At 60.4% G+C, this 115,343-nt stretch carries 103 protein-coding genes, 1 tRNA gene and 1 pseudogene (2 of these 105 cut by a window edge); 58 read left to right on the top strand and 47 right to left on the bottom strand.

Annotated elements, in window-relative coordinates:
• From ASG68_RS24130 to ASG68_RS24100, 6 genes are all read right to left on the bottom strand, one after another.
• Window positions 1-408, bottom strand: partial view of a calcium-binding protein gene (locus ASG68_RS24130; protein ID WP_062586154.1) — the start only. The gene continues 1,539 nt to the left of window position 1, outside the view; 408 of the gene's 1,947 nt are visible here — the first part of the coding sequence; its start codon is at window positions 406-408; its stop codon lies off the left edge, out of view.
• A gap of 123 nt (window positions 409-531) precedes the next feature.
• Complete coding sequence (locus tag ASG68_RS24125; RefSeq protein WP_062586152.1) at window positions 532-969, bottom strand: globin family protein; 438 nt, start codon at window positions 967-969, stop codon at window positions 532-534.
• Window positions 970-1,098: 129 nt separating this feature from the next.
• Window positions 1,099-3,096 (bottom strand): PAS domain S-box protein, encoded by a 1,998-nt coding sequence (locus ASG68_RS24120; protein ID WP_062586150.1) that lies wholly within the window; start codon window positions 3,094-3,096, stop codon window positions 1,099-1,101.
• The gene (locus ASG68_RS24115; RefSeq protein ID WP_062586147.1) at window positions 3,093-3,845 is read right to left on the bottom strand and encodes a response regulator; all 753 of its coding nucleotides are present in this window, start codon (window positions 3,843-3,845) and stop codon (window positions 3,093-3,095) included. Before ASG68_RS24115 ends, ASG68_RS24120 begins: the two co-directional genes overlap by 4 nt.
• A gap of 320 nt (window positions 3,846-4,165) precedes the next feature.
• Window positions 4,166-5,575, bottom strand: coding sequence for an RtcB family protein (locus ASG68_RS24110; protein WP_062586145.1), 1,410 nt, complete (start codon window positions 5,573-5,575; stop codon window positions 4,166-4,168).
• 1,021 nt (window positions 5,576-6,596) lie between these two features.
• Window positions 6,597-8,153, bottom strand: coding sequence for a vWA domain-containing protein (locus ASG68_RS24100; RefSeq protein ID WP_062586523.1), 1,557 nt, complete (start codon window positions 8,151-8,153; stop codon window positions 6,597-6,599).
• 211 nt (window positions 8,154-8,364) lie between these two features.
• Here ASG68_RS24100 and rtcR point away from each other — a divergent pair, with 211 nt between their 5' ends.
• Window positions 8,365-9,972, top strand: coding sequence for an RNA repair transcriptional activator RtcR (gene rtcR, locus ASG68_RS24095; RefSeq protein ID WP_062586140.1), 1,608 nt, complete (start codon window positions 8,365-8,367; stop codon window positions 9,970-9,972).
• A 121-nt stretch (window positions 9,973-10,093) separates the two neighbouring features.
• Here the strand turns inward: rtcR and ASG68_RS24090 are convergent.
• Window positions 10,094-10,183 (bottom strand) — tRNA-Ser (locus ASG68_RS24090).
• 292 nt (window positions 10,184-10,475) lie between these two features.
• Between ASG68_RS24090 and rplU the strand changes: the two genes are divergently transcribed.
• From rplU to ASG68_RS24065, 5 genes are all read left to right on the top strand, one after another.
• Window positions 10,476-10,850, top strand: a complete 375-nt coding sequence (rplU, locus tag ASG68_RS24085; protein ID WP_062586138.1) for a 50S ribosomal protein L21 — start codon at window positions 10,476-10,478, stop codon at window positions 10,848-10,850.
• A 34-nt stretch (window positions 10,851-10,884) separates the two neighbouring features.
• Window positions 10,885-11,154: a 50S ribosomal protein L27 gene (rpmA, locus tag ASG68_RS24080; RefSeq protein ID WP_062586136.1), complete on the top strand. Its 270-nt coding sequence runs from the start codon at window positions 10,885-10,887 to the stop codon at window positions 11,152-11,154.
• A gap of 128 nt (window positions 11,155-11,282) precedes the next feature.
• Complete coding sequence (locus ASG68_RS24075; RefSeq protein ID WP_062586134.1) at window positions 11,283-11,930, top strand: GNAT family N-acetyltransferase; 648 nt, start codon at window positions 11,283-11,285, stop codon at window positions 11,928-11,930.
• Window positions 11,927-12,508, top strand: a complete 582-nt coding sequence (locus ASG68_RS24070; protein WP_062586132.1) for a GNAT family N-acetyltransferase — start codon at window positions 11,927-11,929, stop codon at window positions 12,506-12,508. The genes ASG68_RS24075 and ASG68_RS24070 overlap by 4 nt, the downstream gene beginning before the upstream one ends.
• A 238-nt stretch (window positions 12,509-12,746) precedes the next feature.
• Window positions 12,747-14,759: a calcium-binding protein gene (locus ASG68_RS24065; RefSeq protein ID WP_062601688.1), complete on the top strand. Its 2,013-nt coding sequence runs from the start codon at window positions 12,747-12,749 to the stop codon at window positions 14,757-14,759.
• Window positions 14,760-14,797: 38 nt separating this feature from the next.
• On the opposite strand, the gene ASG68_RS24060 is transcribed toward ASG68_RS24065, so the two are convergent.
• Window positions 14,798-15,658, bottom strand: a complete 861-nt coding sequence (locus tag ASG68_RS24060) for an endonuclease/exonuclease/phosphatase family protein (protein WP_062586127.1) — start codon at window positions 15,656-15,658, stop codon at window positions 14,798-14,800.
• Window positions 15,659-15,741: 83 nt separating this feature from the next.
• Between ASG68_RS24060 and obgE the strand changes: the two genes are divergently transcribed.
• The 11 genes from obgE to ASG68_RS24005 all read left to right on the top strand — a co-directional run bounded on the left by obgE (window position 15,742) and on the right by ASG68_RS24005 (window position 28,067).
• On the top strand, window positions 15,742-16,758 hold the full coding sequence (gene obgE / locus ASG68_RS24055; RefSeq protein ID WP_062586125.1) for a GTPase ObgE: 1,017 nt from the start codon (window positions 15,742-15,744) through the stop codon (window positions 16,756-16,758).
• A gap of 1 nt (window position 16,759) precedes the next feature.
• Window positions 16,760-17,929 (top strand): glutamate 5-kinase, encoded by a 1,170-nt coding sequence (gene proB, locus ASG68_RS24050; RefSeq protein ID WP_062586123.1) that lies wholly within the window; start codon window positions 16,760-16,762, stop codon window positions 17,927-17,929.
• The gene (locus tag ASG68_RS24045) at window positions 17,922-19,202 is read left to right on the top strand and encodes a glutamate-5-semialdehyde dehydrogenase (protein WP_062586121.1); all 1,281 of its coding nucleotides are present in this window, start codon (window positions 17,922-17,924) and stop codon (window positions 19,200-19,202) included. Before proB ends, ASG68_RS24045 begins: the two co-directional genes overlap by 8 nt.
• A gap of 37 nt (window positions 19,203-19,239) precedes the next feature.
• Complete coding sequence (locus tag ASG68_RS24040) at window positions 19,240-19,827, top strand: nicotinate-nucleotide adenylyltransferase (RefSeq protein ID WP_062586518.1); 588 nt, start codon at window positions 19,240-19,242, stop codon at window positions 19,825-19,827.
• 90 nt (window positions 19,828-19,917) lie between these two features.
• The gene (rsfS, locus tag ASG68_RS24035) at window positions 19,918-20,361 is read left to right on the top strand and encodes a ribosome silencing factor (protein ID WP_062586119.1); all 444 of its coding nucleotides are present in this window, start codon (window positions 19,918-19,920) and stop codon (window positions 20,359-20,361) included.
• Window positions 20,362-20,582: 221 nt separating this feature from the next.
• Window positions 20,583-21,065 carry a 23S rRNA (pseudouridine(1915)-N(3))-methyltransferase RlmH gene (gene rlmH / locus ASG68_RS24030; protein ID WP_062586117.1) on the top strand — a complete coding sequence of 161 codons (483 nt, stop codon included), beginning with the start codon at window positions 20,583-20,585 and terminating at the stop codon, window positions 21,063-21,065.
• A 175-nt stretch (window positions 21,066-21,240) separates the two neighbouring features.
• Window positions 21,241-23,271, top strand: coding sequence for a diguanylate cyclase (locus ASG68_RS24025; RefSeq protein WP_162243527.1), 2,031 nt, complete (start codon window positions 21,241-21,243; stop codon window positions 23,269-23,271).
• Between the two features lie 129 nt (window positions 23,272-23,400).
• Window positions 23,401-24,831, top strand: coding sequence for a murein hydrolase activator EnvC family protein (locus ASG68_RS24020; RefSeq protein WP_082477863.1), 1,431 nt, complete (start codon window positions 23,401-23,403; stop codon window positions 24,829-24,831).
• On the top strand, window positions 24,821-26,143 hold the full coding sequence (locus ASG68_RS24015) for a S41 family peptidase (protein WP_062586113.1): 1,323 nt from the start codon (window positions 24,821-24,823) through the stop codon (window positions 26,141-26,143). The genes ASG68_RS24020 and ASG68_RS24015 overlap by 11 nt, the downstream gene beginning before the upstream one ends.
• A gap of 120 nt (window positions 26,144-26,263) precedes the next feature.
• Complete coding sequence (locus tag ASG68_RS24010; RefSeq protein ID WP_062586514.1) at window positions 26,264-27,472, top strand: divergent polysaccharide deacetylase family protein; 1,209 nt, start codon at window positions 26,264-26,266, stop codon at window positions 27,470-27,472.
• Between the two features lie 67 nt (window positions 27,473-27,539).
• The gene (locus ASG68_RS24005) at window positions 27,540-28,067 is read left to right on the top strand and encodes an RNA pyrophosphohydrolase (protein WP_062586111.1); all 528 of its coding nucleotides are present in this window, start codon (window positions 27,540-27,542) and stop codon (window positions 28,065-28,067) included.
• Between the two features lie 42 nt (window positions 28,068-28,109).
• On the opposite strand, the gene ASG68_RS24000 is transcribed toward ASG68_RS24005, so the two are convergent.
• Window positions 28,110-29,000: an SDR family oxidoreductase gene (locus ASG68_RS24000; protein ID WP_062586109.1), complete on the bottom strand. Its 891-nt coding sequence runs from the start codon at window positions 28,998-29,000 to the stop codon at window positions 28,110-28,112.
• Between the two features lie 125 nt (window positions 29,001-29,125).
• On the opposite strand from ASG68_RS24000, the gene ASG68_RS23995 reads away from it, so the two are divergent.
• Window positions 29,126-30,088, top strand: coding sequence for an AraC family transcriptional regulator (locus tag ASG68_RS23995; RefSeq protein WP_062586107.1), 963 nt, complete (start codon window positions 29,126-29,128; stop codon window positions 30,086-30,088).
• Between the two features lie 117 nt (window positions 30,089-30,205).
• Here ASG68_RS23995 and bfr read toward each other — a convergent pair whose 3' ends face one another.
• The 5 genes and pseudogenes from bfr to ASG68_RS32585 all read right to left on the bottom strand — a co-directional run bounded on the left by bfr (window position 30,206) and on the right by ASG68_RS32585 (window position 37,005).
• A complete protein-coding gene (gene bfr, locus ASG68_RS23990) occupies window positions 30,206-30,691 on the bottom strand; it encodes a bacterioferritin (protein WP_062586512.1) in 486 nt (161 codons plus the stop codon).
• Complete coding sequence (locus ASG68_RS30920) at window positions 30,657-30,968, bottom strand: (2Fe-2S)-binding protein (RefSeq protein WP_082477861.1); 312 nt, start codon at window positions 30,966-30,968, stop codon at window positions 30,657-30,659. Before ASG68_RS30920 ends, bfr begins: the two co-directional genes overlap by 35 nt.
• Before the next feature lie 272 nt (window positions 30,969-31,240).
• Window positions 31,241-34,590, bottom strand: a pseudogene (locus tag ASG68_RS23980) (error-prone DNA polymerase).
• A complete protein-coding gene (locus ASG68_RS23975; RefSeq protein WP_274534237.1) occupies window positions 34,587-36,095 on the bottom strand; it encodes a Y-family DNA polymerase in 1,509 nt (502 codons plus the stop codon). Before ASG68_RS23975 ends, ASG68_RS23980 begins: the two are co-directional and overlap by 4 nt.
• Entirely contained in the window at window positions 36,055-37,005 is a 951-nt protein-coding gene (locus tag ASG68_RS32585) for a hypothetical protein (RefSeq protein ID WP_062586104.1), read from the bottom strand. Before ASG68_RS32585 ends, ASG68_RS23975 begins: the two co-directional genes overlap by 41 nt.
• Window positions 37,006-37,175: 170 nt before the next feature.
• On the opposite strand from ASG68_RS32585, the gene ASG68_RS23965 reads away from it, so the two are divergent.
• On the top strand, window positions 37,176-37,610 hold the full coding sequence (locus ASG68_RS23965) for a metallopeptidase family protein (RefSeq protein ID WP_062586101.1): 435 nt from the start codon (window positions 37,176-37,178) through the stop codon (window positions 37,608-37,610).
• A 36-nt stretch (window positions 37,611-37,646) separates the two neighbouring features.
• Here the strand turns inward: ASG68_RS23965 and ASG68_RS23960 are convergent, their stop codons facing one another.
• The gene (locus tag ASG68_RS23960; RefSeq protein ID WP_062586099.1) at window positions 37,647-37,853 is read right to left on the bottom strand and encodes a DUF1737 domain-containing protein; all 207 of its coding nucleotides are present in this window, start codon (window positions 37,851-37,853) and stop codon (window positions 37,647-37,649) included.
• Entirely contained in the window at window positions 37,850-38,758 is a 909-nt protein-coding gene (locus ASG68_RS23955; protein WP_062586098.1) for an HpcH/HpaI aldolase/citrate lyase family protein, read from the bottom strand. Before ASG68_RS23955 ends, ASG68_RS23960 begins: the two co-directional genes overlap by 4 nt.
• Before the next feature lie 114 nt (window positions 38,759-38,872).
• Between ASG68_RS23955 and ASG68_RS23950 the strand changes: the two genes are divergently transcribed.
• The 3 genes from ASG68_RS23950 to ASG68_RS23940 all read left to right on the top strand — a co-directional run bounded on the left by ASG68_RS23950 (window position 38,873) and on the right by ASG68_RS23940 (window position 40,239).
• Window positions 38,873-39,121, top strand: coding sequence for a hypothetical protein (locus ASG68_RS23950; RefSeq protein WP_062586096.1), 249 nt, complete (start codon window positions 38,873-38,875; stop codon window positions 39,119-39,121).
• 119 nt (window positions 39,122-39,240) lie between these two features.
• Window positions 39,241-39,846 (top strand): 3-isopropylmalate dehydratase small subunit, encoded by a 606-nt coding sequence (gene leuD, locus ASG68_RS23945; protein ID WP_062586094.1) that lies wholly within the window; start codon window positions 39,241-39,243, stop codon window positions 39,844-39,846.
• Between the two features lie 6 nt (window positions 39,847-39,852).
• Window positions 39,853-40,239: a RidA family protein gene (locus ASG68_RS23940; protein WP_062586092.1), complete on the top strand. Its 387-nt coding sequence runs from the start codon at window positions 39,853-39,855 to the stop codon at window positions 40,237-40,239.
• Window positions 40,240-40,245: 6 nt separating this feature from the next.
• Here the strand turns inward: ASG68_RS23940 and ASG68_RS23935 are convergent, their stop codons facing one another.
• Complete coding sequence (locus ASG68_RS23935) at window positions 40,246-40,626, bottom strand: hypothetical protein (protein ID WP_156373594.1); 381 nt, start codon at window positions 40,624-40,626, stop codon at window positions 40,246-40,248.
• 763 nt (window positions 40,627-41,389) lie between these two features.
• Here ASG68_RS23935 and ASG68_RS23930 point away from each other — a divergent pair.
• Window positions 41,390-42,298, top strand: a complete 909-nt coding sequence (locus ASG68_RS23930) for a hypothetical protein (protein WP_062586088.1) — start codon at window positions 41,390-41,392, stop codon at window positions 42,296-42,298.
• Window positions 42,299-42,463: 165 nt separating this feature from the next.
• Here ASG68_RS23930 and ASG68_RS33110 read toward each other — a convergent pair whose 3' ends face one another.
• The 3 genes from ASG68_RS33110 to ASG68_RS23920 all read right to left on the bottom strand — a co-directional run bounded on the left by ASG68_RS33110 (window position 42,464) and on the right by ASG68_RS23920 (window position 44,657).
• On the bottom strand, window positions 42,464-42,640 hold the full coding sequence (locus ASG68_RS33110; protein ID WP_162243526.1) for an SIP domain-containing protein: 177 nt from the start codon (window positions 42,638-42,640) through the stop codon (window positions 42,464-42,466).
• 34 nt (window positions 42,641-42,674) lie between these two features.
• The gene (locus ASG68_RS23925; protein WP_062586086.1) at window positions 42,675-43,805 is read right to left on the bottom strand and encodes a tRNA-dihydrouridine synthase; all 1,131 of its coding nucleotides are present in this window, start codon (window positions 43,803-43,805) and stop codon (window positions 42,675-42,677) included.
• Between the two features lie 183 nt (window positions 43,806-43,988).
• Window positions 43,989-44,657 carry an O-methyltransferase gene (locus ASG68_RS23920; protein WP_062586084.1) on the bottom strand — a complete coding sequence of 223 codons (669 nt, stop codon included), beginning with the start codon at window positions 44,655-44,657 and terminating at the stop codon, window positions 43,989-43,991.
• Window positions 44,658-44,758: 101 nt separating this feature from the next.
• Between ASG68_RS23920 and ASG68_RS23915 the strand changes: the two genes are divergently transcribed.
• Window positions 44,759-45,415: a TetR family transcriptional regulator gene (locus ASG68_RS23915; protein ID WP_062586083.1), complete on the top strand. Its 657-nt coding sequence runs from the start codon at window positions 44,759-44,761 to the stop codon at window positions 45,413-45,415.
• A gap of 292 nt (window positions 45,416-45,707) precedes the next feature.
• Window positions 45,708-46,160 carry a DoxX family protein gene (locus ASG68_RS23910; RefSeq protein WP_062586081.1) on the top strand — a complete coding sequence of 151 codons (453 nt, stop codon included), beginning with the start codon at window positions 45,708-45,710 and terminating at the stop codon, window positions 46,158-46,160.
• Window positions 46,161-46,304: 144 nt separating this feature from the next.
• Here the strand turns inward: ASG68_RS23910 and ASG68_RS31610 are convergent, their stop codons facing one another.
• Complete coding sequence (locus ASG68_RS31610; RefSeq protein WP_156373593.1) at window positions 46,305-46,481, bottom strand: hypothetical protein; 177 nt, start codon at window positions 46,479-46,481, stop codon at window positions 46,305-46,307.
• Between the two features lie 404 nt (window positions 46,482-46,885).
• Here ASG68_RS31610 and leuB point away from each other — a divergent pair, with 404 nt between their 5' ends.
• The 3 genes from leuB (at window position 46,886) to ASG68_RS23895 (ending at window position 49,418) form a co-directional block, all read left to right on the top strand.
• Complete coding sequence (leuB, locus tag ASG68_RS23905) at window positions 46,886-47,998, top strand: 3-isopropylmalate dehydrogenase (RefSeq protein WP_062586079.1); 1,113 nt, start codon at window positions 46,886-46,888, stop codon at window positions 47,996-47,998.
• Window positions 47,999-48,329: 331 nt separating this feature from the next.
• Window positions 48,330-49,040 (top strand): phosphatase PAP2 family protein, encoded by a 711-nt coding sequence (locus ASG68_RS23900; protein WP_062586077.1) that lies wholly within the window; start codon window positions 48,330-48,332, stop codon window positions 49,038-49,040.
• Window positions 49,041-49,133: 93 nt separating this feature from the next.
• A complete protein-coding gene (locus ASG68_RS23895; RefSeq protein ID WP_062586075.1) occupies window positions 49,134-49,418 on the top strand; it encodes a hypothetical protein in 285 nt (94 codons plus the stop codon).
• Between the two features lie 164 nt (window positions 49,419-49,582).
• Here the strand turns inward: ASG68_RS23895 and ASG68_RS23890 are convergent, their stop codons facing one another.
• On the bottom strand, window positions 49,583-51,463 hold the full coding sequence (locus tag ASG68_RS23890; protein WP_082477881.1) for an MFS transporter: 1,881 nt from the start codon (window positions 51,461-51,463) through the stop codon (window positions 49,583-49,585).
• A 632-nt stretch (window positions 51,464-52,095) separates the two neighbouring features.
• On the opposite strand from ASG68_RS23890, the gene ASG68_RS23885 reads away from it, so the two are divergent.
• Both ASG68_RS23885 and ASG68_RS23880 read left to right on the top strand, forming a co-directional pair.
• Window positions 52,096-53,130, top strand: coding sequence for an aspartate-semialdehyde dehydrogenase (locus tag ASG68_RS23885; RefSeq protein ID WP_062586071.1), 1,035 nt, complete (start codon window positions 52,096-52,098; stop codon window positions 53,128-53,130).
• Window positions 53,131-53,350: 220 nt separating this feature from the next.
• Window positions 53,351-54,172 carry a lytic transglycosylase domain-containing protein gene (locus ASG68_RS23880; RefSeq protein ID WP_062586508.1) on the top strand — a complete coding sequence of 274 codons (822 nt, stop codon included), beginning with the start codon at window positions 53,351-53,353 and terminating at the stop codon, window positions 54,170-54,172.
• A gap of 325 nt (window positions 54,173-54,497) precedes the next feature.
• Here the strand turns inward: ASG68_RS23880 and ASG68_RS23875 are convergent, their stop codons facing one another.
• Window positions 54,498-55,139, bottom strand: a complete 642-nt coding sequence (locus ASG68_RS23875; protein ID WP_062586069.1) for a carbonic anhydrase — start codon at window positions 55,137-55,139, stop codon at window positions 54,498-54,500.
• Window positions 55,140-55,361: 222 nt separating this feature from the next.
• Complete coding sequence (pdxY, locus tag ASG68_RS23870) at window positions 55,362-56,237, bottom strand: pyridoxal kinase PdxY (RefSeq protein ID WP_062586067.1); 876 nt, start codon at window positions 56,235-56,237, stop codon at window positions 55,362-55,364.
• A 285-nt stretch (window positions 56,238-56,522) separates the two neighbouring features.
• Between pdxY and ASG68_RS23865 the strand changes: the two genes are divergently transcribed.
• Both ASG68_RS23865 and ASG68_RS23860 read left to right on the top strand, forming a co-directional pair.
• Window positions 56,523-61,310 carry an NAD-glutamate dehydrogenase gene (locus ASG68_RS23865; protein ID WP_062610228.1) on the top strand — a complete coding sequence of 1,596 codons (4,788 nt, stop codon included), beginning with the start codon at window positions 56,523-56,525 and terminating at the stop codon, window positions 61,308-61,310.
• 39 nt (window positions 61,311-61,349) lie between these two features.
• On the top strand, window positions 61,350-62,741 hold the full coding sequence (locus tag ASG68_RS23860) for an MFS transporter (protein WP_062586063.1): 1,392 nt from the start codon (window positions 61,350-61,352) through the stop codon (window positions 62,739-62,741).
• Between the two features lie 12 nt (window positions 62,742-62,753).
• Here the strand turns inward: ASG68_RS23860 and ASG68_RS23855 are convergent, their stop codons facing one another.
• The 6 genes from ASG68_RS23855 to htpX all read right to left on the bottom strand — a co-directional run bounded on the left by ASG68_RS23855 (window position 62,754) and on the right by htpX (window position 69,757).
• A complete protein-coding gene (locus ASG68_RS23855; protein WP_062586061.1) occupies window positions 62,754-63,161 on the bottom strand; it encodes a type II toxin-antitoxin system VapC family toxin in 408 nt (135 codons plus the stop codon).
• Entirely contained in the window at window positions 63,158-63,406 is a 249-nt protein-coding gene (locus ASG68_RS30905; RefSeq protein ID WP_082554051.1) for a plasmid stabilization protein, read from the bottom strand. The genes ASG68_RS23855 and ASG68_RS30905 overlap by 4 nt, the downstream gene beginning before the upstream one ends.
• Before the next feature lie 346 nt (window positions 63,407-63,752).
• Window positions 63,753-65,366, bottom strand: a complete 1,614-nt coding sequence (gene purH / locus ASG68_RS23845; protein ID WP_062586506.1) for a bifunctional phosphoribosylaminoimidazolecarboxamide formyltransferase/IMP cyclohydrolase — start codon at window positions 65,364-65,366, stop codon at window positions 63,753-63,755.
• 127 nt (window positions 65,367-65,493) lie between these two features.
• Entirely contained in the window at window positions 65,494-67,179 is a 1,686-nt protein-coding gene (locus ASG68_RS23840; RefSeq protein ID WP_062586052.1) for a heparinase II/III family protein, read from the bottom strand.
• A gap of 203 nt (window positions 67,180-67,382) precedes the next feature.
• Window positions 67,383-68,801, bottom strand: a complete 1,419-nt coding sequence (locus tag ASG68_RS23835) for an RsmB/NOP family class I SAM-dependent RNA methyltransferase (protein ID WP_062586049.1) — start codon at window positions 68,799-68,801, stop codon at window positions 67,383-67,385.
• A complete protein-coding gene (htpX, locus tag ASG68_RS23830; protein ID WP_062586047.1) occupies window positions 68,798-69,757 on the bottom strand; it encodes a zinc metalloprotease HtpX in 960 nt (319 codons plus the stop codon). Before htpX ends, ASG68_RS23835 begins: the two co-directional genes overlap by 4 nt.
• 70 nt (window positions 69,758-69,827) lie before the next feature.
• Here htpX and ASG68_RS23825 point away from each other — a divergent pair, with 70 nt between their 5' ends.
• Window positions 69,828-70,076, top strand: coding sequence for a DUF1674 domain-containing protein (locus tag ASG68_RS23825; protein ID WP_413814042.1), 249 nt, complete (start codon window positions 69,828-69,830; stop codon window positions 70,074-70,076).
• Between the two features lie 157 nt (window positions 70,077-70,233).
• A complete protein-coding gene (locus ASG68_RS23820) occupies window positions 70,234-70,599 on the top strand; it encodes a thermonuclease family protein (RefSeq protein WP_244484319.1) in 366 nt (121 codons plus the stop codon).
• Between the two features lie 160 nt (window positions 70,600-70,759).
• Here ASG68_RS23820 and acs read toward each other — a convergent pair whose 3' ends face one another.
• The gene (gene acs / locus ASG68_RS23815; protein WP_062586044.1) at window positions 70,760-72,709 is read right to left on the bottom strand and encodes an acetate--CoA ligase; all 1,950 of its coding nucleotides are present in this window, start codon (window positions 72,707-72,709) and stop codon (window positions 70,760-70,762) included.
• Between the two features lie 231 nt (window positions 72,710-72,940).
• Between acs and ASG68_RS23810 the strand changes: the two genes are divergently transcribed.
• Complete coding sequence (locus tag ASG68_RS23810; RefSeq protein ID WP_062586043.1) at window positions 72,941-73,642, top strand: DUF1013 domain-containing protein; 702 nt, start codon at window positions 72,941-72,943, stop codon at window positions 73,640-73,642.
• Window positions 73,643-73,720: 78 nt separating this feature from the next.
• Here the strand turns inward: ASG68_RS23810 and ASG68_RS23805 are convergent, their stop codons facing one another.
• A complete protein-coding gene (locus tag ASG68_RS23805) occupies window positions 73,721-74,107 on the bottom strand; it encodes an ectoine synthase (RefSeq protein WP_062610226.1) in 387 nt (128 codons plus the stop codon).
• 138 nt (window positions 74,108-74,245) lie between these two features.
• Between ASG68_RS23805 and ASG68_RS23800 the strand changes: the two genes are divergently transcribed.
• Complete coding sequence (locus ASG68_RS23800) at window positions 74,246-75,127, top strand: LysR substrate-binding domain-containing protein (protein ID WP_062586038.1); 882 nt, start codon at window positions 74,246-74,248, stop codon at window positions 75,125-75,127.
• Between the two features lie 4 nt (window positions 75,128-75,131).
• Here ASG68_RS23800 and ASG68_RS23795 read toward each other — a convergent pair whose 3' ends face one another.
• On the bottom strand, window positions 75,132-77,039 hold the full coding sequence (locus ASG68_RS23795) for a propionyl-CoA synthetase (RefSeq protein ID WP_062586036.1): 1,908 nt from the start codon (window positions 77,037-77,039) through the stop codon (window positions 75,132-75,134).
• A gap of 90 nt (window positions 77,040-77,129) precedes the next feature.
• Window positions 77,130-77,789, bottom strand: a complete 660-nt coding sequence (locus tag ASG68_RS23790; protein ID WP_062601681.1) for a YggS family pyridoxal phosphate-dependent enzyme — start codon at window positions 77,787-77,789, stop codon at window positions 77,130-77,132.
• A gap of 213 nt (window positions 77,790-78,002) precedes the next feature.
• Between ASG68_RS23790 and leuS the strand changes: the two genes are divergently transcribed.
• Genes leuS through holA form a run of 3 tightly spaced genes read left to right on the top strand, consistent with a single transcriptional unit; the run spans window position 78,003 to window position 82,187 of the window.
• Entirely contained in the window at window positions 78,003-80,633 is a 2,631-nt protein-coding gene (gene leuS / locus ASG68_RS23785) for a leucine--tRNA ligase (protein ID WP_062586032.1), read from the top strand.
• Window positions 80,620-81,138, top strand: a complete 519-nt coding sequence (locus ASG68_RS23780) for an LPS assembly lipoprotein LptE (protein ID WP_062610224.1) — start codon at window positions 80,620-80,622, stop codon at window positions 81,136-81,138. The genes leuS and ASG68_RS23780 overlap by 14 nt, the downstream gene beginning before the upstream one ends.
• Window positions 81,139-81,152: 14 nt before the next feature.
• Complete coding sequence (gene holA, locus ASG68_RS23775; RefSeq protein WP_062586028.1) at window positions 81,153-82,187, top strand: DNA polymerase III subunit delta; 1,035 nt, start codon at window positions 81,153-81,155, stop codon at window positions 82,185-82,187.
• A 48-nt stretch (window positions 82,188-82,235) separates the two neighbouring features.
• Here holA and ASG68_RS23770 read toward each other — a convergent pair whose 3' ends face one another.
• The 8 genes from ASG68_RS23770 to hemE all read right to left on the bottom strand — a co-directional run bounded on the left by ASG68_RS23770 (window position 82,236) and on the right by hemE (window position 91,082).
• Window positions 82,236-83,123, bottom strand: coding sequence for a ParB/RepB/Spo0J family partition protein (locus tag ASG68_RS23770; protein ID WP_062586026.1), 888 nt, complete (start codon window positions 83,121-83,123; stop codon window positions 82,236-82,238).
• Between the two features lie 45 nt (window positions 83,124-83,168).
• Window positions 83,169-83,966 carry a ParA family protein gene (locus ASG68_RS23765; RefSeq protein ID WP_062586502.1) on the bottom strand — a complete coding sequence of 266 codons (798 nt, stop codon included), beginning with the start codon at window positions 83,964-83,966 and terminating at the stop codon, window positions 83,169-83,171.
• A gap of 14 nt (window positions 83,967-83,980) precedes the next feature.
• Complete coding sequence (rsmG, locus tag ASG68_RS23760; RefSeq protein WP_062586024.1) at window positions 83,981-84,619, bottom strand: 16S rRNA (guanine(527)-N(7))-methyltransferase RsmG; 639 nt, start codon at window positions 84,617-84,619, stop codon at window positions 83,981-83,983.
• Window positions 84,616-86,499 (bottom strand): tRNA uridine-5-carboxymethylaminomethyl(34) synthesis enzyme MnmG, encoded by a 1,884-nt coding sequence (mnmG, locus tag ASG68_RS23755; RefSeq protein ID WP_062586023.1) that lies wholly within the window; start codon window positions 86,497-86,499, stop codon window positions 84,616-84,618. The genes rsmG and mnmG overlap by 4 nt, the downstream gene beginning before the upstream one ends.
• 80 nt (window positions 86,500-86,579) lie before the next feature.
• Window positions 86,580-87,899 (bottom strand): tRNA uridine-5-carboxymethylaminomethyl(34) synthesis GTPase MnmE, encoded by a 1,320-nt coding sequence (gene mnmE / locus ASG68_RS23750; RefSeq protein WP_082477877.1) that lies wholly within the window; start codon window positions 87,897-87,899, stop codon window positions 86,580-86,582.
• A 152-nt stretch (window positions 87,900-88,051) separates the two neighbouring features.
• Window positions 88,052-89,317: a transcription termination factor Rho gene (gene rho / locus ASG68_RS23745; RefSeq protein ID WP_112408863.1), complete on the bottom strand. Its 1,266-nt coding sequence runs from the start codon at window positions 89,315-89,317 to the stop codon at window positions 88,052-88,054.
• 194 nt (window positions 89,318-89,511) lie between these two features.
• A complete protein-coding gene (hemJ, locus tag ASG68_RS23740; protein ID WP_062586019.1) occupies window positions 89,512-90,051 on the bottom strand; it encodes a protoporphyrinogen oxidase HemJ in 540 nt (179 codons plus the stop codon).
• On the bottom strand, window positions 90,048-91,082 hold the full coding sequence (gene hemE, locus ASG68_RS23735; RefSeq protein ID WP_062586017.1) for a uroporphyrinogen decarboxylase: 1,035 nt from the start codon (window positions 91,080-91,082) through the stop codon (window positions 90,048-90,050). Before hemE ends, hemJ begins: the two co-directional genes overlap by 4 nt.
• Before the next feature lie 404 nt (window positions 91,083-91,486).
• Between hemE and ASG68_RS23730 the strand changes: the two genes are divergently transcribed.
• Genes ASG68_RS23730 through dnaQ form a run of 5 tightly spaced genes read left to right on the top strand, consistent with a single transcriptional unit; the run spans window position 91,487 to window position 95,090 of the window.
• On the top strand, window positions 91,487-92,311 hold the full coding sequence (locus ASG68_RS23730; protein WP_062586016.1) for a pyruvate, water dikinase regulatory protein: 825 nt from the start codon (window positions 91,487-91,489) through the stop codon (window positions 92,309-92,311).
• 29 nt (window positions 92,312-92,340) lie between these two features.
• Window positions 92,341-92,940 (top strand): Maf-like protein, encoded by a 600-nt coding sequence (locus ASG68_RS23725; protein ID WP_062586013.1) that lies wholly within the window; start codon window positions 92,341-92,343, stop codon window positions 92,938-92,940.
• Window positions 92,933-93,796 (top strand): shikimate dehydrogenase, encoded by an 864-nt coding sequence (locus tag ASG68_RS23720; protein ID WP_062610222.1) that lies wholly within the window; start codon window positions 92,933-92,935, stop codon window positions 93,794-93,796. Before ASG68_RS23725 ends, ASG68_RS23720 begins: the two co-directional genes overlap by 8 nt.
• Window positions 93,793-94,386 (top strand): dephospho-CoA kinase, encoded by a 594-nt coding sequence (coaE, locus tag ASG68_RS23715; RefSeq protein ID WP_062586009.1) that lies wholly within the window; start codon window positions 93,793-93,795, stop codon window positions 94,384-94,386. The genes ASG68_RS23720 and coaE overlap by 4 nt, the downstream gene beginning before the upstream one ends.
• Entirely contained in the window at window positions 94,386-95,090 is a 705-nt protein-coding gene (gene dnaQ / locus ASG68_RS23710) for a DNA polymerase III subunit epsilon (protein WP_062586499.1), read from the top strand. Before coaE ends, dnaQ begins: the two co-directional genes overlap by 1 nt.
• A 52-nt stretch (window positions 95,091-95,142) precedes the next feature.
• Here dnaQ and secB read toward each other — a convergent pair whose 3' ends face one another.
• Window positions 95,143-95,634 (bottom strand): protein-export chaperone SecB, encoded by a 492-nt coding sequence (secB, locus tag ASG68_RS23705; RefSeq protein ID WP_062586007.1) that lies wholly within the window; start codon window positions 95,632-95,634, stop codon window positions 95,143-95,145.
• A gap of 78 nt (window positions 95,635-95,712) precedes the next feature.
• Window positions 95,713-96,231 (bottom strand): FxsA family protein, encoded by a 519-nt coding sequence (locus ASG68_RS23700; protein ID WP_062586005.1) that lies wholly within the window; start codon window positions 96,229-96,231, stop codon window positions 95,713-95,715.
• Window positions 96,232-96,369: 138 nt separating this feature from the next.
• Here ASG68_RS23700 and ASG68_RS23695 point away from each other — a divergent pair, with 138 nt between their 5' ends.
• The 5 genes from ASG68_RS23695 (at window position 96,370) to gyrB (ending at window position 101,733) form a co-directional block, all read left to right on the top strand.
• The gene (locus ASG68_RS23695) at window positions 96,370-97,068 is read left to right on the top strand and encodes a Tim44/TimA family putative adaptor protein (protein ID WP_062586003.1); all 699 of its coding nucleotides are present in this window, start codon (window positions 96,370-96,372) and stop codon (window positions 97,066-97,068) included.
• A gap of 40 nt (window positions 97,069-97,108) precedes the next feature.
• A complete protein-coding gene (locus ASG68_RS23690; protein ID WP_062586001.1) occupies window positions 97,109-98,218 on the top strand; it encodes a murein transglycosylase A in 1,110 nt (369 codons plus the stop codon).
• Entirely contained in the window at window positions 98,211-98,777 is a 567-nt protein-coding gene (locus ASG68_RS23685) for a Smr/MutS family protein (protein ID WP_062585999.1), read from the top strand. Before ASG68_RS23690 ends, ASG68_RS23685 begins: the two co-directional genes overlap by 8 nt.
• Entirely contained in the window at window positions 98,774-99,148 is a 375-nt protein-coding gene (locus ASG68_RS23680) for a helix-turn-helix domain-containing protein (protein ID WP_062585998.1), read from the top strand. Before ASG68_RS23685 ends, ASG68_RS23680 begins: the two co-directional genes overlap by 4 nt.
• A 149-nt stretch (window positions 99,149-99,297) precedes the next feature.
• The gene (gyrB, locus tag ASG68_RS23675; protein WP_062585995.1) at window positions 99,298-101,733 is read left to right on the top strand and encodes a DNA topoisomerase (ATP-hydrolyzing) subunit B; all 2,436 of its coding nucleotides are present in this window, start codon (window positions 99,298-99,300) and stop codon (window positions 101,731-101,733) included.
• Between the two features lie 255 nt (window positions 101,734-101,988).
• On the opposite strand, the gene ASG68_RS23670 is transcribed toward gyrB, so the two are convergent.
• Window positions 101,989-102,591 (bottom strand): nitroreductase family protein, encoded by a 603-nt coding sequence (locus ASG68_RS23670; RefSeq protein WP_062585993.1) that lies wholly within the window; start codon window positions 102,589-102,591, stop codon window positions 101,989-101,991.
• Window positions 102,592-102,852: 261 nt separating this feature from the next.
• Here ASG68_RS23670 and gabD point away from each other — a divergent pair, with 261 nt between their 5' ends.
• Both gabD and hpaI read left to right on the top strand, forming a co-directional pair.
• A complete protein-coding gene (gene gabD, locus ASG68_RS23665; protein WP_062586497.1) occupies window positions 102,853-104,307 on the top strand; it encodes an NADP-dependent succinate-semialdehyde dehydrogenase in 1,455 nt (484 codons plus the stop codon).
• A gap of 368 nt (window positions 104,308-104,675) precedes the next feature.
• The gene (gene hpaI, locus ASG68_RS23660) at window positions 104,676-105,479 is read left to right on the top strand and encodes a 4-hydroxy-2-oxoheptanedioate aldolase (protein WP_062585991.1); all 804 of its coding nucleotides are present in this window, start codon (window positions 104,676-104,678) and stop codon (window positions 105,477-105,479) included.
• Here the strand turns inward: hpaI and ASG68_RS23655 are convergent, their stop codons facing one another.
• Together ASG68_RS23655 and ASG68_RS23650 are read right to left on the bottom strand one after the other, a co-directional pair.
• The gene (locus tag ASG68_RS23655; RefSeq protein WP_062585989.1) at window positions 105,480-106,565 is read right to left on the bottom strand and encodes a D-mannonate oxidoreductase; all 1,086 of its coding nucleotides are present in this window, start codon (window positions 106,563-106,565) and stop codon (window positions 105,480-105,482) included.
• A 17-nt stretch (window positions 106,566-106,582) separates the two neighbouring features.
• Entirely contained in the window at window positions 106,583-107,461 is an 879-nt protein-coding gene (locus tag ASG68_RS23650; RefSeq protein ID WP_062585988.1) for a GntR family transcriptional regulator, read from the bottom strand.
• A 275-nt stretch (window positions 107,462-107,736) separates the two neighbouring features.
• Between ASG68_RS23650 and ASG68_RS23640 the strand changes: the two genes are divergently transcribed.
• From ASG68_RS23640 to ASG68_RS23610, 7 genes are all read left to right on the top strand, one after another.
• Complete coding sequence (locus ASG68_RS23640; protein WP_062585983.1) at window positions 107,737-109,242, top strand: UxaA family hydrolase; 1,506 nt, start codon at window positions 107,737-107,739, stop codon at window positions 109,240-109,242.
• A 30-nt stretch (window positions 109,243-109,272) separates the two neighbouring features.
• The gene (locus tag ASG68_RS23635; protein ID WP_062601678.1) at window positions 109,273-110,292 is read left to right on the top strand and encodes an aldo/keto reductase; all 1,020 of its coding nucleotides are present in this window, start codon (window positions 109,273-109,275) and stop codon (window positions 110,290-110,292) included.
• A 32-nt stretch (window positions 110,293-110,324) separates the two neighbouring features.
• A complete protein-coding gene (locus tag ASG68_RS23630) occupies window positions 110,325-110,774 on the top strand; it encodes an RbsD/FucU family protein (RefSeq protein ID WP_062585978.1) in 450 nt (149 codons plus the stop codon).
• A 237-nt stretch (window positions 110,775-111,011) separates the two neighbouring features.
• Window positions 111,012-112,001 (top strand): ABC transporter substrate-binding protein, encoded by a 990-nt coding sequence (locus tag ASG68_RS23625; RefSeq protein ID WP_062585976.1) that lies wholly within the window; start codon window positions 111,012-111,014, stop codon window positions 111,999-112,001.
• A 130-nt stretch (window positions 112,002-112,131) separates the two neighbouring features.
• Window positions 112,132-113,685 carry a sugar ABC transporter ATP-binding protein gene (locus ASG68_RS23620; protein ID WP_062585974.1) on the top strand — a complete coding sequence of 518 codons (1,554 nt, stop codon included), beginning with the start codon at window positions 112,132-112,134 and terminating at the stop codon, window positions 113,683-113,685.
• Between the two features lie 42 nt (window positions 113,686-113,727).
• Entirely contained in the window at window positions 113,728-114,702 is a 975-nt protein-coding gene (locus ASG68_RS23615; RefSeq protein WP_062585972.1) for an ABC transporter permease, read from the top strand.
• Between the two features lie 75 nt (window positions 114,703-114,777).
• Window positions 114,778-115,343, top strand: the 5' portion of a protein-coding gene (locus tag ASG68_RS23610) for a zinc-binding alcohol dehydrogenase family protein (RefSeq protein WP_062585970.1). 454 nt of this gene lie beyond the right edge of the window; 566 of the gene's 1,020 nt are visible here — the first part of the coding sequence; its start codon is at window positions 114,778-114,780; the stop codon falls past the right edge of the window.

Below are 115,343 nucleotides of genomic sequence, written 5' to 3'. Positions count from 1 at the left end.
ATTGATTTCATCGTCACCTGCCCCTGCAACAACGGTTTTCAGATCCCCGGCTTGGCCCCCCAGATAAATGACATCATCGCCGGTTCCAGCATCGAGTTCGTCATTTCCAATGCCGCTGTTGAGGATATCGTCGCTCGCGCCACCGAAGAGCTTGTCGTCTCCATCGCCTCCGAGCAACCAATCGCCGCCGTCGCCGCCGTCCAGCTTGTCATTGCCGGCACCGCCATCCAGCGTATCCGAACCGCCAAGTCCGGACAGGGTGTCGTAGCCATCCCCCCCCTCGATGTAATCGGATAGATCACCTCCACCCAGCACGTCGTGGCCTCCCAGGCCAAACATGTTATTTTGCTCGTTGACAATACCGATATGCGTGTCGCCTCCGGTCGTGCCTGTATATTTGATAGCCATTATTCATGCTCCCTTTGATGCGCGTTCAGCGCTTTTTTCAATAAAAAGAACGAGTTTCTCCGCCTGGCTTGCGCCAGGAGGAGAACCCGGAATGTCGAGATGTGGCGGAGAACCGCCGGCTTTTCAGGATGCTGCAGCCATGGGCCGCGGCTGTTCATGAGCGGCCTCGATCATGACGGCACTCACCGTGCCGTAGGCTTTCGCCCAGGCAGCATGCAGTTCGGGGGAGAAACGCGCGCCGAAGAAGAGCGAAAGCGTCTCCAGCAGGGCGGCACCAACCGTGGCATAATGCTCGTCGCGAACGCCGTAGCCATTGTGCTTGACGGCCAGTCCCCGCAAGGCGGGTACAACGGTGTCGAGCTTACGCAGGGCGCCGACGACAAGCGCCAGCGCCATCATCAACTTCTTGCCCTGATCGCGCAGGTCAGCCTTGGCGAACATCGGCTTGAGCGAGGGATCGTGGATGAAAAGCCGCTCGTAAAACAGTGCCGCGGCATCATCGCGAACTTTGAACACTTCGGAAAAGCTGCTTTCCAGCAGCGCGATTTCGGTTTCCTGCATCTCCATTCTCCTGCAGTTGTCTTGCTATGAGCAGACAATCGCAGGCGAATGTTTCAGTTGAAGTTCGCGAAATGCGCAGAAATGTTTCAATTGTTTCAGCGCGAACCTGAAACGAAGATTTTCGCAGATTTATCCATCATGCGCGGCAAGCGAGCGAATGATGCGGCGAATATCCTGAGGGGTGAACGGCTTTTCAATCACCGGACAACCGGAGCGGGCCAGGAAACGGCCTGCCGCAGGGCCAAGCATATCGCCGGTCACGAAGGCGATTCGATTCGTCAGCTCGGGATGAGCCGTCTCGAGCCACCCATAGAAGGACGGGCCATCGCCACCCGGCATGTGAATGTCGCAGAGAATGGCGGCCGGCGAGAAATCGCCACGCTCCAGCCGCGCTTTTGCGGCTTGCCCGCTCTCGGCAACAACAATGTCGAAACCCAGCTGTCCGGCCATTTCACTGAGGAGCTCGGCAATATCGGCCTCGTCGTCGATAACGAGAAGCTGTCTGTTTGCCGCGACGGGCATCAGCTCGGCTTCGGCAAGCGTGCCGTCGTCACCGGACAACACCCCCGATCCCAGCGGCAACCGAAGGACGAAACAGGCGCCATTCCCCACATTGCTTTCAAGATCGAGCGTACCACCATGCGCCTCGATCAGGCCGCGCGAGACAGCAAGCCCGATACCGGTGCCAAAACCCTGTGGCTTGGTGGTGAAATACGGATCGAAGATGCGCGAGCGGATGTCCGGCGAAATGCCTGGACCATTGTCGGCAACGCTCAGCAGCATCACGCCCTCCGCCGGCAATGATTGTGCCTTGATGCGGATACGCCGCTCTCCATCGCGCTTTTCCTCCAGCGCCTGATGGGCATTGATCACGAGATTGATGAGAACCTGATGGATCTGGTCCCGGTCGACCCAGAGCGAGGGCAAGCTCTCGGCAACGTCCGTCTCGATGATCACGGCGGAACTGTGCAGGTTGTATTTCAGGAGTTCGAGCACTTCGCCGACCAGATGCTGCAGAGACACAGCCTGCCGCTCCGTCTTGCGTTGCCGCGCCATGTCGAGAAAGCTGCGCACGATTCGCGCGCAACGATTGGCGGCATTCTCGATCTTGGCGCTCCGCTGCGCGAGTTCCTCGCCGGAAACCTGACCGGCCGTGGCTTCGGTGACCTTCTCCCGCAGCATCATGGCCTGGCCGATGACGATCGACAGCGGATTGTTCAATTCGTGTGCGACGCCGGCGAGCAATGATCCCAGCGCTGCAAGCTTGTCCTTCTGGTGCAGCGCCTCGCCCTGACGTTCGATTTCCGCTTGCGCTTCGCGAACGGCGGTCAGGTCGCGCAGATGCGCGGCGAACAATCGTTTTGTCCCCAGCGTCACGTCGGTGATGGTCAGCTCCACCGGGATCTGCGTCCCGTCGGCGCGCAGGGCCTCCAGTTCGAGGCGCTTCCCGAGAACCCGGCTCACACCGCTGTCCAGATAGGACTTCATGCCATGGCTATGGGCCGCGCGCAAAGCATGCGGAATGATCAGGTCGGCAATCTGCGATCCGACTGCCGCCTCGCGGCTATAGCCGAAGATGGACACGGCAGCCGGATTGAAATCGACGACCAGACCGGCTTCATCGATGACGACGACCGCATCGAGCGCGGTCCGGACGATGGCCGCATGATAGGCGTCGCTCGCCTTCTGCGCCTCGATCCGGTCGGCGATATCCTGCTTCTGCAGATGCAATTCGGTCTCGTCCCGCAAGACGACCATGAAGCCCGACGAAATCCCAGCCGGCAGGGCCGTCAGCGCCCGCACCAGGTAACGCGTGCCGCGCGGCCCACAATCCAGCCATCCCTCGCGCCGAACGCTCTCGCCCGGCCGGAGCTGTTCGATCATCAGTTCGCAGGCCTTGTGGACCGTATCGCCCAATATGTCGCGCACCGCGCGGCCGATCACTGCCTGCTCGGGACGCCCGACGAAATCCAGAAACGCCTGATTGACGGAGCGGTAGCGGCAGGTGCGATCGATATGGGCGGCGCAATTCAGCAGCCCAGCAAAAAGCATGGAGAGCAGTGCCGGATCGCCGGCAGAGGCGCTCTCGGACACGGTCCCCTCACTTTCCTGAATGGCCTCGGTCATAGCGTATGCTTCCCCGGCACATAGATGTATCCGGCCCCTCTGACGGTCTTGATGGTCTGGGGCTTGGCAGGATCGATCTCGATCTTCTTGCGAATGCGCGTCACCCGCACATCGATACTGCGGTCGAAAGGGTCATTGTCCCGCTTGTGGGCGAGATCAAGCAGCCGGTCACGCGTCAGCACACGATCGGGGTTCTGCAGGAAGACGTGGATGAGATCGAATTCCATCGCCGTCAAGGGTTCCTGGGTCCCGTCCGTGTGCACCAGGCAGCGCGCCTCGGTATCGAGCAGCAACTTGCCGAAAGGCTGCAATTTCACGGATCGCTCCGGTTCGGCCGATAAGATCCGCACGACCGGCGCGGCACTCTGATGGCGCCTCAGCACCGCCCGAACACGCGCCTTCAGTTCGCGCAGATCGAAAGGCTTGGTAATATAATCGTCCGCGCCCATCTCCAGGCCGACGACCTTGTCGACGGTGTCGTCAGCGGCGGTCAGCATGATGATCGGGATGCTGCTTGTGGCGCGCAGACGCCGCGTGATGGAAAACCCGTCTTCATCCGGCATATTGACATCGAGAAGCAGCAGGTCCGCCTCTTCCGCCGCCAGGAGTTGGTCGAGCGCAACGCCGCCCGATGCCGTGCGAACCGAAAAACTGCCCTTCTCCAGATATTCCGCAATCATGTCGCGCAGCTGCTCCTCATCGTCCACGACGATGAGACGCGGCAATCGCGCGGAAAGACTTTCGCTCATATGTTCGCCCGCCCAGTCCGGATCAAAACGACCCCACCTGCCGTTCCCCGGAAACCCCGATCTGCGCAATCAGACGCGGCATGATGCTGAATTATTCGAAACATCATGCCCGACACGCAGGATCGAACAAGGTTATATCAGGAAAACCGCACACACAACTTGATGTTGGTGGTTTCGTGCAGCATCCGACAATGCCGAACCAGACTCCAAAGGTGCGGCGCCGATGCGCAAAAGCGATGAATAAGGGTCCTTCCGAGACGGATCACCGGACGATCAACGACGCCAGCCGCTCCCTTGATAGGAAGCGGCTGGCGCATCTGTCATCGCTTGTCGCGCCGCTTTCTCCAGGGCGCGTTCTTCTGCCAATCGCCAGCCATGATGCTGCCGTAAGGGATGACCTCGTCCACGATCTCGGCAAGGCCGTAATGTTCGATCTGGGACCGGACATTGGCGGCATTCTTGTAGGCGCTTGGCAGTTCCGAAACATCCGGAGCACCGCAGAAGAAGCGGGCATCGAGCCCGGGTGTTTCCCTCGCCATGATATCGGCGATGTTGTTCGGGCTGAGCCCCCGGCTATCGGCACCGAATTCCTCGCTGAGACGGCGCATATGCCCCGTTCGCGAGAAGTTACGTCCTGCCCCATGCGGCGAGAAACCGAGGCCATGGGCCGCGTTCGAGCCGCGCACGATCAGGATCGATTCCGCCATGTTGAGCGGAATGATCGTCAGATCGGTCGCATCGGCGGCCCATTTGTCGAAGGCCGGCGTCGCTCCCTTGCCGTGGTAGAACAGGCCGTCGGACTTGCGGAAGACGAAATTGTGCTCGTTCCAGAAGCGGTCGCTCGCCTTGGCGCCCAGTTTCTCCGCCGCCATGTCGTGGATGGCGTAATGGTTCTCCTTCGTCCACTGACGGATCGCCTGCAGCGCCGACCAGTACATTTCCCCTTCTTCGCTCTCGGCCGGAATCCAGGCATTCTCCCGATGCGTTTCGGGTGAAAACACCTCCCTGAACCTGTTGGCGAGCCTCATACCCCGATCATAGAGCCGTGCGCCCGGTGCACGCGACCCATGATGCGTGACAAGCGCTGTCTCACCGGTGGATTTCATCTGCCCGACATAGGCAAAATGGTTGCCGTCACCCTGCGTGGCGAAGTGCTCGATGCCGACCCCCACGATCTCCTTCAGCAACGGGTTGTCCTGAAAGGCCGAGAGGGTCGCCTCGGAGGGCTTGATCTGGGCTCCGCGCGGACGTCCCCCGGGGCCGAAATGCGTGACCGCCTGCACGGCATCCAGCAAGGCCTTCGGCTCCGCACCGGGAAAGATCGAGATCGCCATCGAGCAGCAGATATCGGCCGAATGCATGCCAGGATGAATGGCCTCCGACGCCACCACGCCGCCAACCGGGATCGTGCCCACCGGCCCGGAAGGGCAGGCATCGGGCATGATCGCGGCCGCGCGAACGACCGGCGTGCGGGCAAGCTCGCGCATCGTCGCCGTCACCTTGTCGATATTATCCCGTTCGAAGGCATCTTCGGCTCTGATGTTCATATGGATCGGCACGTCGTTCGGCGCCTTGAGCGGCAGGGTCGGGCCTGGCTGATAGCCGAGCGCGATTGCCAGTGCATCGGCGGCCGAGCCGCCATCACTGAGCACCCGGTTGGCTGCTTCCAGCGCCTCACGGAACCACTTGCCCTGGCTCATGCCGGCATCGATCAAATCCTGTCCGCTCATTACTTCCGTCATTGTCTTTTCTGCGTCCGCAGTCCTTCTTTTTCGCTTTCGTTTCGTTCCATCCCCTGGGCGACAGGCATGTGCCGGAGACTTGTCTCCGGCGGCATTCGCCCAGGGTCGTCTCGTCGTCCCGGCGACGAGCTTGGCAGGACGAATTGCTGAGCTACGCGTGACCTTGCGGCAACCGGGATGATTCGAACATCCGACCTTCCCGTCAGACAATGACGGGATGCTCTTTCCGTGTAGTCCTGCCGGCATTCGCCGGGTCTTCCGTTCATTCAAGCCCCAGCAACAAGGGTGGCAGGACAGTTTTCCCTGAGCTACGCATTCCCTTCGGAGATACGGGATGATTTGAACATCCGACACACCACACCGGAAATTCGGCGGGTTGCTCTACCTGTAGTCCTGCCGGCATTTGCCGGGTCATTCCGCCCTGCGGGGCAGGGCTCGTGCAAACCATGCAGCGGCGACGAGGGTGGACGAAACCGGATGGTCCCGCTCGTGCCAGAGAGCGTATGCCAAGGAGGAGTCGAACCTGCCAGACCATCCCATGGTGGGCGCTGTAGTTCCGTCCGGCATTCGCCGCTGCAAGTCTTGCAACAGGCAAGACCGGAAACTTTCCGCCGGTCCCCCAGCGAGGGAGGTGACGGCGGAGCAGGCTTCGAACCTGCAACTCCATTCGCGGAGCACCTGTATCGTTTCCGGCCCTTGGCCTCAGTCCGTCATGACGACGAGTGATAAGGAAACATCCGCTACCAGAATGGGAACGTGACTTCCCCTGCGGGATTCGAACCCGCCGCGGCCGATGTAGTTTCCTTTGCATTCGCCATGTCATTCCATTCGTCCGTGACGACGAGGTGTGGTGAAACGTCCTGCTCTATCCGCTGAGCTACAGGGTCATAGTTGGAGACCCTGGCGGGATTTGAACCCGCGACCTGGAGGTTAACAGCCTGTAGTTTCATCCGGCATTCGTCACGGTCTCCCGCGCCGTTCACGGCGGCGCGGGGTCTTGCTTCGTCTTTCAGAACTCGATCGCCTCGATGGTCTTCACCCAGCCGTCAACTCCATTCTCGTTGGCCGCGAAGGCCGCAATCACCCCATAGACGGCATCCGAGAAACCGCCGATGTTGAGCACGTCATCCCGCGTCGGCGCCTGCGTGGTGGCATGCGGCTGGATATCGAGGCAGACCAGCTTTGCAGCCGGGTTGACCCGCTTGATCCGTTCCCATTCCGTCATCACAGCCGTCGGCTGGCCATTCCTGCCCGCATCCCTCCAGGACTCGTTGTCCGAGATGAACACGACGAGATCGACCTTCGCCTTCTCGTTGGCGAGCCGCCGCAGCGGTGCCGAGCAGTTCGTTCCGCCCCCACCGATGGCCGCCAGCTTGCCGGCATTGGTCATCACCGAGTCCCGCCGGTTGAGGCTGACATTGACCACGTCATTCTCGAACGGCAGCACCCGCGCCTTCGGATTCCGCTGCAGGAACGCCGCGGTCATCAGACCGGCGACATCGATGCAGCGCACCGCGGAGGTTGCGCCCTTGCGATAGCCGGTCACGGGCGAACCCATGGAGCCGGACACATCCGGGCAGAGCACGACATTGCCGGTCAGCGACGGTACGTTGGCGATGGCGACATCCATCGCGTCCTGCAGCGCATCGCGCACGACATCCGGAACCTGGCCATCGACCATCTTCCACGCCATCATCAGCTGATAGGGGAAGACCTTCGCCTTGCGGATTTCCTCCGGATCGGCAAGCCGCGCCGCCAGCATCCCGGCAAAACCCTCGACCTCGAACACGCCGTTACGCGCGAAGGTGTTGAGGTTCTGCCGAACCATCTGCCAGCCGCCCTTGGCACCGATTTCCGCCCAGTGTTCCGGCGTCAGCGGCAGCGAGGTCAGCATCTGGAACGGCACGTCCGGCAGCGGCCCCGACGGATCCCGCCGGAATGCGTCCAATGCCTTGACCAGTTCCGGCAATGCCGCATGGTCATACGGCTTGCCGATCGCCCAGGCATAGAGCGCCTTGCGCTCGTCCGAGGCCGGCTTCGGATGCACCATGCGGATCACGTCGGCGAGCGAAGGATCGTTGCCGACCATCGCGCGCAGGATCTGCTCGGTGCTTGCCCGTTCCAGCCAGGCCTGAACCAGCTTTTTCGGACGCGTTCCCAGCGACTTGCGGCCGGTCGCTCCCGACCGCATCACCTGGACGAAGCCGCGCAGCATCTTGCCGCTCTTCACCACACGCGGAAACGCACGGGAAAAGGCATCGCTCTGAAGGCTGGATAGCAACGCCAGAAGCATCACCGGCATATCCTTCATGTGACCTTTCTCGGCCGCATGCACGGCCACCTTGGCCAGGAATTCCGGCTCGACCTGAACGGCCAGCGCCTTGACGGCCTCCAGCTGCTCGGCAGCATCGGCATAGAAGGTTCCATTGAATGTGCCGGTCACCGCATACTGCGCCAGCGCCTCGCGCGGCGTCAGCTGGTAGGCCGGCGCACCGTGGTTGTTTTTCGTGTCTGTGCCCGGAAGCAATTTTCCGAGATAGGTTTTGAAGATCGCCTTGTTGACCATGACAACACCTTTGGGTTGGTTCATGCCAGATACATTTCAAGACGCGTGCCAGTTTGGTGAAACCACCGAAAACCGAATGATTATTTCTTCTATCTAGCTGTTATTAATAACGAAAAAGATTTCGATAGCGAAATGTTTGAGAAAATTGCCAAAGTCAAAGATCTCTCATAAATTATACGCCGATATCGTAATTTATAAATTTGGATAAGACATGAAGCGGCGTGTGGCCATCAGCATATTGGGAACCACCCTCGATATGGGCAAATGGGACAATCGCTGGAGCCGCTGGCGTCCCAATGTCGGGCTTTGCCAGCAATCCGGCCTGTTCATCGACCGGCTGGAACTGATCCACGATAACCATTCAACCGCGCTCGCCAACCGGATCACCGCCGACATCGCAACCGTGTCGCCGGCAACCGTCGTTCGCAGCAATGTCATAAACTTCCGGGATCCGTGGGATTTTTCCGAAGTCTACACCAACCTTCGGGATTTTTCCCGGAACTATCCCTTCGATCCCGATACGGAAGACTATCTCGTCAACATCACCACCGGCACCCATGTGGCCCAGATCTGCTGGTTCCTTCTCACCGAGGCGCGCATCATTCCCGGCCAGCTGCTGCAGCTCTCGCCGCCACGCGACCGCGAACCCGAGCAGGATTTTGCCGGAACGCACAGGATCATCGATCTCGACCTCTCCCGGTATGACGAGATCGCCAAGCGCTTCGCCTCCGAACGCGAAGACGCGACCTCGTTTCTGAAATCTGGCATTTCGACGCGCAATGCGGCCTTCAACCGGATGATCGACCAGATCGAGCGCGTGGTCATCCGCTCGGCGGCTCCAGTTCTCCTGACCGGCCCGACGGGAGCGGGAAAATCCCAGCTCGCCCGCAGGATCTACGAGCTCAAGAAAAGCCGGCGCAAGGTCAGCGGCGCATTCGTCGAGGTCAATTGCGCCACGCTGCGCGGCGACCAGGCCATGTCAACCTTGTTCGGCCATGTGAAGGGCGCCTTTACGGGTGCGGCGAGCGAGCGGTCCGGACTGCTGAAATCCGCCGACAAGGGCGTGCTGTTCCTGGACGAGATCGGCGAACTCGGTCTCGACGAACAGGCCATGTGTCTGCGCGCGATTGAGGAGAAGCGATTCCTTCCCGTCGGCGCCGACCGGGAATCCTCCGCCGATTTTCAGCTGCTGGCCGGCACCAACCGCGACCTCGGTGAAGACGTCCGCAAGGGAAAGTTCCGCGAGGACCTTTTTGCGCGCCTCAATCTCTGGACCTTCCAGCTGCCGCCGCTGCGTGACCGCAAGGAGGATATCGAACCCAATCTCGACTTCGAGCTCAGGCGCTACCTGGAACGCGAGGGCGAAAACATCACCTTCAACAAGGAAGCCCGCGAGCGCTACCTTGCCTTCGCAACCGGCCCGCAGGGACTATGGAACGCCAACTTCCGCGATCTCTCCGCCAGCGTCACCCGCATGGCGACGCTGGCACCGCACGGGCGCATCACGACGGATGTTGTCGATGACGAAGTCAATCGACTGAACCACTTCTGGCGCTCGTCAGCCGGCGAGGAAACGCGTGACACCATACTCGAAGATATTCTCGGCACTGAAATCGCGGCTCATCTGGACCGGTTCGACGCAGTCCAACTCGCCGCGGTTCTCCATACATGCTGCGAAAACACATCAATCAGCGCCGCCGGCCGCGCCCTGTTCGCCCATTCACGACTGGAAAAGAAAAGCAGCAACGACGCCGACCGCCTGACAAAATACCTGGCCCGCTTCGACCTCAAGTTCGACGATGTCAGGAAACGGGATTAGGGCGCCGCAGATAAGAACGCGGTTTCGCACTGACGGTGATTGTCGCGCGCTCAGCGAGGGCGCTATTCGCGGAATGGCGGAGCCGGAACCTTAGAAACGCACTGAAAGTCAAAGGGGGTGATGGCGGAGAGGGTGGGATTCGAACCCACGATACGGTTGCCCGTATGCCGCATTTCGAGTGCGGTGCTTTCGACCTCTCAGCCACCTCTCCGGGTCATCCTTGGTCGACGCTTGTTCAGCGCGACGCGGTTCATAGCGACAGTTGTCGGCGATGACAAGAGGGCATTGCAAGGAAAATCAAGAACGTCCGTGTGTTTCGCCTTGACAGTTTTCGTACCTTCCAGTAATTCGCGCAATCGAAGTGGTGTGGCATGTCCTCACCGCGCCGGGTTTCTATTGTGCCCGTTCACCGGCAAGGCCGAAAGACCTTGTCATCCCGACTGACCAAAAAGACGGCCTTGCCCTTTCGGTAAAGAGCCGGAACGAACATGAAAGGATAAAAAATGTTCGCAGTCATCAAGACCGGCGGTAAGCAGTACCGCGTGGCCGCCAACGATGTCGTCACGATCGAAAAGCTCGACGGCGTTGCAGGCGACAAGATCGAATTCACCGAGATCCTGATGGTCGGCGTCGGCGCCGACGCAACCATCGGTGCTCCGTTTGTCGAAGGTGCCGTTGTCAGCGCCGAAGTTGTGGAACAGGGCCGCGCCAAGAAGGTCATCGCCTTCAAGAAGCGTCGCCGCCAGAACTCGAAGCGCACCCGCGGTCATCGCCAGCATCAGACGACTGTCCGTATTCTGGACATCGCTGCTGCTGCAGGCAAGGCGAAGAAGGCTTCCAAGAAGTCCGACGACGCTGCCGCTGAAGCCGCAAACTGAGACAACGGATCTGAAGGTTTAAAGGAGAACACCCATGGCACACAAAAAAGCTGGCGGTTCCTCGCGTAACGGTCGCGATTCCAACTCCAAGCGCCTCGGCGTGAAGAAGTTCGGCGGCGAAGTCGTCGTCGCAGGCAACATTATCGTGCGTCAGCGCGGTACGCAGTGGCATCCGGGCGCCAATGTCGGCCTCGGCAAGGACCACACCATTTTTGCACTTACGGCCGGCAATGTTGACTACCGTACGAAGGCCAATGGCCGCGTGTACGTGTCTGTAATGCCGAAAGCCGAAGCAGCGGAATAAGCCGGTAGCGCTCTAAAACAGCCGGCGTCTCATCGACCCGGCTGACCGCATCTGGTTTTCGCCAAAGATCAAAAGGGGAGATGGGGCAATACCCAACTCCCCTTTTTCGTGTCTTTGGAGGACTTGAGATGCAAACCGAATTGTTGAGGGAAGACCAATCCCGGTCTTCGCAGGCGCCGGCGCCTGATTCCAGGCCAAGGCCTGAACGGTCAAGGACCGATTGCCCGATATTGTTATCGCCCCGGCTCGTTTTGCGCGCGCCCCATGAAGACGATATCGACGCCCTTGCCCATCTTGCCAACAACGCCAATATCGCCACCATGGTTTCGCGCATGCCGCACCCCTACACGGTGGCCGACGCCGCGGACTTCGTACGCCGTACGAAAACGGGCGCGATTGGCAAGTGCGTCTATGCGATTACCAAAGCGGATAATGGCGCATTTCTCGGTTGCTGCGGTATCGAGCCGCATCCCGATGGCAGGACGGCGGAGCTCGGCTACTGGCTGGGCGAACCGCACTGGAACAAGGGTTACGCGACGGAAGCCGCACAGGCGCTGACCGACATGGCTTTCCGGACCCGCGACATCGACCAGATCGATGCGCGCTGCCGGGTCATGAACGTCGCCTCGCGGCGGGTCATCCAGAAGTGCGGCTACCAGTTCCAGGGTTCCGGCATGGTCGACAGCCTGGCACTTGGCGGCATGATGTCGGTCGAATGGTATCGGCTCGACCGCAAGACCTGGATCTCGTTGCGCAGCTGGGGAGGCATGAGATGACCGCTCACCTCCGCGAACGGCCCAAGGCCGCTGCCCGTCCCGATCCCGGCCCCTGCCCGACGATCGAAACCGCACGTCTCGTCCTGCGTCCGCACCGGCTGTCCGATGCGGATGCGGTGGCGCAGTCGCTCAGCGATTACCAGGTCTCGCGCATGCTGGCGCGGGTCCCGGTTCCCTATCACCGGGCCGATGCGCTCGATTGGCTGATCAAGCAGGGTTCCGGCCTGTTTGCCGGCTGGACACTGGCGATCACCACCGGCGACGATGTCCATATCGGCTGCATCGGCATCGAGCTTCGTCATGGCCAATGGGATATCGGCTACTGGCTGAACCGGTTCTACTGGAACCGGGGCTATGCCAGCGAAGCGGTCCATGCGGCCATCGAGCGCTTCTTCCGGCGCATGCCCGGCACCACCCTGCATTCCGGCGTCTTCGCCGACAATGCAGGCTCGCTGAAGCTGCAGAAGAAGCTCGGTTTCGAGATCACCGGCTGCGCCCAGATCTATGCGCTGGCACGCAACGGGATGGTCAGCCATATCGAAACCCGGATCACGGAACCGATGCTGCGCAAGGCATGACAGGATCGAGGCCCGCGGTATGACCGCGGGCCTTTTCATTTCAAGACAATGACTTTTTGGTCCGGCGCACACACCCTCTGTTTGGAAGGGTGAAAATCGTCACCGCGCCGGTATTGATAGATGCCGTGGTCGGGGCAGCGGAACCCGATGCGACAAAGCAATTTTCAAACGAAACCCGGCATCGCCGGCGAAATACTGACAATCCATTTTGACAGGCCATTTTTACAGGGAGGCGCTCGTGATCATCAATGGTACGGACAATCCTGACAACCTTGAGCCCGACAAGGCGGATACCGACGACCGGATCAATGGTTTCGACGGCAATGACATCATCACCGGGCGCGGCGGCCTCGATATCCTTGATGGCGGCGCCGGCGACGACAAGATTTATGGCGGGGCGGAATATGGCCATACGTCCAAAAGGGTGCAGATCTTCGGCGATGAGGGCAACGATCTTCTCTATGGTGGCGCTGCCGGAGACCTTATCCGCGGCGGGGATGACAACGACCGCATCTTTGGCAATCAGGGTGAAGACTCCATTTCGGGAGACGGTGGCAATGATTTCATCGATGCCGGCGTTGGCGACGATGACATCGATGCCGGCTCAGGCGCGAACCTCGTCTTCGGGTTCGAGGGCGACGACAAGATCGAGGCAGGATCGGGATCCGATAAACTGTATGGTGGCGTCGGCGCGGATACGATCCGGGGCGGTGGCGGCAGCGACCTTCTGGTCGCCTATCGCCTGATCGACAACCGTACGCAGGGTTGGAAGAACCCGAAGGATGTCACCACGGAATCGGACTATGCCATGCAGTTCGCCAAGGGCGACACCTATCGTGACAAGCTTTATGGCGACGCCGGCAATGATGCGCTCTTCGGTGCGGCCGGCGACCAGCTTTATGGCGGGGCGGACCAGGACACGCTGACGTTCGATTTCGTCGATACCAGCTTTCTGACAGGCTCGGTCGTGGATGGCGGCAGCGGCATCGATTCGGCAGCGATCACTTTCTCCCTCCTGAAGATCGACATCACCACCACCGCCCGCAACGACGGCTCCGTCCGCTTTGCCGAACTTGGCCTGACCGTCAGCAATATCGAAACCCTGCAGATCAGTTCCGGTAGCGGCAATGACAGGCTGTACGGCACCAACCTTGGCGCCGACGTGATTTCCGGCGGAGCGGGCGCGGACCGCATCTACGGTCTGGCAGGCGGCGATATCCTTTTTGGTGGGCTTGGCAATGATAGTATCGAAGGCGGCAGTGGCAATGACAGGATTGTCGGCGGACTTGGCGACGATTTTCTGCTGGGCGGCACCGGCAATGACGACATAACCGGCGATGACGGCGTCGGATTTCCCGGTGGCGGCAAAGATTACATCGAGGGTGGCGACAGCGATGACAAGATCGCCGGCGGCTTCGGCGACGACAAGATTTTGGGCGGCAAGGGCAACGATACGCTTCGCGGCGGGCTAGCGGTCGGCAGCAGAAAGCTTGACGGCAACGATTATCTCGACGGCGGCGACGGCAATGACATGTTGCTCGGCGATGACGACTATATTTCGGAAAAAGGCGGCGACGACACGTTGATCGGCGGGGCCGGCAATGATGAAATCTACGGTCGTGGCGGCGACGACTTCATTGAGGGCGGACTGGGGAACGACGTCATCTACGGCTCATACGGCAACGACACGGCGACCTACGCCCATGCCAAGGGCTCGGTTGTCATTAATCTGCTGAAGGAAAAGGCGACCGGCGCCGATGGCACGGATGTTGTCAAAGGCATCAACAGCGTCATCGGCTCATCCCATGCCGATACCATCACCGGCGACAACAATCTCGGCAAATACGGCAATACGCTGAAAGCCGGCGCCGGCAATGACAAGGTCTATGGCCTTGATGGCACCGACACGCTCTATGGTGGATCAGGCTCCGATACGCTGGATGGCGGCAAGGGCGCCGATGTCCTCGTTGGTGAGAGTGGCAACGATGTTCTGACGGGCGGCCTGGACAATGACCGCTTCATTTTCGCCGGAACATTCGGCTCGGACGAAATCAGGGATTTCAAGGCCGGCAAGGGCGTTGCCGATCTCATCGAGATCAACAATGCCAAGATCGACACGTTCGCGGAACTGAAGGCGGCGGCCAGGCAGGTCGGGTCGGATGTCGTCATCGATTTCGGCCTTGCCGGCTCGATCACCATCGACAACGTCAAGATCGGCGCGCTGGTTTCCGACGACTTCTTCTTTGTATGAGATCGGCGCAGACGAATCCGCACCGATCTCAGAAAACGTCAGTCCAGTTCGAAACCGACCGGCAGATGGTCGGATCCATCAGCTGCCGTGTCGATCCACGCATCCTTCAGCCGTCCCGCAAGGCCGGCGCTGACGAAGCAATAGTCGAGATGCATGCGCTTGGCGTGATTGGCCGGGTCGATCCAGCTGTAGCTTTCCGGCGTGAGGCGCTTCAGATGCGCCAGTGCATCGACCGGATTGGCGATGCGGAGCGAACGGCCGTAAAACGCGTCCGTCGTCCCGGTCATGGCGGAATATTCCGGCGATTCCGGCACCATGTTGAAATCGCCCATCAGCACGAAGTCCTCCGGATGAGGCAGTTCTGCAAAACCGAAATCACCGCCACCGGTCATCGCCCCGCCTTCGATGCCATAGAAGACCGCGCGGTCCTTCAGATAGCAGATCTGGACAATGCGCTCGGCCGGGGAGACATGGTCGAGATGAACGGAATAAACCCGCAGCGGGCCGGACGGCGTCGAGATCAGCGCTTCGGTCGCGCCGCGCTGCAGGTTCATCGGCGAAATCGTCCGGGTGCGCGGCAGCGAAATGAGGCGGGTGGCCAAGATCGGGTAGCGCGACAGGACCATGTTGCCGAACTGGAAACGCCGCTCGACGGCACGCCCATCTTCGATCACTGAACCCGCATCGATCTCGCAGGCAGGCCAGAAGGCGGAGAAGTATTGCGGCATCAGATCGCGAAAGATCGCCACAAGATCGGCATGGCCATTGCGATGAAAGTTGCGCGTCACTTCCTGAAGCGCGATGACATCGGCGCCCTCAAGACTTGCCACGATCCGCTCCGGATCGAATTGGCCGTCGAGACCGACGCCATACTGGATATTGTAGCTCACAAACTTCACGATATTCTTTGACCTCCGGGGTAAGCGCCTATATCGATGGCGGCAAATACGGCAGGCAAATACACAAACCAGATGGCAGTGCGATGAAATTTCTCGACGAAGCAAAAGTCTTTATCCGGTCCGGCGACGGCGGTGCTGGCGCTGTGTCGTTCCGCCGCGAGAAATTCATCGAATTCGGCGGCCCGGATGGCGGCGATGGCGGCCGCGGCGGCGATGTCTGGGTCGAGGCCGTCAATGGCCTCAACACGCTTATCGATTTCCGCTTCCAGCAGCATTTCAAGGGCGGCACCGGCATTCACGGCATGGGACGCAACCGCACCGGCGCTGGCGGCGCCGATGTGACACTCAAGGTTCCCGTCGGCACCCAGATCTTCGAGGAAGACGGCGAGACGATGATCGTCGACATGATCGCCGAGGGCCAGCGGTTCCGGCTGGCCGCCGGCGGCAATGGCGGCTTCGGCAACACCCATTTCAAGTCCTCGACCAACCAGGCGCCGAACTGGGCCAATCCCGGCCTCGAAGGTGAGGAAAAAACCATCTGGCTGCGGCTGAAGCTGATCGCCGATGCCGGGCTGGTCGGGCTGCCAAATGCCGGCAAGTCCACGTTCCTCGCCACCGTCACCCGCGCGCGTCCGAAGATCGCCAACTACCCGTTCACGACGCTGCACCCGAACCTCGGCGTGGCGACGATCGATGGCCGCGAATTCATCCTTGCTGATATTCCCGGCCTGATCGAGGGCGCCCATGACGGTGTCGGCCTCGGCGACCGCTTCCTCGGACATGTCGAGCGCACCCGCGTGCTGCTCCATCTGGTCTCGGCGCAGGAAGAGAATGTCGCCAAGGCCTACAAGACGGTGAAGCACGAACTCGAGGCCTATGGCGGCGAACTGACGGACAAGCCGGAGATCGTTGCCCTCTCGCAGATCGATGTGCTGGATCCGACGGAGTTGAAAAAGAAGCAGAAGGCCTTGGCCAAGGCCTGTGGTCAGACACCGATGCTGCTCTCGGCCGCCATTGGCAGCGGCATGACCGAAACACTCCGGGCGCTGCGTGACATCATCGTCGCCGCCCAGACCGATACCGGCGAAGAAGAAGACTGACATGGCCGCGACCCGCAAACCGCTGGAAAAGTACCGCCGGATTGTGATCAAGATCGGCTCGGCGCTTCTGGTCGATCGCAAGACCGGGCTGAAGAAGCAGTGGCTGAACGCCATGTGCGCCGATATCGCCGCCTTGCGGGCAAAGGGTGTGGACGTTCTCGTCGTTTCCTCCGGCGCCATCGCACTCGGCCGGTCCGTGCTCGACCTTCCGTCGGGAGCCCTGAAGCTCGAGGAAAGCCAGGCGGCTGCGGCCGTCGGCCAGATCGCACTGGCCCGCGCCTGGTCGGAAAGCCTGTCCACCGACGAGATCGTCGCAGGCCAGATTCTGCTGACGCTCGGCGATACCGAAGAGCGCCGCCGCTATCTCAATGCTCGTGCGACGATCAACCAGCTCTTGAAGATGGGTGCGGTGCCGATCATCAACGAGAACGATACCGTTGCCACCAGTGAAATCCGCTATGGCGACAATGACCGGCTGGCCGCCCGCGTCGCCACCATGACAGGCGCAGACCTGCTGGTGCTTTTGTCGGATATCGACGGGCTCTACACGGCACCGCCACATCTCGATCCCGATGCGCGCTTCCTCGAAACCATCCTGGAAATCACGCCGCAGATCGAGGCGATGGCCGGTGGCGCCGCGTCCGAACTGTCGCGCGGCGGAATGCGCACCAAGATCGATGCCGGCAAGATCGCCACCGGTTCCGGCTGCGCCATGATCATTGCATCCGGAAAGGTCGATCATCCGCTTTCCGCCATTGGCGAAGGTGCACGATCCTCCTGGTTTGCCCCGTCCGGCTCGCCGGTCACAGCACGCAAAACCTGGATTGCCGGACAATTGCTGCCGGCCGGCAGCCTTGCCATCGACGCGGGCGCTGAGAATGCACTTCGTTCCGGAAAAAGCCTGCTGCCCGCCGGGGTGCGAGAGGTCACCGGCTCGTTCAGCCGCGGCGACACGATTGCCATCATCGGCGCCGAGGGCCGCGAGATCGCCCGCGGGCTCGCCGGTTACGATGCCGATGAGGCCCGGCAGATCGCCGGAAAGAAATCGGCGGAAATTGCCGTCATTCTCGGTTATGCCGGGCGCGCCGCCATGGTCCATCGCGACGACATGGTGATGACGTCGCTGCCCAGGCGGGAGACGGATGCGGTGAGGAGCGACGCGCATGCTTGACGACGTGAGAAAGAAAGAGATCCAGGAGATCATGGCCGTGATCGGCCGTCAGGCCCGCGCCGCCAGCCGACCGCTTGCCACAGCATCGGCCGAGCGCAAGCACGCCGCCCTCGTCAGCATGGCCGCCGCGATCGTCGCTCGCAAGGACGACATCCTCGCCGCCAATGCGCTCGATCTGGAAAATGCCCGCGAAACCGGTGTCGCCGCCTCCTTTCTCGATCGCCTGACCCTGTCGGAAACCCGTGTGCTGGATATGGCCAATGCCATCCGCGCCATTGCCGATCTGCCCGATCCCGTCGGCCACGTCATCGCCGAATGGGACCGCCCGAACGGCCTGCATATCGAGCGCGTCCGCACGCCGCTTGGCGTCATCGGCGTTATCTATGAAAGCCGCCCGAATGTGACGGCGGATGCCGGCGCGCTATGCCTCAAGGCCGGCAATGCCGTCATCCTGCGCGGCGGCTCCGATAGCCTGCATTCATCTCAGGCTATCCATGCCTGCCTGGTGCAGGGATTGAAGGATGCCGGGCTTCCAGAGCATGCGATCCAGATGGTGCCCGTCGCCGATCGCTCTGCCGTCGGCGCCATGCTGACCGGCCTGGGGGGATCGATCGACGTCATCGTGCCGCGCGGCGGCAAGAGCCTCGTTGCTCGCGTCCAGAACGAGGCCCGCGTGCCCGTCTTCGCCCATCTCGAAGGCCTCTGCCACGTCTATGTCGATGCGTCGGCCGATCTCGACATGGCTAAAAAGGTGGTTGTCAACGCCAAGATGCGCCGCACCGGCGTCTGTGGTTCGGCCGAGACCCTGCTGATCGACCGCGCTGCTGCTGACAAATTTGTGGCACCGCTGGTTGCCGTCCTGCGTGATGCCGGCTGCGAAGTCCGCGCCAGCGAGGATATCCGCGCCATCGTTCCCGGCCTGATTGCCGCAACGGAGGAAGACTGGGCGACGGAATATCTCGACGCGATCATTTCTGTGACTCTGGTCGATGGAGTCGAGGGTGCGATCGATCACATCGCCACATGGTCCTCGTCGCACACGGAAGCCGTCATTGCCGAAGACCCCGCTGTGGTCGAGCGCTTCTTCAGTGAAGTCGATTCGGCCATTCTGCTGCACAATGCCTCGACCCAGTTCGCCGATGGTGGCGAGTTCGGCATGGGCGGCGAGATCGGCATCGCAACGGGCAAGATGCATGCGCGTGGCCCCGTCGGCGTCGAACAATTGACCTCCTTCAAATACAGGGTGCGCGGCACCGGTCAGGTCCGGCCATAAGGTGCATCCGGGCGACGTCGATCCCTTCTATCTGAAGATGCCGCATGTCGAGAGCGGCATGACGGTTGGCCTGTTCGGCGGGTCGTTCAACCCGCCGCATGACGGCCACGTGCTGGTCGCCGATATCGCCTTGCGCAGGCTGGGCCTCGACCAGCTTTGGTGGATGGTCACACCCGGTAATCCCCTGAAAAGCCGCCGCCAGCTTGCCCCCCTTGCCGAACGCATTGCGCTCAGCGAGGCCATCGCCGAGGACCCCCGCATCAAGGTGACGGCATTCGAACAGTCGCTCGGCCAGAGCTACACGGCCCGCACGCTGGAGAAAATCCGCGAGCGCAACCGCGATATCCGCTTCGTCTGGATCATGGGCGCCGACAACCTGAAGAACTTCCATCAGTGGCAGGACTGGCAGAAGATCGCGCGTACATTTCCCATCGCCGTCATCGATCGTCCCGGCGATACGCTCGCCTATCTCTCGTCGAAAATGGCGAAAACATTCGATTATGCGCGTATCGATGAAGACCGCGCCGCAGCGCTCGCCTTCCGCAATGCCCCGGCCTGGACGTTTATCCACGGCCCCCGTTCGCCGCTCAGCTCGACGGCTTTGCGCCAGAAACTTAAACAGTGATTAACCGTCATTTATTTCTGATGTCTTGAAACGTTAAGGCATTGAGGACTACATTTAGGGCATCGGTTCGTCCGACATACGAATCGTGCAGTGCCTGTCGTCATTTGGAAAGGAAAAACCCTGACAACAGTACAAGCCAAGGGAAATGTCACACGCATCTTCCCTAAAAGCCCGGAACGCAGCGACGAAGCCGCTGCCCGTGCTCTTCAACTGGTCCTTGGCAGTCTCGAGGACTCGAAGGCAGAAGATATTGTCACCATCAACATCGCCGGCAAGTCAGCTCTGGGAGACTACATGGTCGTCGTCTCCGGACGGTCGAGCAGGCATGTCATGGCGATCGCCGATCACCTGATCACCGACCTCAAGGAAGGCGGCCAGGGCAATGCACGCGTCGAAGGTCTCGATACCGGCGACTGGGTGCTGATCGACAGTGGCGACATCATTGTCCACGTGTTCCGCCCGGAAATCCGCGAGTTCTACAACATCGAGAAGATGTGGGCCGCGCCGGATATGGAAGACGGCACATTGCACTGAGCGTCGCGCGTCTTCGGACGCCGGACGGGCGCTGATGGAATGGGTGGAACCTGCACCACGCAGGCGACATGAGCCGATTGTGCGCCTGAAGCCAGGCCGAAATGTCCGGGATCGACGATTTTCCCGGAAGTCCATCCCTGTGTGTTGCGGCTTTCCCGGCGGACCGGACGACAAAAATACGCTATTGCTTCCCCGAAGAAGCGAAAACGGGGTTGTTGAACATGCGGGTTGGTCTGTTTGCCGTCGGGCGCCTGAAAGCGGGGCCGGAGAAAGACCTCGCAGCCCGTTATCTCGACCGCTTCGCCAAGACCGGACCGGCCATCGGCCTCGAATTCTCACGCGTCGTCGAGGTCAACGAAAGCCGCGCCTCCAGTGCCGATACCCGCAAGCGTGAAGAGGCGGTTCTGCTCGAAAAGTCCCTGCCCGATTCCAGCCTGCTCATCCTGCTCGACGAACGCGGCAAGGCGCTGGATTCCGAAGGCTTTGCCACCCTCGTCGGTAACTTCCGCGACAGCGGCAAGCGCGACCTGATGGTAGCGATCGGCGGCGCCGACGGGCTCGATCCCGCGCTTCATGCCAAGGCCGACGCCGTCATCTGCCTGGGCAAGATGACCTGGCCGCACCAGTTGGTGCGCATCCTCATCGCCGAACAACTCTACCGCGCCGTCACCATCCTGTCCGGACATCCATATCACCGGGTTTAAGCATTCGGACGCAAGGCCTTGAGTAGCTATTTCTAGGGATGCCCCATCCGCGTAATCAGCCGTTAATCGTCCAGTCCTATCGTTTCCGACGTCACGCGTCCGGTTGCGACATCGCTTGAGCGGCGCGGACCGAAAGGACGGCAACATCTTGAAAAGCCTGCGGGAATGGATGGTCATGTGTCAAACGGCCGGCCGACAGGGGCGGCGCGGCTTTTTCAGGGCTCTTGTGCTGCTCTCGATCCTCATCGGCTTCACGACACTGTTTGCGACCCTCCTGATCGACCAACGCCAGCAGGCGTGGAAGCAGGCCGGCATCGGTGCGCGCAATCTCGACGCCTCCGTTCGCCGCGACATCCTGATGTCCTTCCACAATGCCGACCAGGCGCTGCTCTCGGTCCGCCAGATGCTACGCCACAATCCCGATTTCCGCTTCGACCAGCAGACCCGTAAGGCGCTGCTCGGCGGATCGGCCACGCAGGCCGCCCTGGGTGAAATCTACATTCTCGACGCGCGCGGCAATCTGGTGCTGAGTTCGCAGACCAATCTGCGGACCCGCACGAACTTTGCCAACGAGTCCTATTTCTATACCCACGAGAGAACGACAGGCGATGCCCTGTTCACCCCGAAAACCGTGACAGTCTCGCCGCTGGGCGAGGTCGTCGTCACGCTCAGCCGGCGCCTCACGGCAAGTGATGGCAAGTTCGCGGGCGTCGCTGTCTTCTCGCTGCGCCTCGACGCATTCAAACCACTGTTCCACTCACTGGAACTCGGCGACAAGGGCGCCGTCAGCCTGTATGCGACCGATGGCACGCTCCTGTTGCGCACGCCCGAAATCGAGGGCGTCGTCGGCAGGAACTATGTAACCTCGCCGATGTTCTGGCAGTTGGCAGCCGCCACCGAGCCATTTGCCGCCCTGTCGCCGATTGACCATATCGAGCGTTTGTTCAGCGCCAGCCATGTCGACGACCTGCCTCTCATCGTCGCCGTCGGCCGCTCCGTCGAGGAAATCTATGCCGGCTGGAACCGATTGGCGCTGACGACCGGGCTGGCCTTTACGGTGTTGGCAGCCTGCGTCATCGGGCTGTCCCTGATGCTTGGCGCGGAATTGCGCCAGCGCCGTTCCAATGAACAGCGCTACCGCACGCTGGCCCATGTCGATGGCCTCACCGGCCTCTACAATCGCCGGCGCTTCGATATCGTGCTGGAAACGGAGTTCGCCAATGCGTTCAAGCTTGGCGCGCCCCTCTCCATCATCATGATCGATGTCGATCGCTTCAAGCTCTTCAACGATCTCTACGGCCACCAGGCCGGCGACGACTGTCTGAAGACCATCGCCCAGACAATCCAGCTTCATCTGAAACGCCCGGCCGACATGGCCGCCCGCTATGGCGGCGAGGAAATCGCCATCATTCTCCCGAACACCGATGCAAACGGTGTCGAAGCGGTCGCCGAGGAGCTTCGCGCAGCGATCGAAGAACTGGCGATCCCCCATGCCCGCAGCCATACCGGCTATGTCACGGCAAGCCTCGGCGCCGCGACCTATGTTTCGCCGGCCGATGTGCCGCCGTTGACTTCGGCCGAACTGGTCGCCGCCGCCGACCAAGCGCTCTATGGCGCCAAACGCAGCGGCCGCAACCGCGTGGTGACGCATGCCTGCGTCCAGATCGGTATTCCCGCCCCTGTCCCGGCAAATGAGACGATCCGTGCTGCTCGTGTCAAAAGCGCACTTGCCCATATGACTCCAGAGGTCAATGTCGGGCTTGATCGCGTCAGCCACATGGCGGCGCAATCCTTCGGCACAAGCATGGCCTTCGTGACCTTGGTCGATACGGCGCACCAGAGTTTTGTCGGGCGCTCGGGCCTTGCCAGCGACGAGATTCCGCGCGATCTTTCCTTTTGCGCCCATGCGCTTGCAGGACCGGATGCCCTGGTCGTGCTGGATGCGACGCGCGACGTCCGCTTTGCCGGAAATGCTCTGGTCAAGGGCGATCCGGGTATCCGCTTCTATGCCGGCACGCCGCTGATCGATGCGGAAACCGGTGCGACGCTCGGAAGCCTTTGCATCGCTGACCAGTCGCCGCGTGCGTCGTTCTCCGACGATCAGCGCGAACTCCTGCGTGGCTTCGCATCTTTGGCGCTGGAACAGATCCGCGCCGTTCTAGCGCGCGGTGAAACGCCGGTCGACCGGCAGCGGGCCTCGGCATAATCACGTTTCACTGATAAACCGCGCAAACCCTGCCATCCGGATGCCGCAATTGCGGTCAAAGGCTGTTGGCGGCACGGGCCAAATCAGCATAGGGTTTGCGCGGACAGGCGGCTGACAGCGAATGGCGGAATGATTTTGGACGCAGGCAAGCGGACGGGGAAAGCGCGACCGGCAACGGCCGGATGGCTCGGCTTCCGCGCGAGCCTGTTGTCGGCATTCCTGCTGTTCGGCACGAGCGCCCTCGCCCAGACCACGGAAACGACCGAGCGCCCCTCTGCCGGACAAACCGCCCCACAGGATGATCCCGCCGCAGCCCTTCAGCTGAAGCGCGACAGCACGCGCAGCGAGCTGGAAGCCCTTTCGAAGACGATCACGCTCTCGCAGGAACGGGCCGTCGAACTGCAGGCCAGCATCGACGATCTCGAAAAAACCAGCGAATCACTGCGATCGGCGATTGTCACCTCCGCTGACAAGCGCAAGGCGCTGGAACAGGAGATTGTCGACGGCGAGGAAAAGCTGACGACCTTGCGCACCAAGGAAGATGCCGTGCACCGGTCGCTGCGCGCGCGGCGCGGTGTTCTCGCCGAGGTTCTGGCAGCGCTGCAGCGCATGGGCCGCAATCCGCCGCCCGCCCTTCTGGTCACGCCCGAGGACGCACTCGGCTCCGTGCGCAGCGCCATCCTGCTCGGCGCGGTGGTTCCCGGCATTCGCCATGAGACGGAGGACCTCGCTGCCGACCTTCTGGCACTGTCCGGCCTGCGCAAGGAAATTACGACGCAGAAACAATCTCTTGGCGACGACATGGCAGCACGGCTCGAGGAAGAGCGGCGCATGAACATGCTGATTGCCGAAAAGCAGAAGCTCAAGCAGCGCAGCGCGACCGAACTTGCATCCGAGCGCCGCAAGGCCGAGCAACTGGCAAGCCAGGCCACCAGCCTCGAAGGCCTGATCGGCTCGATCGAAGGCCAGATTGCCTCCGTTCGCGAGGCTGCGGAAGCCGCCCGGGCCGAGGAGGAAAAACGCCGGCAGATGTCGGACGCGCAACGCGAGGAAGCCCGCGAACTGGCAAAATCCGTTACGCCCGACAAAAACCGCATTGCGCCTGCATATGCCTTTTCGGACTTGCAGAAAAAGCTCGCTCTTCCGGTCGCCGGGTCGGTCCTGCGCCGGTTCGGCGATGCCGATGGCACGGGGCATTCGTTGCAGGGCATGATGCTCGAGACAAGCGCCGGGGCTTTGGTCACAGCGCCATCGGACGGCTGGATCGTCTTTGCCGGTACGTTTCGCAGTTACGGCCAGATGATCATCCTCAATCCCGGCGATGGCTATCATGTCGTCCTGTCGGGGCTGGATAGCGTCAACGTCCAGCAGGGGCAATTCGTCGTTGCCGGCGAGCCACTGGGGACCATGGGTAACAAAAGAGTGGCCAGCGCGGCCGCATTGGCGCTGGAAACAGAACGGCCGACACTTTACATTGAATTCAGGAAAGACGGAAAACCGGTTGATTCCCGACCATGGTGGACCGCAGCAGACACCGGAAAGGCACGCAATGATTCGTAGGGCTTCACTTGTTCTGGTCGGGGCACTGATGGGTGCAACCGCCATGGGCGTGGTTTATTCGTCCATCGTCCCGGCCGTCGCGGCCAATCCGTCGACATACCGCGAACTGTCGATCTTCGGCGACGTGTTCGAGCGCGTCCGCGCCCAGTATGTGACGCCACCGCAGGATGACAAGCTCATCGAGAATGCCATCAACGGCATGCTCTCCTCGCTCGATCCGCATTCCAGCTACATGAACTCCACCGATGCGGAAGACATGCGCACCCAGACCAAGGGTGAGTTCGGCGGTCTCGGCATCGAAGTGACCATGGAAGATGATCTGGTCAAGGTAACGAGCCCGATCGATGACACCCCGGCCGCCAAGGCGGGCGTTCTCGCCGGCGACTTCATTTCCAAGATCGACGGTGCCGATGTGCGCGGCCTGAAGCTCGAGGAAGCCGTCGACAAGATGCGCGGCGCCGTCGGTAAACCGATCAAACTGACCATCCTGCGCAAGGGCGCGGAAAAGCCGATCGAACTGACGATCGTTCGTGACATCATCGCCGTCCGCGCCGTCAAGTTCCGCGTCGAGGGCGATGTCGGTTACCTGCGCGTCATCTCCTTCACCGAGAAGACCTACGACGACCTGAAGAACGGTATCGAGAAGATCAAGGCCCAGGTTCCGGCCGACAAGCTGAAGGGCTATGTACTCGACCTGCGTCTGAACCCGGGCGGTCTGCTCGATCAGGCGATCAACGTCTCCGACGCCTTCCTGGAGCGTGGCGAAGTCGTCTCGACCCGCGGCCGCAATCCGGACGAGACCCGCCGATTCAACGCTACGGCCGGCGACCTGACGGACGGCAAACCGGTGATCGTGATGGTCAATGGCGGCTCGGCTTCGGCATCGGAAATCGTTGCCGGCGCCCTGCAGGACCTGAAGCGCGCCACCGTTCTCGGCACGCGTTCCTTCGGCAAGGGCTCGGTCCAGACGATCATTCCGCTCGGCGATGCCGGCGCTCTGCGCCTGACCACCGCGCTCTATTACACGCCGTCGGGCAAATCGATCCAGGGCACCGGTATCTCGCCGGATATCAAGGTCGAACAGCCGCTGCCGCCGGAACTGCTGGGCAAGGTCGAAACGACGAGCGAATCCAGCCTGCGCGGCCATATCAAAGGCCAGAACGAAAGCGAGGAAGGCTCCGGCTCGGTCGCCTACGTGCCGCCGGAAGCCAAGGACGATCTGCAGTTGAACTACGCGCTCGACCTGCTGCGCGGCAAGAAGTCCGATCCGGCTTTCCCGGCCAATCCGGAAAAGGCCGAACTGAAGCCGTAAGGCCTCGACTCGCCACCTTGGCGATCGCATGACATGATTTCGCCGCCCGGTTCCTGCCGGGCGGCGGTTTCGATTCAATCGACAGCCATTCATCGCAAACTCGATCGACAGAGGCCCTTCTTGGGAACAGATCTCAACGCTCCTCTTGGCCAGAACCGGAAGACCCCCCCATCCGGATCCAGGAGATCGGGTCTTTCCTTCGGCCGCATTCTCCTTGGTATCGGGTTCCTGTCGCTGGTTGGCGTTTCCGTTTGGGCCGCCCTCATGCCCACGGGTCTCATAACACCCCAGCCGGAACCACAAGCCGTCGCGGATGCATCGCGGACCGATGGTAAGGGAGTGGCTGACAAACCGGCCGATGACAGCAAGGCCAAGGGACAGAAGGCAAGCGGCGCCCTGTCCGGCGCCCATGTCGAAGAGACGATGAACAATGACGGCTCGATCGTCACAAAGTTCTCGCCCAAGCAGCGCGATGGCGATGGCCCGGCCATCATCAATGTCGGTCCGACAAAGGGCCAGGATCCGCGCATGGCCGCCTTTCCCAATGACGACCTGCTGGAAGACAGCCCCGAGGGCCGCCTGCCGATCGTCGGGCCGGATGGTCTGAGGCCGATGGATCAGTATGCCCGGCTCTCGTCCGGCGCACGCGGTGTCCGCATCGCCCTCGTCGTCGGTGGCCTTGGGCTGAGCCAGACGGGCACCCAGAACGCACTCGCCCAGTTGCGCCCCGAAATCACCCTTGGTTTCGCCGCAACCGGCAACAGCCTGCAGCGATGGATGCAGGAGGCGCGGCGGGGTGGGCACGAGATCGTACTGCAGGTGCCGTTCGAACCGTTCGATTATCCGGATAACAATCCCGGCCCGCATACGCTGCGCGTCGGTCTCGATACGCAGAAGAACCTGTCGGAACTGCATGCCTCAATGGCGCAGATCACCAATTATACCGGCATCATGAACTTCCTCGGTGGGCGTTTCCTGTCCGACGCCGATGCGCTGGAGCCGGTGATGCGCGATATCGGCAGGCGTGGCCTGTTGTTCCTGGACGACGGGACATCGGCGCAATCGCTGACGGGCACGCTCGCCGATACGATCGGCGTTCCCCACGGTTTTGCCGACATGGTCGTCGATGGTGAACTGGACCGGAACGCCATCCTCAAGAAGCTTGATGAGCTGGAACGCATCGCCCGGCGCAACGGCAGCGCCATCGGCGTCGCCTCCGCCTTCGACGAAAGCGTCTCGGCGATTGCCCAATGGGTGGACGAGGCGGATTCGCGCGGTATCGAGTTTGTCGGCGTGTCGGCGCTCGTCAAGGATCCGCAACAACCATAGCGTAAAACCGGCAAGGTGAGGCCGATATGGCCGTCCATTGCGCCGGATGAAGTGAGCAGGGGAACGCATGAGCAAGGACAAATCGAAACCCGTGAAGGCCGATGACCTTCCCTATCGCCCCTGCGTCGGTATCATGGTGCTGAACCGTGACGGTCTGGTCTGGGCCGGGCGGCGCATCGCCATCGGCAATTCCGAATATGACGGCTCTCCGCAACTCTGGCAAATGCCGCAGGGCGGCATCGACAGGGGTGAGGACCCCGAAAAAGCCGCCTATCGTGAACTTTACGAAGAGACGGGCATGAAGACTGTCTCGCTGCTTGCCGAAGCGCCCGGCTGGATCAACTACGACCTGCCCGCCCACCTGATCGGCATCGGCCTCAAGGGCAAGTATCGCGGCCAGACGCAACGCTGGTTTGCCTTCCGTTTCGAAGGCGACGAATCCGAGATCGCCATCAACCCACCGCCCGGCGGCCACGAGCCGGAATTCGACGAATGGGCCTGGAAGCCGATGGATGAACTGCCAGGCCTGATCGTCAGCTTCAAGCGCGATGTCTACGAAAAGGTGGTCGCGACCTTCAAGCATCTGGAAGGGTAGGGCGCCTCCGCAAGTTGGAGACAACCAATCATCGCCGGCTAATCAGGCGTTGAAATATTGCGGCTGGTCGATATCGGCGAGCAGCCCAGGCTGCGTCGGCTCCCAGCCCAACTCTTTCCGCGTTTTCACGCTGGACGCCCGGTTGTCGATCGCAGCGAAATGCGCGAACCAGCCGAAATGTACGGCCGACTCCTCCGGCGTCTTGCCGACCACCGGCACGCCCAGCCGCCGGCCGATGACCTCGGCGATCTGCCGAAACGGAATACCCTCTTCCGCCACGGCATGGTAGCGGGCACCGGGCGCTCCCTTTTCCAGCGCAAGACGATAGACCTTCGCGGCATCGAACCGATGCACCGCCGGCCAGTGGTTGAGCCCGTCGCCGGTATAGACGGACACACCCTTTTCACGCGCCATGCCAATCAGGATAGGCACGAAACCATGGTCGCCATCACCATGGGTCGACGGTGGCAGGCGGACGATGTTCACACGGACGCCATTGCCAGCGACGGACATGGCAGCCTGTTCCGAAACGCGCGGAATGGCCGAGCCTGCCGCCGGCAGGGTTTCCTCCGTTGCAAGACCGCCGCGTGTCAGCAATCCCGTGCCCGAGGTGACGATCAACGGCTTTCCCGTGCCTGCCAGTGCCGCTCCCATCGCCTCGATGGCGCGCCGGTCGGTTTCGCAGTTTTCCTTGAAGCGGGAGAAATCATGGTTGAAGCCGGTATGGATGATGCCATCGGTGGCGGTCGCGCCGCTTCTCAGGCTGTCCAGATCCTCGAGATCTCCCCGGTGCACATCGGCACCCATCTCCTTCAATGCTGCCGCTGACTTGTCCGACCGTGCCAACCCGAGCACTTCATGGCCCGACGCCTGCAATTCCCGGACGACGGCGGAGCCAACAAATCCCGTAGCACCCGTTACGAAAACACGCATCCCATTCATTCCTTCTGTGTCACCGGCCGGATACGCCCGGCCGTCTGACCGGAAGGATACGCGATTGCGCAATACGGTCCATGCTGTAAAGTCTGGATTATCTTCGCGATCGTCCGGGAAATGCCATGGATCCTCTCTCCAATGTTCTGTCGTTGCTAAAACCGCAAAATCTGCTCTCTGCCGGTTTCGAGGTGGGCGGGGACTGGTCGATCCAGTTTCCGGACCAGCAGAAGGGCATAAAGTCCGGCGCCGTCGTGTCGGGTGACTGCTGGCTGTCCGTGGATGACGTTGCCGAGCCGGTGCATCTCGAAACCGGCGACTGCTTCCTGTTGCCGAGCGGCCGCCCCTTTCGCCTGTCGAGCGACCCGAGCCTACCAGCGGTCGATGCCCGACCTATTTTCCTGGCACCACGGGAAAAGGGCATTGTCCGCATGAATGGCGGCGGTGATTTCTCGCTCGTCAGCAGCCGTTTCGCCCTGTCGGGCAATCATGCCGACATCCTGTTGCGGACACTGCCGCCGATCGTCCACATCCGCGAGGCGGAGAGCCGCGAAGCGCTGCGCTGGTCGGTGGAGCGGATGATGCAGGAACTGCGCGAGCCACAGCCGGGTGGCTTCCTTATCGTCCAGCATCTCGCCCACATGATTCTCGTTCAGGCCTTGCGGCTGCATCTGGCGGAGCGATCGCGCACCAGGGTCGGCTGGCTGTTCGCCCTTGCCGATGCCCAGCTCAGCCGCGCGATCAATGCCATGCATAGCGATCCGGCGCATCGCTGGACGCTGGAGGGCCTCGCTGCCAAGGCGGGCATGTCGCGCTCCACCTTCGCCCTGAAGTTCAAGAGCGCCGTCGGCACATCGCCAATGGATTACCTCGCCGACTGGCGCATGCTTCTGGCCGCAGACAGGCTGGAGAACTCCCGCGACCCGATCTCGGTGATCGCGCCAGCGCTCGGATATGAATCTGAAGCAGCCTTCAGCACCGCCTTCAAACGCATCATGGGCTGTTCGCCCCGCCACTATAACCGCACCCGGCCAGGCAACGATCCGCATATGGTGGAAGAGGATCGAATGATGTCGCAGGTCGGGTAAGGCGTATATGGCTGGCGCCATCCTGCCAATTATATGGGCGAGGATAGGAGTGGGGACCAAATGAAAATGCCCACCCCGGAAACCGGAACGGGCATCGGTTTTTCAAAAAGGACGAAATTATTCGGCTTCGTTGGCCGGGGCAGCGTTGAGCTGGCCGTATTTTTCCGCGCCGATCTTGTTGAAGAGCTCGAGCTGGGTTTCGAGGAAATCGATGTGGCTTTCCTCATCCGCAAGAAGTTCTTCGAACAGTTTCATCGACACGTAATCGCCGATGTCATGACAGATTTCACGGGATTTCTTGTACGCCTTGCGGGCGTCGTATTCGCCGGCGAGGTCGGCTTCCAGCACTTCCTTGACGTTCTGGCCGATGCGAAGCGGCGCCACCGTCTGGAGGTTCGGATGGCCTTCAAGGAAGATGATGCGGGCAATCAGCTTATCCGCGTGATGCATTTCCTCGATCGATTCGGCCCGCTCCTTCTTGGCGAGAAGCGTGTAGCCCCAGTCGTCGAGGAGGCGATAGTGGACCCAATACTGGTTGACCGCACCGAGTTCGAGATAAAGGGCTTCGTTAAGCCGCTCGATGACTGTTTTGTCGCCTTTCAAGATCCGCTCTCCTATTTTCTTCATGGAATTGTTTGAGGCGGGTCATGAAATCAAAAATCTTCTCATCCGTCGAGGGCCGACCGGCATGATACTGCTCGGTGGTGCGGATGATGATATCGACGACATTCGGGAAACAGCCGCAGCAACGGCCGCGCTTTTCCATCGCATGGTAGACTTTCGCGGGCACGATCAGCTGCCAACAGTCCTCATCGAGAAGCTCGATGATCGTGTTCTCGATGTCCTTGTCGGTGATGAAATTGCAGCTACAAACCAGCATCTCGCCTGCCCGTGATACGCAACGCACTGAATTCCTTCCATAAAGCAAAAGCGGATATTTACTGTCAACAAAAATGTCTTGAGCTCTATGCGCTTGCTACATTAGAGAAGTTCTAAACTTGACAAAAAACACCGTATTTTCATTGCTTTAAACTTGAGACATGTGACCTGAAAGCCATTTGTTACAGGTTTCAAGTTTTCTTGAGTGGCAAAAATATCAAACAATTTTTGTTACGAGCGAGCATTTCCACTCCGGAGAGGCCGAATTCCGGTTTAATGAAAATTGCGCCCCTTGGGCATGACACTTGCTGTTTCGATGAGATTCCTCTGATTCTGCCTGTCCTCATGGATCAGGCCGTCCTTTCCGAACAAGTGCTTCTGCCGGTGGTCATCCGTTGGCCGGAGCACCTCATCCGATCGTGCATTAACGCCGAAGCCGCGGGTTTCCTTCTGCAGGATGCCGAGTGCTGATGTCATGTCTTCCAGATGGCTTGCCACGACATGGATGACGCCGCTGGCGCTTTGCAAGCGCCCCCTGATCTTCACCAGGCGCGCGCCCATCACCACCGAGCGGTATTTGGTGAAGACATCCTTCCAGATGATCGCGTTGGAAACGCCGGTCTCGTCCTCCAACGTCATGAAGATCACGCCCTTGGCCGTTCCCGGTCGCTGGCGCACCAGAACGAGGCCGGCGACAGTGACCATGCGCCCGTTTCGCACCATGTCCAGGCTGCGATTCGTGACGATGCCCTGCCTTGAAAAATCCTGCCGCAGAAAGGAAACGGGATGCGCCTTCAGCGACAGGGTGAGATAGCGATAGTCGTTGATGACATGCTCGCCCTGCGGCATGGACGGCAGCATCACCTCCGGCTCTTTCTGCAGATCGTCCTGTCCCGCCTGCTCGAACAACGGCAGCCGCTCAGCTGCCGATTTTTCATCCAGCGATTTCACCGACCACAGGGCCGCACGCCGGTCGAGCCCGATGGAGCGAAAGGCATCCGCATCTGCAAGCCGCTCGATCGCTGCGCGGGGCAGACCAGACCGCAGCCAGAGATCGCGAACGGAAGAATAACCAGCACCGCGATGGGCAAGCAGCATCTCCATATCCTTTTGCCGCAGGCCCTTGACCAGTGAGAAACCAAGCCGGACGGCCTTTTGCGTTCGGATGACGCCGCGCATTTCCCGGTGCCGCGGCTCGATATGCATGGGATCGAACATCGCCTCTCCCTCAAGGGCTGCATCCCAATCGGATATGTTGATATCGACGGGCAGGACCTTCACGCCATGCTCGCGGGCATCCCGCACCAGTTGAGCCGGCGGATAAAATCCCATCGGCTGGGAATTGAGCATCGCGGCGCAGAAGATATCGGGATAATAGGTCTTGAACCAGGAAGAGGCATAGACGAGCAGGGCGAAGGATGCGGCATGGCTTTCCGGAAAGCCATATTCTCCGAAACCCTTGATCTGGTTGAAGCAGCGCTCCGCGAACTCACGTTCATAGCCATTCTTGAGCATGCCGTTGATCATGCGCTCCTCGAAATTCGCAACCTGCCCCGTCCGCCGGAAGGTTGCCATGGCACGGCGCAACTGATCGGCTTCGGCCGGTGTAAAGTCGGCGGCGGTAATGCGATCTGCATCGCCTGTTCCTGGAACAGCGGCACGCCGAGCGTTCGCTCCAGAACCCCTCGTAACGCTTCACTTGGATAATCCACCGCAGCAGGATTCTGCCTGCGCTTCAAATACGGATGCACCATGTTTCCCTGGATCGGCCCGGGCCGCACGATCGCGACTTCGATCACTAGATCGTAGAATTCGCGCGGTTTCAGGCGCGGCAGCATGCTCATCTGCGCCCGGCTTTCGATCTGGAAGACACCGATCGTATCGGCCCGGCAGATCATGTCATAGACGGCCGGCTGAATATCCTCGTAGACCTCCGACAGTGTTTTGGGCTCGTCGTAATGATTTTCCAGAAGCTTGAACGCCTTGGCGAGGCAGGTCAGCATGCCGAGCGCGAGGACATCGACCTTTAGGATCTTCAAAACATCCAGATCGTCCTTGTCCCATTCGATCATATAGCGATCGGGCATGGCGGTGTTCATGATCGGTACGACCTCATCGAGACGGTCCTTGGTAATGACGAAACCACCGACATGCTGCGACAGGTGGCGCGGATATTCCATCAGCAGGCCGGCATAGTTCAGGACCCTGAGTGTCGTCGGATCGGCCATGTCAAGGCCTGCGGCCTTTGCCTGATCCTGTGAAAAGGACGTGGTCCACCAGCCCCAGATCGAGCCGGACAGCGCCGATTGCACATCTTCGGATAGGCCGAAAACCTTGGCCACCTCACGGCCGGCCGAGCGGGCGCGGTAACTGATGACGGCTGCGGCGAGGCCTGCATGCTCCTTGCCGTATTCGCGATAGATATACTGGATGACCTCCTCGCGGCGGGCATGTTCGAAATCGATGTCGATATCCGGAGGCTCATCCCGATCGCGCGACAGGAAACGGTCGAACAGAAGGGTGAATCTGTCGGGATCGACCTCGGTAACACCAAGGCAATAACAGACCGACGAATTGGCGGCCGAACCTCGGCCCTGGCACAGGATATTCTGGCTTCGCGCGAAATTGACCAGCTTGTGCACTGTCAGGAAATAGGGCTCGTATTGCTTGAAATGGATCAATTCGAGTTCGTATTCGATCTTGGCCCGGACACTGTCCGGCAACCCTTTCGGATACTTATGCTTGGGGTATCTGCGGATGGCTCCTTCCTCGACCAGCCGACGCAGGCGTTGTGCGGGCGTTTCATCGCCGTCGGCCTCGGTCGGATAATTGTGCTGAAGCTCCTCCAGATTGAACGATAGCCGGCTGAAGAATTTTTCGGTGTTGGCGATGGCATCGGGATAGTTGCGGAAAATTCAGGCCATTTCCTTCGGATTTTTCAGATGCCGCTCTGCATTCGCCTGCAGGCGCAGACCGGCATTGGCAATCGTCACATGTTCGCGGATGGCGGTGACGACATCGGCAACCGGGCGGAACTCCGGAGCATGATAGAGGGCATCATTGGTTGCGATCAGCCGGGTTCCGGTCTGGGTCGCGATTGTCGCCAGACAGGCGAAATCATGGTGATCGAAACCGTCGTAATGCGGCGTCATGCCGAGATAAAGCCGCTTTCCGGCATAGTCGCGAAGCTTGAGCAGGAGCGCCGTCAGTTTTTCCGGATCGGGACGGCCCGCATCCTCCATGACGATCAGTTGGAGTTCGTCTTGCCATTCGAGCAGGTCCGACAGGAAAAGCGTGCAGCTTCCCTTTGTCGTGCGCAGGTTTCCGGCACTCAGCATACGGCAGAGATGCGCCCAACCCTTCCGGTTTCGCGGATAGGCGAGAATATCAGGTGTGCCATCGGCGAAGACCAGCCGCGCACCGGGCTGGAACCGGTATTTTTCGAGCTTCGCCTTGGCATGGGCACGCACGACGCCCGCCACCGTGTTGCGATCGGCAATGCCGATACCGCCCAAGCCGATCTTCTGGGCCGTGACCACCATGATTTCGGCCGGTGCCGAGCCCTGCAGGAAGGAATAGTTGGTCCGGGCGCCAAGTTCGTAGAAGACGGGAGCATCGGTCATGCGAAAATCCCGTGCATGAACCATTTTGGCGACACGGCCGCCTGACTGTAGAGACCATCCCGAAACAGCCAGAAACGTCGGCCATCGGCATCCTCGACGCGGAAGTAATCCCGCGTCAGCGCATCCTCTCCATCGACCCACCATTCGCCGGCGATGCGTTCCGGTCCTTCCGCCCGGGCAACCTGATAGGTGGTGCGGCGCCATTTGAAGCTGGCCGGCGCACCCTCCGGCAGTTCTGCCGCGATCGCATCGACCCGCTCGGGATGGCGGAAGAGCCTTAAGGGACGCGTTGATGGCAGGGCTGCTGATATAGGCGTTCCGGTCTTTTCCGCAGCACTCAATCGGCTCATGTCGGATACCGGCAGGAAAGCCGCCGCGCGCTCCGGCACATGGCTTTCCTGCAGGATCAACGTAGAGAGACTTTCCGGGCCAAACCGCGCCATGACACGATCGGCAAAGGCGGACAGCGAGCGTCCGGTATCCGATGCCCCGGAAAAATCCTCCTGGACGACGGCATAGTGCTCCGTCTTCAGGACGCAGAGGCGCAGGATCTCGAAACCATAGCCGACATCGAGATCGTCATGGATCGCCTGGAGACGCTCACGATAGAGCGCCGAAATCCGCTCAGGATCCCTGGACGCCGCCGAGGTTGCGGCACGGATGCGAAACACCCGTCCATCCACCCGGAACAGCACGAGCTCGAACAGCCGGCCGCCTTCCTCGCGCTCCTCAAAGCGCTGTCGCAGGCTTTTGGCCAGCTGCAGGGTCAGTTCGAGAATGTCGTCTTCGTCCTGGATGGGAGAGGCAAGGCGACGCTCCACAGACAGGCTGGCCACCGGCAGGCGCGGCGACAGGGGCTCATCCTCGAAGCCGAGCGCCTGATCGAGCCGCAGAAGCACCGACGGGCCGAAGCGGCGGGCAAGCGGCGCGCGCGGCAGTGTTATGATATCGCCGACCGTCTTCAGACCGACCCGCGCCAGCGTCTGGATCACCTCAAGCGGCAATCTCAGTGCAGCAAGGGGCAGGGGAGAGAGAACCTCTTCAGCCTCCTGCGGGGCAGCGATATCTCCTGACCGATAGTGGGCCATGGCCCAGGACAGACCGGCCGATGACGCGAGTGCGCCGCGCGCCTCGATACCCAGACCGGAAAGCCGGGACAGGATATCGTTGAGAAGCGCTTTCTCGCTGCCATGCAGGTGAACGCAGCCCGTTATATCCAGATAAAGGCCGTTTTCCCCATCGAGCGCAACAAGCGGCGTATAGCGGTCGCACCAATCGGCAAGCGAGGTCAGAAGAGCCCTGTCCGCCACCGGATCGGCCGGGATGATCTCGATATCCGGGCACATGGCGCGCGCTTCCGCCAGCCCCTGACCCCGCTTCAAGCCGCTTTTCTCGGCACGGGCATCGAGCGCGACGATCCGCATCGCATTCTGGATGCGATCGACGAAGACCAGCGGCGGATGGTCAGGACGCTTTCTGGAAAGCCAGGACGCGCCCCATTTCATCCGTGCCACCCGGTCCGCCGGCAGATGCGGGAAATTCAGCGAGAGGATACGCTGGTTCTGAGAAAGGCGCGGCTGTCTCTGGGAGGATGTGGCGGAAACGGCGGGCATGGGAATTCCACTCCATTAAGAACGCGGGGGATGCGAAAGCCCTGCTTTTTTCGACGGTGACATGAAAGACCGGATTGCCGATGCTGCCGGCCAGAACCGATCCGTCCGGAAGCGGCCGGCCGGTGGTCTGGGCAGGGGCGACGAGGAACCGGACAGCGGCGCTGCTCGCCTCTTCTGCGCCCGCCTGCCGCAACAGCAGGATCGGCACCTTGCCGGCCCGCGCCCGCAGATGCAGGCGGCGGCTTTCGTTCAGGCCGAATTGCGCAGGATTGCCGCGCACTTCCAGAATGATCGCCGTAAAGACCGGCAACGACAGGGCCGCCTCGGCGATCCACAGTGCGTCAAGCACGGTGCGCGGACTGCTGAAAAGGCAGCAGCCAGTGTTCAGGCCATAAGCCTCCAGACCGCGACCATAGGGATGGCCGGCCTCGGATGCGGCCATTCCCTGGCCGATCCAGAGAATGGGTGAGCCCAGCTGGCTTTGGCGACCACTTTGGCACAGCACCGCCAGCGCCAGCACGAAGCCCAGGGCAGCGCCGGCATCCCGGGTTTCCACTGTCCGGACTTCTGTCAGCCCACCCAGAGGCAGGCCGCCCTGCAGGATAGCGTCGAGCGCATCGATACCCAATGACAGGACGGGGCCGGAGACGCCTTCCTCTTGCTTGCTGGTTATCTGCCCAAACCCGGCTGGATTGCCCTTTCTGGCGGTCTTCAACAGTCCCGGCACGTTCTCGTTTTCGAGCCGCGAAATGGTTTCGCGGAGCGCAAAAAGCCGCTCGCGCGTCATGGTCGATTGCCCCATGACGTCACTCCAGTTCTATCTGTTCCTGTTATGTTCTTATTGATTCCAGAGCTTCAGAAAAGAGTCAACGGTGAATCTTGAGAATTTATTCCTTGACTCTGACCCTCAAAATTCAACCCTCGAAAAACGTTGGGGAAATGGCTATATCAGGGGGCAAGCAAGGAGTGCCCATGGCCCGCATAGACCAGAGCGACGATTGGCGGGACCGCCACGCGCCGACAATCAGCACATTTGAATCCCTGGCAATGGAGGCCTATAGCCATCTGCCGGAGGAATTTCGTGCGCTGGCTGCCAATCTCACCATCGAGATCGACGATTTCCCGAGCGAGGATGTTTTCGAGGACATGGCGCTGGAAACGCCGTTCGATCTCCTCGGCCTTTTCGAGGGACGGGGGATCACCGAGCGCTTCACCATGGAAACCGGGGAAATGCCGAACCGCATCACCCTCTACCGCCGGCCGATCCTCGACTACTGGGCCGAGAACGAGGAGACGCTGGGCGATATCATCACCCATGTGCTGATCCACGAGATCGGCCACCATTTCGGCCTGTCGGACGACGACATGGAGCGGATCGAGGCCAGCGTCGAGCATGTCGGCGGCTGAAACGGCATTCCGTTCCAGCCGGCCGAACGCTTCAACTCAGTGCTCGGACAGCTTGGTGTCCGGTGTGTATTCCTTGCCTTCGACATCCTTGACCACGGCCTGGCCGCACATCATCACCTTGGTTTCCTGATTGTAGGCATAGGTCGGCGAACCGTGCAGGTCCCAACCCTTGTTGAGGGCGGCGGTGACCTTGTGGCAGAAGGTAGCGTCGTCGACGGCGGTCAGGAAGCGATAGAGTTTCAAGCGTCTGTTCCTTTTCGTTGAATGGCATCGGCCCGGGCGGCAAGCCGCAGCGCCTGTTCCAGATGCAGGCGCTCGACCATCAGGCCATTGAGGTTGATGACGGCTTTATCCGCATTTTCGGCGAGAGCAAAGGCGTGGATGATGGCACGCGCCTCGCTAACCGCATCCTGTTCGACGCCGAAATGGAGATTGGCCGGACCAATTTGGGCCGGGTGGATCAGCATCTTGCCGTCGAAGCCCATGGCGCGGCCCTGCCGGCATTCCTCCTCGAAACCGGCACCGTCGCGGAAATCGTTGAACACGGCATCGATGATATCGAGGCCGCTGCCACGGGCGGCGAGCAGGATCTGCATCAGCCAGGGCACGAGATAGGTGCGGCCGGGCAGGGCCGGCACGCCGGTTTCCTTGCGCAGATCGTTCAGCCCCGGCACGAAACAATCGAGCCGGCCGCCGCGCGTGCGGCCGGTTTCCGCGATGGCTGCGGCATTCAGCACGCCGCGCGGGGTTTCGATCATCGCCCAGAGCCGCAGCCTGTCGGGTGCGTCGTTTTCCGACAGCATATCCGCGATGGCCTGGATATCCTGCGGGCTTTCGACCTTGGGTAAAAGCACGGCATCCGGCGCCATGTCGAGCACCGCTGCGAGATCCGCCTCGCCGAAACCCGAGGCCAGACTGTTGATGCGGACGACAATTTCGAGGTCGCTCCGCCGCTCTTCCGCCAGATGGGCGGCCAGTGTCTGGCGGGCCAAAGCCTTGTCGTCGGGCAAGACGGCATCTTCGAGATCGTAGATCACCGCATCGCAGGCAAGCGTCGCGACCTTGGCCAGGGCACGGACATTGTCGGCGGGAACGCAGAGTACGGAGCGACGCAGACGGGCGGGATGATGATCGCGGGGTGAATTCATGAGCGAGTTTTGCCCGCCTTTCGCCGTTTTCGCAAGGCAGACATGCGATCGGGCTCCCCCTCTTGCAATGCGAAACGGGCGGACCCACATCTGGGGCAACGAAAGGTAACGACCATGCAAAGCATCCGTAATCTCTTCCTGACTGCCGCCGGCATCGCCTTCACGGTGATGGCCTTCGTCTTCACCGCCTCGCTCGGCCTTGCCCTTCTCGGCATCGCTTCGGTGGTGATGATCGGCACGATGATTGCTGCACGGCTTGCACCCCGCCCCGTCCGCGCCACGGTGAACCGTACCGCTGGCCATCGTCCCCAGCGCGAACCGCGCATCTGGAACGACGGACGCGGCACGATCATCGACATGTGAATCGGCCAAACGGCCGGCTCAGGCCGCCGGAGAGCAAGATTTTCCTTCATTTCGGCGCAAAATTGCTCTAAACGCTGGGCGGAAATTTTCCTGTTCCGTTGAAATCGAAGGCCATATCCATGGACAAGTTCGTCAAGCTCACCGGCGTTGCCGCGCCGCTCCCCGTCGTCAATATCGACACGGACATGATCATTCCGAAGGATTACCTGAAGACGATCAAGCGCACCGGCCTTGGCAAGGGACTGTTCGCCGAAGCCCGCTACAATGATGACGGCTCGTTGAACGAAGCCTTCGTGCTGAACAAGCCCGCCTACCAGAACGCCAAGATCCTCGTTGCCGGCGATAATTTTGGCTGCGGTTCGTCGCGCGAACATGCGCCGTGGGCACTGCTCGACTTCGGCATCCGCTGCGTTATCTCAACCTCGTTCGCCGACATCTTCTACAACAACTGTTTCAAGAACGGCATTTTGCCGGTTGTCGTTTCTCCGGAAGACCTGGAAAAGCTCCTGGATGATGCCGGCCGCGGCGCCAATGCCATCCTGACGGTCGACTTGGAAAACCTGGAAATCACCGGCCCGGACGGCGGCAAGATCACGTTCGAACTGGACGCCTTCCGCCGCCACTGCATGCTGAACGGCCTCGACGATATCGGCCTGACGCTGGAAAAGGCGGCCTCGATCGACACGTTCGAAAAGGCCAATGCCGCCTCGCATCCCTGGGCATAAGCTCATATGCCAGCACCGCGAAAACTGATCTCTTCCGGCTCGCCGTTCGAAAGGACGGCGGGTTATTCGCGGGCCGTGGTGCAGGGCGACTGGTGCTTCGTTTCCGGCACGACCGGTTACGACTATGCCACGATGACCATGCCGCAGACGGTGGAAGAGCAGACCCGCAACTGCCTGAAGACCATCGAGGCCGCGCTGACCGAGGCGGGTTTTTCGCTCGGTGACGCCGTGCGCAATCACTACTATGTCACCGACGCTGCCTTTGCCGACATCGTCTTTCCGATTCTGGGCGAAGCCTTCGGCGAGATCCGCCCGGCGGCGACCATGGTGGTCTGCGACCTTATCCGCCCGGAAATGCTGATCGAGATCGAAGTCACCGCCTTCAAGGGCTGATCCGGTTCAGCCTTCGACAAAGGGCGGCCCCAGCGGCTCCGCCAGCCCGGCTCTCGCCAGCTCATCCTGATAGGACAGGAAAAAGCGGCGCCGGAAGGCGATCATCTCGCGCTCCTCCTCCGTTGTTGCCCGCGCCAGGTTTTCGGCGACCGCTTCCGGCGTTGCCATTTGCGCCGCATCGCCAAAAAACGTCAGCATCGCCTCGACTTCGGCGTGGGGCATGTTGCGGACGCATTGCGGCACGCCATGAAGAAACTCCACGCCCATGCAACGGTAATTGCGGCGGCAGCGGCGCACCCGGCAGCGAAAATGCCGGAGCCATGCGGTTGCCGCCATACGGAATGTCAGCGTCTTGAAGGGTGAAGGTTGCGGCTTGATATAGGGCATGATCTCTCCGCTGTTGGTGCGCGGCCAGACACGGGAAAACATCCCCGCGCGGTGACCGCCGTGGTTTCGACACCTCACCTACAGACCCCGACTTTAGACCCTCTGCCTCGGGATGATTGCGTTTCGCATGTCTCCGGGACCGGCATTCAGCAACACAGCCCGGTACGTCACGCATCCTTTCCCGACATGTGTGCCACACAGGCACGCCCACCCCATAAGGACGGAGGGGGTCCATGTTCCGGGGGCTCTCCTTCCGTTCCGCCTGACGTTCGAGGTCAAAAGACCCCAAGGCTTTCCGTGGAGCGCCAGCCCTGCCTCGCCGCAAACGTCTTGCGGTGTATCCGGGACAGGACGGGAATGATCATGGCATGGGATTGTAGGGCGGGGATGGACGGGGATGAGATTTTTTGTTGGGGGAGACGGCACGGCTATCGTGAGTGTAGGGAGAATATCGGCTATTGGCCCATTGCGGATATTGGCTAGAAATGCGTCTGATTTTCGCATCTCTCCGCACCCATCAAATACTGAAGTCGAACGCTATGGTTCTGTTCAATTCTGAGACCATTATTTGCGGGCCGCATGAATCAAATGTCGGGACGAGGCGCAATCCGCAATTGGCGAGGTTTGGCGATGTAGTGAAAGGCGGCACTACCTTCTTTTGTACGACTTTGCTTTGATGCCGCGACGCTCGGTTCGAAGGGGCGCAAGCGATTTTCTTGGGAGGCCGTTTCGGCTATGTTCCGCGCTGTGAACGGGAGGGTGTATGAACTTGACGAAAGTATTCCGGCCTCAGCCATCTGAGCGCTGGGCGATGTATCGACTGGTCTGCCCCGTCGTTGACGCGGCATGCGAGGTCAGCTTCCTTGAGCCCTTTTTCGAGTACCCACAACCGAACGGGCCAAACAAACGCCTGTCGGCCGACATTGCCCTCATGGCTGAAGGCCGCCAGACCCCCATATGGCTAGTCGAAGCCAAGAAGTTTGGAAAGCAGGTCCATCCAGGGATGATCGATCCCTACCTCAACCCGGGCGCTATGGGCTGCGTGACCAACGGCAACCAGTGGATATTTAAGATCGCAGGTCGCTATCTCAGTATCGGGCCACTCCTGCGTCTTGATGGGCAGATGGACGAGAGCGTCTACAGGAGGCTTGTGACGCTGATCGCAACCGTGGATGAAGGTTCGGCGCTGGTATTGTCAGACGAGTGGACAGACACTTGGACAATGAAAGCCAAAGCGGCTGCTCCGTCGATATGGAAAGTGAGCGGCGACAAAGGAACCCGCGCCTATCAAGAGAAGATCCGCTACGAAACTCTTCAGGAAGCTGCCGTTGCAGCGCGTGCGTATGCGATGTCGGGGACGCTGGTCGCTGATATGCTCGATCAGATCATAGACGCAGGACTGCAGGCGCCAGTGGGATGGTTCGAGGTCAACCAAGCGCGGATAATCTGGTGGGTAAAACACAAGATGCGAGGCGCACGACTTAAGCTGACAGGCCGACACATTGAGATGCTGGTCGACAACGTCATCCTCGACCGGATCGGCAGACAAAACGTAAAGGCCAGCATCAAGATGCACGATAAGAACATGCAGATGTCAATGCTGAAAGCAGGGCTGGCCGACGAGTTGGCGGGGTTGGTGTCGGTATTCGGCATCAATCCGCTCCGCGCCTAAGAAGGGACACGGTGGTCTCGAATTGTGATAAATCACTGCTCCTGGACGTCCGCAAGTGACAGAACTTCAACACTCTAAAACCGCACTTCTTGCTTAATACCAACTTACCGGACTTTGCAGAGCCCTCGCTAAAACAGGTTCCGGCTAATGCCAAAGCTCTAACCGCTATCGCTGTCCGCAATTGGCGCAAAGCGGCCGATCGTAGACATCGGCTATCGACCCAAACCTGTCATTCCCGAACGGAACCCTAAAGGCAGCTTTTCGCCCCCTTTCCTGCCGTTCAGGCAGGTTTTCCAGAATGCGGGCGATGGCTGGAAACGCGGTCTTATCGCCGGCAAGCAATACCCGGTTCGATCCTATCCGTCCGTCGCAGGCGTTATCCAAAACTCGCGGAAGGTCTTGGGCTCAGGTCCGCCGATTGCTCGTAGCCACCGTTATATGCTTCGCTCTTTCGGCGGATCCGGGAGTGTTCAACGATCCTTTCGCGCGCGATGCCCCGGAACTCTTCGATCGAGGCGTATCCCTTGCGCTCCAGATAATCGGTGAGATCGCTGGTCAGTTCCTGGATCAGATTGGTGCCGATGCCTCCGCTGCCCTTGTCTTCCATCGCGGCCGTGCAAACCTGCAGATTCCCTGCCCCATGCACGATGAAGTTGAAGGCCTCGCGAAAGCCTCTTATTCCACCGATGCCGGAAATCGCCCTGTCCGGGAAGGCGCGGGAAATGTCCGAGACGCGTTGCAGGGCCTGATGCAGGATCGCCAGCCCTCCCAGTCCGCCCGAGGTGACCAGACCGTCGACCTCGACTTCGAACTTCAGGGTCTCCGGGTCCATCAGCGGCAGGGACGGGAAGGTATTGCAGAGCGAGATCGAGGCGGCGCCCGCATCATACGCTGCCTGGGCTCCGGCCAGGAGCGAGGAGGACGAGGGCGTCAGCTTGACCCAGATGGGCACGCTGACCGCTTCGGTCACGGCCTTGAGGATCGACCGGATGATGGTCTCGTCATTGGCGATATGCGCCCCCATGTCCTTGCGGTCCATATGGGGGCAGGACATGTTCAGTTCGATGGCATCGCATCCGGCGTTGACGACAGCGCGCGCCAGCTTGCGCCAGTTGTCCATCTCGGCTTCGCTCCCGGCGCCGGCCATGATCGAGCCGATGAGCATGCGGTCCGGATAGGTGGTCTTGATTTCCTCAAGGTCGGGAAGCCACAGATCCAGCGGCTGGTCCGAGATCAGTTCCCAGTTCCAGGACGAATGGGAAACCGTGTCAGGCCGCTTGTAGCGCGAGACATAGGGTTTCGTTTCACTGGCACGCTGATAGATCGTTTTCGGACCGGCAACGTTCTCGACAGGGTGCAGGCCAATGGTTTTGGTCACGACACCGCCCCAGCCAGCCTCGAATGCTTTCATGATCTTGGTCTTGCTTTCCGTCGGCGGCGCCGAGGCCAGGACGAAAGGATTGACGAACGGAAGGCCAGTGAAGGTTGTCGCGAGCTTGGATGTCATGGCGTGTCCCCAGAGTTCTTACACGCAGGACCGACAATTTTTACCAAAAAGTCAATAATTTTCTGACGGCCCCGGCCAGCCTGCTCGTTCATGTGACGTATCGCCTGGCGCACAACCCGCCATCAGTTGGCCGCTACCCGGAAGGATGCAAACGCACCGCGTCTGCACCCTTCCGCAAAAATCTCACCCACCCCACATCGACAATTCCACATCCTCCGAAAACGGCGTCGAGACATAGCCGTTCGCCGGAGACCGGACGTAAGCGAGATAATCCGGGCTATCGTCGGCATTGTCGGCGATCACCAGGGCGCCTGGGCGCAGGCGAGGCTGGAGGAGGGCGAGGATATCGGGATAGAGGGCTTTTGCGCCATCGAGCAGGACGAGATCGATGACATCTGGCAGGCCGGTGGCCAGCGTTTTCAGGGCATCGCCTTCGCGGATTTCGACGAGGTCGATCAGGCCGCCTTCGGTGAGGTGCCGGCGGGCACGCGCCACTTTCGAGGGCTCGAACTCGGTGGTGATCAGCCGGCCGCCGCCATTGTCGCTACCGTTGTCCCTGAGGGCAGCGGCGAGATGCAGGGTGGAAATGCCGAAGGATGTGCCGAACTCGACGATGGTTTTCGCACCCGTGCTGCGCGCCAGCATGTAGAGAAGCTGGCCCGCCTCGCGCGAGACGGGCAGCCAGAGATCCTTCAGCCGGCCATAGAGATCGAGATACTCGGTCTTGCTGGTCAAGAGCCGCCGCTGTTCTTCCCGCGACATGCCCGAAAGGGCCGGGCTGGTCGCCGAGGCTGCCTCGGCAAAAAGACGATCGAGCAGGGGCGCGAGCGGAGCGGAAGTCAATGTCGTCATGGTGATGATCCTTGTGGGTCTTGTGTCGTGTTGGCCTTGTGTCACGGGAGAAAATACGAATAATTCGTCGCATTCGCTAATCGCATTGTGGCCCCCCCCAGATGACGAAGACTGCAAGCCCCCGGATTTCCACGCGAAAATCACCCAGCCAGGCGCGCTCGAACGACCTTGTCGGCGCGATCCTCCAGGCTGCTGTTCGCGTTTTGACGGAGGAGGGGGCCGCCCGGTTCACCACGGCGCGGGTGGCCGAGCGGGCAGGGGTGAGCGTCGGCTCGCTCTACCAGTATTTTCCCAACAAGGCCTCGATCCTGTTCCGGCTGCAGAGCGAGGAATGGCAGCGGACGACCGGCATGTTGACGCAGATCCTTGGTGACCGGTCGGTGCCGCCGTTCGACCGGCTGCGATCGATGGTGCATGCCTTCCTGCGCTCCGAATGCGAGGAGGCGGCTGTGCGGACCGCGCTGGCCGACGCGGCACCGCTCTACCGCGACGCGCCGGAAGCCGAGGCGGCGAGAAACGCAGCCGAACCGGTGATCGAGGCCTTCATGCTGGAAATCCTGCCGGATGTGCCGGATCCCGTTCGCGATGTCGCAAGCGACCTGATCATGACCACGCTCGGAACCGTCGGCCAGGATTTTTCGACGACGCCCCGGACGGAGGAAGAGATCGCGGTGTTTTCGGAGGCGATGGCGGACATGTTTTGTGCTTATTTGCGGGGGATCAAGTGTGTTCCGGCTGTCCCGGGTTTTCCTGGATAATGGGAGGCGAGGCCGGGTTTCTCTTCGCCCCATCGGGGAGAAGTGCCGAACGCAGTGAGGCGATGAGGGGTGCCGGCTCCGCCGGCAGCAAGCGGCATATTCAAAGGTGGCCTTCGGCCCCCTCATCCGGCGCTACGCGCCACCTTCTCCCCGCCGGGGAGAAGAGGGATCTGGCCGTAAATCAACAACTGCCATAGCCGGAGTTTCGAAATCTTCAGCGCGCAGTCTGGACCTTCGGCCAAGGCCATGTAGCATCCCCGCCACGACACCATGCATCCAGAGGACAAGAACGATGCTGCTCAAGATGGAAGCGAAGCTGGCTGGCGCCTGTACGCCGGTCTTTACCAGTCATCCGGCGCGGTGGCTGGGGCTTCTGGCATTGTGCTCACCGCATATCATCACCGGTGTGAACAGGCTTCTGGATTTCACTGCGGCAGCACGGGAAATGGAAGGCTATGGACTGCTGCCGGGGCGGCCGATCGCGGCCGTGGTGATCCTTTTGCAGTTGAGCGCGGTGGCGATGATCGTCAGCGGTTTCTGCCGGTGGATCGGTGCGCTGGCGTTGTGCATATTCACGGTGATGGCGACCTTCATTGCCCTGCGGTTCTGGGAGATACCGTTCGGAGCCGAGCGTTTCGCCGCGATGAACCTGTTTTTCGAGCATATGGGGCTCGCCGGCGGCTTTCTGCTTGTCGCCTGGTACGACCTGCACAAATGGCGACGCGGCGGACGGGACTGGAGCTGATCCTTCGGGGAAACTCAACCGACAGCCAAAAAGCGAAAGACCCGGCCGCAGGGACAGCCAGGTCTTTCGTGGAGGAAGTCAGAAACAAGTCGTTTGGAATTTGTCTTTTCGGGAAAACCGGTTCCCACTTTTCCCTGACAAACTCTAGTCGCAGATGCGGACCTTTTTGACGATCAGGTTGCCGTAATAATCGTAGGTGCGGATCTTCTTGATATAGCAGGTGGGTTCGCAGTCGTCCGAACGATAGCCGGCCTGCGAGGGGGCGGCAAAGGAAACGGCAGCGACGATGGCGGCGGCAGCGGTCAGAACGAACTTGCGCATGTGGGTCTCTCCTTGAAATCCCGGTCGGGAATGTTTCGGTGAATGAGCCTCCCTCATCCATGACCCGACTATCCCACGAGACCTCGGTTCGCGCTGTTCCGGACGGAACAGGATGTTCCGACATTCAAAATTTCGACCTGTTCCTGAAAAGAAGCATGTCCAGCGTCGCACGAAGCGACGCAGCGACGGAGCGGATCAATCGGCGCATGGGCGTATCAATTGGGTTCAAACGCGGGCGGCTGACCCGCACGCCCAGAGTTCCACGGGGTGGCGGGCACCACCCGTTCCGTCCGGAACTGAAAAGCCGCGCACAATTCTTTCCGGAAATGCATTTTCCTCGAACGGAAGTTGCGTTAAGAACGCGCCAACATCGAACAGCCCACCCTTCTTCAAAGGAATGCCCCATGACATCGCGCAATCTTTTCCTTCTGCCCGGCGACGGCATCGGCTCGGAAGCCATGGCGGAAGTCCGCAAGATCATCGACTACATGAACGCCGAAATGGCTGCCGGTTTCACGACGGACGAGGGTCTGGTCGGCGGATCCGCCTATGATGCGCATGGCCAGGCGATTTCCGACGCCGACATGGAAAAGGCGATGGCGGCGGATGCCGTTCTGTTCGGCGCCGTGGGCGGTCCGAAATGGGATGCGGTTCCCTACGAGGTGCGCCCTGAAGCCGGCCTGCTTCGCCTGCGCAAGGACCTGGAACTGTTTGCCAACCTGCGCCCGGCCATCTGCTATCCGGCGCTTTCGGATGCTTCCTCGCTGAAGCGTGAGCTGGTCGAAGGCCTCGACATCCTGATCGTGCGTGAACTGACCGGCGGCGTCTATTTCGGCTCGCCGAAGGAAATCATCGACCTCGGCAACGGCCAGAAGCGCGGCATCGACACGCAGGTTTATGACACCTACGAAATCGAACGCATTGCCGGCGTCGCCTTCGAACTCGCCCGCACCCGCAACAACCGCGTCTGCTCAATGGAAAAGCGCAACGTGATGAAGTCCGGCGTCCTGTGGAACCAAGTCGTCACGGCGACGCACAAGGAAAAGTATTCCGACGTGGCGCTCGATCACATGCTGGCTGACGCCGGCGGCATGCAGCTGGTCCGTGCGCCAAAACAGTTCGACGTGATCGTCACCGACAACCTGTTCGGCGACATGCTGTCCGACGTCGCCGCCATGCTGACCGGTTCGCTCGGCATGCTGCCGTCGGCCTCGCTCGGCGCACCGGATCCGAAGACCGGCCGCCGCAAGGCCATGTACGAGCCCGTTCACGGCTCGGCTCCGGACATTGCCGGCAAGGGCATCGCCAACCCGATCGCCATGATCGCCTCGTTCGCCATGTGCCTGCGCTATTCGTTCAACATGGTGAAGGAAGCCGACACGCTGGAAAAGGCGATCGCCAACGTTCTCGACCAGGGAATCCGCACCGGTGACATCATGGCCGAGGGTGCGCGCCAGGTCGGTACCGTCGAGATGGGTGACGCGATCCTGGCAGAGTTCAAGGCGCTTTCGGCCTGAGGCTCTCAGGGTTTTCATGCCCCCTCCCCAACCCCTCCCCACAAGGGGGAGGGGTTCACTGAGGCATCCGGCTGACAACACCGGGTGCCGTTTTTGTTTGGTGGGGTTGAATCATGGTAATCGGCCCACACCTAGTATGCATGGGCCAGCCTATCACCCGCCGTCATTCCTGTGCTCGTCGCAGGAACCCCACCACGCGACATCCGTCGCGTAAAATCACACCTTTCGCAGCGCAGACGCGCTGCGGCTGGGTCCCTGTGACAGGCACAGGAATGACGGCAGAGTGGGGTAGGCGGCCTTGAACTCCCATCCATCCTGAAACTCGGAATCCATGACACGCCCCTTTTCCTCATCCCTCTGGCTCCTCGTCGCGACCGCCCTGCTTGTTGCAGCACTCCTGCCGTTCGATGGGACGATCTCGCAATGGGCTCAGGGGTTGCCGGGCGGGGTGGTGACGTTCAACGAGAGGATCACGGATTTCGGCACATTCAGCTGGATGATCTACGGGTCCGGCTCGATCGTCATCATCGCCTACATCCTGAACCGGGTAGCAAGCACCGACACATGGTCATCCAAGACCAAGACCGCCTGGCGGCTGGCACTGTATTTCCTGGTGACAATCGGCAGTGCCAGTGCCGTCGTGCATCTGGCAAAACTAGTGATTGGCCGGGCGCGGCCGGAACTCTTCGCCGAATACGGGCCGCACAGCATCTCGTTCCTCTCAGGGCACGACTGGGTCTTCCAGAGTTTCCCATCGGGTCACTCCGCCGCCGTCGGCTCGTTCTTCGGGGCGTTTTCGATGCTGGCGCCACGGTTGCGCATCCTGTTTGCGCTGGGGGCACTCGTGATCGGCATCAGCCGCGTCGTGGTCGGTGCGCACTATCCGAGCGACGTCGCGGCGGGACTTCTGGTCGGCCTATGGACGGCGGTGATGACGGCCTTCCTGTTTGCCGGCAGGAACTGGCTGTTCCGGCTGGATGACAAGAGCTGGCCCCGGCCGAAATCTTCAACACCCCGCGGGGTGGGCTCGAAGGAGCCATGAGGAAAGCCCTCGCAAAACCTATGATTCTTTCGTTTGCTTGCTCGCACCCGTTCTTTGTGGAACCATGGGAGCACTGCAAACGGAGGATCTAAAATGTTGGAAACACTCGTCTCTCAGCTTCTGGATCCATTCCGCATCGGATTGATCCTGTTTCTTTTCCTGACGGCATTGCGCACACGCGCGGCAATGGGCCTCGCAACGCCCCTGGCCGTTGGCGTCCTCTTCGTGGCGATCCTGCTGCCTCTGACGACCGGGGCAAATGCCGCAACGGACAATGCAGCAAAACTCACCGCGATGGCCTGCGGGATCGTTTCCAATGCAATTATTCTTGGCTGTTTCATCTCGGCATGGGCGGTTTGGACACGGGTTCGTCAATAGAGAAGAGACGACGTTCGGGCAAAAGCGCCGGCTTCGCACGCATCCCACCACAAAAACGGAAAAAGCACTACGCTACCGCGCCGTGCTTTTTGAAAATTGCTGTCCGCTTATGTAGAAATCGAGACTTGCAGGCTGGCCCGAAGACCAGCCTGCCTGCAGGATGCTTATTTCGCGTCGTTGGCGAAAATGTCCTTCTTATGCGTGTTGCCCGGCACCAGGAGCGCCCCGATGACGACGGTCGCTGCTGCGATGACGATCGGATACCAGAGACCACCATAGACGTTGCCGGTCTGCGCCGAGATGGCGAAGGCCGTGGCCGGCATCAGGCCGCCGAACCAGCCATTACCGATGTGGTAGGGCAGGGACAGGCCGGAATAGCGGATGCGGGTCGGGAACAGTTCGACGAGCATTGCCGCGATCGGTCCATAGACCATCGTCACGAGCAGGATCAGATAGGTCAGGATCAGGATGACCGCGATCTTCTGACCGGTGAAGATGTCGAAGAAATGCTGCGCGCGCGCCACCGTCGTGTTGGCATCTGCCGAGATCGGGTAGCCTGCAGCCGTCAGCGCATCGTTGACGCTCTTGGTGAACGCGGCGGTGGCAGCCTTGAGATCGTCGCCGGTCAGAGCGGCAGCGTCATAGGCCGGGATGACCGTGTCGCCGATCTTGACCTGGGCAACGGTTGCAGCAGCATCTTCGATGCTCTCGTAATTCACCGACGTGCGGGCAAGCGTCGCTTTCGCGATATCGCAGGACGAGGTGAACTTTGCCGTTCCGGTCGGATTGAACTGGAAAGAGCAATCGTCCGGCGATGCGGTGACCGTGATCGGGGTCTGCTGCGCCGCATGAAGGGCCGGATTGGCGGTTTGGGTGAGCAGCGGGAAGACGAACTGATAGGTGACGGCAGCGATGAGGCAGCCTGCGAGGATGATCGGCTTGCGGCCGATGCGGTCGGAAAGGCTACCGAAGAAGATAAAGCCGCCGGTACCGAGAATCAGCGACCAGGCCACGAAGACGTTGGCCGAGAAGCTGTCAACCTTGATCACGTTCTGCATGAAGAACAGGGCGTAGAACTGGCCGGAATACCAGACAACAGCCTGGCCGGCGACGAGGCCGAGCAGGGCGATGGTGGCGATCTTGGCGTTGCGCCAGCCCCAGATGACGGCAATGACGGCAAAAGCGATACCGAGGATCATGGCAACCGAAGAGTTCAGCGTGCCGGTCAGGATGGCGCCGACGAACAGGATCGGGACGATGAGCAGCACCAGAGCGTTGCGGCCAGGACCAAAAGCTTCGCGCAATGGCGCCTTGGAAGCGGCACCCTCTTCCTTCATCTTCTTGAAGGCTGGGGATTCATTCATCTGCATGCGGATATAGAGCGAGATCAGCAAGAGAACGATCGAGCCGAGGAACGGAATGCGCCAGCCCCAGAGGTCGAATGCCTTGATCATCTTCGGCGTGCCATCGGGATTCATGACGGCTGCACCGGCAGCATCCAGAACCGGTGACGGATCCCAGTTGCCGTTAACGTAACCCTGAACCGCCAGAATGACGATGAGGGACAAGAGCAGGCCAAGGGTTGCCGTCGTCTGAATGAAGGCCGTGAAATAGCCGCGCCTGTTGGCGGGGGCGTGTTCCGCCACATAGACTGCCGCCCCACCATATTCACCGCCCAGAGCGAGGCCCTGCAACATGCGAAGAGCGATCAGGATGATCGGCGCCGCAGCACCCCAGCTGGAGTAGCCCGGCAGGAGACCCACGAGGAAGGTCGAAAGACCCATGATCATGATCGTCATCAGGAAGGTGTATTTGCGGCCGATCAGATCGCCCAAGGCACCGAAGACCAGCGCGCCGAACGGACGGACGAGGAAACCCGCCGCGAAAGCCAGAAGCGCGAAGACATTGCGGGTCGCTTCGGGAAATGCCGTAAAGAATTGTGCCCCGATGATCGCGGCCAGCGAACCGTATAGATAAAAGTCATACCACTCGAAAATGGTTCCGGCGGACGAGGCCATGATGACCTTCCGCTCCTCTCCCGTCATCGGACGTGAGCGATCCCCAGCGTTCACCTCTGCAATTGCCATTTGAGCCTCCTCTCTGTTTGCCGACCTCGCGATCGGCGAAATAGGTGCCATTGACGAGACGATCGCTCCTCAAAGGCACACTTCCTCCACCTACACAGCAGAGTAGTTTACAGGCGTCATGTGCCAAGCCCACGAATGGTATTAAGACCAAAGTCTTATGTGCGAGGCGCTGCCGCCACCCCGGAACCAGCACCGGACAGATCTCTCGTCGCAAGACGATGATGCCTTGAAACGCGCAGCTTTCGCAGGAGGCGTCCGTGAAGACGGTTACGCCTCTCTGAAAGCGCGGCGCGCAATCCATGCTGTCTTGACTCTCTGCCAGAAACGCGTATGAGCAACAGCGGAAAAGGAACCGCTCCATGCACCGTTTTGGTTTTGCCATCGCTGCACTGATTTCCCCGGCATTCTCTGCCGGGCGGGTCCGTTCTTTCCCGATTTTTTCCAAAACAATGGCCAAAACGACGACGAAAACCGTCTGACGTCTCTGGCCACCGCTCTCTCCCCGGCACGGCCGGGGACCTGAAGCTTGGCACCTTGGCCGGCTAGCTTCTCATCCCAGCACCGCGGAGAGACAGAAAGAGAGCAAGACAATGGGTTTCAAGATTGCCGTAGCAGGCGCGACCGGAAACGTCGGACGCGAAATGCTGAACATTCTTTCCGAGCGCGGTTTCCCGGTCGATGAAGTCGTGGCGCTGGCTTCCGCCCGCAGCCAGGGTACGGAAGTCTCCTTCGGCGACAAGACGCTGAAGGTGAAGAACCTCGAGAACTACGATTTCTCCGACACCGACATTTGCCTGATGTCGGCCGGCGGCGCCGTGTCGCTGAAGTGGTCGCCGAAGATCGGCGCGCAGGGCTGCGTCGTCATCGACAACTCCTCGGCCTGGCGATACGATCAGGACGTGCCGCTGATCGTTCCGGAAGTGAACCCCGACGCCATCACGCAGTTCACCAAGCGCAATATCATCGCCAACCCGAATTGCTCGACCGCTCAGCTGGTCGTCGCGCTGAAGCCGCTGCATGACTTCGCCAAGATCAAGCGCGTCGTTGTCTCGACCTATCAGTCGGTATCCGGCGCCGGCAAGGAAGGCATGGACGAACTGTTCAACCAGACCCGCGCCGTCTTTGTCGCCGATCCGATCGAATCGAAGAAGTTCACCAAGCGCATCGCCTTCAACGTCATTCCGCATATCGATAGCTTCATGGAAGACGGCTACACGAAGGAAGAGTGGAAGGTCCTGGCCGAAACCAAGAAGATGCTCGACCCGAAGATCAAGGTGACCTGCACCGCCGTGCGCGTTCCCGTCTTCATCGGCCATTCTGAATCGGTCAACATCGAATTCGAAAACGAGATCACCGCCGACCAGGCCCGCGACATCCTGCGCGAAGCGCCGGGTTGCCTCGTCATCGACAAGCATGAGAACGGCGGCTACATCACGCCGTACGAATCGGCAGGCGAAGACGCGACCTACATTTCACGTATTCGTGAAGACGCGACCGTCGAGAACGGCCTGAACATGTGGGTCGTCTCCGACAACCTGCGCAAGGGCGCTGCCCTCAACGCCATCCAGATTGCCGAGCTTCTTGTCAATCGCGGTCTGATCAAGGCGAAGAAAAAGGCCGCCTGATCAGGAATTATAAAGTTTTAACCAATAAAAGCCTCGCATGATCCGTCACAGGATTTGCGGGGCTTCTTTCTGAGAGCCGGTCTGCGACGATTTACGCTTCATTTCGGGAGGATTCACGTGAAACACATCCTCTCCTTGCAGTGAGATCATCGTGACAGAAGCCGCAAAGACTGGCATTTTGCGGACGCAATTTTGGATTCGGGCGATTACGGGGTTTTTCATGCACAAGGCAACGTGCGTACTGGCGGGTTTCACGGCACTGATTGCGGCAGCAATCGCGCCAACGGCGGCTTCTGCCGCGCAATGCAGCAATACATCGGCAGGCTTCGACGCCTGGGTGCAGGACTTCAAGGCGGAAGCAGCCGGACGCGGCATCAGCCCCGCCGTGCTGAACAAGGCCTTCGCCAATGTGAACTACAACAAGGCGACCATCCGCGCCGACCGTGGCCAGAAGAGCTTCAAGCTGTCGCTGAACCAGTTCATGCAGAAGCGCGGTGGCCAGGCGATCATTTCCCGCGGCAAGAAGATGAAGGCGCAGAACGCCGCCCTCTTCAAGTCGATCGAAAGCCGCTACGGCGTTCCACCAGGTCCGATCATCGCCATCTGGGGCATGGAAACCGGCTTCGGCGGCTTCATGGGCAAGGAACACACGATATCCGCCGTTGCGACGCTGGCCTTCGACTGCCGCCGTTCGGACTTTTTCACCAACCAACTCTATGCGGCGCTGAACCTCGTGCAACGCGGCGACTTGAGCCCGGATGCGCGCGGTGCTGCCCACGGCGAAATCGGCCAGACGCAGTTCCTGCCGGCCAACGTCCTGAAATACGGTGTCGATGGTGACGGCAACGGCCATGTCGACATGGTCCGCTCCAAGGCCGACGCCCTGTCCTCGACCGCCAACTTCCTGCGCGGCCACGGCTGGAGCGGCGGCGGCAGCTATCAGCCGGGTTCGGGCAATTTCGGTGCGATCCAAGGCTGGAACGCCGCCAGCGTCTACCAGCAGGCAATCGCCATCATCGGCGCGGAAATCGACGGCGGCTGATCAGACGGCTTTGTTGGGATGAATTGATCCGCAGTTCGGGAGACCGGGCTGCGGATTTTTTGTTTCGTTTACAAGGGACGAGCACCGGCCTCTCGCTTCCATAAGGGAGGATCGGCGACCGGCGAAGGCGCTCAACCGCACACTCCGTCATCCTCGGGCTTGACCCGAGGATCCATCAGCCTATCGGCCGGCGATGAGGTCTTTAGATGAGATCTTTAAACGTCGCAACTGCGAGGTGGGCGCGACACAAGCAGATCCTCGGGTCAAGCCCGAGGATGACGGAGTGTGGGGAGATCCGGAGCCATAAGCCCCGAAACCCCAAACCTCACATGCCCGGGCGGCCGAAGTCACCGGTTTTGGCGTCCATGATCCAGAGTTCGCCGGTGGAGATGTCGAACCAGGCGCCGTGCAGTTGCAGCTTGCCGCGCTGTTCGAGAATCTGGACGCAGGGGAAGGTGCGCAGGTTGGAGATGGAGTTGCGGATCGAGACGCGCTCCAGCGCACGCTGGCGCTCGCCGGCGGTCATGACCTCGTTGCTCTGGATCTGCTCGGCAGCAGGTTTCAGGAGGTTCATCCAACGGCCGATGAAATCGCCGGGGGAGAGCGGCTCGGCCGACGGATCGAGCGCTGCTTTGATACCGCCACAGCGGCCATGGCCCATGACGACGATGTCGGAAACCTTGAGCGCCTGGACTGCGAACTCCAGCGCGGCCGAAGTGGAGTGATAATGGCCATCCGGCTCATAGGGCGGCATCATGTTGGCGACGTTGCGGACAACGAACAGTTCGCCCGGGCCGCTGTCGAAGATGGTCTCAGGCGCGGCGCGGCTGTCACAACAGGCGATGACGAGGGTTTTGGGCTGCTGGCCGGTTTCGGCCAAGGCCTTGTAACGCTGCTGCTGTTCGTTGTAGCGGCCGCTCATGAAGTTGTTGTAGCCGTTCAGCAATTGCTTCGGAAAACGCTGCATGGTGCTCGATCACTCCGACTATATAAGACAGTTACGATGGTCATCGCATGCCTGCGGCTTCAGCGACACAACTTTGTGCGCCGCACACATGCAAATTTCCGGCAAATTTCCGGCAAGCCAAATGACCGGTGATGCCCGTGAGATTTCGTGTCGATCCTTCAGGATCGATCCGGTTTATTCGTCAAGGCGGGGGGTGGCAAGCGGAACCTGCCCAAGTCACTATCAAGAGCGGCGTTTCTGGCCGGGATGCATAAGGCGGCGCATCTGCACCATGGCCATCGGCGTAGACAGGCTGGCCGCGTCACGCTCCAGCGTCAGCTCGTCCTCTTCGCGCTTGCGGGTACGGGCGATGACCTCGAACACACTCGCGGTCGCCAGCTGCAGCGCGCGCTCCTCGTTCATGCCTTCCAGAAGCCGTGCGACGAACAGGGCCGCGAGCAGATCACCCGTGCCGTTCGGCGGATTGTCGATCAACCGGTGTTCGGCGAGAAGCGCGGAATTGCCCGACAGATAGAGATTGCCGGTGCTGCCCTGCATCATCGGGATCGCCGAGGTGACCAGCATGCGGGACGGCCCCAGAGACAAGGCAGCCTCCAGAATGGCAGCATTGCTCTCCAGTGCCGCGCCACACAGCCAGGACAGTTCGAACCGGTTGGGCGTGGCGAGCGAGGCAAGAGGCAGCAGCCTGTCGCGCATGGCGACCGCCGTCGCCTCCGGCACATAAAGCCCGCCGGCATCGCCCATGACGGGATCGCAGGCATAGAACAGGTCGGGATTCTTCTGTCGCAGCGCCTCGACAAGACGGGCGACGCCTTCCGCCTGATGGGCACCGCCGAGATAACCGGAGAGCACGGCGCGGACCTCACCGACCCAAGGTGCGCGGATCAGATCGTCGATCAGCCGGTTGAACTCGTCCTCTCCAATGGTGACCCGCGTCGAGGGGCCGTGGCCGGGATGCCAGGGAAGGATGACAGTGGGGACGGCCCAGACCGGATAGCCCAGCGTTTCGAGTGCGAACACCGCCGCCCGGTTGCCGACGGAGCCGCGAATCACATGGCTGGAAATGACGATGACGGCGCCGGCGGGGGTCTCGGACATGCAGGAATTCCGTTGTTTCGACATCATCTGATCGCCCGACAGTCATGCCGCTGTCAACTGCACCTGCCAAAAGGCGGCGGGACGTAAAAATCAGCGATGGATAAGCAGACGCGAATACATGCATTACAACCGATTTAATTCAAAAAGCCGTCCGTTTTCGCCGAAATTTTCATGATTCCATTCCGAAATTGATCGATCAGGACCAAAAACCGCCACAAAAACAATCGCCAACAGCCATTCTTCTGTTAGTTTCGGCGAAAATGGTGATTGCGGGGAGAAACAGTCATGGGCACCAAATACAACCCGAAGAAGGACCGGCATTTCGAAGCGGTTGGTGAGGCCGGCAAGGCGCTCGGATTGAAAATCTTGTCGCCGGAGCTTCTGTTCCGCCGCGCCAGCCATGACGACCTCGACGAATATACGCCGGACATGCTGGCGCTGACGGCTGCCCATGCGCTGAAGGAAGTGGGCCGGGTGGAAAGCGCCGGGCCGGTGATCTCGGTCGAAACGATTGACGGCATCACGCCGAACGACACCGAGGTTTCGATCCTCTCGGTCACCGATCGCAACATGCCGTTCCTCTACGATTCGGTGATGGGCGAGGTGACGAGCACGCACCGTGACATTCATCTGGCCGTGCATCCCATTCTCGTTCTTGCAGCAGGAAAGCCGGCTAAACTCTTCGACCCCGAAGAGAAAAGCGATCCCGCCACTCGCTTCAGCCATATCCAGATCCACCTGTCGAAACTGACAGATGCGGAAGCCCAGGACCTGAAGGAACGGGTCGAAAACGTCCTGTCGCAGGTGCACCAGGCCGTTGGCGACTGGAGCGCGATGACGGTTCTGCTCGATCAGGCGATGAACGAACTGGAAAACCATGCGCCGACGAAAAAGAAGGGCGATCGCGACGAGGCGCTGGCCTTCCTGCGCTGGCTGCGCGCCAACAATTTCACCTTCCTCGGCATGCGCGAATACACCTATTCCGGCAAGGGCGAGAATGCTGCCGTCGAACGCGCCGATGGCCGCGGGCTGGGCATCCTCTCCAATCCCGACGTACGCGTGCTGCGCCAGGGCAAGGACGCGGTGCTGACCACGCCAGAAATCCTCGCCTTCCTCAATGGTCCGGATTTCCTTATCGTCACCAAGGCGAACGTCAAATCCGTGGTCCATCGCCGCGCCTATATGGATTATGTCGGCGTCAAGCGTTTCGACGCCGAGGGCAATGTGACCGGCGAGCTGCGTGTCGTCGGCCTGTTCACGTCCAGTGCTTATACCCGCCAGGCCGCAGAGATTCCGTTGCTGCGTCACAAGATCGAGAAGATCGTCGATCAGTTCGGCTACGATCCGCAGAGCCATTCCGGCAAGATGCTGGCCAACACACTGGAATCCTATCCGCGTGACGATCTCTTCCAGATCGATGTCGGCTTGCTCGCAACCTTCTGCGAGCAGATCAACGAACTGGGTGACAGGCCGCGCATCCGCGTGCTGCCGCGCATCGACCATTTCGACCGCTTTGTCTCTGTCATCGTCTACGTCCCGCGCGAACAGTACGATTCCGATGTGCGCGAAAAGATCGGGCTTTACCTGAAGACGGTTTATGACGGTCGTGTCTCGGCCTATTACCCGGCTTTCCCGGAAGGCGGGCTTGCGCGCGTTCATTTCATCATCGGCCGCTCCGGCGGCAAGACGCCGCGTGTGGCGCAAGCCAAGCTTGAAAATGCCGTGCGCGACATCGTCACCCGCTGGATCGACCGGTTCAACCTGCTGGCCCGCCACGATGGCGTGACGATTTCCGTCAACGAGGCCTATCAGGCGGCTTTCACCCCGACTGAAGCCCATGCCGATCTTCCCGACATCGCCGCCTGCCTGCCGGACGATCCGATCCGCATCGCCTTCTACCAGAAGCGCGGCAAGGGTCCGGAATCGCTGGAGCTCAAGATTTTCCACGCCGGTGAGCCGGTGTCGCTGTCGCATCGCGTTCCATTGCTGGAAAACCTCGGCTTCCGGGTCATCAGCGAGCAGACCCACGATATCGCCGTTTCCAGCGCCAAGGGTGGCGAGCGGCTGGTCGTGCTGCATGACATGGAACTGATCCACCGCGACGGCCATGTGCTGAACCTCGACAAGACCGGGCCGATGCTGGAAGAGGCCTATCTCGCCGCCTGGAACGGCTTGATCGAGGATGACAGCTTCAACCGGTTGATCCTGCTCTCCGGGCTCACCGCCCGGGAAGTGACGGTGCTGCGCGCCTATGCCCGCTATCTCCGCCAGACCGGCATCACCTATTCGCAGGGCTATCTCGCCGATACGCTGAACAAGTATCCGGCGATCGCCTCCGATATCTTCAAGCTGTTCGTGACCCGGACGGACCCGACGCTCGAGGACAAGCCGCGCGCCAGGCGCACCGTGAGCCTGCAGGCGGGGATCGAGCAGGCGCTGAACAATGTGCCGAGCCTCGACGAGGACCAGATTCTGAGGCGCTACGTCAACGCCGTCACCGCCACGCTGCGCACCAACTATTTCCAGCGCGACACGGATGGCAATCCGAAGCCGATGCTGGCCTTCAAGCTCGATCCGAAGGCCCTCGACGGCCTGCCGGAGCCACGGCCCTTCCGCGAAATCTTCGTCTACGGCACCGAGGTCGAAGGTGTGCACCTGCGCTTCGGCAAGGTGGCGCGCGGCGGTCTTCGCTGGTCGGATCGCGCCCAGGATTACCGCACCGAAGTGCTTGGCCTCGTCAAGGCACAGCAGGTCAAGAATGCCGTCATCGTGCCCGTTGGTGCCAAGGGGGGCTTCTACCCGAAACAGCTGCCGGTGGGCGGCACGCGCGACGAAATCTTCAAGGCCGGCACCGAGGCCTACAAGACCTATATCCGCACGCTGCTCTCGATCACCGACAATATCGTCGGCCAGGATGTCGTGCCGCCGGCCGATACGCTGCGGCTCGATGGTGACGACCCCTATTTCGTCGTCGCCGCCGACAAGGGCACGGCAACCTTCTCCGACACGGCCAACGGGCTGGCCCAGGAAGCCGGCTTCTGGCTGGACGACGCCTTTGCTTCGGGCGGTTCAGCCGGTTACGACCACAAGAAGATGGGCATCACCGCGCGCGGCGCCTGGGAAACCGTCAAGCGGCATTTCCGCGAAATGGATATCGACATCCAGACGACGCCCTTCACCGTTGCCGGCGTCGGCGACATGTCGGGTGACGTTTTCGGCAACGGCATGCTGCTCTCGGAGAAGATCCGGCTGCTGGCGGCGTTCGATCACCGCGATATCTTCATCGATCCTGATCCGGATATCGAAAAATCCTTCGCCGAGCGCAAGCGCATGTTCAACCTGCCGCGCTCCAGCTGGCAGGATTACGACAAATCCCTCTTGTCGAAGGGCGGCATGATCATTCCGCGCTCGGAAAAATCCGTGACGCTGACACCGCAGGCGATGGCGGCGATCGGCATCGAGAAGAGCCAGGCAACACCGTTCGAAATCATGACGGCGATCCTGAAAAGCCCGGTCGACCTGCTCTGGTTCGGCGGCATCGGCACCTATATTCGCGCTGCCAGCGAGACGGATGCTGATGTCGGCGACCGCGCCAATGATCCAATCCGCATCACCGCGGACGAGGTTGGCGCCAAGGTGATCGGCGAGGGTGCCAATCTCGGCGTTACCCAGCGCGGCCGTATCGGCTTTGGCCTGAAGGGTGGACGCTGCAATTCCGACGCCATCGACAATTCGGCCGGCGTCAATTCCTCCGACTTCGAGGTCAACATCAAGATCGCGCTCGCTTCCGCCATGCGCGATGATCGCCTGACGCGGGCGAAACGCAACACGCTCCTGGCCTCGATGACCGATGAAGTCGCGGCGCTCGTGCTGCGCAACAACTACGAGCAATCCCTGTCGATCTCGCTGACGGAAATGCAGGGCGCCGGCAATCGGACCGGTCTTGCCCGGCTCATGACCCGGCTGGAATCCGATGGCCATCTCAACCGCAAGGTGGAGGTGCTGCCGAACGACCAGGCACTGTCCGAACGTTACCAGAGCGGCAAGGCGCTGATGCGGCCGGAAATCGGCGTGCTGCTCTCCTACGCCAAGATCGTGCTGTTCGACGAAATCATCGCCAGCGAACTGCCTGATGATCCCTATCTCGCAACGACGCTCAGAGATTATTTCCCCGCCAAGATGCACAAGGCCCATGCCAACGACATCAACGAGCACCGTCTGCGCCGCGAGATCATCGCGACGGTCTTGGCCAACGACGTCATCAACCGCGGCGGACCGCCCTTCGTCAGCACCCTGATCGACCAGACCGGCTTCATGCCGGCCGACGTGGTCAAGGCGGCCGTGCTGACCCGCGACGGTTATGATCTCCAGCGCATCCAGGACGAGATCGACGCGCTCGACAATGTCATCAGCGGTGTCGTGCAGAACGAGCTTTACCTGGAAGTGGCGCATATCTTCGCGATCGTCACCGAACGCACGCTTCGGATCAAGGCAATGCAAGCGCCGCTCGGCGAGGCGATCCAGGAGTTGCGCGATGCGCTTCAGAAACTGAAATCGACGCTGAAGAGCGCCATTCCGGAAGATGCGACGGCGGAAGTCAGCCAGAGGGCGGCCTATTTCATCGAACGCGGCGTGCCGGCGGCACTGGCCGAGGAGATCGCTTCGCTGGCGGTCATGACCTTCGTGCCGGAAATCATCCAGATTTCCGCCGATACCGGCGTGACGCTTGCCCGCACCGCCCAGAGCTATTTCGGCGTGACGCAGAACCTGCGGATCGCCAAGCTTCTGGCAGCGGCGGAGCGGGTTTCAGCCACCGAACAGTACGAGGCGATGGCCCTGTCGCGCAGCATCAACGACATCGCCACCGCCCGCACGGACATCACCATCGCCGTGCTGACCGACAAGAAGGAGGAGCGCAATCCCGTCGGCGCTTGGCAGGATGGCGACCGAATCCGCATTTCCCGCGTCACCTACCAGCTCACCCAGCTGACGGAGAAGGGCGAAACGACGCTGGCAAAGATCACCGTCGCGGCCGGCTTGCTCAGCGATCTTGCGCAGAACCGGGGGAGGTGACACTGTCGGCACCGGGTTGAGGTGACAGTGGAGAATCGGGTGAGCAGTACCACGGCAGGGGCCGGCGACGAGCCAAACGTATCGCGCGCCGGCATCGCCGGCTGGATGCTGTTCGACTGGGCGGCCCAGCCGTTCTTCACGGTCATCATCACCTTCATCTTCGGCCCCTATTTCGTTTCCCGGCTCACGGACGATCCCGTCTACGGGCAGGCGATGTGGGGCTATACGATCACCATATCCGGCATTGTCATCGCGATCCTCTCGCCGGTCCTCGGCTCGATTGCCGACCAGACGGGCGCACGGAAACCCTGGATCGGCTTTTTCGCTGTCATCAAGATCGTGTCGCTGGCGTTTCTCTGGTTTGCCACGCCGGGATCGCCGATGATCTATCCTTTCCTTCTCATCATTCTCGCTGCGATCGCGGCGGAGTTTTCGATCGTCTTCAACGACTCGATGATGCCGCGGCTGGTGAGCGAGAAGGAGGCCGGCCGCATCTCCAACCTCGCCTGGGGGCTCGGTTACCTCGGCGGCATGATCGTGCTGATCGCCGTCGTTCTGTTCCTGGCGGGCAATCCGGAATCCGGCAAAACAATTCTGGGGCTCGATCCGCTGTTCGGGATCGATGCTGCAAGCGGGGCCGACGCCCGCGTCACCGGACCAATCTCGGCACTCTGGTATTTCGTCTTCATCCTGCCGATGTTCCTGTTTACGCCGGACGCGCCGCGATCGCGGATACCTGCCTCTGCCGCCGTCCGCAACGGCATGGCGGAGCTTCGCCACACGATCGGCGAATTGAAACATCGCCCCGGAATCCTGCGGTTTCTCGTTGCCCGGATGATCTTTCAGGATGGCGTCAACGGGCTACTGGCGCTGGGCGGAACCTTCGCTGCCGGCATGTTTGCCTGGCAAACCCTGGAACTGGGCGTTTACGGAATCATTCTCAATGTGGTGGCAATCGGTGGCTGCCTCTATGCCGCCCGTCTGGACGCGAAGCTTGGCTCCAAGGTCATCGTCACCGCCAGCCTTATCTGCCTGACGATCGCCACCATCGGCATCGTCTCCACCGGCCCCGGCTATACGCTGTTCGGCTTGCTGCAGCTATCGACGGAAGACGGCGGCGGGCTGTTCGCAACGGCAGCGGAAAAGGCCTACATCCTCTACGGCCTGCTGATCGGCCTCGCGTTTGGCCCGGTACAGGCCTCAGCGCGCTCCTATCTCGCCCGCAGCGTTACGCCCGAAGAGGCGGGCCGCTATTTTGGACTCTATGCCCTGTCCGGCCGGGCAACGAGCTTCCTCGCGCCGGCCTCCGTCTCTACCGTGACCCTGATCACCGGATCGGCGCACGCGGGGATGATGACGCTGGTGATCTTTCTCGGCGTGGGCCTGATGATCCTGCTCAAGACTCCTTATCCGGCGAATAAAGCGGTATAAGGACGCCTCCGCTCAGATTTCCCAAGGTGATATCAATTCAAGCCCTGTCGTGCAGAAATCGGAAAGATTGCGGGTCGCCAAACGTCCTCCGTTCACCCGCGCGATTGCGGCAATCATTCCATCCGGAGCAGACATGCCATGCCCTTGCCTTGAGGCCTTCCCCATGATGTCACCATAGGCCATTGCCGCTTCTTCAGTCAGGGCGAAGATTCGACCGGAAAAGCGTCTACCGTTCAATCCTTGCTCAAGCAGGATCGACCGCTGATCGGGAAAAATCTTCTGGATGCCGAAAGCGATCGCGGCGATTGCAACAGATGGAAGCGCAATCTCCGCATCGTGCCGTATCAGCCAGGAAAGAACTGCTTCCGAGGGCTCTTTTCGCAGCGTCTCCGAAATGACATTGGTGTCGAGGAAGATCAAAGCTCAGGCCCGGCATGAGGACGCCGGTTCTCGCCGATAACAGCATCGAGATCGATATCTGTGCCGTAACTACTGGACAACCGCTGGTAGAAAACGGCAGCGGGTTCACGGCCCGTTTCGCGGCTTTCATAGAATTCGAGCGCACGCTCGACGATTTCGGCGACAGAACGGTTTTCGCGACGGGCCAAGCGGTGAGCCAGATCGCGGGCTCTGGCGCTACGGACTGACAATTGCGGTTCTGCCATATTTGAAGCTCCCGAGTAGATTCAAATATGGATTGCAAAGACGCTGCCATCAAGATGGCGGTCAGTGCGCTGACAAAGTCATCTTTCCGCGATCCCGGACGTTATTTGGGACGTCTGAAGCCACCATCCTCTCCGTCATTCCTGTGCTCGTCACAGGAATCCAGTCAGCCCAAGTCCTTGGGCTGAAAGAGTCTTTTGACCCGACAGACGTCGGATCACTGGATCCCCGCCACGAGGGCGAGGATGAGGGATAGTGGGGTTGCCGCATTCTCAAACAATCGGCTTGTGAGTTTGTCAGCAGTCTGACTGCCATCAAGATGGCAGCGTCCTGAGCAGCCTTACGCAATCAATGGCGGAAGTGGCGCATGCCGGTGAAGACCATGGCGACGCCGGCTTCATCTGCGGCGGCGATGACTTCGGGGTCGCGCATCGAGCCGCCGGGCTGGATGACGGCGGTGGCGCCAGCGGCGATCATCGACAGGAGACCGTCGGCGAAGGGGAGGAAGGCTTCGGATGCGACGGCGGATCCGCGGGTGAGCGGAGCGGGGAGGCCCAGCGCGCGGGCGGCTTCCTCAGCCTTCAGGCCGGCGATGCGGGCGGAATCCACTCGGCTCATCTGGCCAGCGCCGATGCCGACGGTCTGGCCATCCTTGGCGTAGACGACGGCATTGGACTTCACATGCTTGGCGACCTTGAAGGCAAACTTCATGTCTTCCAGTTCCTGGGCCGTCGGCGCGCGCTTGGTGACGACCTTCAGTTCCAGATCCTCGACCATGCCGTTGTCCCGGGTCTGCACCAGCAGGCCGCCGGCAACGGTCTTCGCCGACAGGCCGGGAATGCGCGGATCGGGCAGGGCACCGGTGACGAGCAGACGCAGGTTCGGCTTGGCAGCGATGGCAACGCGGGCGGCTTCGCTGACCGACGGTGCGATGATGACCTCGGTGAACAGCTTGACGATTTCCTGTGCTGTCGCGCCATCCAGTTCCTGGTTCAGAGCGATGATGCCGCCAAAGGCCGAGGTGGAATCGCAGGCCAGCGCCCGTTCATAGGCTTCAAGCATGGTCGAACCGGTGGCGACGCCGCAGGGGTTGGCGTGCTTGATGATGGCGACGGCCGGCGCCTTTTCCGGCAGGAACTCGGCAACCAGCTCGAAAGCGGCGTCGGTATCGTTGATGTTGTTGTAGGAAAGTTGCTTGCCCTGCAGAAGCGTCGCGGTGGCAACGCCCGGACGGTTTTCGCCGGTGGCGTAGAATCCGGCTTTCTGATGCGGGTTTTCGCCGTAACGCATCTCTTCCTTCAGCACGCCGCCGATGGTGCGGTGAAGCTGCATCGGTGTGTCCAGCACCTCGGCGAACCAGCCGGAAATGGCGGTGTCGTAGGCGGCGGTGCGGGCATAGGCCTTGGCGGCCATCTTCTGGCGGAAGGCAAAGCCGGTGCCGGCACCATCGCCAAGCTCAGTCAGCAGGCCGGCATAGTCGGAAGCATCGGTGATGATGGTCACATAGGCGTGGTTCTTGGCGGAGGCGCGGATCATCGCCGGGCCGCCGATGTCGATGTTCTCGACTGTGGTCGGGTAATCGCCGCCCTTGGCGCGCACATCCTCGAACGGATAGAGGTTGATGACGGCGAGATCGATGCCCTTGATGCCGTGCGTCGTCATCGCCTCGACATGCTCTTCATCGTCGCGAATAGCGAGAAGCCCGCCATGCACGCCCGGATGCAGCGTCTTGACCCGGCCGTCCATGACTTCCGGAAAGCCGGTGATCTCGGACACATCGGTCACCGGCAGGCCGGCATCCGACAGAGCTTTGTGCGTACCGCCGGTCGAAACGAGGTGGATGCCCTTGTCGTGCAGCGCACGGGCGAGATCGACGATGCCGGTCTTGTCCGAGACGGACAGAAGCGCAGTGCGAATGGTGACCTGATCGGGGGCGGGAATTTTCTTGGAGGCGACAGCCATCATCAAGCTCCTTGGGGCGGCGCCGGATATCGGGAGGTCTTCCGGCAGATGTCCGCCTGCCGTTAACACAGCTTTCCCCGCGAAGAAACCGGACTCAGCCGCCCGGACGGCATCACAGAAGCAAATGTCAGCCCTCGCGGGTAAAAATCCACTGGATTTCCGGCTGCGCGGCGGCCGCAAAGGTCACGGTGATCTGTGAACTCTTGCGCACGCCGGAGGGGTCGGCGAAGAAAATGTCTTCCTCGATCACGACCTCGCTGTCGCGGCAGGTAAACAGCCAGGTCTCGCTATCCGGCGCTGTCAGGTAGATCTCGTGAGGACTGTGCTGCCGCATCGTAATTGATGGATGGATATGAAAACGCGCCACGGCGATCGCGGTGTTGGTATCGGCCGGGTCCGAACCATCCGGTTGATGCAGACGGTCGCGGCCACGCAGCATATTTCCCTGGGCACTGATGCTGAGATCGCGCTCATGCACCAGGCCGAAGGCGCGGGCGTAGCCATCATGGCTGGCAATGATCGCATCCGGCTGGCCCTCGCGCTCCTCGCGACGGGTGGAGACTTTGGACACGCCGCCGGTGACGATCGGGCCGAGGAAGCGCGATTCCGACAGTCTCGACGAGGAGCGATCGTTGATCGTCACGGTCGAATGCGCCGCCGTCAGGCGCGCCAGTTGACGGAATCGTTCGCCGGCAAACTTTGGCGATCCGGAATTGATGACGAAGCGATGGCGGCCCGACGACATTTCGAACGACAGGCAGCCGGCATGGGCCGTGCGCGACAATTCCGGCGACAGCGGCATGCCGGTATCCATGATGACGACGACATTGCCGGTGGCCAGCCGCTCATACTGGGCAAGCGGCAGCGCCTTGAACGGCGCGCCGGCGGTCTCGTCGTAGCGCAGCACCGACATCAGCTCATTGCCGAGCGTCGAGGTGGCGCCGTTGAACAAAGCCAGCTCGCCGCCCTGATGGCGGAAGAAGCGGAGCGCCGGATACATGCGATCGATGCAGGAAATCAGCCGCTGCGGTACGTCATGGCCGAGATTGACATAGGTCTGGCGCAGCGGCAGCAGGTCGAACAGCAACTCAAGGCCGGCGCGCGGATTGCGCGACGTGTGGCCCCCATCGGCCAGGATCTGGCGATCCAGTTCCTGATCGAGATTGCGGGCGGCCTTGCGGATCGTGTTTGCAGAGGCCGGCATGGCGACGGAGGCCATGGCAAGCGCGATACGCGCCCGAAGCCGCGCTTCGCCGTCGGGCGTCGTGTCGGTGATATGCTTGAGGTAACGCACCTGGAAGGCGAGGCTTTTCAGGAAGCGACGATAGAAGGGATGTTCGGCATTGCGCAGGATGATCGGCGAATGCGAGAGCCAGGAAATGATGCGCTGGGCCAGGATATCGGCTTCCCAGGCGATGCCGTTGATGTAGCGGCCATGGGTGGAGATCCAGTCGTTGACTATACTGCGCAGCTGGCCGAAGGTTTCCTCCTCCTTCACCGACCGCATGTGGCGAACCCAACCGAAGGAATGCAACCGAACGCCAAATTCGCGCGACGGCAGATCGATTTCGAAGGGGGATTCGCCGCCGGTTTCCAGCACGCGGCCGGCCAGCGGAAAGCGACCCTGCAGGATTTCCTGCGCAACGAAGGGATCGACGGCGCGCAGATCGGTGGGGGCTACGATGAGGCGGTCCGGCGATGTGCCGGCAAAACGCAACGCGGAATTTCGGCCCAAGGCAAGCCGACGCGAGAACCGGCGCCAACCCTCACGCAGATACAGATAGAGTAGCCTTTGCCGATCCGAAATCCGCATCGTAGACGCCTGCGTCTTCCCCACTCCCGGACGGGGTCATGCCGCAAGATGAACGGAAATGACGACTGTCCAAACCAAATACAACTAGGACGCCGATCCTGCCTGGAAAATCATTAAACTTTTATGGATCGTCGCCCTATTGTTAGGCAAACGCGAAGAACCCGTCAATTGACCGGCGAAATCTGCCTGTTGACGAACAAATTCTAAGCTGTACGCCGCAAGATCACAGCATAGAAGCCATCGAGGCCGCCGGCGTAACCATCCTTAGGCTCGATCATGGCCGGAGTCGTGCGGAATTCACCGAGCGGGGTCACGGCATTTTGGAGGCCCGGCCAATCGGCGGGATCGATCGCAACACGCTCGCAGGTTCCACTCGCAAGGACACGTTCGGTGACGTCCTCACCTTCCCGCTTGTCCAGCGAGCAGTTGGAAAACACAACTAAACCACCCGGCTTCACCAGTGTCAGCGCATGGCGCAGCAGCTTTTCCTGCAGCACCGCCAATTTCTCGATGTCTTCAGGCCCCTTGGTCCAGAGTACGTCCGGATGACGGCGGATCGTACCCGTCGACGAGCAGGGCGCGTCGAGAAGGGCCGCGTCGAACGGGTCTTCCGTGCGGAAATCGGCCATGTTGATTTCCTGCGTCGTCGCCTTCACACCCAGACGGGCAAGATTGCCCTGGAGGCGCTTCAGACGGCTGGCGGACTGATCCAGCGCCGTCACATCCGCACCGGCCAGGACCAGCTGCGCGGTCTTGCCGCCGGGAGCGGCACAGAGATCAATGACCCGCTGCCCCTCCAGGGAGCCGAAAAGTCGGGCGGGAAGGGCAGCGGCGGCATCCTGGACCCACCATTCGCCATCGTCGAACCCTTCGAGCGTTGGAACCGCTCCGGAAAACGCGGCAAGCCTTACGGAGCCGGTTGGCAACAGGCGACCGTTCAGCGTCTGCGCCCAGCCTTCGGCGTCCGATTTCACTGTCAGATCGATCGCGGCGGGGGTAAGGAGCGCTTCGGCGATCTGGGCAGCTTCCTCGACACCGTAATAGGCGACGAGCCGTTTGTGGAACCATGCCGGAATGGCCGGGATTTTCGCACCGACCGTTTCAAGTAAATCCTGCTTTTCGCGCGACAGGCGGCGCAGGACGGCGTTGACGAGACTGGCAAAACGTTTGTTGCGCGGATCGATCTGCGCCTGCTCGACAGCGAGATCGACGGCGGAATGATCGGGAATATCGAGATAGAGAATCTGCGCGGCGGCGACCGTCAGGACATGATCCAGAGCCCGCGCACCTTCCGGCAGTGGCGTCTGCAGCAGGGAGCCGATCATGGCCTCAATGCGCGGCAGCTGGCGCAGTGCGGAGTTCAGGATAGCGCGGACAAGAGCGCGGTCCGCCTCGTTCAGCTCGCGATAGACGGGATTTCCATTGTTGGCATCAAGCATGCCATCCAGCGACGTCTTGCGATCAACGACGGCCGCCAGCATTTTCGCGGCGGCTTGGCGCGCCCGGATTCCGGGCTTGTCGCTGCGCTCGATGGCCGGATTTTCCCGACCTTGATCCCCACTCTGCGGTGCGCGGCGGTTTCGTTTCGGATGCGAAGCGTTTCTGTTTTCGTCAGACGTCAAGACCAGGGACCTTTCGGTGGTTCGGAACCACCGCGACCCCAGCCTGTCGGCGGCACGGAGCGCGATTTGCGCACCGGATTATCAGCCCTGACAGGCGGCGTCGAGACCGTCTGCATTTCATGCGCCATCTGTTCCAGCGCGGCAATGCGGTTTTCAGTCGCCGGATGGGTGGAAAACAGATTGTCCATGCGCTCGCCCGACAGCGGATTGATGATGAACATATGGGCCGTGGCCGGATTGCGCTCGGCGTCATCGTTCGGTACCTGATGCGAGAAGTTCGAGATCTTGGCGAGCGCCGAGGCGAGCGCCAAGGGCTTGCCACAGATTTCGGCGCCGCGCCGGTCGGCCGAATATTCCCGTGTCCGGCTGATCGCCATCTGGACGATGGCCGCCGCAAGCGGCGCAACGATCATCGCGACAATCATACCGATGAAACCGAGCGGATTGTTGTTTTCACGGTTTCCTCCGAAGAAGAACGCGAAATTGCCGAGCATGGAGATCGCCCCTGCCAGCGTCGCTGTCAGCGTCATGGTCAGCGTGTCGCGATTCTGTACATGCGCCAGTTCATGCGCCATGACCCCCGCCACCTCGTCATAATTCAGCGCATGTAGAAGGCCGGTGGAGGCAGCGACCGCGGCGTTTTCCGGGTTGCGGCCGGTGGCGAACGCATTGGGCTGCGGGCTGTCGATTACATAGACCTTCGGCATGGGCAGGCCGGCATTGCGCGCCATATCCCGGACGATACCATAATATTCCGGCGCGGAACGCTCATCGACCTCCTGGGCGCGGTACATGCGCAGCACCATCTTGTCGGAATTCCAGTAGGAGAAGAAATTCATCGCGGCCGCAATCAACAGCGCGATCATCATGCCGGCCCTGCCGCCGATCAGGAAGCCGACCGCCATGAACAATGCGGTCATGAAGGCCAGAAGCATTGCGGTGCGCATCACATTCATTGATCGGTCTCCCAGAAATCTGCCGGTGTTTCACGTGAATCATGGTTTCGCCGGCATGCGAGTTTCCTATATGATGGTGACAGATGGCCGTTTCTTCAACTTTTTACCGGAAATTCGCATGCAGAACGACAACGACAACCAGCAGGTCGAGCCACGCAAGCCGCTGACCGCCGCCGCCAGGCGCGCACTCGCCGAGGCAGATGAGCGCCGCCGGACGCAGAAGCCGCTGGAATTGCCCGAGGAACTGGGCGGCCGCGGCGGGGCCGAACCCTCCCGCTTCGGCGATTGGGAGATCAACGGTCGGGCTATCGATTTCTAAGGAAATAATTCCTGTTGCCATTGCATTATGATCGGTTTATTTTCCTATCATAATGTTTCGCACCGGCCAATTTCTGATTCTCGTTCTCACGGCGCTTTTCCCGGCCGTCCAGGCAAGCGCGTCCGAATCCGGTCAACGCCTGGAAATTGCCGGGCCGGTGAGCGCCCAGATTATTCGGGTTATCGACGGAGACACGCTACTCGTCGCCGCTCGCCCTTGGCCGCAGCAGACGATGGAAGTCTATGTGCGCCTGCGCGGTATCGACGCGCCAGAACTGAAATCATCCTGTGCATCGACCCGCGACGCCGGCAAGCAGGCGCGCGAAGCCCTGGCGGACCTGACGCGCGACCAGACCGAAATCCAGCTTTCCCACATTTCCGGTGACAAATACTTCGGCCGGGTTCTCGCCGATATCAGCTTTGGCGACGGCCGGAATCCGGCTCAGGAAATGCTGTTGGCCGGTTATGTGGTGCCGTATGAGGGCGGACGGAAGGCGATGGGGTGTGCATCGTCGGTTTGGTAAGTTCTCTCTTCTACCCGCCGGTGAGACGTGCTGAACGCATGCGAGGCTATGAGAGGGCCGGCTAAACCGGAGCCGTTGGATTTTTGCTGAAGAGAGGCCTTCGGCTTCCCATCCGGCCCGTTGGGCCACCTCCTCCCCGGCGGGGAGGAGGGGAAGCCGCCTACTTCTTGTTCTGCCGGTTGGCGATCAGGTCATCGACCACGGCCGGATCGGCCAGGGTCGAGGTGTCACCGAGTGCGCCGAAATCGTCTTCGGCGATCTTGCGCAGGATGCGGCGCATGATCTTGCCGGAGCGGGTCTTGGGCAGACCGGGCGCGAACTGGATCTTGTCGGGCGAGGCGATCGGGCCGATTTCCTTGCGGACATGGGTGATCAGGTCCTTGCGCAACTCGTCCGTCGGCTCGACGCCGCTCATCAGCGTAACGTAGGAGTAGATGCCTTGGCCCTTGATGTCATGGGGATAGCCGACAACGGCGGCTTCCGAGACATCATGGTGGGACACCAGTGCCGACTCGACCTCCGCCGTTCCGAGGCGGTGGCCGGAGACGTTCAGCACGTCATCAACGCGGCCGGTGATCCAGTAGTAGCCATCCTCGTCACGGCGGCAGCCGTCGCCGGTGAAATATTTGCCCTTGTAGGTCGAGAAATAGGTCTGGATGAAGCGTTCGTGGTCACCATAGACCGTGCGCATCTGGCCGGGCCAACTGTCAGCGATGCAGAGATTGCCGTCAGCGGCCCCTTCCAGCACCTTGCCTTCTGCATCTACCAGTTCCGGCTTAACGCCGAAGAATGGCACGGTTGCTGAACCGGGCTTGAGGTCGATGGCGCCAGGCAGCGGTGTGATCATGTGGCCGCCGGTTTCCGTCTGCCACCAGGTATCGACGATCGGGCTGCGGGCATCGCCGACGACATGGTAATACCATTCCCAGGCTTCCGGATTGATCGGCTCACCGACCGTACCGAGCAGGCGGAGCGACGAGCGGGACGAGCGCTTCACATAATCGTCGCCGGCTCCCATCAGCGAGCGGATCGCCGTCGGCGCGGTGTAGAAGATGTTGACCTTGTGCTTGTCGACGACTTCCCAGAAGCGGCCGGCATCGGGGAAAGTCGGGATGCCCTCGAACATGACGGTGGTGGCGCAATTGGCCAGCGGGCCGTAGACGATATAGGAATGGCCGGTGACCCAGCCGACATCGGCGGTGCACCAGTAGATGTCACCGTCATGGTAGTCGAAGACATATTCGTGGGTCATCGACGCCCAGACGAGATAGCCGCCCGTCGTATGCAGCACGCCCTTCGGCTTGCCGGTCGAGCCGGACGTATAGAGGATGAACAGCGGATCCTCCGCTTTCATCTTTACAGGCTCGCAATGCGGCTTAACAGTCGCGACTTCCTGATGATACCAAAGGTCACGTCCGGTCGCCCAGCGGGTCTTGCCGCCGGTGCGACGCACGACCAGGACATTCTTGACGTTCACATGGTTGCGGGCGGCGATATCGATCGCGGCATCGGTGTTTTCCTTGAGCGGAACCGGCTTGCCGCCACGCAGGCCCTCATCGCAGGTGATGACGAAGGTCGATTCGCAATCGATGATGCGGCCGGCCAGCGCTTCCGGCGAGAAGCCGCCGAAGACAACAGAATGCACCGCACCGATACGCGAACAGGCGAGCATCGCATAGGCCGTTTCCGGGATCATCGGCATGTAGATGGTGACGCGGTCGCCCTTCTTGACGCCGTGCTTCTTCAGCACATTGGCCAGTCGGCAGACATGTTCGTAGAGCTCGTTATAGGTGATTTTCTTATCGATATAGGGATTGTCGCCTTCCCAGATGATCGCCACCTGCTCGCCGTGCTTCTTCAGATGCCGGTCGATACAGTTGTAGGAAATGTTGGTTTGGCCGTCCTCGAACCACTTGATCGACACCTTGCCCTTGAAGGAGGTGTTCTTGACCTTTGTATAGGGCTTGAACCAATCGATCCGCTTGCCGTGCTTGCCCCAGAACTTGTCGGGATCCTCGACACTGTCGCGATACCAGTTCGTGTATTTCTGTTTGTCGATGAGCGCGCGGTCCCGCGCCGATTTCAAGACCGGATATACCTTGGACGACATGATTTCCTCCCTGCGCAGGCAATCTTCAAGCGGCACATCTCCCCGTGCACGCCCTCTTCGGGCGCATTCATATCAGGTCAAGACACCGCGTCCATTAGACAAAAGGTCATTTCATCGAGAAGAATTGCATTTCTGAGACGACAAGGGTATAGAGGCGCTAATTTCCCGGAAATGAGTGGTTACACCCCACGGCCCGCGACACCGGCGCGGACGGACAGAAGGACTATATCCATGGCTCAACAACTGCTTATGCCCAAAGCGACGGCCGTATGGCTTGTTGACAATACTGCCCTGTCGTTCGAGCAGATCGCCACATTCTGCAAGCTGCATCCGCTTGAAGTGAAGGCCATCGCCGACGGCGAATCCGCGCAGGGCATCAAGGGCCTCGACCCGATCGGCACCGGCCAGCTGTCGCGCGACGAAATCGCCCGCGCCGAAGGCAATCCGAACCACAAGCTGAAGCTTTCCGAGCCGAAGGTTCGCGTTCCCGATTCGAAGCGCAAAGGCCCGCGCTACACCCCGGTTTCCAAGCGCCAGGACCGTCCGAACGCTATTCTCTGGCTGGTGCGCAACCATCCGGAACTGAAGGACGCCCAGATCTCGCGTCTCGTCGGCACCACCAAGTCGACGATCGAGCAGATCCGCGAGCGCACTCACTGGAACTCGACGAACCTGACGGCGATGGATCCGGTCACGCTTGGCCTCTGCACGCAGATCGATCTGGACCTCGAAGTCGAACGCGCTTCCAAGGGCCGCCCGCTGCCGACCGCCGCCGAACTCGGCGCGACACTCGAAGCCTCGCGCGAGACCGAAAAGCTGCCCTTCTCCTATGAGCGCGAGGAAGAGAAGGAAATCGACGCCGATGCTGTCTTCTCCAAGCTCAAGGCGCTCAAGTCCACGCGCCAGGACGAAGACGAAGACGACAATTACTGATCGGACCTTATGGCTCTGACACAAAAACCCGGATCGGCGGTCAGCTGATCCGGGTTTTTTCATGCTTGTACGGCTGGTTCAGTAAGCGGAGCCTTCGCTTCCATCCAGCCGGTGCCGCTCCGTGCCCTTGAGCGGCGGATTGAAGACACTGACAAGGATCAGATCCTCGTCCTTGCCGCCCCGCAGGTAGTGTTTGTCATTCTTGTCGAGCACATAGATGTCGCCGGGGACGATCGGGAAGACATTGCCAGCCATGTCCTCGACCTCGCCCCTGCCGGCAATGCAGTAGCAAGCTTCGAGATGATTGCGGTATTCGAGCAGCGAGCTGGTGTTGGCGCGCACGACCGTGTGGCACACCGTGAAGCCCATTCCGTCACGCTCGGTCAGCAGCCTATGGCTGGTGCCGCTGCCCCATTCGACGAAATGGCTGGTTTCCTCGACTTGGCTGAGATTGCGGATGAACATGACGATACCTTTCTTCAAGGATAATTTGACGGTTTTATCGACGAGTGCTGATGGCCTCTTCTGATCTCACTGTATCTCTTGATTTTTCTCTTCCGACAAATGATCCTTTCTCGTCTTATAGATGAGGAAAACTTTACCATGTTGCCATCGCTGAGTGCGCTCCGCGTGCTGGAGGCCGCCGCCCGTCTCAACAGCTTTTCCCGTGCCGCTGACGAACTGCATGTGACGCATGCGGCCGTCAGTCATCAGATCCGGCTGCTGGAGGACTGGTTCGGTCGGCCTCTTTTCGTGCGCGAAAAACGCACTGTCCGGCTGGTGCCGGAGGCGGCGTCGCTGGCCCAGACGCTCTCTGTCTCGCTCGCCCGGATCGAGGCCGAGGCCCAGGCTTTCCGGCAGAAGACGTCCGGGGAATTGACGGTCGCCTGCATCGCCTCGATCGCCACGCGCTGGCTGATCCCGGCACTCACAGATTTTCTCGAGATGCATCCTGATATCAATGTCCGCGTCGTTTATGCCATGGCGGAGCAGCAATTCAGCGATGCCGATTGCGACGTGCTGATCACGCTGGGTGAGGACCCGCGCGAGGGCAGGGAGTGCGTCCGGCTGTTTTCCCGTGCCAACCGGCCGGTGGCAAGCCCGATCTATCTGGAACGCCGCGGGCGGCCGAGTACGGCGCCGGAGATCGCCCGGGCTGACCTCTTGCACGATGAAACGCCGGAGCGATGGTTCAATTGGTCCCGCAAGGCCGGCCTGCAGCCGGACAAGGCCCCACGCGGGCCGGTATTCCAGGATTTCAACCTGCTCGCCACCGCCGTTATTGCCGGACACGGGATTGCGCTCTGCCCGACTGAGGTCTTCCGGCGCGAGATCGACCGGGGCGACCTCGTTATTCTTTCCGATATCGAGACCCTGAGCGACGAGGGCTATTTCCTGATCACCGCCAAGCCGGCAAGTGAGCCGGCACGGCAGTTTCGTGACTGGTTTTCCAACATTACTCGCCGCATAGAGGAATCCGGCTAAGGGATCAGACGCCGATGCCCCGTCCATGCAGGGCGGCGGTAATTTCATCGAGCACCACAGGATCGTCGATGGTCGCCGGCATCTTCCAGCTTTCCTTGTCGGCGATCTTCTGCATGGTGCCGCGCAGGATCTTGCCGGAGCGGGTCTTGGGCAGTCGCTTGACGCAGATCGCCGTCTTGAAGGCGGCAACGGGACCGATCCTTTCACGCACCATCGCAACGACTTCCCGCTCGATCTCTGTTGTTTCACGGGAAACATTGGCATTGATGACCAGAAACCCCGCCGGAATCTGGCCCTTGATCGGATCGGCAATGCCGATCACAGCACATTCGGCGACGTCGGCGTGGCTGGCGCAGACCTCTTCCATCGATCCGGTCGACAGGCGATGACCGGCGACATTGATGATATCGTCGGTGCGCGACATGATGAAGATATAGCCATCTTGATCGATATAGCCGGCATCTGCAGTCCGGTAATAGCCAGGAAATTCGGCAAGGCAGGCTTGGCGGAAACGCTCGTCCGCGTTCCAGAAGGTCGGCAGGCAGCCGGGCGGCATGGGCAGCTTGATGACGACATTGCCAAGCGTACCCGGCCCAACCGGATGGCCGGCGTCATCGAGCACTTGAACATCATAGCCGGGCAAGGGTACCGCAGCCGAACCGTGTTTTACTGGCAGCAGTTCCACCCCGATCGGGTTTCCAGCGACCGGCCAGCCCGTTTCGGTCTGCCACCAGTTATCAATGACGGGGACGCCGAGCTTTTGCTCCGCCCAGGTGAGTGTGTCGGGATCGGCCCGCTCACCAGCCAGGAACAGGGCTCGAAATTTCGACAGGTCGTATTTGCCGATCAGCGCACCTTCCGGGTCCTCCTTACGGATGGCCCGAAAAGCAGTCGGCGCGGTAAACAACGTCACGACACCGTGTTGCTCGATGACGCGCCAGTAAGCGCCCGCATCCGGTGTTCCCACCGGCTTTCCCTCGTAAAGGATCGCCGTGCTGCCGTTCAGCAACGGTCCGTAGACGATGTAGCAATGGCCGACAACCCAGCCGATATCGGACGCCGCCCAGAAGACCTCGCCCGGCTTGATGCCAAAAAAATGCTGCATCGACCATTTCAGCGCGACCATATGGCCGCCATTGTCGCGCACCACGCCCTTGGGTTGGCCGGTCGTGCCGGATGTGTAGAGGATGTAGAGTGGATCGGTCGCTAGAACCGGCGTACAGGGAACCTCTTCTCCCCGCTCTTTGGCAGACCGAACGGCGGCGGCGAAATCGATATCCCGGCCGGGGCGCATCTCGGCCTGCAGCATATCGCGCTGGAACAGCAGGCAATGCGCCGGCTTGTGGGCGCTGAGATCGATGGCCGCATCAAGCAGCGGCTTGTACGCGATGCTTTTGCCGCCCTCGATACCGCAGCTTGCCGAGACGACCAGCTTTGCCTCGCTGTCGGTGATGCGGGTGGCAAGCTCATTGGCGGCAAAACCGCCGAAGACGACGGAATGGACGGCGCCGATACGGGCAGCGGCCAGCATGGCAAACACCGCCTGCGGGATCATCGGCATGTAGATGATGATCCGGTCACCCTTGCCGACGCCGAGCTGGCGATAAACGGACGCAACGGCGACGACTTCATCGAGGATGGCGCTATAGGTCCAGTGCTGAACAGTACCGGTCACCGGGCTGTCATAGATCAACGCCGTCTGGTCAGCGCGGCCGATAGCGATCTGGCGATCGAGACAATTATAACAGGTGTTCGTCGCGCCGCCAGGAAACCAGCGGCCATAGACGCCCAGTTCAGAATCAAAGACACGTTCGAACGGCTTGAACCAGGCGATCTCCCGCGCCGCCTCGGCCCAGAAGGCTTCGGGATTCTGTTCCCACGCGCCATAGATTTCGGAATAGCTGCCCGCCATCTCCGTCTCCTCTACTCCCATACCGGACGAACCGGCCTCCAAAAGGAAACATAGGAGATTGCGCGGAAACAGAGAAGCCAGACGAAAGGCTCAACGCGCCCCGAAAATCGCCGAGCCGACACGGACGCTGGTCGCGCCGAACTGCACAGCCGTTTCGAAATCGCCCGACATGCCCATGGAGAGCTTTTCAACTCCGCAGCGCTCGGCGAGCTTGGCCAGCAGCGCGAAATGCGGACCAGGATTTTCATCCGCTGGCGGAATGCACATCAGCCCTTCGACCGGAATGACGATGTCTTCGCGGCACAGCTTCACGAAAGCGACGGTGTCGTCCGGCGCGATGCCGGCCTTCTGCGGCTCAAGACCGGTATTGACCTGCACAAAGAGCCGGACCGGCTTTCCTTGACGCGCAATCTCGGCTGCGACCGCGCGGGCGATCTTTTCCCGGTCGATCGTCTCGATGACATCGAACAGGGCCACGGCATCGGCTGCCTTGTTGGATTGCAACGGGCCGATGAGGTGAAGCTCAAGATCCGGCGTCTCCGTCTTCAATTCAGGCCACTTGCCCTGAGCCTCCTGCACCCGGTTTTCACCGAAGATGCGCTGCCCGGCTCCGATCGCAGGACGAATCGCCTCCGCATTGAACGTCTTTGACACTGCGACGAGGGAGACGCTTCCCGGTTCGCGCCGGTGATAGGTTTCGCTATCGCGAATCCGGCTCAGGACATCGCTTAACTGTTCCTGTACGCTCATCGCCATCGTCTCCGTCCGTTGCCGCATATCCGGCGCAATACCCAAACAAACTCAAGCTGCCAACCGGCAATCGGCCAAACGGCCTTCAAATGCCTAAAGTTTTGCCGCAAAGCCTTCCAAAACTTGACGCTACGCTTGTTTCATGGTGAAGGTCACGCCAAATATCGGAGGGGTTGATTTCCCCTCGCACACATTTTCCGGAACATCGATCATATGGCTACCGAACGTTACAATCCGCGCGATGCTGAACCCCGTTGGCAACAGGAATGGGATCAGAAGAACGTCTTCACGACCGACAATAACGATCCGCGCGAAAAATATTACGTGCTCGAAATGTTCCCCTATCCGTCGGGCCGGATCCATATGGGTCATGTCCGCAATTACGCCATGGGCGACGTCGTTGCCCGCTACAAGCGCGCCCGCGGCTACAATGTCCTGCATCCGATGGGCTGGGACGCCTTCGGCATGCCGGCGGAAAACGCCGCCATGGAGCGCGGCGTACATCCGGCCGCATGGACCTACCAGAACATCGCCTCGATGAAGGCGCAGCTCAAGGTGATGGGCCTGTCGCTCGACTGGTCGCGCGAATTCGCCACCTGCGATGTCGAATATTACCAGCACCAGCAGCATCTGTTCGTCGATTTCCTCGAAAAGGGTCTGGTCTACCGCAAGCAGTCGAAGGTCAACTGGGACCCGGTCGACAACACGGTTCTGGCCAACGAACAGGTGATTGACGGGCGCGGCTGGCGTTCCGGCGCGCTGGTGGAACAGCGTGAGTTGACGCAATGGTTCTTCCGCATCACCGATTTCAACCAGGATCTGCTGGATTCGCTGGACACGCTGGACCAGTGGCCGGAGAAAGTCCGGCTGATGCAGAAGAACTGGATCGGCCGCTCCGAAGGCCTGACGATCCGCTGGGAGATCGTTCCGGACACCGGTAACGTCGAAGAGACCGAAGTCGCCGTCTACACGACGCGTCCCGACACGCTGTTCGGCGCCTCCTTCCTGGCGATCGCCGCCGACCATCCGCTGGCGCGTCAGGCCGCTGCCGGCAATGCCGAGATCGAAGCCTTCTGCGAAGAGACCCGTCGCGCAGGCACATCGCTGGCAGCACTCGAAACCGCCGAGAAGAAGGGCATCGACACCGGTATCCGCGTCAGGCATCCGCTCGACTCCAGCTGGGAACTGCCGGTTTATGTCGCCAATTTCGTACTGATGGATTACGGCACGGGCGCCATCTTCGGCTGCCCGTCCGGCGACCAGCGCGACCTCGATTTCGCCCGTAAGTACGACCTGCCGGTCGTGGCCGTCGTGATGCCCAAGGATGGCGACGCGGCGAGCTTCACCATCGGCAAAGAAGCCTATGTCGGCGACGGTGTCATGATCAATTCCCGTCATCTGGACGGCCTGACGATCGAGGAAGCCTTTGAAAAGGTTGCCTCGACGCTGGAACAGACCAATCTCGGCAATGCGTCGCAGGCAGAGCGCAAGGTGAATTTCCGCCTGCGCGACTGGGGTATTTCTCGCCAGCGTTACTGGGGCTGCCCGATCCCGGTCATCCATTGCGATGATTGCGGCGTCGTTCCGGTGCCCAAGGCGGACCTGCCGGTCAAGCTTCCCGACGATGTCACCTTCGACAAGCCAGGCAACCCGCTCGACCGTCACCCGACCTGGCGCCATGTCGCCTGCCCGCAGTGCGGCAAGGATGCACGGCGCGAAACCGACACGATGGACACGTTCGTCGATTCGTCCTGGTATTTCGCGCGCTTCACAGCGCCGTGGGAAAACAAGCCAACCGACCGCAAGGCTGTCGACCACTGGCTGCCCGTTGACCAGTATATCGGCGGCATCGAGCATGCGATCCTGCACCTGCTCTATTCGCGGTTCTTTACCCGGGCAATGAAAGTTGCCGGACATGCCGGGCTGGACGAGCCGTTCAAGGGCCTGTTCACGCAGGGCATGGTCGTGCACGAGACCTACAGCCGCGGCGAGGGCGCCCAGCGCGAATGGGTAACGCCGGCGGAAATCACCATTGTCGAGATCGACGGCAAGCGGCAGGCGACCCACATCGAGACCGGCGAACACGTCGCCATCGGCTCGATCGAGAAGATGTCGAAGTCGAAGAAGAACGTCGTCGATCCCGATGACATCATCGCTTCCTATGGTGCCGATACGGCCCGCTTCTTCGTTCTGTCGGATTCGCCGCCGGATCGTGACGTCATCTGGTCGGAAGCCGGCGTCGAAGGCGCCCATCGGTTCGTGCAGCGCCTGTGGCGGCTGATTTCGGAAGCCGCACCGGCACTGAAGGGCGTCGAGGCGAAACCCGCCTCTGGCGGAGATGCCCTCGCGGTCTCTCAGGCAGCCCACAAGACGCTGAAGGCTGTTCAGGCGGATTATGACAAGCTGGCCTTCAACAAGGCCGTGGCGCGTCTCTATGAACTCGTGAACACGATTGCTGGCCCGCTGGGCCAGGTTGCTGCGGGAACGGCCGATCAGGCGACCATCGCCGCCGTCAAGGACGCGGTGACGATCCTGATCAATCTGGTGGCACCGATGATGCCGCATCTGGCCGAACAATGCTGGCAGGAAATTGGCGGAACGGGCCTCATCGCCCAGAGCGCATGGCCGGTCTATGGCGAAGCGCTGGTGGCGGAAAACGAAGTCACCATGCCAGTCCAGATCAACGGCAAGAAGCGTGCGGATTTGACAATTGCGCGCGATGCGGATCAGACTGCGATCGAGGCCGCCGTCCTGGCCCTCGACCCCGTCAAGGCTGCCTTGGGTGGCCAAAGCCCGAAGAAAATCATCGTCGTGCCGAAGAGGATCGTGAATGTCGTTGTCTGAAAAAGCCCAAAGATCCGCGCGGCTCCTGGTTCTCGGCACGCTGGCGCTCGTTGCCAGCTGCCAGGTGAAGCCTCTCTATTCCGACGGCCCCCAAGGCAAGGCTGGGACGGCGCTGGCATCGATCTCGATTTCCGAGGCAGATGACCGCGTCGAGCAACTGGCTCGCAACGATCTGATCTTCCTGACCTCGGGCGGCGCCGGCGAACCGGCCAATGCCCAGTACAAGCTGGCGCTCAACGTTACCAGCGAGGTCATGGGCGTGCTCTACGATCAGGAATCCGACACGGCTGGCGCAGGCCGGGTTGTCGTCATGGCCGATTATAACCTGACACGCGCCGATACAGGCGAAACCGTTCGTTCCGGCAACCGCACAGCCGTCGCCCTCGTCGATTTCCCGGAGCAGGAATTCGCCAAGGTTCGCGCCACGCGCGACGCCGAGAAGCGCGCTTCGAAGGAACTGGCTGAAATCGTTCGGGCCGACCTGGCAGCAGCACTCGGCCGCTGAACGGAGCGGGTTGAATGACAGAGATCAAATCGCACGAATTTGAAACCTTCCTTCAGCGCTCCGTTCGGGACAACCGTCTTTTTCTGATCTACGGGCAGGACCGCGGGCTTGTGTCCGAGCGCGCCGGCCAGATCGCCGCCAAGACCGGCGTCAGCCTCGACGACCCCTTTTCCCTGATCAAGCTGGATGGCTCGGACCTGCAGCAAAGTCCTGGCCGGCTTCTCGACGAGGTCAATACGATCGGCCTGTTCGGCGGCGAGAAGCTTGTCTGGCTGCGCGCTTCGGGGACCGAAAAGACGCTGATCGACAGTTTCACAGTCCTTTCGCAAGAGCCACCACAAGCCAGCACGGTGATTATCGAAGCCGGCGACCTGAAGAAAGGGACCGGGCTGAGGAAACTTGCTGAGACGGCGCGTTCCGTTATCGCGGTTGCCTGCTACAGCGACGATGCCCGGGCCGTTAACGCCCTGATCGATCAGGAGCTTGGCCAGGAGAACTTAAGAATTTCCCCAGCCGCACGGGAGCGGCTGAATGAGGCGCTTGGGGGAGATCGCATTGCCTCCCGCAACGAGATCCGCAAACTGGCACTCTATTGCCGTGGCATGAGCGTCATCGAGGAAGAGCATGTCATGGAGATCGTCGGCGATGCCAGCGCGGTCTCGGTCGATGATGCAATCGATGCCGTGCTGAAGGGGGACGCAGACGGGCTGCAGCATGCCATCCGCAAGATCACCGCTTCCAAGACCGCCATTTTTCTCGTCCTGCAGGCCTGTCTGAAACAATTCCAGCTGATGGACCTGATGCGGGCCGAGATGGATGACAAGCGGCAGCAGCCGGCGCAGGTCGTGGCGACACTCGGCCGTCACCTGCATTTCCGTCGCAAGCCATTGATCGAGTCAGCCTTGAAGACGTGGACCTTGCCGGCCATCCGGCGTGAGCTTGGACGTCTTCAGACCGCAATCTTTCAGAGCCGCGCCCGGCAAAGCTTGGAGGACAGCATCGCCATGCAAACTCTGCTGGCGATTACGCTTCAATCGGCGCGCAATTAAACTATTGACTTATTTGATTGAATCAAATCGTTCCGTATACGAATCGATTCACCGGCGCTCCAGCAAACGGCAAATTTCCTCAAGCTGATCGAGCGTCTTGTAGGATATCCGCAACTGACCGCCAGAGGCCTTGTGGTTCACGGTAACGTCCAGGCCCAAGCTGTCCGACAGCGTACGCTCAAGCGCCAAGGTGTCGGCATCCTTTTCTTCCTTCGGTGCCGGCTTGCCGTAGGTTGGATCGTTCTGGGCACGGATGTCGTTCTGCGCCAGACGCTCGGTGTCACGGACCGACAGGCCCTTGGCAATGATCGAGCGAGCGAGGCTGACCGGATCCGACGTTGGGATCAGTGCACGCGCATGGCCGGCAGACAGGGTACCAGCCGAAAGCATGTCGCGGACCGGTTCCGGCAGCTTCAACAGGCGAAGGCTGTTGGCCACGTGGCTACGGCTTTTGCCGATGATTTCGCCGAGATCGTTCTGGGTATAGCCGTGCTCGGCGATCAATTGGTCGTAGCCAAGTGCTTCTTCCAGCGGATTGAGGTCCGACCGCTGAACGTTTTCGACAATCGCAATTTCCAAAGCGGTACGGTCGTCAACGTCGCGAACGATGACGGGAATATCGGTGAAACCCGCCAGTTGTGCCGCGCGCCAGCGACGTTCGCCTGCGATGATTTCGTAACGCTCATCCGCGATCGTCCGGACAACGACGGGCTGAACAATACCATGTTGACGGATCGAACTCGCCAGATCCTGCAGTTCGGCTTCATCAAAGGTCCGCCGTGGGTTGCGCGGATTGCGCGTGACGAATTCGATCGGGACACGCCGGTCAGCGTTGACTGGCGCTGCCGGGCCGGACGGCTGCAGCGGTTGATCCATTTCGCCGATCAAGGCGGCGAGGCCGCGTCCCAGTCTGCGTCTCGAACTGTCATCATTCATCGCTTGTACTCACACCTATTCGTTACGATGTCGAATCGATTGCTATCAGGCGGCCTTGCGCTGCCGCTCGCGCTGGATCACTTCCGATGCCAGTTGCAGATAGGCCTGGCTACCAGCGCATTTCAGATCGTACAGGATCGCCGGCTTGCCGTAAGATGGCGCTTCGGACACCCGTACGTTGCGCGGGATCAGCGTATGATAGACCTTTTCGCCGAGATGTGTACGGACATCGTTGACGACCTGTTGCGCGAGGTTGTTGCGGGAATCGAACATGGTCAGCACAATTCCCTGGATGTCCAGCGCCGGGTTTACTGAGCGGCGCACCTGATCGACGGTTTCCAGGAGCTGGCTCAGACCTTCGAGCGCAAAGAATTCGCACTGCAGCGGCACCAGAACCGAATGCGCCGCGGCCATCGCATTCATCGTCAGAAGATTGAACGAGGGTGGGCAATCGACCAGGACATAGGAATAGGCGAGCGCATCCGCTGATGCGAGGGCCTTGCGAAGACGAAACACACGATCGGCGGCCTGAGAGATTTCCATCTCGATGCCCAGCAGATCCATTGTCGACGGGATGATCGAGAGGTTCGGTACAACCGTGTCCTGAACAATTTCCGAAACGGTATGTGATCCGACCATCAGCTCATAGGAAGATAGCTTTCGGTCACGGCGCTGGATACCGAGACCGGTGCTGGCATTTCCCTGCGGATCGAGATCAACGATCAGGACCTTCTCGCCGATCGCCGCCAAAGCGGTTGCGAGATTGATCGCCGTCGTTGTCTTGCCGACGCCACCCTTCTGGTTGGCGATGGTGATAATCCGGTTCTTCTTTTCGCCTGTCATGCCGCAGTCCGCCACTATTGAGTTTTGCGCGAAAGATTTGCGATTTCGAGAACAACGGAATCCGGCTCGATGACGCTGGTATGTTTTACCAGATCAAACTGAAAGCGGCCAACGGCTTTGTCGATCTCCTGCTGATAATCCCGGCCTTTGTGGAAGAAAGCAGGCGGTTTTCCGGGTGCCGTCATCCAAGACGCGCAATATTCCAGCAGTAAGGGGAGGTCCGCCAGCGCGCGTGCCGATATGGCATCACAGGAAGGTATCACTGCATGAGCCGATTCGATCCGAATGGGATGAACAGAGCCCCGCGCACCTGTCTCGTGCAGGGCCACCCGCAGAAAGGCTGCCTTCTTGTTATTGCTTTCGACCAGATGAACCCATCCCTCACTCAACTCAGCCAGGAATATTGCTGTAATCACGCCGGGAAATCCTCCGCCACTGCCTAGGTCAATCCATCGTTTCGGGCCCGGAAATAGCTGATAGATCTGTGCGCTATCTGCAATGTGACGCTTCCAGATATCCGTGAATGTTGAAGGAGCAACGAGATTGATCGATTTCGCCCACTTCTGGAACAGAGTTGCAAAATGTTCGAGTCGCTCCGACGTTTCACGTGAAACACGCAATCCGTTCAGGTCTCTGGAAGGACTCGCAATCATTGAACCGCCTGTCTGGCATATGCAACTTCGGCGCGGTCAGTCTTTCGAATATGCGCGAGGATCAACGATATAGCTGAGGGCGTGACGCCATCGACTTTCATCGCCTGAGCAAGATTTCTCGGGCCGGCCGCCATCAGTTTCTGTTTCAATTCATTGGACAGCCCAGAGAGGGACTGGAAGTCAAAATCATCAGGGATCGTCCGGCTTTCTTCGCGTTGAACACCAGCAATATCCGCAGCCTGCCGATCCATGTAGACAGCATAGGTGGCATCGATCTCCAACGCTTCAGCAAGCTTGGGATTAACATCAGCAAGCTCCGTCCACACGGTGCTGAGGGATTGAATGGAATGCTCCGCATAGGACAGGAGTTCAAAAGCCGATCGGCGTTGCCCATCCAGATTCAGCTTCAAGCCGAAATTCCGGCCTTCGCTCGGTGTCAGGGTCAACTCCTTTAAACGCTCACGGTGTGATTCGATATCATCGACCCATTTCCCAAACCTCTCCGCTCGCGCGGCAGAAACGCAACCGAGCTTGATAGCTTCCGGTGTCAGGCGAACGTCCGCATTGTCCGCACGAAGCGAAAGCCGGTATTCGGCACGCGATGTAAACATGCGGTACGGCTCAGCCACGCCCCTGGAGGTCAGGTCGTCAATCATCACGCCGATATAGGAATTCGTCCGGCTGAAGACATGCGGTTCATTTCCGGCGCAGAGTAGTGCAGCATTCAATCCGGCAACGAGTCCCTGAGCGCCAGCTTCTTCGTACCCCGTCGTTCCATTGATCTGGCCGGCCAAGAAGAGGCCAGGGATTTTGCGAACCTCCAGGGACATGGTGAGCTCGCGCGGATCCACATGATCATATTCGATGGCGTAACCGGGCTGGAGAATAGAGACATTCTCAAGCCCCGGAATCGTGCCGATGAACGCTTGCTGGACATCCGCCGGAAGGGACGTCGAAATGCCGTTCGGATAAACGGTGTCGTCATCCAACCCTTCGGGCTCCAGAAAAATCTGGTGACCATCACGCTCGCCGAACTTGACGATCTTGTCCTCGATCGATGGGCAATAACGCGGGCCGACGCCTTCGATCTGCCCGGAATACATCGCGGACTTGCCAAGATTGTCAGATATGATCTTGTGAGTCGCATCCGTCGTACGCGTCACACCGCACTCGATCTGCCTATTCACGATTTGATCGGTCATGAACGAAAACGGTACGGGGTCTTCATCGGCGCCCTGTCGGCCGACGGCGGACCAATCGATGGTCTTTCCATCCAGACGCGCAGGCGTGCCGGTCTTGAGGCGACCGAGTTTCAGACCAAACCGTTCGAGAGTACCGGAGAGCCCCAGTGATGGATCTTCTCCTACACGGCCCGCTGGGATTTTTCGATCGCCGATATGGATCAAGCCGCGCAAAAACGTCCCCGTGGTCAGAACGACTGAGCCGGCGGAAATTGTCCGGCCTGATGCGAGGATCACTCCAGAAACACGTCCATCCTGGAGTGCCAGGTCAAATGCATCGCCCTCAATGAGGTTCAGACCAGAAATCGAGTCAATTTCCTGCTGCATCGCAAGACGGTAGAGTTTTCGGTCCGCCTGCGTGCGCGGACCACGGACCGCCGGACCCTTCCGTCGGTTGAGTAGTCGAAACTGGATGCCGCCGGCATCGGCGACACGCCCCATCAGTCCATCCATGGCGTCAATCTCGCGGACGAGATGTCCCTTACCGAGGCCGCCGATCGCGGGATTGCAAGACATAACGCCAATGGTTTCGCGCTTGTGTGTTACGAGCGCGGTTTTCGCACCAAGTCTCGCGGAGGCACTCGCGGCCTCACAACCCGCATGCCCACCACCAATAACGATGACATCGTAGTTAAACATCCTCGACCGCTCCATCACGGTAGTTCCGTATCCGAATCGTTTCACGTGAAACAAACGGCATGACTCGCTCACGTTGTATTCTATTTTCCGATGCAAAATTCAGAGAAGATTACATCCAGAAGATTTTCAACATCCACACGGCCCGTTATGCGCCCGAGGGCATCACCCGCCTGTCGCAGATATTCAGCCTGAATATCGAGGCCACTATTAAATTGCGTCAAACTCAAAGCGATTGCGGACCGTGCTTGCTTTAAACACTCAACATGCCGCTTACGCGATGGCAGGGCCATCGCATTGCGCGCCGACAGATCAGGGAGGTAACGCTTCAGCACGTCAACGAGCTGGTCCAGACCTTCACCGGTCACCGTCGAGATGCAGACGTCGACCGCGGCCTTATCCCACAAAAGCGGTCCGCGATCAATCTTCGTTCCAATGCGAAGGACCGGCTTGGTGCCCTCATACTTGGCGAGTTGCGCAAAACCACCAGGTTCATCGGCAAGTAACAGAATGACATCGGCCTGTTCCAACGTTATATGTGCGCGCCGAATGCCTTCCTGTTCAACACGATCCTCGGTATCTCTGAGGCCGGCTGTGTCGTAAAGCCGAACGCTGAATCCGGCTAATGATAAATCGACCGAAAGAACATCGCGTGTCGTACCTGCAATGTCGGTGACGATCGCCACATCGCGACGCGCGAACCAGTTCAGGAGGCTGGATTTCCCGGCATTCGGCTCGCCGGCAATGACGATCTTCAGACCGTCGCGAATGATCTCCGCGATTTCGGCCCCGGCAAGATGCTCCGAAATTTCGGTTTTAAGAACACGCATATCAGCCCAGATCCGGTCTGCAACGGAACCTGGAACGTCATCCTCGTCGGCAAAATCAAGCTCAGCTTCGATCATGGCGCGTGCATGGGTCAACCGCTTGGCCCAACCATGATACAAAGTCGACAGATTACCGCTGGAATGTTCCTGCGCCAACCGGCGCTGCATTGCCGTCTCGGCGGAAATCAGATCTGCCAGACCTTCGATCTCAACGAGATCGAGTTTTCCGTTGTGAAACGCGCGCCGCGAGAACTCTCCCGGCTCGGCATGCCGTGAATTGGGCAGGGCGGAGAGTTCCGTCAGAATGGCATCCACGACCGCGCGGCCACCGTGAACCTGCAGTTCCGCGCAGTCTTCACCGGTAAAAGAAGCCGGGGCGTTGAAATAGATGACCAGCCCCTGATCCAGAACGTCATCATTTCGACTCCGAATCGATCTCAACACTGCCCGACGTGGCGCCGGAACCGCGCCACAGAGGGACCGCAGCATATTCCCCGTTGACGGTCCACTGATGCGGATAACGGCCACGCCGGCGGGCAGCGCGCCGGACGACAGGGCATAGATCGTATCTGTCATCGAAGTGTTCATGGTATCTTCGCGTTATCGTTGATCAAGGGACTCGCTTCGAAACCGACACGTTCGGCTCAGGCTGATGCGGGATCTGACTCCGGCTAAAAACAGAAAAGCCCAGGTTGAACCTGGGCTTCGCGTGTCTATCGAATCTTCGATCAGGTGTTCATCGAATCGAAGAAATCGCCGTTTGTCTTGGTCTGCTTCAGCTTATCGATGAGGAACTCGATTGCATCGGTTGTGCCCATTGGGGCCAGGATACGGCGCAGAACGAAGATCTTCTGCAGATCCTGACGCGGGACGAGCAGGTCTTCCTTACGCGTGCCGGACTTGAGGATATCCATCGACGGGAAGATGCGCTTGTCGGCAACCTTGCGGTCGAGCACGATTTCCGAGTTGCCGGTACCCTTGAATTCTTCGAAGATGACTTCGTCCATGCGGCTGCCGGTATCGATGAGCGCAGTCGCGATAATCGTCAGAGAGCCGCCTTCCTCAATGTTGCGTGCCGCGCCGAAGAAGCGCTTCGGGCGCTGCAGAGCATTGGCATCGACACCACCGGTCAGAACCTTGCCGGATGACGGCACGACGGTGTTGTAGGCGCGGCCGAGGCGCGTGATCGAATCCAGCAAGATGACAACGTCGCGGCCATGTTCGACGAGGCGCTTGGCCTTTTCGATGACCATTTCAGCGACCTGCACGTGACGGGTTGCCGGTTCGTCGAAGGTGGAGGAAACCACTTCGCCCTTCACCGAGCGCTGCATGTCCGTCACTTCTTCCGGACGTTCGTCGATCAGAAGAACGATCAGGTAGCATTCCGGATGATTGGCGGTAATCGAATGGGCGATGTTCTGCAGGAGAACCGTCTTACCAGTGCGCGGCGGAGCGACGATCAGGCCACGCTGGCCCTTGCCGAGCGGAGCAATGAGGTCGATGACGCGGGCGGACAGGTCCTTCGAAGTCGGAACTTCCAGTTCCATCTTGAAGCGCTCGTTCGGATAGAGCGGCGTCAGGTTGTCGAAGTGAACCTTGTGGCGGATCTTCTCCGGGTCTTCGAAATTGATCGTATTGACCTTGAGGAGAGCAAAGTAGCGTTCGCCTTCCTTGGGACCACGGATCGGGCCTTCAACGGTATCGCCGGTCTTCAGCGAGAAGCGGCGGATCTGCGAGGGCGAGATATAGATATCGTCCGGACCTGGCAGATAGTTCGCATTGGCGGAACGCAGGAAGCCGAAGCCGTCCTGCAGCACTTCCACAACGCCTTCACCGATGATCTCGACATCCTGACTCGCGAGCATTTTCAGGATCGCGAACATCAGTTCCTGCTTGCGCATGACGCTGGCGTTCTCGACCTCGACCGACTCTGCAAAGGCCAGAAGATCGGTCGCGGATTTGTTTTTAAGTTCTTGTAGCTTCATTTCAGCCATGAAGGGGGACCACATTTGCAATTCGGAATGGAAAACGGCGTGTCTGATGTAAGGAGAGCTGCAGGGGGAAGCGCAGGCTCGTAACGTTTACACATGCCACGAAAGAGGAGATGGCAGGAAAATAGCGATTCACGGGGTGCGCCGCAAGGGGTTTACGGTAATTACCGGAAGTTTCCTGCCATAACGCCTTGTCCTTAGAAAGGTTTCACCACCGCCATGACGACGATCAGGATCATCAGCAGCGTCGGCGCCTCGTTCATCAGCCGCCAGTAGCGAGCGCTGTGCGTGTTTTCATCCCGCGCGAAAGCCCGCACGGCACGGCTGAACATCACATGCACGCCGGTCAGAAGCACGACCAGAAACAGTTTCGCGTGCAGCCAGCCGCCCTGAAATCCATAAACGCTCCAGGCAAGATAAAGGCCCAGCCCCCAGGTGATCATCATCGCCGGGTTCATGATCACCTTCAGGAGGCGCATCTCCATCATCTTGAAGGTCTCGGACTGTTCGGAGCCCGGCGTCGCATCCGTGTGATAGATGAACAGGCGCGGCATGTAGAGCAGGGCCGCCATCCAGGACATGACCGCGATGATGTGCAGCGCCTTGATCCAGAGGTAGAGATTGTCCGGCTGGCGGATGAACAAGCAACCAAGAAGGCCGACAAACAGCGCAATGGCGATAAAAGCGCGACGGCGAGCCTTGTTGCCCGGTCGGACATCCGTCTGACGTTCGCTCATCGGCTGCCCCCGCGCACCCGCTCCACAAGACGTGTGACATGGGCCGGGTCCGCCTGCGGGGTGATGCCATGGCCGAGATTGAAGATCAGCGGACCGTTGCCAAGACGGTCGAGGATCGCGTCGATGCCGTCGTCCAGCGACTTGCCACCGGCGACGACCCGCATCGGGTCGAGATTACCCTGAACCGGACCGTCCTTTTGCAGCTCGGCGGCGAAGGACAGCGGGACTGACCAATCGAGGCCCATCGCGTCGGCATTCGTTCTCTGTCGGTAGTTTTTCAGCAGAATGCCGGCACCCTTGGCGAAAGCGATGATCTTCGCCTGCGGGCGACGGGCACGCACGCTGTCAATCATCCGGCGTACCGGCTTAACGGCATAACGCTCGAACTCATCCTCGCCCAGCACACCTGCCCAGGAATCGAAAATCTGAACGGCATCGGCTCCCGCATCGATCTGCTCGACGAGATAATCGGCTGAGACCTCGGCGAGGAGTGCCAACAGCCGATCAAAAGCCTCCGGATACTGATAGGCGAACAGACGGGCAGGGGCCTGGTCCGGTGTACCGTGGCCAGCAATCATATAGGTGGCAACCGTCCAGGGCGCACCGCAAAAGCCGAGCAGGGTCGTTTCCTCAGGCAACTCGCTGCGCAAACGACGGACTGTTTCGATGACTGGTTTCAGATGATCGGAGACAGGCTTCACGTTGAGCCTATCGATACCATCGACATCGATCGGGTCCATCCTCGGTCCATGCCCTTCCTCAAAGCGGACATTGCGCTTCAATGCATCAGCAATGACCAGGATATCGGAGAACAGGATGGCTGCGTCGAAGGCATAACGCCGGATCGGCTGAAGCGTCACTTCGACAGCCAGATCCGGCGAGTAACAGAGATCCAGAAAACTCCCTGCCGTCGCCCGCGTCTGGCGATATTCGGGAAGATACCGGCCTGCCTGACGCATCAACCAGACGGGGGGAGGCGAAAGGGTTTCACCCTTCAACACCTGAAGCACCTTTCGGCTTTGCGCAGTCACTGGACGTGTTCTCCCAATTTAAAAGAAATCTATATCTAAGGATTCTATTTCTTAGAGTCTGTGACTATCACGGATTAAATGCCATCCGACTCTTTTCCACATGCAGGCCCGTTCAATAGAATCCCTGAAGCGATTTTGCCATGCGACAGAGTGGAGCGGGGAAAGGTTCCCGAAGCTTCGGGGATTCAGGCGCTTGCGGCAGAACATGATTTGATGCCTTTCTGTGGACGTCCTGTGGATAATGATTCCTCGTCTCGTGACGATGAGTCTTCTCCACAAGCACCCGAATCCGCCCTCCCGAGAATCCGGATTGTGAATAACTCGCCGGTTTTCCCCTTGCCTTCGGCGTCGCTCAGTCCTTAGCTTTCGTCATCCCGGTTTATCAACAGCCCTCGGAGAATAGCGTGGAGAACCATAAAAACTATTTCCACCTGCACCTGATTTCCGACTCGACGGGGGAAACGCTGATCGCAGCGGGCCGGGCGGCGGCGGCGCAGTTCCAGTCCTCCCATGCGCTCGAGCACGTCTATCCCTTGATCCGCAATCGCAAGCAGTTGATGCAGGTGATGGAGGCCGTCGATGGCGCGCCAGGGATCGTGCTCTATACGATCGTCGATCGGGAACTGGCCGATATCATCGATGCCACCTGCAAGGAGATGGGACTGCCCTGTGTCTCCGTGCTCGATCCGATCATCGATCTCTTTCAGTCCTATCTCGGCGCAACGTCGCGGCGGCGGTCCGGCGCCCAGCATGTGATGGACGCCGATTATTTCGCGCGGATCGATGCTCTAAACTTCACCATGGATCACGACGACGGACAGTTGCCGGCGGATTTCAACGATGCGGATGTCGTGCTGATCGGTATCAGCCGGACCTCGAAGACCCCGACGAGTATCTATCTCGCCAACCGCGGCATCAAGACCGCCAATATTCCGATCGTTGTCGGTGTGCCCCTGCCGGAGCGATTGACGGAAGCGACGAAACCGCTTGTCGTCGGACTCATCGCCTCCGCCGACCGGATTTCACAGGTGCGGCAGAATCGGGTGCTGGGAACCGCAGCCCATAATTACCGCGCTGAAGATTATGTCGATCGCGCTTCGATCACGGAGGAGCTGAAATATGCGCGTTCCATCTGCGCCCGCAACAACTGGCCGATGATCGACGTGACGCGCCGCTCGATCGAGGAAACCGCAGCGGCGATCGTTGCCCTGCGCCCACGCCTGAGGTAAGGCGAGTCATCCATCGGGAATTCAAGATTATGACTGGCTCTCTTATTCTCGCCTCGGCGAGCCCGTTCCGTCGCACGCTTCTGGACAATGCCGGCATCCGCTATCAGGCCAAGGCTGCCGATATCGATGAGCGGGCAATCGAAGCGGAGGTCGAGGAACAGAAACTGTCGCCGGAAGATGTCGCCCTCGTCCTGGCCGAAGCGAAGGCCAAGAATGTCGGGCAGGACTTTCCCGGACATCTCGTCATCGGTTCGGACCAGACCATGTCGCTCGGCCCGCGCGTCTATCACAAGCCACGGGATATGGACGAAGCGCGCCGCCATCTGCTCTCGCTTTCCGGAGCCGTCCATCAACTGAACAGCGCAATCGTTCTGACGCGGGATAATGATGTCCTCTGGAAACATGTGTCTTCAGCGAAAATGTCGGTGCGGGCACTGACGGCGGATTTCATCGACCGGCATCTCGCTCGCGTTGGCGACAAGGCGCTGTCGAGCGTCGGCGCCTATCAGCTGGAGGGAGAGGGCATCCAGCTGTTCGACGGGATCGAGGGGGATTACTTCACGATCCTCGGCCTGCCGATGTTGCCGCTTCTTGCCAAGCTCCGAGAGTTGGGGGTGATCGATGCGTGATTCACGTGAAACATTTGTTAACCATGCCTTCGTTACGGGCTATCCGATCAAGCATTCGCGCTCGCCGTTGATCCATGGATACTGGCTGAAACAGCTCGGAATCGAGGGCAGCTACCGGGCGCAGGAAGTCGCGCCGGCGTCGTTTCCCGATTTCATCAATGCGTTGCGGGATGGCAGTTCCGGTTTCAGGGGCGGCAATGTCACCATCCCGCACAAGGAACTGGCTTTCTCTCTGGCCGACCGACCGGACGAACTCAGCACCGAACTCGGCGCGAGCAACACGCTGTGGGTCGAGGACGGTAAGATCAACGCGACCAACACGGATGGCCATGGTTTCACCGCCAATCTCGATGAGCGGGCACCAGGATGGGACAGCTGTTCCACCGCCGTCGTGCTCGGGGCAGGTGGCGCCAGCCGTGCCATCATCCAGGCGGTGCGGGATCGCGGCGTGAAAACCATCCATGTGGTCAATCGTACAGTGGCGCGGGCGCAGGAGCTTGGAGACCGCTTCGGGCGGCGGACCGTTCATGCGCAGCCGATGGAAGCCATTGCCGAAGTGATGCAGGACGCCGGCCTGTTCATCAACACGACGTCGCTCGGTATGGACGGGACGGACGTGCCGCAGATCGACTTCACCCGGATGCGGTTCGGCAGTGTTGTCACCGATATCGTCTATGTGCCGCTGAAGACGCCGATCCTCGCGCAGGCCGAGGCGCAGGGTTTCACCATTGTCGATGGTCTGGGGATGCTTCTGCATCAGGCGGCGCCCGGTTTCGAAAAATGGTTCGGACAGCGACCGACTGTCGATGCGACCCTTCGGCAGATCATCATCAACGACATGGCCAGCCACGCATGATTGTCCTTGGCCTCACCGGATCGATCGGCATGGGCAAGTCCACAACGGCGGCAATGTTCGCCGAGCTTGGTGTTCCCGTGAACGATGCGGATGCGGTTGTACATGCGCTCTATCAGGGAGAAGCGGTCGCACCGATCGGGGTGTCCTTTCCCGGAGCTACATCTGAAGGCAAGGTCGATAGGTCGGAACTGTCCCGCCAGCTTGCCGCCGATCCGTCGCTGTTCAAGACACTCGAAGCCATCGTGCATCCGCTGGTGCGGGAAAAAGAGAAAGCGTTTCTCGCGCATCACCAAGCCGCCGGCGCGCCGCTCGTGTTGCTCGATATCCCGCTTCTGTTCGAAACGAACGGGCAGGACCGTGTCGATGCGGTCGCCGTTGTCACCTGTGATCCGGAGATCCAGAAGGATCGGGTGATGAAAAGACCGGGGATGACGGCGGAAAAATTCGCCCTGATCCTGTCGCGCCAGGTTCCCGATGCTGAAAAACGGGCGAAAGCCGATTACATCATCGATACCGGCCATGGACTTGATTCGGCCCGCGACCAGGCGGCGGCGATCGTCCGGACATTGACACAGCAAGAGAGGTCATGATGCGCGAGATCATCTTCGATACGGAAACGACGGGCCTCGACAACAAGCAGGATCGCGTCATCGAAATTGGCGGCATCGAGCTCGACAATCACTTTCCGACTGGCCGCACCTTTCACGTCTATATCAACCCGGTCGACAAGCAGGTCCATCCGGACGCGCTTGCCGTTCACGGCATCACCGACGAGTTCCTGAAGGACAAGCCGACCTTTGCCGAGATTGTCGAGGATCTGATCGACTTTTTCGGTGATGCCCGTTGGGTGGCGCACAACGCGACCTTCGACATGGGCTTCATCAATGCCGAGTTCGCGCGTCTTGGCCGGCCGCCGGTGACCAATGACATGGTGACGGATACGCTGGCGCTTGCCCGCCGCAAGCATCCGATGGGACCGAATTCGCTCGATGCGCTCTGCCGCCGCTATGGCGTCGACAACTCGCACCGCACCAAGCACGGCGCGCTGCTCGACTCCGAGTTGCTGGCGGAAGTTTATATCGAGCTGATTGGTGGACGGCAGACGACCTTCGGCCTGCAGAGCGGCGACAGTCGGGGTCAGGCGACGGAGGCAGACGATGTCGTTGTCACGACCGGTCAGCGTCCGCGTTCACTGGCTCCGCGGTTGAGCGAGCAGGAAAGCGAGGCGCATGCCGCGCTGGTGGCCAAGATGGGTCAGAAAGCAATCTGGGCGAAATACGGTTCGCCGAAATGAAAATGCCCGGTCGAGGACCGGGCATTGAAAGGCTTGTTCTGATCGACAGGGGTCAGTTGGTGTTCGCCGAAACCTGCGAACGAACCTTTTCTTCGGCCATGCGCTGCGTGAACATCTGGGCGAAATCGATCGGGTCGATCATCAGCGGCGGGAAGCCGCCGTTGCGCGTCGCGTCGGAAACGATCTGACGGGCGAACGGGAAGAGCAGGCGCGGGCACTCGATGAAGAGCAGCGGCAGCATGTGCTCCTGCGGGAAGCCGGCAACGCGGAAGACGCCGCCATAGGCCAGCTCGACGTTGAATACGGTCTTGTCACCATCCTTGGCTTCGGCGTTCAGTGTCAGGATGACGTCGAACTCGGTTTCCGAAAGCGGATTGGCGTTGACGTTGACGTTGATATTGATCGACGGAGCCTTGTCGCGTGCCTGAAGCGAACGCGGCGCACCCGGGTTTTCAAAGGAAAGGTCCTTGATGTACTGGGCCAGGATGTTCAGGGACGGGCTTTCAGCAGCGCCGCCATTCGGTGTGGTTGCGGTATCGGTCATAAGGCCTTTTCCTTCGGACATGAATTGCTGACGCCATCTAGCATTTAGCGAAAGGCCTTACAACCCGGCCAACCCCCGTCACTTCAACCGGTCGCGCTCGTTTGGATCGGCTTTGCCGTGGCCTTCGCTGCGCGAAAACTCGTCGTCATCGAGATCGATGACCTGCGGCCCGGAAGATCGCCGCCATGCGCCCTGGTCGGGTTGCGGGCCGCGCGAGAACGGGCTGGCGCCCGTCGTCACGATGGTCAGGCGGCTCTTGATCAGCGACCAGCCGAGATCGCGGATCGCCGGAATGAAGAGCAGAAGGCCGATGATATCGCTGATGAAGCCGGGGATGATCAGCAGGAAGGCAGCAATGACGATCATGACGCCATGCACCAGTTGGCGCCCGGGATCGCCGCCGGCCTGGGATGCCTGCTGGATTTTTCTCAAGACGCCAAATCCCTGGATGCGCAGCAGCACGGCGCCAACGACGGCGCTCGCAAGGACCAGAAGAAGTGTCGTACCGACACCGACCTCGCGGCCGACGAAAATGAAGGCGGCAATCTCCGCAAGCGGCATCAGCAGGAAAAGGATGGGAATGATCAGAGCACGCATGGTTTCCATTCAGGGTGAAATGATGAGGTCCGAAGAGGACCGGCAATTGCAAAGAAGTGATATAGCCATTTGAATGATCGGGCCATGCAGACTATATGGGATGATCGCACGGCATATTAACAGCGGTTCTGGGTGGAAATGGGCTCTTTCGACTTCGTCACATTATTTTTCCTGGTCGCTGCGGTGATCATCTTTCTTCAACTGCGCAGTGTGCTGGGCAAAAGGACGGGCAACGAACGCCCGCCGATGGACCCCTATTCGCCGCGGGATGCAGCCGATGGCCCCGAAGCATCCGGCAAGGTCGTGCAATTGCCCCGACGCGACGGCGCGGGCGAAGAGATTTCGCGTTATGCGGCAATCGATGCATTCACCAAGGCGGGCACGCCGCTGAATGACGGGCTGCGTCGTCTCGTGGATGCCGATCCGGGTTTCGACCCGAAGGAATTCGTCAATGGCGCCAAGGCGGCATACGAGATGATCGTCATGGCGTTCGCCGACGGTGATCGCAAGCGGTTGAAGGATCTCCTGTCGCGCGAAGTCTATGAAGGCTTCGATGCGGCCATTTCCGAGCGGGAAAACAAGGGCGAACTGGTCAAGTCCACCTTTGTCGGCATCGAGAAGGCGGATCTGGTCCATGCCGAGGTCAAGGACAGCGAGGCGAGTATTACGGTGCGCATCGTCAGCCAGCTGATTTCGGCAACCTATGACAAGGCCGGCGCGATCGTCGACGGCGACGCCGAGGCCGTCTCCGAGGTGAACGACCTCTGGACCTTCTCCCGGGATACCCGCTCGCGCGATCCGAACTGGAAGCTGATCGCGACGGAATCGGAAAACTGATCTGACACGATTACGGGGCGCGGATACGGGACTGGCGGCGATGGATTTCGATTTGCAACGGGTCGAATTTTCCGACCTTCCCGGTTGGCATGCCGACGATCCGTCCCCGCTTCTGTCCGCGCTCGAGCGCTGTCGCCAGCAAGTGACAACCGTCAAGCCGCACAAGACTGCGTCACTGGGCATCTCATCCGCTGACCTGATGCCAGCCTATGCGGCGGCCCGTCATGTTGACCAGGGCAACGCAGCAGGTGCGATAGCTTTCTTCGAAGAGCAGTTCGTTCCCTTCAGAATCGTCCGTCACGATGGCAAGCCCGGTTTCGTCACCGCCTTCTTCGAGCCGGAAGTTCGGGTCAGCGCGACGAAGGATGAGACATTCCGCTTCCCATTCTATCGCCGACCGGACGATCTCGTCGATATCGACGACGGCAACCGGCCGGAGGGCATGGACCCCTATTTTGCCTTCGGCCAGATGACCGACGGTGTTATCGACGAATACCCCGACCGCAAGGCGATCGAGCAAGGCTATCTTGCCGGACGCGGACTGGAGATCGCTTATGCGAAATCCAAGACGGATGTCTTCTTCGCGCATGTTCAGGGCGCCGCCCGGCTGGTCTTTCCCGATGGATCGATGACGCGGGTCACCTACGCGGCCAAGACCGGGCATTACTTTTCGGCGACTGGCCGGCTGCTGATCGATCGCGGCAAGATCGATGCGGCAACGGTTTCGATGCAGACGATCAAGCAGTGGCTGGACGATCATCCGGATGAGGCCGACGAGGTTCTCTGGCACAATCGATCCTTCATCTTCTTCCGCGAGGCGGCAGTGGATGATACCGGGCTTGGACCGGTGGCCGCCGCCAAGGTCGCGCTGGAGCCCGGGCGCTCACTTGCCGTCGACCGGCTGATCCATACGTTCGGCACGCCCTTCTTCATTTCCAGCGACAGCCTGACCTCGATCGAGGGCGGCCGTCCGTTTCGCCGGCTGATGCTGGCGCTCGACACCGGCTCGGCGATCGTCGGGCCGGCGCGCGGTGATATCTTCACCGGCTCCGGCGACGAGGCCGGAAGACTGGCCGGTGCTGTCCGCAACGATGCGGACTTTTTCATTTTCATCCCGAAGGCCGCGGCGGCACGATACGGCCATGGCTAAGGGAAAAACGCTCAGCGGCGAGGACAGGATTCTCTGGGGCAAGGTCGCCCGCACCACGCGCCCGCTTCCGGGCCGGATGGAAGAGTTTGCCGACTTCGAAGAACCGAAGCCTGAACCGGTGCCGGAAAAAATGGTGATGCCGGCGATCCGTGAAGGCAAGTCGCTGCTGGAGGCTTTTGGCGAAGCGCCGGTCGAGGCCCCCAAGAAAACCGCAAAGGTTCATCATCCGCTGGAAAAGCCCGTGAAGCGCAAGCTCGCCAAGGGGCATCTGGCCATTGAGGCGCGGATCGACCTGCATGGCATGATCCAGAGCGAGGCGCATGGTTTCCTGCTGCATTTCCTGATGCGCGCCCATGATCGCGGTCTGAGACACGTATTGGTCATCACCGGAAAGGGTACCTCGCTCGGCAGTGACGGCGCGCTGAAGCGTGCGGTGCCGATGTGGTTTGCCTTGCCCGAGTTCCGCATGCTGATCTCGTCCTATGAACCGGCGGCCCGCAATCATGGTGGTGACGGCGCGCTCTATGTGCGCCTGTCGAAAAGGGGTCCGTCGCCATGACGCCGTTCGGCGAGGCGATGCATCGGCTGCGGGCCGAGAGGGGCATCTCGCAGAAACAGATGGCGGCCGCCATCGGTGTTTCCCCCGCCTATCTTTCTGCGCTCGAACATGGCAAGCGCGGCGCGCCGAGCTTCGAATTCCTGCAAAGGGTGGCCGGATATTTCCATGTCATCTGGGATGATGCCGACGAACTCTTCGGCATTGCCGCACTTTCCGACCCCAAGGCCGTGCTCGATACGTCGGGATTGTCGCCAGCGCATACGGCCTTCGCCAACCGGCTGGCAGGGCGAATTCGCGGCCTGTCCGGCGAAACCATCCGCCTTCTGGAAGATGTTTTGGAAAAAGCCCGTTTTCCTGATAAGGAAGTGTGAAATCCCCTGATTTATGCCGCTTTCGGGCGGCACGGGATTTGGAACTATCGACAAAATCCCTATATTCGGGGAAGGCCATCAAGGTCTGATTCGCACGGAATCGGACTACTCGAAATGTGGCACGAGAACCTGGAAAGACCAATATCCGTATGACCGATCTGCCTGAAACCGAAGCCGGCGCGAATGCCGAATATGGCGCCGATTCCATCAAGGTCCTGAAGGGCCTCGACGCTGTCCGCAAGCGGCCTGGCATGTATATCGGCGACACCGACGACGGTTCCGGCCTGCATCACATGGTCTACGAAGTCGTCGACAACGCGATCGACGAGGCGCTGGCCGGCCATGCCGACATCGTCACCGTGACGCTCAATGCCGATGGTTCCGTCACCGTCACCGACAACGGCCGTGGCATCCCGACCGATATCCACTCGGGCGAGGGCATTTCGGCTGCCGAAGTCATCATGACGCAGCTGCATGCCGGCGGTAAGTTCGACCAGAATTCCTACAAGGTCTCCGGTGGTCTGCACGGCGTCGGTGTCTCCGTCGTCAACGCGCTCTCGGTCAAGCTGAAGCTCAAGATCAAGCGCCAGGGCAAAGTCCACGAAATCAACTTCACCCATGGCGTTGCCGATGCACCCCTCAAGACCATCGGCGACAGCAATGGCGAGACCGGTACGGAAGTGACCTTCCTGCCGAGCAGCGAAACCTTCACGATGATCGAGTTCGATTACGGAACGCTGGAGCATCGCCTGCGCGAGCTCGCCTTCCTCAATTCGGGCGTTCGCATCCTGCTCACCGACAGGCGGCATTCCGACATTCGCGAAACCGAGATGATCTATGATGGTGGCCTCGAGGCCTTCGTCGCCTATCTCGACCGCGCCAAGAAGCCGCTGGTGACCAAGCCTGTCGCCATTCGTGGCGAAAAGGACGGCATCACCGTCGAAGTCGCGATGTGGTGGAACGACAGCTATCACGAGAACGTGCTCTGCTTCACCAACAACATCCCGCAGCGCGACGGCGGCACGCATATGGCCGGCTTTCGTGGCGCGCTGACCCGTCAGATCATTTCCTATGGTGACAGCTCCGGCATCATGAAAAAGGAAAAGGTGACGCTGACCGGCGAAGATTGCCGTGAAGGCCTGACGGCGGTTCTCTCGGTCAAGGTCCCGGACCCGAAATTCTCGTCGCAGACCAAGGACAAGCTGGTGTCCTCTGAAGTCCGTCCGGTTGTCGAAAGCCTGGTCAACGAAGCCCTCAGCGTCTGGCTGGAAGAGCATCCAGGGGACGCAAAGATCCTCGTCGGCAAGGTGGTCGAGGCCGCCGCCGCGCGCGAAGCCGCCCGCAAGGCGCGCGAACTGACGCGCCGCAAGGGTGCGCTCGACATTTCCTCGCTGCCCGGCAAGCTGGCCGACTGTTCAGAGCGCGATCCGGCGAAGTCAGAACTCTTCCTGGTGGAAGGGGACTCCGCAGGCGGCTCGGCAAAACAGGGCCGTTCGCGCGAAAACCAGGCGATCCTGCCGCTGCGCGGCAAGATCCTCAACGTTGAGCGCGCCCGCTTCGACAAGATGCTGTCGAGCCAGGAAATCGGCACGCTGATCACGGCACTCGGTACCTCGATCGGCAAGGACGAGTTCAATCCGGAAAAGCTGCGTTATCACAAGATCATCATCATGACCGATGCTGACGTCGACGGCGCCCATATCCGCACCCTGCTTCTGACCTTCTTCTTCCGGCAGATGCCGGAACTGATCGAACGCGGTCATCTCTACATTGCCCAGCCGCCGCTTTATAAGGTGGCGCGCGGCAAGTCTTCGCAATATCTGAAGAACGAGCCGGCGCTTGAGGAATACCTGATTTCGATGGGTCTTGAGGATGCAGCGCTTGAGCTTGGCTCCGGCGAGGTCCGGGTCGGGCTGGACCTGCGCGAGGTGATCGTCGATGCGCTGCGCCTGCGCACCTTGGTCGAAGGCCTGCATTCCCGTTACAGCCGCTCGGTCGTCGAGCAGGCGGCGATTGCCGGCGCTCTCAATCCGGAATTGAACAACAACCAGGTGCAATCGGAGGCAACGGCTGCCGAAGTTGCCAAGCGGCTTGATCTGATCGCCGAGGAAACCGAACGCGGCTGGACCGCGGTGGTTGCCGGTGACGGCGGATTGCGTTTCGAGCGCATGGTTCGCGGCGTCAAGGAAGTCGCCTCGCTGGATATGGCGTTGATCGGATCGTCCGATGCCCGCCATATCGACCAACTGACACCACGGCTCAAGGAAATCTATGGTGTTCCGCCGATCCTGCGGCGCAAGGACAGCGCGCTGGAAATCAGCGGCCCGCGTGCCCTGCTGGACGCCATCTTCGCCAGCGGCCGCAAGGGCCTGACGATGCAGCGATACAAGGGTCTCGGCGAAATGAATGCCGAACAACTCTGGGAAACGACGCTCGATCCGAACGTTCGCTCCCTGTTGCAGGTCAAGGTCAACGACGCGACCGATGCCGACGGACTGTTCTCGCGTCTGATGGGCGACGAGGTGGAGCCGCGCCGCGACTTCATCCAGGAAAACGCCTTGAGCGTCGCCAACCTGGACGTCTGATCGGGCGTTGCATCCGTGGAAATAGAAATGGCGCCGAAAGGCGCCATTTTGCTTTTATAAAGTTATTTCTGGAGATTTTGAAAGTCACCTCGGGCAATCTGCGGTAACCATCTCTTCCCTCATTCCTGTGCTTGTCACAGGAATCCAACAAGCTCATGTTCTTGAGCTGAAAGAGTTTTTTGACCCGACGGACGTCGGGCCGCTGGATCCCCGCCACAAGGGCGAGGATGACGGTGGGCGTGAGTGGCAGGCTTATCAGTCTGCCTTGAACGTGCCGTTGAAGGCGAGTTCGGAAAGCGCCCGGCGCGGGCTTGGCGTTTCGCGAGCCTGCAGATAGTCGGGCAGCTGGGCCTTGTCGCCGAGACGGCCAATGGCAGCGGCGGCTTCGACGCGGTAACCTTCCGGCAGGCCGAGAATTTCGATGGCCTTGTCGAAATTGAGGCCGGTCATGCCATGGGCCTGGAAGCCGAGAAGCTGGGCCTGATGGGCGATCGCACCCCAAGCGGCACCAGTGTCGAAGCTGTGGCTATGCGAAAGCTTGGCTTCATCGGAACCGGGCGCAGTAAAGTGCGTTTTCGAGATCATGATGACGAGCGCAGAGGCGGACTTCGCCCAGCCCTGATTGAACTCGACGAGGATGGGGAAGAGCTTGTCCCATTCCGGCGTATCACGCAGTGCATAGACGAAGCGCCAGGGCTGCGAATTGAACGCCGAAGGCGCCCAGCGGCCGGCTTCGAGAATGGTCAGAAGTTCGGTTTCGGAAATGGTTTCGGCGGTGAAAGCGCGCGGGGACCAACGGTTGAGAAAGCTCGGCTCGATGGGATAATCGGCCTGACGATGATTGCTGGCGGTTTTCATGGCTTGTTCCTGTCTCGGGAGATTGGACATTGAAAGTTCGTGTCCGAAAGACGGACGCAGTCCGTATATAAAGATCAGGTAGGTTCTCACTAGACCGCGTTTTGGAGATGGACTGTTTCTCTTGCGATGACAAACGGCCCGATTTCTGGAGATTGGCTTCAATTCGCCAAGATAAAGACGATTCCAAGTGATTGAAGAAACTGAAAAAACTTGTATAAGTTCTGTAGATTTTTTCCAAGCAAAGGATTGCTGCCGATGACCGTGTCCCTGAAAGACCCTTCGCTGTTCCGCCAGGCTGCTTTGATCGGGGGCGAGTGGATCGAGGCCGATCCGAAAAACGCGATCGAGGTCAACAATCCCGCGACCGGCGAGATCATCGGCCTGGTGCCGAAGCTCGGTGCTGCTGAAACGAAGGCTGCTATCGAGGCTGCCCGGATCGCGCAGAAGAGCTGGGCCACCCGCACCGCCAAGGACCGTTGCGCAATCTTGCGCAAATGGTTCGAGCTGATGATCGAGAACAAGGACGATCTCGGCCGCATCCTGACGCTGGAGCAGGGCAAGCCGCTCGCGGAAGCTACCGGCGAAATCGTCTATGGCGCGAGCTTCATCGACTGGTTTGCCGAAGAAGGCCGCCGTATCTATGGCGATATCATTCCTGGCCATCAGCCCGACAAGCGCATCCTGGTGATGAAGCAGCCGATCGGCGTCGTCGCGGCGATCACGCCGTGGAACTTCCCGAATGCGATGATCACCCGAAAGGCTGGCCCGGCCTTTGCCGCCGGTTGCGCCATGGTGCTAAAGCCGGCTTCGCAGACGCCCTATTCGGCCATCGCCATCGCCATCCTGGCGGAACGCGCCGGCCTGCCCAAGGGCCTATTCAGCGTCATCACCGGTTCGGCCGCTGCGATCGGCGCCGAAATGACCTCCAACCCGACCGTGCGCAAGCTGACCTTTACCGGCTCGACCGAAATCGGCATGGAACTCTACAAGCAGAGCGCCCCGACCATCAAGAAACTCGGTCTGGAACTGGGCGGCAACGCACCGTTCATCGTCTTTGACGATGCCGATCTCGATGCGGCCGTCGAAGGCGCGCTGATCGCCAAATACCGCAACAACGGCCAGACCTGCGTCTGCGCCAACCGCATCTACGTGCAGGATGGCGTCTATGGTGCGTTTGCGGAAAAACTGGCGGCTGCCGTCGGCAAGCTGAAGACTGGCAACGGTTTCGACGAAGGCGTCATCCTCGGCCCGCTGATCGACAAGGCGGCACTCGCCAAGGTCGAGGAGCATATCGCCGACGCCGTCGGCAAGGGTGCGCGCATTGTTCAGGGCGGCAAGAAGCATGCGCTGGGCGGCACCTTCTTCGAAGCGACGATTCTTGCCGATGTGACGAAGGATATGGCCGTCGCGCGCGAGGAAACCTTCGGCCCGCTGGCGCCGCTGTTCCGCTTCACGGATGAGGCGGATGTCATCGAACAGTCGAACGACACCGAATTCGGCCTTGCCTCCTATTTCTACGCCAAGGATCTGTCGCGCGTCTTCCGCGTCGCCGAGGCCTTGGAATACGGCATGGTCGGCGTCAATACCGGCCTGATCTCGACGGCGGAAGCACCGTTCGGTGGCGTCAAGCTCTCCGGCCTCGGCCGCGAAGGCTCGAAATACGGCATCGAGGAATTCGTCGAAGTCAAATATGTCTGCCTCGGCGGCATTGCCTGATCTGGCGATTTTTGAATTGAACGAGGCCGGCGGGGAAGTTCCGCCGGCTTTTTTTGTTTTATACGGCAGTTGTTTGGCGGAGATCCTGCCCACTCACCGTCATCCTCGCCCTCGTGGCGGGGATCCAGCGACCCGACGTCCGTCGGGTCAAAAGACTATTTCGCCCAAGGACTTGGGCGGCTGGATTCCTGTGACGCGCACAGGAATGACGGAGGATGGGGATGCATCTCGGCACACGTCTTCACTTCAGCGCTTAAAACGCTCCTCCCAAAGGGTCATAATTTGCGGGTCCGTCACGCCGGAAATAGCTTCACAGTCCGTCCCCAGCCGTCTTAAGTACACGCCTGACGACGCAGGGAGAAAAATCGATGCCAGCCCCGAAAAACACCTTCAAGGCCGCGATCCGCGAGGAGAAGTTCCAGCTTGGTCTGTGGGTGGCGCTGGCGAGTGCCTATGCGGCGGAGGTGGTTTCGGGTAGCGGGTATGACTGGCTGCTGATCGATGGCGAGCATGGGCCGAACGATCTGCCCTTGCTGTCTGCTCAGATTCAGGCGGTGTCGCGCTCGGGCAGCCATCCGATGGTGCGGCTGCCGGTCGGAGAAACCTGGATGATCAAGCAGATTCTCGATACCGGGGCGCAGACGCTGCTGATCCCGATGGTCGAAAGCGTCGAACAGGCGCAGGCTCTGGTGCGGGCCGTCCGTTATCCGCCGCATGGCGTGCGCGGTGTCGGTGCGGCACTCGGCCGGGCCTCGCAGTTCAGTCGGATCGGTGATTACCTGCAGACGGCGAATGACGAAATCTGCCTGATCGTCCAGATCGAAAGCCGCGCCGGCCTTGCGGCGCTGGATGAGATCGCGGCGCTGGATGGTATCGACGGCCTATTCATCGGCCCGTCCGATCTCGCCGCCGATATGGGCTATCTTGGCCAGCCTGGTCATCCCGAGGTGACGGCGGCGATCGTCGATGCTTTCGCGCGCATCAGGAAGGCTCGAAAGGCGCGGGGCATCATGACGCTCGATCCCGCCCAGGCCCGGAGCTACCGCGACATGGGTGCCACGTTCATGGCGATCGGCACGGATGTGACGCTGCTGGTCGCTGCCACCGAACGGTTGCGCGAGGATTTCTTGTCCGGCAGTGGCGGCTATGCCAAGCCTGTCGCCGGCTATTGATCAGCCGGCCTTGACGATGCCGGAAAGGATCGGCATCGGGACATCCGGGCTCCACGCTTGAAAATCGGCGATGCGCCGGACGATCTTCTCGGCGTGATGATTGGCGATGTCGCGGATCCGGTGTTCTAGGAACGGATTGCGGAACCGGTCCAGAGTCAGCGAGACATATTCCTTCGCCTCCGTCCCAAGACCCTTGGCGGCAAAACCCGGGATGACCTCGCTTTCATAAATCCGCATAAGCCGAGACAGGATATCCGCATCCTTGAGAATGGCCTTGACCGTTTCGTCCTGCGGCCGTCCGGTCTTCAGCCAGATATCGGCCAGCACGGTATGGCCGAGATTGAGGATGTGGAGTTTCAGTTTCTCGTAAGGCGTGAGGTCGTCGACCAGCAGCACGGACGCATGCCGGCAGGGCAGTTTCAGTCCGGGCTGGTTCTCGATCGCCCAGAGCGCATAGGGTTCGGCCACAGCGCCGGCGGGTTCGAGCGGTTCGGATACGATCCGGTCAACCAGCGTATTGGCCCAGACAACCTGCGTTGAAAGCCAATCGGCAAATCTTGTGTCGGCGATCCGTTCGTTCTGAAGGTTGAGGATGACCGCCTTGAGCGTATCGCCGTTTCGCGCGACGAGTTCGCAGGGAAGGATGGTCATCGGGCGACTGTTGGTGCGAAAGCGGGCTTCGAGCAGAAGCAGCAGCTTGCCCGGAAAGGAAGCGGGAACGGCTCCGCTCAGATCTTCATCACCTACATTGTAGCCAGTGTCGCCGGTATTGGAGATCAGAATTTCCGCTTCTTCGACAACGATCCGGCGGACTTCGTCCCAATCGGCTGTCGTCGATAGCGCTCGTCCGACACTGGTGACCTGGATCGTCCGATCCACTTCGCTGCCATTCTCTATTCCGCGCACGATGACAGGGAAGCCATTCGCCAGCGCTTTCAGCCGTCCCGCCCGTTCTGCCGAACCGGTCGTTTGCACGACCGTGATCTTGCCCACTGCTTCGCTTGTTTCGAGCGCTTCGCTGACGAAGAGGTCGGCATGGGCTTGAAGGAATCGACTGGTTCCGAACTGGACAATGGGTGTGATCATGATGCTGTTGAATCCGGCTATTGAATGGACTGGAGCAGGGTTTCGCGGGCGGACTTCAGATGCGCCCGGCAGGCGATTTCGACGCGGGCGGGATCGCCTGAGCGAAGGGCGGCGATATAATCCAGGTGTTCCTCCAGCGCCCTGGCGTTGCGCTCGCGCGCATTCGCCTTGTTCCACTGGTAGTGATAGTGGAAGACGATGGTGATGATGTCGTAGAAATCGACGATGAAGCGGTTGCTGGAGGAGGTGTGAACCAGCAGGTGGAAGCGCTCGTCGAGTTCCGAGAACTCCTTGTAGCGATTGTCGATGTCGGCGAGGATTTCGTGGTGCAGCGCCTCGATCCGGTCAAGATCGCCCCAGGCGGGGTGGTCGGGCGGAAGCGCCACGAAGCTCGCGGCCGAGCGCAGCTCGAACATTTCGCGCACTTCCGTCAGCTCCAGCGCAAATTCGCGGGTAAATCCCTTCAGGATCCAGTGGCTGTTCGGGCGCTTCTCGATCAGGCCGAAACGGCTGAAACGGATCAGGAATTCGCGCACGCTGGTGGTGCCGGTGCCGATGTCGCGGGCCAGTTCCAGTTCGTTGATCTGCATGCCCGGCTCGGCGCCACCGGCCAGAATCCGGCGCATGAAACTGCGCTCGATGATATCCGACAGCGAATCGGTCTCGGCGACCGGGAAATAATCTTCGGGTTTCGGCTGGCGCAACACCACCTTGGTCCGCTTGTCCCAAGCGATCAACTGCAGTTCTTCCATGCGGGTCAGGATGGCGCGGATCGTTGTGCGGCTGACGCCCAGCGTCGTTCCGAGTTCCGGTTCAGAGGGCAATGTCGCGGTCTCCGCCAGGAGCTTGAGGCAGCGGTTGAAGGCGTCCTTGAAGACGGTGTTCTGTTTGGCCATGTTGGTGCCGACGGGTCTCGGGTTTCTGTCAACGAAAGCGTTAAAACGCTGGTCGCGCCGCTTCTCTAGCCGCTCCGTCCCATCCTGTCTTGGCCTGCGTGCTGTCCTGTCATGGTTGTTTCATCCCTGATTTTATTTTTCCGGACGCATTGCCATCTTGCTGCGCCCGTTGCGTCTGCATAATACCCATTGACGCGAAACTGTCTATTGTGGATAAAAGACAAAAATGGATGACCATGTTCATCCCGATAAAATCCTGACGGGAGAGACCAAGGGTGACCGCACCTTCCTTCATCGTTCTGTCGCCGGACGACAATGTCGCCGTTGCTTCACTTGCCATCGAGCCGGGCGGCGAGCTACCGGGCAGCGTCCGCGCTTCAGGCAAGATCGATCCCGGCCACAAGGTGGCCATTCAGCCGATCCATGTCGGCGAACCGGTGGTGAAATACGGGCAGGCGATCGGCCGTGCGACGGTCGAGATCGCGCCGGGTGATCACGTTCATTCCCACAATCTCGCCTTTGATCAGGACCGCCTGTCGATCGGTGCGCCCGTTCCGCCGGAAGCGGCAAGCGGTGCCGACAAGGCGCGGACCTTCATGGGTTATCGCCGTGCTGATGGACGTGCGGCGACGCGCAATTTCATCGGCATCATCGCCAGCGTCAACTGTTCCACCACGGTCTGTCGCGCCATCGCCGACGAGGCCAACAAGGTCATCCTGCCGCGCTACGAGGGTATCGACGGTTTCGTGCCGATTGTCCACGATCAGGGCTGCGGCATGAGTTCGACCGGCGACGGCATGAAAAACCTTCACAGGACGCTGGCAGGCTATACCCGCCATGTGAATTTCGGCGGAGTGCTGATGGTCGGCCTCGGCTGTGAGGTCAATCAGCTGACGCTTTACGGTCAGAGCGGTGCGGGCGCGGCAAAGCGCCATTTCAACATCCAGGATGCCGGCGGATCACGCCGCGCCGTCGCCCGGGCTCTTGGCGTGCTGGAGGAAATCGCTGCCGAAGTCGGCACGGCACGGCGGATTGCCATCCCGGTCAGCGAAATCATCGTCGGCCTGCAGTGCGGTGGCTCGGACGGGCTTTCGGGCATCACCGCCAATCCGGCGCTGGGTATCGCTGTCGATATTCTCGCCGGTGCCGGTGGGACGGCAATCCTGTCGGAAACCTCTGAAATCTATGGCGCCGAGCACCTGCTGCGCAGTCGTGCGGTCAATGACGGCGTGGCCGAAAAGCTGGACGGGCTGATTTCCTGGTGGGAAGAGTATGTCGAGATGCATGGCGCTTCGCTGGACAACAATCCGTCCCCCGGCAACAAGCGTGGCGGTTTGACGACGATCCTCGAGAAGTCGCTCGGTGCTGTCGCCAAGGGCGGCCGCTCGCCGCTGACGGCGGTCTACAACTATGCGGAACGCGTGACGGAGCATGGGCTGGTGTTCATGGATACGCCCGGTTACGACCCGGTCTCGGCCACGGGACAGGTCGCCGGCGGCGCCAATGTGATTACCTTCACCACTGGTCGCGGCAGCTGTTTCGGCTCGCGTCCGTGCCCGTCGATCAAGCTGACGAGCAACACCGCGCTCTACAACGCGATGGAAGAGGACATGGATATCGATTGCGGCACGATCGCCACGGGAGAGGCGACCATTGCCGAAAAGGGGCGCCAGATTTTCGACCTGATCATCGATACCGCATCCGGCAAGAAGACCAAGAGCGAACTGTTCGGTTACGGCGACAACGAATTCGTCCCCTGGCACCTGGGCGCGACACTCTGACGGATCCCGTCGGAGCGGAGGAGACATGTAATGCAGACCAGAAAGATCGGCCGGACGGATCTCTCCGTCACCGAATACAGTTTCGGCACCGCGCCGCTGGGCGGCATGTACCGCGCCTGCCCCTATGACGTCGCCATGGCGACGCTGGATGCGGCCTGGGAATCCGGCATCCGGTTCGTCGATACCGCACCCTGGTATGGCTTCGGCCTGGCCGAGCGGCGGGTGGGCGATTTCCTGCGGGACAAGCCGAAAGGCAGCTATGTCCTGTCGACTAAAGTCGGCCGGATCCAGCGGCCGGTGCCCGACGATCAGGTGCCGAGTTACGGCTTCGTCGATCCGCTGCCCTTCGAGACCGATTACGATTATTCCTATGACGGCATCATGCGGTCGGTGGATTTCAGCTATGCCCGGCTTGGGTTGAACCGCATCGATATCCTCTTCGTGCATGACATTGGCGTCTACACGCATGGTGCCAAGCAGAATGCCGTCTATCTGAAGCAATTGTTCGACGGCGGCTTGAAGGCACTGGACGAACTGAAATCCTCCGGTGTGATTTCCGCTTACGGGCTGGGCGTCAACGAGGTTCCGGTCTGCCTCGATGTGATGGCGCAAGCCGATCTCGACTGCATCCTGCTTGCCGGGCGGTATACGCTGCTGGATCGGTCGGCGACTGCTGAACTCCTGCCACTCTGCGAAAAGAAGAAGACGTCGCTCGTCGTGGGTGGTGTGTTCAACTCCGGGATTCTGGCGACAGGGCCGGTGCCGGGATCGCATTTCGACTATCTGCCTGCGACGCAGGACGTTCTGGACAAGGTGGCGGCGATGGAAGCGATCGCTGCGTCGCAAGGCCTGCCGCTCGCTGCACCCGCCATCCAGTTTCCGCTGCAGAATCCGATCGTGGCGTCCGTCCTGCTCGGCACCGCAAAACCGTCGAGCCTGACGCGCAACATGGAATTGACCGAAACCGCGCTCGCGCCATCCAGCTTTTCGGCCTATGAGGCACATACGCTGGTGGCGCCGGAACTCGGGGAAGAGGCCGTGCGCGTTTAGCCGGCTTTTTGATCAACAAGAGGAAGACGTGAATGCTCAAGGGAATACATCCGTTGCTCGGGCCGGAGCTGCTGCATGCGATCCGCACGATGGGTCATGGGGACGAGATCGTCGTCGTCGATGCCAATTATCCGGCGAGCACGATGGGTCCGCCGGTCGTGCGGGCCGATGGCGTCGATGCGCTTTCCATCACCGAGGCGATCCTGGCGCATATGCCACTCGATGACTTTGTCGATGAATCCGCCTGGCGGATGGAAGTGGTCGGCGATCCCACGGCGGTGCCGGAAGTTTGCGCGCAGTTTCAGGATCTGGTGAATGAGCTCGCCGGCGACTTCAAGGTCGTGCCGATCGAGCGCTTTGCCTTCTACGAGCGCTCGCGCAAGGCCGCCTATATCGTCGCCAGCACGGAATTTCGTTTGTACGGAAACATCATCCTGAAGAAGGGCGTCGTTCGTCCCGAGGAACTGTACCGCGTGCGATAAGCACGCAGGGAACTGGCCCATGGAGGTGGGCCGGTTCATATGTCTCATAAAAAACAGAGACTTGGCATTGGGAGGAAATCAGTGACCAAGGATATCGTCAACAGCTTGCAATTTCGAAAATGCTGAGATAGCTTGCCCTTGTTAAATGTTTTTTATGGATAAAAGATCGAGCCGCTCGCGTCTCACGGTCCGATCGGAGGAGAACTGAACAAGACGCTGTTGGAGGAGAACAACACCATGACCCTTATGAAGAACATCCTGTCCCGTCGCGCCTTTACCAGCCTGGCTGGCGCTGCGGTGCTTGCCACCATGATGCCGGTGACCTCGTTCGCGCAGGACGTCACCATTCCGATCATCGTCAAGGATACGACCTCGTTCTACTGGCAGATCGTTCTGGCCGGTGCCCGCGCGGCCGGCAAGGATCTCGGCGTCAACGTGCCGGAACTGGGCGCGCAGTCCGAGTCCGATATCAACGGCCAGATCAGCATTCTCGAAAACGCCGTTGCCGGCGCTCCGGCCGCCGTCGTGATCTCGCCGACCGAGTTCAAGGCGCTCGGCAAGCCGATCGACGAAGCCGCCAAGGCCGTTCCGATCATCGGCATCGATTCCGGTGCGGATTCCAAGGCGTTCGTTTCGTTCCTGACGACCGACAACGTTCAGGGCGGCCGTATCGCCGCTGACGGCCTCGCAGCTGCCATCAAGGAAGCAACCGGCAAGGAAGAGGGCGAAATCGCCATCATCACCAGCCTGCCGGGCGTCGGTTCGCTCGATCAGCGCCATGAAGGCTTCATGGAGCAGGTCGCCGCGAAATATCCGGGCCTGAAGGTTGTTGCCGACAAATATGCCGACGGCCAGGCAACCACCGGCCTCAACATGATGACCGACCTGATCACTGCCAATCCGAACCTCGTTGGCGTGTTCGCGTCCAACCTGATCATGGCGCAGGGCGTTGGCCAGGCAATCGCTGAAAACAAGCTCGGCGACAAAATCAAGGTCATCGGCTTCGACTCCGACGAAAAGACAGTCGGCTTCCTCAAGGAAGGTGTTCTGGCCGGTCTCGTCGTGCAGGATCCGTATCGCATGGGCTATGACGGCATCAAGACCGCGCTCGCCGCTTCCAAGAAGGAAAAGGTCGAGGCCAATGTCGATACCGGCGCAAACCTGGTGACAAAGGCGAACATGGCTGATCCGAAGATCGACGCCCTTCTCAACCCGAAGGTCAACTGATCCGGGCAGGGCGGCAGACGGTTCTTCCCGAAGGGAGCCGTCTGCCGCCTGTCTCCGCATAATCTGATTTCGGTCCGTTTCAGCCCGGTTTGCCGGGTTGCGACGGATTCCGAGGCGGGAGGAAATTTCCATGACAGGACTGTACGATGTCAGCCACCGCAATGAAGACGGCGCGCAGAAAGGCCCGAAGCATCCCGTGCCCAAGGGCCAGCCGATCCTGGAACTGCGCGGCCTGCAGAAGAAGTACGGTGCCGTCGAGGCGCTGAAGCCGGCCAACATCACCTTCCTGTCCGGCGAAATCCACGCGATCGTCGGCGAAAACGGTGCCGGAAAATCGACGCTGATCAAGCTTTTGACCGGTGTCATTCGCCGCACGGCCGGTGAGGTTTTCTGGTGCGGCAATCCCGTGCAGCTTGCCACGCCCAATGAGGCGATTTCGCGCGGCATCAATGCCGTGCATCAGGAAGTCGTGCTCTGCCGCCATCTGACGGTCGCGGCCAACATGTTCCTTGGCGACGAGATGAACCGGAACGGCCTCATGCGCATGCGGGCGATGACCGATGCGGCGCAGGCGGTTCTGAACGACCTCGGTTTCAACCTTCCGGCGGGCGCGGTGCTCAGCGACCTGACGATCGGCCAGCAGCAGCTGGTGGCGACGGCGCGAGCGGCGATGCGTGGCACGCAATTCCTGATTTTCGACGAGCCGACCGCCTACCTGACACGCCAGGAATCGGCGCAGCTCTTCCGGCTTATTCGCCGGCTACAGGCGGAAGGCGTGACCATCGTCTATATCAGCCATCGCATGGAGGAAGTGTTCGAGCTTGCCGACCGGGTATCGGTCCTGCGCGACGGCACGCATGTCGGCACGCGCACGATTGCCGAGACCAACGATGCCGAGTTGATCAAGATGATGATCAACCGGACGATCGAGCAGATCTACCACAAGGAAGCCCTGCCGATCGGAGCGACCATTATGGAGACACGCGGCCTGTCAGGCCCCGGTTTCGAGGATGTGTCGCTATCTGTTCGGGCCGGAGAGATTGTCGGTCTCTATGGCCTCATCGGCGCTGGCCGCAGCGAATTTGCCTTGGGTCTTTATGGCCGCCAGCCGGTTTCTGCCGGTGAAATCCTCTGGCAGGGTCAGAAGGTCGACATCCGCAACGAACGCACGGCGATGGATCTGGGGATCGCGCTGGCGCCGGAAAGCCGCCGTGATCAGGGACTCTGCCTCAATCTGCCAATCGGCCTCAATATAAACCTGCCGGTTTTTGACCGGTTGACCAGCGGGCTGACCATCAATCGCCGCCGTGAGATCGAGAATGCCGACCGGCAGATCAACGACCTGAAGATCAAGACGCCCTCCCGCCGCGTGCTGGCATCGGCCATGTCCGGCGGCAACCAGCAGAAGATCGTCATCGGCAAGTGGCTGAGCCACGGCGCCAAGCTCTTTATCTTTGACGAACCGACGGTCGGCGTCGATGTCGGCACCAAGGCGGAAATCTACCGGTTGTTTGCCCGGCTTCTGGAACAGGGCGCCGGCATCATCCTGATCTCGTCCTATCTGCCCGAAGTCTACGAACTGGCGGACCGGCTGCATGTTTTCCGGCAGGGCAGGCTGGTGGCCAGCCACACCTATCGCAGCGCGTCGCACGAGGAAGTGCTGACGCAGGCGATCGGCGTCTGACATGTTGAAAAGAAAAACTAAGAAAATACGTGGAGGAACAAGATGAGCGTAGAGACCACAACGGAAGCCGCAGCTGCGCCGAAAAAGGGCATGAATATCCTGTTCGGGCTGACCCTGCTCGGCCTGCTGCTGTTCCTGTGGCTGCTTCTCGGCCTTTCGACCAACGCCTTCTGGACATCCAACAATATCAGCAACCTGTTGCGGCAGGGGGCCATGACGGCGATCCTCGCGGTTGGGCAGACCTTCGTCATCATCACCGCCGGCATCGATCTCTCCGTCGGTGCGGTTGTCGGCTTTTCCAGCGTCACCGTTGCCTGGTTGTTGCAGCACGGCGTGCCGCTGTGGCCGGCCATGGGCATCACGTTGCTGATCGGCATGCTGATCGGTGCGTTCCATGCCTTCGGCATCGTCCGCATGGGCCTTCCGGCCTTCATCATCACGCTGGCGACCTTGACCTCGCTGCGCGGTATCGGCCTGTTGATCACCAACGGTTCGACCATCTCGATCAGCGACGAGAGTTTTACCAACTTCTCGCGCGCCGATTTCCTCGGCATTCCCAGCCTGTTCTGGATGGTCGTCGTCGTCGCGATCCCGGCCTATATCTTCCTGCATCTCAGCCGCTGGGGACGTTACCTGTTCGCCGTCGGCTCCAATAGCGAAGCCGCCCGTTTGTCCGGCGTCAATGTCAACCGGACGATATATCTCGCCTATATCCTGTCCTCGACCTGTGCAGCCTTTGTCGGCCTGCTGCTCGCCTCGCGCATCGGTATCGGCAACGCCACGCAGGCCGAAGGCTGGGAGCTACAGGCGATCGCATCGTCCGTTATCGGCGGCACCAGTCTGTTCGGCGCTGTCGGTTCAGTGCAAGGGCCGCTGCTCGGCGCGTTCATTCTCGCGACCATCAACAATGGGGCGAACCTGCTGAATATCAACGCCTTCGTTCAGCGCATCATAACCGGCCTGCTGATCATCGTGATCGTCTATTTCGACCAGTTGCGCCGCCGCGGCTCGCGCTGATCTCCCTCGAGGAAGGGCTAAACCGCCTTCCTCGCTCGTACCATCAGCCTATCAGATTGCAAGGAGTTGCCGGTCATGAAAGCGGCGATCTGCCCGGAGCCCGGGTGCCTGGAACTCATCGACAACGCTGCGCCGGGTGCGCCGCCGAAAGGCTGGGCGCGGCTGGCGGTCAGCCATGTCGGCATCTGCGGCACCGATTATCACATCTTCGAGGGCAAACATCCCTATCTCGAATATCCCCGGGTCATGGGACACGAGATTTCGGCGACGATCGTTGAATCCGGCGAAGGGGTTTCGCTGAAACCCGGCACGGCCGTCATCGTCAACCCCTATCTCTCCTGCGGAAGCTGCGTTGCCTGCGGCAAGGGAAAGCCCAATTGCTGCACGGCGATCAAGGTTCTTGGCGTGCATACCGATGGCGCCTTCTGCGAGGAAATCCTCGTGCCGGAGAGCAATCTTTATCCAGCTGGCGATCTCCCGCTGGAATCGGCTGCGACCGTCGAATTCCTGGCGATCGGCGCCCACGCCGTCCGCCGGTCGCTGGCACCCGCCGGATCGCGCGCTCTGGTCATCGGTGCCGGTCCGATCGGGCTTGGCACCGCCTTATTCTCCCGCATTGCCGGACATGAAGTGACATTGCT

This window comes from Rhizobium sp. Leaf453 (assembly GCF_001425605.1).
In the GTDB taxonomy this organism is placed as follows: Bacteria; Pseudomonadota; Alphaproteobacteria; order Rhizobiales; family Rhizobiaceae; genus Pararhizobium.
This window is presented reverse-complemented; position numbering and strand designations above follow the sequence as displayed.

What these genes read in the sequence shown, in the direction of transcription:
- ASG68_RS24125 (WP_062586152.1), bottom strand. Translation starts at nt 969, where the DNA reads ATGCAGGAAACCGAAATCGCGCTGCTGGAAAGCAGCTTTTCCGAAGTG.
- ASG68_RS24120 (WP_062586150.1), bottom strand. Translation starts at nt 3,096, where the DNA reads ATGACCGAGGCCATTCAGGAAAGTGAGGGGACCGTGTCCGAGAGCGCC.
- ASG68_RS24115 (WP_062586147.1), bottom strand. Translation starts at nt 3,845, where the DNA reads ATGAGCGAAAGTCTTTCCGCGCGATTGCCGCGTCTCATCGTCGTGGAC.
- ASG68_RS24110 (WP_062586145.1), bottom strand. Translation starts at nt 5,575, where the DNA reads ATGAGCGGACAGGATTTGATCGATGCCGGCATGAGCCAGGGCAAGTGG.
- ASG68_RS24100 (WP_062586523.1), bottom strand. Translation starts at nt 8,153, where the DNA reads ATGGTCAACAAGGCGATCTTCAAAACCTATCTCGGAAAATTGCTTCCG.
- rtcR (WP_062586140.1), top strand. Translation starts at nt 8,365, where the DNA reads ATGAAGCGGCGTGTGGCCATCAGCATATTGGGAACCACCCTCGATATG.
- rplU (WP_062586138.1), top strand. Translation starts at nt 10,476, where the DNA reads ATGTTCGCAGTCATCAAGACCGGCGGTAAGCAGTACCGCGTGGCCGCC.
- rpmA (WP_062586136.1), top strand. Translation starts at nt 10,885, where the DNA reads ATGGCACACAAAAAAGCTGGCGGTTCCTCGCGTAACGGTCGCGATTCC.
- ASG68_RS24075 (WP_062586134.1), top strand. Translation starts at nt 11,283, where the DNA reads ATGCAAACCGAATTGTTGAGGGAAGACCAATCCCGGTCTTCGCAGGCG.
- ASG68_RS24070 (WP_062586132.1), top strand. Translation starts at nt 11,927, where the DNA reads ATGACCGCTCACCTCCGCGAACGGCCCAAGGCCGCTGCCCGTCCCGAT.
- obgE (WP_062586125.1), top strand. Translation starts at nt 15,742, where the DNA reads ATGAAATTTCTCGACGAAGCAAAAGTCTTTATCCGGTCCGGCGACGGC.
- proB (WP_062586123.1), top strand. Translation starts at nt 16,760, where the DNA reads ATGGCCGCGACCCGCAAACCGCTGGAAAAGTACCGCCGGATTGTGATC.
- ASG68_RS24045 (WP_062586121.1), top strand. Translation starts at nt 17,922, where the DNA reads ATGCTTGACGACGTGAGAAAGAAAGAGATCCAGGAGATCATGGCCGTG.
- ASG68_RS24040 (WP_062586518.1), top strand. Translation starts at nt 19,240, where the DNA reads ATGCCGCATGTCGAGAGCGGCATGACGGTTGGCCTGTTCGGCGGGTCG.
- rlmH (WP_062586117.1), top strand. Translation starts at nt 20,583, where the DNA reads ATGCGGGTTGGTCTGTTTGCCGTCGGGCGCCTGAAAGCGGGGCCGGAG.
- ASG68_RS24025 (WP_162243527.1), top strand. Translation starts at nt 21,241, where the DNA reads ATGTGTCAAACGGCCGGCCGACAGGGGCGGCGCGGCTTTTTCAGGGCT.
- ASG68_RS24020 (WP_082477863.1), top strand. Translation starts at nt 23,401, where the DNA reads ATGATTTTGGACGCAGGCAAGCGGACGGGGAAAGCGCGACCGGCAACG.
- ASG68_RS24015 (WP_062586113.1), top strand. Translation starts at nt 24,821, where the DNA reads ATGATTCGTAGGGCTTCACTTGTTCTGGTCGGGGCACTGATGGGTGCA.
- ASG68_RS24005 (WP_062586111.1), top strand. Translation starts at nt 27,540, where the DNA reads ATGAGCAAGGACAAATCGAAACCCGTGAAGGCCGATGACCTTCCCTAT.
- ASG68_RS24000 (WP_062586109.1), bottom strand. Translation starts at nt 29,000, where the DNA reads ATGCGTGTTTTCGTAACGGGTGCTACGGGATTTGTTGGCTCCGCCGTC.
- ASG68_RS23995 (WP_062586107.1), top strand. Translation starts at nt 29,126, where the DNA reads ATGGATCCTCTCTCCAATGTTCTGTCGTTGCTAAAACCGCAAAATCTG.
- ASG68_RS30920 (WP_082477861.1), bottom strand. Translation starts at nt 30,968, where the DNA reads ATGCTGGTTTGTAGCTGCAATTTCATCACCGACAAGGACATCGAGAAC.
- ASG68_RS23975 (WP_274534237.1), bottom strand. Translation starts at nt 36,095, where the DNA reads ATGAAATGGGGCGCGTCCTGGCTTTCCAGAAAGCGTCCTGACCATCCG.
- ASG68_RS32585 (WP_062586104.1), bottom strand. Translation starts at nt 37,005, where the DNA reads ATGGGGCAATCGACCATGACGCGCGAGCGGCTTTTTGCGCTCCGCGAA.
- ASG68_RS23965 (WP_062586101.1), top strand. Translation starts at nt 37,176, where the DNA reads ATGGCCCGCATAGACCAGAGCGACGATTGGCGGGACCGCCACGCGCCG.
- ASG68_RS23955 (WP_062586098.1), bottom strand. Translation starts at nt 38,758, where the DNA reads ATGAATTCACCCCGCGATCATCATCCCGCCCGTCTGCGTCGCTCCGTA.
- ASG68_RS23950 (WP_062586096.1), top strand. Translation starts at nt 38,873, where the DNA reads ATGCAAAGCATCCGTAATCTCTTCCTGACTGCCGCCGGCATCGCCTTC.
- leuD (WP_062586094.1), top strand. Translation starts at nt 39,241, where the DNA reads ATGGACAAGTTCGTCAAGCTCACCGGCGTTGCCGCGCCGCTCCCCGTC.
- ASG68_RS23940 (WP_062586092.1), top strand. Translation starts at nt 39,853, where the DNA reads ATGCCAGCACCGCGAAAACTGATCTCTTCCGGCTCGCCGTTCGAAAGG.
- ASG68_RS23935 (WP_156373594.1), bottom strand. Translation starts at nt 40,626, where the DNA reads ATGCCCTATATCAAGCCGCAACCTTCACCCTTCAAGACGCTGACATTC.
- ASG68_RS23930 (WP_062586088.1), top strand. Translation starts at nt 41,390, where the DNA reads ATGAACTTGACGAAAGTATTCCGGCCTCAGCCATCTGAGCGCTGGGCG.
- ASG68_RS23925 (WP_062586086.1), bottom strand. Translation starts at nt 43,805, where the DNA reads ATGACATCCAAGCTCGCGACAACCTTCACTGGCCTTCCGTTCGTCAAT.
- ASG68_RS23920 (WP_062586084.1), bottom strand. Translation starts at nt 44,657, where the DNA reads ATGACGACATTGACTTCCGCTCCGCTCGCGCCCCTGCTCGATCGTCTT.
- ASG68_RS23915 (WP_062586083.1), top strand. Translation starts at nt 44,759, where the DNA reads ATGACGAAGACTGCAAGCCCCCGGATTTCCACGCGAAAATCACCCAGC.
- ASG68_RS23910 (WP_062586081.1), top strand. Translation starts at nt 45,708, where the DNA reads ATGCTGCTCAAGATGGAAGCGAAGCTGGCTGGCGCCTGTACGCCGGTC.
- ASG68_RS31610 (WP_156373593.1), bottom strand. Translation starts at nt 46,481, where the DNA reads ATGCGCAAGTTCGTTCTGACCGCTGCCGCCGCCATCGTCGCTGCCGTT.
- leuB (WP_062586079.1), top strand. Translation starts at nt 46,886, where the DNA reads ATGACATCGCGCAATCTTTTCCTTCTGCCCGGCGACGGCATCGGCTCG.
- ASG68_RS23900 (WP_062586077.1), top strand. Translation starts at nt 48,330, where the DNA reads ATGACACGCCCCTTTTCCTCATCCCTCTGGCTCCTCGTCGCGACCGCC.
- ASG68_RS23895 (WP_062586075.1), top strand. Translation starts at nt 49,134, where the DNA reads ATGTTGGAAACACTCGTCTCTCAGCTTCTGGATCCATTCCGCATCGGA.
- ASG68_RS23890 (WP_082477881.1), bottom strand. Translation starts at nt 51,463, where the DNA reads ATGACGGGAGAGGAGCGGAAGGTCATCATGGCCTCGTCCGCCGGAACC.
- ASG68_RS23885 (WP_062586071.1), top strand. Translation starts at nt 52,096, where the DNA reads ATGGGTTTCAAGATTGCCGTAGCAGGCGCGACCGGAAACGTCGGACGC.
- ASG68_RS23880 (WP_062586508.1), top strand. Translation starts at nt 53,351, where the DNA reads ATGCACAAGGCAACGTGCGTACTGGCGGGTTTCACGGCACTGATTGCG.
- ASG68_RS23875 (WP_062586069.1), bottom strand. Translation starts at nt 55,139, where the DNA reads ATGCAGCGTTTTCCGAAGCAATTGCTGAACGGCTACAACAACTTCATG.
- pdxY (WP_062586067.1), bottom strand. Translation starts at nt 56,237, where the DNA reads ATGTCCGAGACCCCCGCCGGCGCCGTCATCGTCATTTCCAGCCATGTG.
- ASG68_RS23865 (WP_062610228.1), top strand. Translation starts at nt 56,523, where the DNA reads ATGGGCACCAAATACAACCCGAAGAAGGACCGGCATTTCGAAGCGGTT.
- ASG68_RS30905 (WP_082554051.1), bottom strand. Translation starts at nt 63,406, where the DNA reads ATGGCAGAACCGCAATTGTCAGTCCGTAGCGCCAGAGCCCGCGATCTG.
- purH (WP_062586506.1), bottom strand. Translation starts at nt 65,366, where the DNA reads ATGGCTGTCGCCTCCAAGAAAATTCCCGCCCCCGATCAGGTCACCATT.
- ASG68_RS23840 (WP_062586052.1), bottom strand. Translation starts at nt 67,179, where the DNA reads ATGCGGATTTCGGATCGGCAAAGGCTACTCTATCTGTATCTGCGTGAG.
- htpX (WP_062586047.1), bottom strand. Translation starts at nt 69,757, where the DNA reads ATGAATGTGATGCGCACCGCAATGCTTCTGGCCTTCATGACCGCATTG.
- ASG68_RS23825 (WP_413814042.1), top strand. Translation starts at nt 69,828, where the DNA reads ATGATGGTGACAGATGGCCGTTTCTTCAACTTTTTACCGGAAATTCGC.
- acs (WP_062586044.1), bottom strand. Translation starts at nt 72,709, where the DNA reads ATGTCGTCCAAGGTATATCCGGTCTTGAAATCGGCGCGGGACCGCGCG.
- ASG68_RS23810 (WP_062586043.1), top strand. Translation starts at nt 72,941, where the DNA reads ATGGCTCAACAACTGCTTATGCCCAAAGCGACGGCCGTATGGCTTGTT.
- ASG68_RS23805 (WP_062610226.1), bottom strand. Translation starts at nt 74,107, where the DNA reads ATGTTCATCCGCAATCTCAGCCAAGTCGAGGAAACCAGCCATTTCGTC.
- ASG68_RS23800 (WP_062586038.1), top strand. Translation starts at nt 74,246, where the DNA reads ATGTTGCCATCGCTGAGTGCGCTCCGCGTGCTGGAGGCCGCCGCCCGT.
- ASG68_RS23795 (WP_062586036.1), bottom strand. Translation starts at nt 77,039, where the DNA reads ATGGCGGGCAGCTATTCCGAAATCTATGGCGCGTGGGAACAGAATCCC.
- ASG68_RS23790 (WP_062601681.1), bottom strand. Translation starts at nt 77,789, where the DNA reads ATGAGCGTACAGGAACAGTTAAGCGATGTCCTGAGCCGGATTCGCGAT.
- leuS (WP_062586032.1), top strand. Translation starts at nt 78,003, where the DNA reads ATGGCTACCGAACGTTACAATCCGCGCGATGCTGAACCCCGTTGGCAA.
- ASG68_RS23780 (WP_062610224.1), top strand. Translation starts at nt 80,620, where the DNA reads ATGTCGTTGTCTGAAAAAGCCCAAAGATCCGCGCGGCTCCTGGTTCTC.
- holA (WP_062586028.1), top strand. Translation starts at nt 81,153, where the DNA reads ATGACAGAGATCAAATCGCACGAATTTGAAACCTTCCTTCAGCGCTCC.
- ASG68_RS23770 (WP_062586026.1), bottom strand. Translation starts at nt 83,123, where the DNA reads ATGAATGATGACAGTTCGAGACGCAGACTGGGACGCGGCCTCGCCGCC.
- ASG68_RS23765 (WP_062586502.1), bottom strand. Translation starts at nt 83,966, where the DNA reads ATGACAGGCGAAAAGAAGAACCGGATTATCACCATCGCCAACCAGAAG.
- rsmG (WP_062586024.1), bottom strand. Translation starts at nt 84,619, where the DNA reads ATGATTGCGAGTCCTTCCAGAGACCTGAACGGATTGCGTGTTTCACGT.
- mnmG (WP_062586023.1), bottom strand. Translation starts at nt 86,499, where the DNA reads ATGTTTAACTACGATGTCATCGTTATTGGTGGTGGGCATGCGGGTTGT.
- mnmE (WP_082477877.1), bottom strand. Translation starts at nt 87,899, where the DNA reads ATGACAGATACGATCTATGCCCTGTCGTCCGGCGCGCTGCCCGCCGGC.
- rho (WP_112408863.1), bottom strand. Translation starts at nt 89,317, where the DNA reads ATGGCTGAAATGAAGCTACAAGAACTTAAAAACAAATCCGCGACCGAT.
- hemJ (WP_062586019.1), bottom strand. Translation starts at nt 90,051, where the DNA reads ATGAGCGAACGTCAGACGGATGTCCGACCGGGCAACAAGGCTCGCCGT.
- ASG68_RS23725 (WP_062586013.1), top strand. Translation starts at nt 92,341, where the DNA reads ATGACTGGCTCTCTTATTCTCGCCTCGGCGAGCCCGTTCCGTCGCACG.
- ASG68_RS23720 (WP_062610222.1), top strand. Translation starts at nt 92,933, where the DNA reads ATGCGTGATTCACGTGAAACATTTGTTAACCATGCCTTCGTTACGGGC.
- coaE (WP_062586009.1), top strand. Translation starts at nt 93,793, where the DNA reads ATGATTGTCCTTGGCCTCACCGGATCGATCGGCATGGGCAAGTCCACA.
- dnaQ (WP_062586499.1), top strand. Translation starts at nt 94,386, where the DNA reads ATGCGCGAGATCATCTTCGATACGGAAACGACGGGCCTCGACAACAAG.
- secB (WP_062586007.1), bottom strand. Translation starts at nt 95,634, where the DNA reads ATGACCGATACCGCAACCACACCGAATGGCGGCGCTGCTGAAAGCCCG.
- ASG68_RS23700 (WP_062586005.1), bottom strand. Translation starts at nt 96,231, where the DNA reads ATGCGTGCTCTGATCATTCCCATCCTTTTCCTGCTGATGCCGCTTGCG.
- ASG68_RS23695 (WP_062586003.1), top strand. Translation starts at nt 96,370, where the DNA reads ATGGGCTCTTTCGACTTCGTCACATTATTTTTCCTGGTCGCTGCGGTG.
- ASG68_RS23690 (WP_062586001.1), top strand. Translation starts at nt 97,109, where the DNA reads ATGGATTTCGATTTGCAACGGGTCGAATTTTCCGACCTTCCCGGTTGG.
- ASG68_RS23685 (WP_062585999.1), top strand. Translation starts at nt 98,211, where the DNA reads ATGGCTAAGGGAAAAACGCTCAGCGGCGAGGACAGGATTCTCTGGGGC.
- ASG68_RS23680 (WP_062585998.1), top strand. Translation starts at nt 98,774, where the DNA reads ATGACGCCGTTCGGCGAGGCGATGCATCGGCTGCGGGCCGAGAGGGGC.
- gyrB (WP_062585995.1), top strand. Translation starts at nt 99,298, where the DNA reads ATGACCGATCTGCCTGAAACCGAAGCCGGCGCGAATGCCGAATATGGC.
- ASG68_RS23670 (WP_062585993.1), bottom strand. Translation starts at nt 102,591, where the DNA reads ATGAAAACCGCCAGCAATCATCGTCAGGCCGATTATCCCATCGAGCCG.
- hpaI (WP_062585991.1), top strand. Translation starts at nt 104,676, where the DNA reads ATGCCAGCCCCGAAAAACACCTTCAAGGCCGCGATCCGCGAGGAGAAG.
- ASG68_RS23655 (WP_062585989.1), bottom strand. Translation starts at nt 106,565, where the DNA reads ATGATCACACCCATTGTCCAGTTCGGAACCAGTCGATTCCTTCAAGCC.
- ASG68_RS23650 (WP_062585988.1), bottom strand. Translation starts at nt 107,461, where the DNA reads ATGGCCAAACAGAACACCGTCTTCAAGGACGCCTTCAACCGCTGCCTC.
- ASG68_RS23635 (WP_062601678.1), top strand. Translation starts at nt 109,273, where the DNA reads ATGCAGACCAGAAAGATCGGCCGGACGGATCTCTCCGTCACCGAATAC.
- ASG68_RS23630 (WP_062585978.1), top strand. Translation starts at nt 110,325, where the DNA reads ATGCTCAAGGGAATACATCCGTTGCTCGGGCCGGAGCTGCTGCATGCG.
- ASG68_RS23625 (WP_062585976.1), top strand. Translation starts at nt 111,012, where the DNA reads ATGACCCTTATGAAGAACATCCTGTCCCGTCGCGCCTTTACCAGCCTG.
- ASG68_RS23620 (WP_062585974.1), top strand. Translation starts at nt 112,132, where the DNA reads ATGACAGGACTGTACGATGTCAGCCACCGCAATGAAGACGGCGCGCAG.
- ASG68_RS23615 (WP_062585972.1), top strand. Translation starts at nt 113,728, where the DNA reads ATGAGCGTAGAGACCACAACGGAAGCCGCAGCTGCGCCGAAAAAGGGC.